The organism is Mesoflavibacter sp. CH_XMU1422-2 (assembly GCF_037029245.1).
GTDB classification, from domain to species: Bacteria; Bacteroidota; Bacteroidia; order Flavobacteriales; family Flavobacteriaceae; genus Mesoflavibacter; species Mesoflavibacter zeaxanthinifaciens.
Genome location: NZ_JAYMEE010000092.1, coordinates 42,879 through 158,221 on the forward strand (window position 1 = coordinate 42,879; position 115,343 = coordinate 158,221).

Annotated in this window: 123 protein-coding genes, 1 tRNA gene and 1 pseudogene (1 of these 125 only partly in view); 66 read left to right on the top strand and 59 right to left on the bottom strand. The window is 34.7% G+C overall.

The genetic code is table 11. The annotated features are described in order from the left end of the window. From WA340_RS13090 to WA340_RS13105, 4 genes are all read left to right on the top strand, one after another. A partial coding sequence (locus tag WA340_RS13090; protein WP_336129422.1) for a hypothetical protein occupies positions 1-185 on the top strand: 185 nt, incomplete at its 5' end. Positions 186-212: 27 nt separating this feature from the next. Then, a complete protein-coding gene (locus WA340_RS13095; protein ID WP_223077554.1) occupies positions 213-389 on the top strand; it encodes a hypothetical protein in 177 nt (58 codons plus the stop codon). A gap of 108 nt (positions 390-497) precedes the next feature. Further along, entirely contained in the window at positions 498-2,528 is a 2,031-nt protein-coding gene (locus WA340_RS13100; RefSeq protein WP_336129423.1) for a tetratricopeptide repeat-containing sensor histidine kinase, read from the top strand. A gap of 15 nt (positions 2,529-2,543) precedes the next feature. Further along, a complete protein-coding gene (locus tag WA340_RS13105) occupies positions 2,544-3,221 on the top strand; it encodes a response regulator (RefSeq protein WP_106679818.1) in 678 nt (225 codons plus the stop codon). Between the two features lie 259 nt (positions 3,222-3,480). Here WA340_RS13105 and WA340_RS13110 read toward each other — a convergent pair whose 3' ends face one another. After that, positions 3,481-3,978, bottom strand: coding sequence for a DUF456 domain-containing protein (locus WA340_RS13110; RefSeq protein WP_336129424.1), 498 nt, complete (start codon positions 3,976-3,978; stop codon positions 3,481-3,483). A 119-nt stretch (positions 3,979-4,097) separates the two neighbouring features. Between WA340_RS13110 and WA340_RS13115 the strand changes: the two genes are divergently transcribed. The 3 genes from WA340_RS13115 to WA340_RS13125 all read left to right on the top strand — a co-directional run bounded on the left by WA340_RS13115 (position 4,098) and on the right by WA340_RS13125 (position 6,800). Further along, the gene (locus WA340_RS13115; protein ID WP_027880912.1) at positions 4,098-4,457 is read left to right on the top strand and encodes a BlaI/MecI/CopY family transcriptional regulator; all 360 of its coding nucleotides are present in this window, start codon (positions 4,098-4,100) and stop codon (positions 4,455-4,457) included. A 2-nt stretch (positions 4,458-4,459) separates the two neighbouring features. After that, on the top strand, positions 4,460-6,202 hold the full coding sequence (locus tag WA340_RS13120; RefSeq protein WP_336129425.1) for a M56 family metallopeptidase: 1,743 nt from the start codon (positions 4,460-4,462) through the stop codon (positions 6,200-6,202). A gap of 121 nt (positions 6,203-6,323) precedes the next feature. Next, on the top strand, positions 6,324-6,800 hold the full coding sequence (locus tag WA340_RS13125; RefSeq protein ID WP_336129426.1) for a hypothetical protein: 477 nt from the start codon (positions 6,324-6,326) through the stop codon (positions 6,798-6,800). Here the strand turns inward: WA340_RS13125 and WA340_RS13130 are convergent, their stop codons facing one another. The 3 genes from WA340_RS13130 to WA340_RS13140 are packed head-to-tail and all read right to left on the bottom strand — an operon-like array spanning position 6,801 to position 9,812. Then, the gene (locus WA340_RS13130; protein ID WP_336129427.1) at positions 6,801-7,673 is read right to left on the bottom strand and encodes a hypothetical protein; all 873 of its coding nucleotides are present in this window, start codon (positions 7,671-7,673) and stop codon (positions 6,801-6,803) included. A 49-nt stretch (positions 7,674-7,722) separates the two neighbouring features. After that, the gene (locus WA340_RS13135; RefSeq protein WP_336129428.1) at positions 7,723-8,847 is read right to left on the bottom strand and encodes a glycosyltransferase family 2 protein; all 1,125 of its coding nucleotides are present in this window, start codon (positions 8,845-8,847) and stop codon (positions 7,723-7,725) included. After that, positions 8,847-9,812: a lysylphosphatidylglycerol synthase domain-containing protein gene (locus WA340_RS13140; RefSeq protein ID WP_336129429.1), complete on the bottom strand. Its 966-nt coding sequence runs from the start codon at positions 9,810-9,812 to the stop codon at positions 8,847-8,849. Before WA340_RS13140 ends, WA340_RS13135 begins: the two co-directional genes overlap by 1 nt. Before the next feature lie 45 nt (positions 9,813-9,857). Between WA340_RS13140 and WA340_RS13145 the strand changes: the two genes are divergently transcribed. The 10 genes from WA340_RS13145 (at position 9,858) to WA340_RS13190 (ending at position 15,620) form a co-directional block, all read left to right on the top strand. After that, on the top strand, positions 9,858-10,487 hold the full coding sequence (locus WA340_RS13145; protein WP_106679834.1) for a cell envelope biogenesis protein OmpA: 630 nt from the start codon (positions 9,858-9,860) through the stop codon (positions 10,485-10,487). Then, positions 10,487-11,044, top strand: a complete 558-nt coding sequence (ruvC, locus tag WA340_RS13150) for a crossover junction endodeoxyribonuclease RuvC (protein WP_106679836.1) — start codon at positions 10,487-10,489, stop codon at positions 11,042-11,044. Before WA340_RS13145 ends, ruvC begins: the two co-directional genes overlap by 1 nt. A 10-nt stretch (positions 11,045-11,054) precedes the next feature. Then, positions 11,055-11,423 carry a four helix bundle protein gene (locus WA340_RS13155; protein WP_304142680.1) on the top strand — a complete coding sequence of 123 codons (369 nt, stop codon included), beginning with the start codon at positions 11,055-11,057 and terminating at the stop codon, positions 11,421-11,423. 90 nt (positions 11,424-11,513) lie between these two features. Continuing rightward, positions 11,514-12,641 carry a radical SAM family heme chaperone HemW gene (gene hemW / locus WA340_RS13160; RefSeq protein WP_336129430.1) on the top strand — a complete coding sequence of 376 codons (1,128 nt, stop codon included), beginning with the start codon at positions 11,514-11,516 and terminating at the stop codon, positions 12,639-12,641. Between the two features lie 4 nt (positions 12,642-12,645). Next, on the top strand, positions 12,646-13,392 hold the full coding sequence (locus tag WA340_RS13165) for a cyclase family protein (RefSeq protein ID WP_336129431.1): 747 nt from the start codon (positions 12,646-12,648) through the stop codon (positions 13,390-13,392). 1 nt (position 13,393) lies between these two features. After that, on the top strand, positions 13,394-13,738 hold the full coding sequence (locus WA340_RS13170; protein WP_336129432.1) for a DUF4260 domain-containing protein: 345 nt from the start codon (positions 13,394-13,396) through the stop codon (positions 13,736-13,738). Beyond that, positions 13,738-14,349, top strand: coding sequence for a DUF4230 domain-containing protein (locus WA340_RS13175; protein ID WP_336129433.1), 612 nt, complete (start codon positions 13,738-13,740; stop codon positions 14,347-14,349). Before WA340_RS13170 ends, WA340_RS13175 begins: the two co-directional genes overlap by 1 nt. Positions 14,350-14,458: 109 nt before the next feature. Continuing rightward, positions 14,459-14,596: a hypothetical protein gene (locus tag WA340_RS13180; protein WP_223077539.1), complete on the top strand. Its 138-nt coding sequence runs from the start codon at positions 14,459-14,461 to the stop codon at positions 14,594-14,596. 15 nt (positions 14,597-14,611) lie between these two features. Then, complete coding sequence (locus tag WA340_RS13185) at positions 14,612-14,977, top strand: MmcQ/YjbR family DNA-binding protein (protein ID WP_336129434.1); 366 nt, start codon at positions 14,612-14,614, stop codon at positions 14,975-14,977. Between the two features lie 64 nt (positions 14,978-15,041). Beyond that, positions 15,042-15,620 carry a PhnA domain-containing protein gene (locus WA340_RS13190; protein ID WP_336129435.1) on the top strand — a complete coding sequence of 193 codons (579 nt, stop codon included), beginning with the start codon at positions 15,042-15,044 and terminating at the stop codon, positions 15,618-15,620. Between the two features lie 53 nt (positions 15,621-15,673). Here the strand turns inward: WA340_RS13190 and WA340_RS13195 are convergent, their stop codons facing one another. From WA340_RS13195 to WA340_RS13215, 5 genes are all read right to left on the bottom strand, one after another. Next, positions 15,674-16,774 (bottom strand): DUF4407 domain-containing protein, encoded by a 1,101-nt coding sequence (locus tag WA340_RS13195; protein ID WP_336129436.1) that lies wholly within the window; start codon positions 16,772-16,774, stop codon positions 15,674-15,676. Positions 16,775-16,930: 156 nt separating this feature from the next. Beyond that, complete coding sequence (locus WA340_RS13200; RefSeq protein WP_336129437.1) at positions 16,931-19,183, bottom strand: M56 family metallopeptidase; 2,253 nt, start codon at positions 19,181-19,183, stop codon at positions 16,931-16,933. Between the two features lie 2 nt (positions 19,184-19,185). After that, positions 19,186-19,551, bottom strand: a complete 366-nt coding sequence (locus tag WA340_RS13205; protein WP_304142653.1) for a BlaI/MecI/CopY family transcriptional regulator — start codon at positions 19,549-19,551, stop codon at positions 19,186-19,188. A gap of 86 nt (positions 19,552-19,637) precedes the next feature. Beyond that, complete coding sequence (locus WA340_RS13210; protein ID WP_304142650.1) at positions 19,638-20,498, bottom strand: DMT family transporter; 861 nt, start codon at positions 20,496-20,498, stop codon at positions 19,638-19,640. 129 nt (positions 20,499-20,627) lie between these two features. Next, positions 20,628-22,016, bottom strand: coding sequence for a dipeptidase (locus tag WA340_RS13215; protein ID WP_336129438.1), 1,389 nt, complete (start codon positions 22,014-22,016; stop codon positions 20,628-20,630). A gap of 193 nt (positions 22,017-22,209) precedes the next feature. On the opposite strand from WA340_RS13215, the gene WA340_RS13220 reads away from it, so the two are divergent. From WA340_RS13220 to WA340_RS13300, 17 genes are all read left to right on the top strand, one after another. Next, positions 22,210-22,291 (top strand) — tRNA-Leu (locus WA340_RS13220). Positions 22,292-22,792: 501 nt separating this feature from the next. Continuing rightward, a complete protein-coding gene (locus tag WA340_RS13225) occupies positions 22,793-24,580 on the top strand; it encodes a ParB/RepB/Spo0J family partition protein (protein WP_336129439.1) in 1,788 nt (595 codons plus the stop codon). 262 nt (positions 24,581-24,842) lie between these two features. After that, the gene (locus tag WA340_RS13230) at positions 24,843-25,679 is read left to right on the top strand and encodes a DUF932 domain-containing protein (protein ID WP_274639502.1); all 837 of its coding nucleotides are present in this window, start codon (positions 24,843-24,845) and stop codon (positions 25,677-25,679) included. Between the two features lie 973 nt (positions 25,680-26,652). Beyond that, positions 26,653-26,997, top strand: coding sequence for a single-stranded DNA-binding protein (locus WA340_RS13235; protein ID WP_121666352.1), 345 nt, complete (start codon positions 26,653-26,655; stop codon positions 26,995-26,997). Positions 26,998-27,073: 76 nt separating this feature from the next. Continuing rightward, positions 27,074-27,454, top strand: coding sequence for a DUF6876 family protein (locus WA340_RS13240; protein WP_121666351.1), 381 nt, complete (start codon positions 27,074-27,076; stop codon positions 27,452-27,454). Between the two features lie 36 nt (positions 27,455-27,490). Continuing rightward, positions 27,491-27,664, top strand: a complete 174-nt coding sequence (locus WA340_RS13245) for a hypothetical protein (RefSeq protein ID WP_336129440.1) — start codon at positions 27,491-27,493, stop codon at positions 27,662-27,664. A 432-nt stretch (positions 27,665-28,096) separates the two neighbouring features. After that, on the top strand, positions 28,097-28,477 hold the full coding sequence (locus tag WA340_RS13250; protein WP_121666512.1) for a BfmA/BtgA family mobilization protein: 381 nt from the start codon (positions 28,097-28,099) through the stop codon (positions 28,475-28,477). Between the two features lie 11 nt (positions 28,478-28,488). Continuing rightward, positions 28,489-29,520 (top strand): MobB family relaxase, encoded by a 1,032-nt coding sequence (mobB, locus tag WA340_RS13255; RefSeq protein WP_274639503.1) that lies wholly within the window; start codon positions 28,489-28,491, stop codon positions 29,518-29,520. Positions 29,521-29,522: 2 nt separating this feature from the next. Next, entirely contained in the window at positions 29,523-31,103 is a 1,581-nt protein-coding gene (locus tag WA340_RS13260; RefSeq protein WP_121666348.1) for a type IV secretory system conjugative DNA transfer family protein, read from the top strand. A gap of 280 nt (positions 31,104-31,383) precedes the next feature. Further along, the gene (locus tag WA340_RS13265) at positions 31,384-31,719 is read left to right on the top strand and encodes a helix-turn-helix domain-containing protein (RefSeq protein ID WP_121666347.1); all 336 of its coding nucleotides are present in this window, start codon (positions 31,384-31,386) and stop codon (positions 31,717-31,719) included. Between the two features lie 2 nt (positions 31,720-31,721). Beyond that, positions 31,722-33,500 (top strand): Eco57I restriction-modification methylase domain-containing protein, encoded by a 1,779-nt coding sequence (locus tag WA340_RS13270; protein WP_336129441.1) that lies wholly within the window; start codon positions 31,722-31,724, stop codon positions 33,498-33,500. Then, positions 33,493-34,458, top strand: coding sequence for a hypothetical protein (locus tag WA340_RS13275; RefSeq protein WP_336129442.1), 966 nt, complete (start codon positions 33,493-33,495; stop codon positions 34,456-34,458). Before WA340_RS13270 ends, WA340_RS13275 begins: the two co-directional genes overlap by 8 nt. A 3-nt stretch (positions 34,459-34,461) precedes the next feature. Further along, positions 34,462-34,638 carry a hypothetical protein gene (locus WA340_RS13280; protein ID WP_336129443.1) on the top strand — a complete coding sequence of 59 codons (177 nt, stop codon included), beginning with the start codon at positions 34,462-34,464 and terminating at the stop codon, positions 34,636-34,638. After that, positions 34,623-36,191, top strand: coding sequence for a class I SAM-dependent methyltransferase (locus WA340_RS13285; protein ID WP_336129444.1), 1,569 nt, complete (start codon positions 34,623-34,625; stop codon positions 36,189-36,191). Before WA340_RS13280 ends, WA340_RS13285 begins: the two co-directional genes overlap by 16 nt. A gap of 57 nt (positions 36,192-36,248) precedes the next feature. Continuing rightward, positions 36,249-37,520: an SIR2 family protein gene (locus tag WA340_RS13290; RefSeq protein WP_121666345.1), complete on the top strand. Its 1,272-nt coding sequence runs from the start codon at positions 36,249-36,251 to the stop codon at positions 37,518-37,520. Beyond that, positions 37,520-39,604: an ATP-binding protein gene (locus WA340_RS13295; protein ID WP_121666344.1), complete on the top strand. Its 2,085-nt coding sequence runs from the start codon at positions 37,520-37,522 to the stop codon at positions 39,602-39,604. Before WA340_RS13290 ends, WA340_RS13295 begins: the two co-directional genes overlap by 1 nt. Positions 39,605-39,679: 75 nt before the next feature. After that, positions 39,680-39,919 carry a LexA family protein gene (locus WA340_RS13300; RefSeq protein ID WP_274639506.1) on the top strand — a complete coding sequence of 80 codons (240 nt, stop codon included), beginning with the start codon at positions 39,680-39,682 and terminating at the stop codon, positions 39,917-39,919. 8 nt (positions 39,920-39,927) lie between these two features. On the opposite strand, the gene WA340_RS13305 is transcribed toward WA340_RS13300, so the two are convergent. The 8 genes from WA340_RS13305 to WA340_RS13345 all read right to left on the bottom strand — a co-directional run bounded on the left by WA340_RS13305 (position 39,928) and on the right by WA340_RS13345 (position 47,171). Next, complete coding sequence (locus WA340_RS13305; RefSeq protein ID WP_034260987.1) at positions 39,928-40,299, bottom strand: hypothetical protein; 372 nt, start codon at positions 40,297-40,299, stop codon at positions 39,928-39,930. A 7-nt stretch (positions 40,300-40,306) separates the two neighbouring features. Beyond that, positions 40,307-41,137, bottom strand: a complete 831-nt coding sequence (locus WA340_RS13310; protein ID WP_274639507.1) for a DUF4138 domain-containing protein — start codon at positions 41,135-41,137, stop codon at positions 40,307-40,309. Further along, complete coding sequence (gene traM / locus WA340_RS13315) at positions 41,134-42,063, bottom strand: conjugative transposon protein TraM (RefSeq protein WP_274639508.1); 930 nt, start codon at positions 42,061-42,063, stop codon at positions 41,134-41,136. Before traM ends, WA340_RS13310 begins: the two co-directional genes overlap by 4 nt. A gap of 52 nt (positions 42,064-42,115) precedes the next feature. Beyond that, entirely contained in the window at positions 42,116-42,730 is a 615-nt protein-coding gene (locus tag WA340_RS13320) for a conjugal transfer protein TraK (RefSeq protein WP_092205817.1), read from the bottom strand. An 11-nt stretch (positions 42,731-42,741) separates the two neighbouring features. Then, positions 42,742-43,584: a hypothetical protein gene (locus WA340_RS13325; protein WP_092205816.1), complete on the bottom strand. Its 843-nt coding sequence runs from the start codon at positions 43,582-43,584 to the stop codon at positions 42,742-42,744. 2 nt (positions 43,585-43,586) lie between these two features. Next, positions 43,587-44,168 carry a conjugal transfer protein gene (locus WA340_RS13330; RefSeq protein WP_085767703.1) on the bottom strand — a complete coding sequence of 194 codons (582 nt, stop codon included), beginning with the start codon at positions 44,166-44,168 and terminating at the stop codon, positions 43,587-43,589. Positions 44,169-44,178: 10 nt separating this feature from the next. Next, a complete protein-coding gene (locus WA340_RS13335) occupies positions 44,179-46,575 on the bottom strand; it encodes a TraG family conjugative transposon ATPase (RefSeq protein ID WP_336129445.1) in 2,397 nt (798 codons plus the stop codon). Between the two features lie 308 nt (positions 46,576-46,883). Next, the gene (locus WA340_RS13345) at positions 46,884-47,171 is read right to left on the bottom strand and encodes a hypothetical protein (RefSeq protein WP_121666330.1); all 288 of its coding nucleotides are present in this window, start codon (positions 47,169-47,171) and stop codon (positions 46,884-46,886) included. 189 nt (positions 47,172-47,360) lie between these two features. On the opposite strand from WA340_RS13345, the gene WA340_RS13350 reads away from it, so the two are divergent. Further along, complete coding sequence (locus tag WA340_RS13350; RefSeq protein WP_147865225.1) at positions 47,361-48,008, top strand: N-acetylmuramoyl-L-alanine amidase family protein; 648 nt, start codon at positions 47,361-47,363, stop codon at positions 48,006-48,008. 97 nt (positions 48,009-48,105) lie between these two features. Here WA340_RS13350 and WA340_RS13355 read toward each other — a convergent pair whose 3' ends face one another. The 4 genes from WA340_RS13355 to WA340_RS13370 form a co-directional block, all read right to left on the bottom strand. Further along, positions 48,106-49,131: a CBASS cGAMP-activated phospholipase gene (locus WA340_RS13355; RefSeq protein WP_147865224.1), complete on the bottom strand. Its 1,026-nt coding sequence runs from the start codon at positions 49,129-49,131 to the stop codon at positions 48,106-48,108. After that, positions 49,112-49,600, bottom strand: a complete 489-nt coding sequence (locus WA340_RS13360) for a hypothetical protein (protein WP_147865223.1) — start codon at positions 49,598-49,600, stop codon at positions 49,112-49,114. The genes WA340_RS13355 and WA340_RS13360 overlap by 20 nt, the downstream gene beginning before the upstream one ends. Then, positions 49,597-50,835, bottom strand: coding sequence for a nucleotidyltransferase domain-containing protein (locus tag WA340_RS13365; RefSeq protein WP_147865222.1), 1,239 nt, complete (start codon positions 50,833-50,835; stop codon positions 49,597-49,599). The genes WA340_RS13360 and WA340_RS13365 overlap by 4 nt, the downstream gene beginning before the upstream one ends. Positions 50,836-51,162: 327 nt before the next feature. After that, a complete protein-coding gene (locus tag WA340_RS13370; protein WP_255505958.1) occupies positions 51,163-51,288 on the bottom strand; it encodes a hypothetical protein in 126 nt (41 codons plus the stop codon). A 146-nt stretch (positions 51,289-51,434) separates the two neighbouring features. Between WA340_RS13370 and WA340_RS13375 the strand changes: the two genes are divergently transcribed. Genes WA340_RS13375 through WA340_RS13385 form a run of 3 tightly spaced genes read left to right on the top strand, consistent with a single transcriptional unit; the run spans position 51,435 to position 53,230 of the window. Next, complete coding sequence (locus WA340_RS13375) at positions 51,435-52,124, top strand: RNA polymerase subunit sigma (protein WP_336129446.1); 690 nt, start codon at positions 51,435-51,437, stop codon at positions 52,122-52,124. Beyond that, complete coding sequence (locus WA340_RS13380; protein ID WP_336129447.1) at positions 52,111-52,455, top strand: hypothetical protein; 345 nt, start codon at positions 52,111-52,113, stop codon at positions 52,453-52,455. Before WA340_RS13375 ends, WA340_RS13380 begins: the two co-directional genes overlap by 14 nt. Positions 52,456-52,489: 34 nt before the next feature. Then, positions 52,490-53,230, top strand: coding sequence for an ImmA/IrrE family metallo-endopeptidase (locus WA340_RS13385; protein ID WP_206735960.1), 741 nt, complete (start codon positions 52,490-52,492; stop codon positions 53,228-53,230). A 33-nt stretch (positions 53,231-53,263) separates the two neighbouring features. Here WA340_RS13385 and WA340_RS13390 read toward each other — a convergent pair whose 3' ends face one another. The 38 genes from WA340_RS13390 to WA340_RS13575 form a co-directional block, all read right to left on the bottom strand. Further along, positions 53,264-54,313: a nucleotidyl transferase AbiEii/AbiGii toxin family protein gene (locus tag WA340_RS13390; RefSeq protein WP_336129448.1), complete on the bottom strand. Its 1,050-nt coding sequence runs from the start codon at positions 54,311-54,313 to the stop codon at positions 53,264-53,266. Positions 54,314-54,337: 24 nt separating this feature from the next. Next, positions 54,338-55,174 carry a DUF6577 family protein gene (locus tag WA340_RS13395; protein ID WP_336129449.1) on the bottom strand — a complete coding sequence of 279 codons (837 nt, stop codon included), beginning with the start codon at positions 55,172-55,174 and terminating at the stop codon, positions 54,338-54,340. Continuing rightward, positions 55,137-55,799, bottom strand: coding sequence for an ATPase (locus tag WA340_RS13400; RefSeq protein ID WP_336129450.1), 663 nt, complete (start codon positions 55,797-55,799; stop codon positions 55,137-55,139). The genes WA340_RS13395 and WA340_RS13400 overlap by 38 nt, the downstream gene beginning before the upstream one ends. Further along, positions 55,783-56,535: a hypothetical protein gene (locus tag WA340_RS13405; RefSeq protein WP_085768267.1), complete on the bottom strand. Its 753-nt coding sequence runs from the start codon at positions 56,533-56,535 to the stop codon at positions 55,783-55,785. Before WA340_RS13405 ends, WA340_RS13400 begins: the two co-directional genes overlap by 17 nt. A gap of 3 nt (positions 56,536-56,538) precedes the next feature. After that, complete coding sequence (locus WA340_RS13410) at positions 56,539-56,823, bottom strand: helix-turn-helix domain-containing protein (protein WP_085767713.1); 285 nt, start codon at positions 56,821-56,823, stop codon at positions 56,539-56,541. 347 nt (positions 56,824-57,170) lie between these two features. Beyond that, positions 57,171-58,022 carry an RteC domain-containing protein gene (locus WA340_RS13415; protein WP_085767714.1) on the bottom strand — a complete coding sequence of 284 codons (852 nt, stop codon included), beginning with the start codon at positions 58,020-58,022 and terminating at the stop codon, positions 57,171-57,173. A gap of 60 nt (positions 58,023-58,082) precedes the next feature. Continuing rightward, entirely contained in the window at positions 58,083-59,297 is a 1,215-nt protein-coding gene (locus WA340_RS13420) for an MFS transporter (protein ID WP_336129451.1), read from the bottom strand. Further along, the gene (locus WA340_RS13425) at positions 59,298-61,400 is read right to left on the bottom strand and encodes a copper-translocating P-type ATPase (RefSeq protein ID WP_336129452.1); all 2,103 of its coding nucleotides are present in this window, start codon (positions 61,398-61,400) and stop codon (positions 59,298-59,300) included. It lies immediately after the preceding gene. 18 nt (positions 61,401-61,418) lie between these two features. Beyond that, positions 61,419-61,712, bottom strand: coding sequence for a hypothetical protein (locus tag WA340_RS13430; protein ID WP_008616393.1), 294 nt, complete (start codon positions 61,710-61,712; stop codon positions 61,419-61,421). A gap of 6 nt (positions 61,713-61,718) precedes the next feature. Beyond that, on the bottom strand, positions 61,719-62,363 hold the full coding sequence (locus tag WA340_RS13435; protein ID WP_008616394.1) for a hypothetical protein: 645 nt from the start codon (positions 62,361-62,363) through the stop codon (positions 61,719-61,721). Continuing rightward, complete coding sequence (locus WA340_RS13440) at positions 62,360-63,253, bottom strand: ribose-phosphate pyrophosphokinase (protein ID WP_008616396.1); 894 nt, start codon at positions 63,251-63,253, stop codon at positions 62,360-62,362. Before WA340_RS13440 ends, WA340_RS13435 begins: the two co-directional genes overlap by 4 nt. A 10-nt stretch (positions 63,254-63,263) precedes the next feature. After that, a complete protein-coding gene (locus WA340_RS13445) occupies positions 63,264-64,766 on the bottom strand; it encodes a thymidine phosphorylase family protein (RefSeq protein ID WP_311484440.1) in 1,503 nt (500 codons plus the stop codon). A 28-nt stretch (positions 64,767-64,794) separates the two neighbouring features. Next, positions 64,795-66,171 carry an MBL fold metallo-hydrolase RNA specificity domain-containing protein gene (locus WA340_RS13450; RefSeq protein ID WP_150314250.1) on the bottom strand — a complete coding sequence of 459 codons (1,377 nt, stop codon included), beginning with the start codon at positions 66,169-66,171 and terminating at the stop codon, positions 64,795-64,797. Positions 66,172-66,203: 32 nt separating this feature from the next. Then, entirely contained in the window at positions 66,204-66,479 is a 276-nt protein-coding gene (locus WA340_RS13455; protein ID WP_129759425.1) for a hypothetical protein, read from the bottom strand. A 26-nt stretch (positions 66,480-66,505) separates the two neighbouring features. After that, positions 66,506-67,348 carry an ATP cone domain-containing protein gene (locus WA340_RS13460; protein WP_129759424.1) on the bottom strand — a complete coding sequence of 281 codons (843 nt, stop codon included), beginning with the start codon at positions 67,346-67,348 and terminating at the stop codon, positions 66,506-66,508. Between the two features lie 2 nt (positions 67,349-67,350). Beyond that, entirely contained in the window at positions 67,351-68,181 is an 831-nt protein-coding gene (locus WA340_RS13465) for a universal stress protein (protein WP_336129453.1), read from the bottom strand. An 18-nt stretch (positions 68,182-68,199) separates the two neighbouring features. Further along, entirely contained in the window at positions 68,200-69,195 is a 996-nt protein-coding gene (locus tag WA340_RS13470) for a 2-hydroxyacid dehydrogenase (RefSeq protein WP_008616405.1), read from the bottom strand. Positions 69,196-69,198: 3 nt separating this feature from the next. After that, the gene (locus WA340_RS13475; protein WP_336129454.1) at positions 69,199-70,173 is read right to left on the bottom strand and encodes an ATP-dependent 6-phosphofructokinase; all 975 of its coding nucleotides are present in this window, start codon (positions 70,171-70,173) and stop codon (positions 69,199-69,201) included. After that, the gene (locus WA340_RS13480) at positions 70,160-71,080 is read right to left on the bottom strand and encodes an alpha/beta fold hydrolase (protein WP_336129455.1); all 921 of its coding nucleotides are present in this window, start codon (positions 71,078-71,080) and stop codon (positions 70,160-70,162) included. The genes WA340_RS13475 and WA340_RS13480 overlap by 14 nt, the downstream gene beginning before the upstream one ends. Continuing rightward, positions 71,077-72,420: a dicarboxylate/amino acid:cation symporter gene (locus WA340_RS13485; protein ID WP_336129456.1), complete on the bottom strand. Its 1,344-nt coding sequence runs from the start codon at positions 72,418-72,420 to the stop codon at positions 71,077-71,079. The genes WA340_RS13480 and WA340_RS13485 overlap by 4 nt, the downstream gene beginning before the upstream one ends. Before the next feature lie 8 nt (positions 72,421-72,428). Further along, on the bottom strand, positions 72,429-73,490 hold the full coding sequence (locus WA340_RS13490; protein WP_336129457.1) for a class I fructose-bisphosphate aldolase: 1,062 nt from the start codon (positions 73,488-73,490) through the stop codon (positions 72,429-72,431). 11 nt (positions 73,491-73,501) lie between these two features. Beyond that, positions 73,502-74,515, bottom strand: coding sequence for a type II glyceraldehyde-3-phosphate dehydrogenase (locus WA340_RS13495; protein ID WP_336129458.1), 1,014 nt, complete (start codon positions 74,513-74,515; stop codon positions 73,502-73,504). Positions 74,516-74,534: 19 nt separating this feature from the next. Beyond that, positions 74,535-75,881, bottom strand: a complete 1,347-nt coding sequence (locus WA340_RS13500; protein ID WP_336129459.1) for an APC family permease — start codon at positions 75,879-75,881, stop codon at positions 74,535-74,537. Between the two features lie 11 nt (positions 75,882-75,892). After that, a complete protein-coding gene (gene nhaA, locus WA340_RS13505) occupies positions 75,893-77,218 on the bottom strand; it encodes a Na+/H+ antiporter NhaA (RefSeq protein ID WP_336129460.1) in 1,326 nt (441 codons plus the stop codon). A gap of 43 nt (positions 77,219-77,261) precedes the next feature. Further along, positions 77,262-78,605, bottom strand: coding sequence for an NAD(P)/FAD-dependent oxidoreductase (locus tag WA340_RS13510; protein ID WP_336129461.1), 1,344 nt, complete (start codon positions 78,603-78,605; stop codon positions 77,262-77,264). Continuing rightward, positions 78,602-79,063, bottom strand: a complete 462-nt coding sequence (locus tag WA340_RS13515; protein ID WP_083645375.1) for a universal stress protein — start codon at positions 79,061-79,063, stop codon at positions 78,602-78,604. The genes WA340_RS13510 and WA340_RS13515 overlap by 4 nt, the downstream gene beginning before the upstream one ends. A 29-nt stretch (positions 79,064-79,092) precedes the next feature. After that, on the bottom strand, positions 79,093-79,608 hold the full coding sequence (locus WA340_RS13520) for a hypothetical protein (protein WP_092205785.1): 516 nt from the start codon (positions 79,606-79,608) through the stop codon (positions 79,093-79,095). Positions 79,609-79,624: 16 nt separating this feature from the next. Next, positions 79,625-80,332 (bottom strand): lycopene cyclase domain-containing protein, encoded by a 708-nt coding sequence (locus WA340_RS13525; RefSeq protein ID WP_336129462.1) that lies wholly within the window; start codon positions 80,330-80,332, stop codon positions 79,625-79,627. Positions 80,333-80,336: 4 nt separating this feature from the next. Continuing rightward, a complete protein-coding gene (locus WA340_RS13530) occupies positions 80,337-81,041 on the bottom strand; it encodes an AlbA family DNA-binding domain-containing protein (RefSeq protein ID WP_336129463.1) in 705 nt (234 codons plus the stop codon). Between the two features lie 96 nt (positions 81,042-81,137). Beyond that, on the bottom strand, positions 81,138-82,292 hold the full coding sequence (locus WA340_RS13535; RefSeq protein WP_336129464.1) for a hypothetical protein: 1,155 nt from the start codon (positions 82,290-82,292) through the stop codon (positions 81,138-81,140). Between the two features lie 17 nt (positions 82,293-82,309). Then, a complete protein-coding gene (locus tag WA340_RS13540; RefSeq protein WP_336129465.1) occupies positions 82,310-83,584 on the bottom strand; it encodes a multicopper oxidase family protein in 1,275 nt (424 codons plus the stop codon). A 3-nt stretch (positions 83,585-83,587) separates the two neighbouring features. After that, positions 83,588-83,863, bottom strand: a complete 276-nt coding sequence (locus tag WA340_RS13545; protein ID WP_336129466.1) for a DUF5676 family membrane protein — start codon at positions 83,861-83,863, stop codon at positions 83,588-83,590. A gap of 17 nt (positions 83,864-83,880) precedes the next feature. After that, on the bottom strand, positions 83,881-84,099 hold the full coding sequence (locus tag WA340_RS13550) for an SHOCT domain-containing protein (protein WP_336129467.1): 219 nt from the start codon (positions 84,097-84,099) through the stop codon (positions 83,881-83,883). Positions 84,100-84,118: 19 nt separating this feature from the next. Beyond that, positions 84,119-84,337, bottom strand: coding sequence for a heavy-metal-associated domain-containing protein (locus WA340_RS13555; RefSeq protein ID WP_336129468.1), 219 nt, complete (start codon positions 84,335-84,337; stop codon positions 84,119-84,121). Positions 84,338-84,348: 11 nt separating this feature from the next. Further along, positions 84,349-84,594 carry a hypothetical protein gene (locus WA340_RS13560; RefSeq protein WP_336129469.1) on the bottom strand — a complete coding sequence of 82 codons (246 nt, stop codon included), beginning with the start codon at positions 84,592-84,594 and terminating at the stop codon, positions 84,349-84,351. Positions 84,595-84,669: 75 nt separating this feature from the next. Then, positions 84,670-85,272 (bottom strand): WG repeat-containing protein, encoded by a 603-nt coding sequence (locus WA340_RS13565; protein WP_336129470.1) that lies wholly within the window; start codon positions 85,270-85,272, stop codon positions 84,670-84,672. A 71-nt stretch (positions 85,273-85,343) separates the two neighbouring features. Next, positions 85,344-85,925, bottom strand: a complete 582-nt coding sequence (locus tag WA340_RS13570; protein WP_009778903.1) for a helix-turn-helix domain-containing protein — start codon at positions 85,923-85,925, stop codon at positions 85,344-85,346. 177 nt (positions 85,926-86,102) lie between these two features. Continuing rightward, positions 86,103-86,525 carry an HYC_CC_PP family protein gene (locus tag WA340_RS13575; RefSeq protein ID WP_442920778.1) on the bottom strand — a complete coding sequence of 141 codons (423 nt, stop codon included), beginning with the start codon at positions 86,523-86,525 and terminating at the stop codon, positions 86,103-86,105. A gap of 211 nt (positions 86,526-86,736) precedes the next feature. Between WA340_RS13575 and WA340_RS13580 the strand changes: the two genes are divergently transcribed. The 28 genes and pseudogenes from WA340_RS13580 to WA340_RS13710 all read left to right on the top strand — a co-directional run. Beyond that, a complete protein-coding gene (locus WA340_RS13580) occupies positions 86,737-87,171 on the top strand; it encodes a hypothetical protein (protein WP_129759409.1) in 435 nt (144 codons plus the stop codon). A 77-nt stretch (positions 87,172-87,248) separates the two neighbouring features. After that, on the top strand, positions 87,249-87,665 hold the full coding sequence (locus tag WA340_RS13585) for an HYC_CC_PP family protein (RefSeq protein WP_129759408.1): 417 nt from the start codon (positions 87,249-87,251) through the stop codon (positions 87,663-87,665). A 104-nt stretch (positions 87,666-87,769) separates the two neighbouring features. After that, on the top strand, positions 87,770-91,510 hold the full coding sequence (locus WA340_RS13590; RefSeq protein ID WP_336129473.1) for an efflux RND transporter permease subunit: 3,741 nt from the start codon (positions 87,770-87,772) through the stop codon (positions 91,508-91,510). Next, positions 91,507-92,724 carry a TolC family protein gene (locus WA340_RS13595; protein WP_336129474.1) on the top strand — a complete coding sequence of 406 codons (1,218 nt, stop codon included), beginning with the start codon at positions 91,507-91,509 and terminating at the stop codon, positions 92,722-92,724. The genes WA340_RS13590 and WA340_RS13595 overlap by 4 nt, the downstream gene beginning before the upstream one ends. Positions 92,725-92,726: 2 nt before the next feature. Then, positions 92,727-95,156, top strand: a complete 2,430-nt coding sequence (locus tag WA340_RS13600) for a multicopper oxidase domain-containing protein (protein WP_336129475.1) — start codon at positions 92,727-92,729, stop codon at positions 95,154-95,156. 43 nt (positions 95,157-95,199) lie between these two features. Continuing rightward, complete coding sequence (locus WA340_RS13605; RefSeq protein WP_336129476.1) at positions 95,200-95,829, top strand: DUF3347 domain-containing protein; 630 nt, start codon at positions 95,200-95,202, stop codon at positions 95,827-95,829. Next, positions 95,830-96,282 carry a heme-binding domain-containing protein gene (locus WA340_RS13610; RefSeq protein WP_041579013.1) on the top strand — a complete coding sequence of 151 codons (453 nt, stop codon included), beginning with the start codon at positions 95,830-95,832 and terminating at the stop codon, positions 96,280-96,282. Positions 96,283-96,299: 17 nt separating this feature from the next. Continuing rightward, the gene (locus tag WA340_RS13615; RefSeq protein WP_129759403.1) at positions 96,300-96,845 is read left to right on the top strand and encodes a DUF3347 domain-containing protein; all 546 of its coding nucleotides are present in this window, start codon (positions 96,300-96,302) and stop codon (positions 96,843-96,845) included. A 399-nt stretch (positions 96,846-97,244) separates the two neighbouring features. Next, positions 97,245-97,379, top strand: coding sequence for a hypothetical protein (locus WA340_RS13620; RefSeq protein ID WP_286949762.1), 135 nt, complete (start codon positions 97,245-97,247; stop codon positions 97,377-97,379). A gap of 12 nt (positions 97,380-97,391) precedes the next feature. Beyond that, a complete protein-coding gene (locus WA340_RS13625) occupies positions 97,392-97,943 on the top strand; it encodes a potassium channel family protein (protein WP_286949760.1) in 552 nt (183 codons plus the stop codon). Positions 97,944-98,071: 128 nt separating this feature from the next. Beyond that, positions 98,072-98,443, top strand: a complete 372-nt coding sequence (locus WA340_RS13630) for a nuclear transport factor 2 family protein (protein WP_336129477.1) — start codon at positions 98,072-98,074, stop codon at positions 98,441-98,443. 6 nt (positions 98,444-98,449) lie between these two features. After that, complete coding sequence (locus WA340_RS13635) at positions 98,450-99,160, top strand: PepSY domain-containing protein (RefSeq protein WP_336129478.1); 711 nt, start codon at positions 98,450-98,452, stop codon at positions 99,158-99,160. Positions 99,161-99,165: 5 nt separating this feature from the next. After that, entirely contained in the window at positions 99,166-100,968 is a 1,803-nt protein-coding gene (locus WA340_RS13640) for an efflux RND transporter periplasmic adaptor subunit (RefSeq protein ID WP_336129479.1), read from the top strand. Between the two features lie 238 nt (positions 100,969-101,206). Continuing rightward, positions 101,207-101,776 (top strand): helix-turn-helix domain-containing protein, encoded by a 570-nt coding sequence (locus tag WA340_RS13645; RefSeq protein ID WP_336129480.1) that lies wholly within the window; start codon positions 101,207-101,209, stop codon positions 101,774-101,776. Positions 101,777-102,127: 351 nt separating this feature from the next. Beyond that, positions 102,128-103,177, top strand: coding sequence for a helix-turn-helix domain-containing protein (locus WA340_RS13650; protein WP_336129481.1), 1,050 nt, complete (start codon positions 102,128-102,130; stop codon positions 103,175-103,177). 119 nt (positions 103,178-103,296) lie between these two features. Continuing rightward, entirely contained in the window at positions 103,297-104,277 is a 981-nt protein-coding gene (locus WA340_RS13655) for a glycosyltransferase family 9 protein (RefSeq protein ID WP_336129482.1), read from the top strand. A 99-nt stretch (positions 104,278-104,376) separates the two neighbouring features. Next, positions 104,377-104,511 (top strand): annotated as a pseudogene (locus WA340_RS15285) (helix-turn-helix domain-containing protein); the annotation flags it as partial. 149 nt (positions 104,512-104,660) lie between these two features. Next, on the top strand, positions 104,661-107,063 hold the full coding sequence (locus tag WA340_RS13660; RefSeq protein WP_336129483.1) for a TonB-dependent receptor: 2,403 nt from the start codon (positions 104,661-104,663) through the stop codon (positions 107,061-107,063). Between the two features lie 2 nt (positions 107,064-107,065). Then, positions 107,066-107,947, top strand: a complete 882-nt coding sequence (locus WA340_RS13665) for a DUF4249 domain-containing protein (protein ID WP_336129484.1) — start codon at positions 107,066-107,068, stop codon at positions 107,945-107,947. A gap of 362 nt (positions 107,948-108,309) precedes the next feature. Beyond that, complete coding sequence (locus WA340_RS13670; RefSeq protein ID WP_336129485.1) at positions 108,310-108,873, top strand: DUF305 domain-containing protein; 564 nt, start codon at positions 108,310-108,312, stop codon at positions 108,871-108,873. 314 nt (positions 108,874-109,187) lie between these two features. Next, a complete protein-coding gene (locus tag WA340_RS13675) occupies positions 109,188-109,559 on the top strand; it encodes an ArsR/SmtB family transcription factor (protein WP_336129486.1) in 372 nt (123 codons plus the stop codon). Between the two features lies 1 nt (position 109,560). Beyond that, entirely contained in the window at positions 109,561-110,190 is a 630-nt protein-coding gene (gene merTP / locus WA340_RS13680; protein WP_442920779.1) for a mercuric transport protein MerTP, read from the top strand. A gap of 2 nt (positions 110,191-110,192) precedes the next feature. Continuing rightward, complete coding sequence (locus tag WA340_RS13685) at positions 110,193-110,552, top strand: heavy-metal-associated domain-containing protein (RefSeq protein WP_336129488.1); 360 nt, start codon at positions 110,193-110,195, stop codon at positions 110,550-110,552. Positions 110,553-110,639: 87 nt separating this feature from the next. Further along, a complete protein-coding gene (merA, locus tag WA340_RS13690) occupies positions 110,640-112,343 on the top strand; it encodes a mercury(II) reductase (protein WP_336129489.1) in 1,704 nt (567 codons plus the stop codon). A 9-nt stretch (positions 112,344-112,352) separates the two neighbouring features. Continuing rightward, entirely contained in the window at positions 112,353-112,739 is a 387-nt protein-coding gene (locus tag WA340_RS13695) for a metal-sensing transcriptional repressor (RefSeq protein ID WP_336129490.1), read from the top strand. A 68-nt stretch (positions 112,740-112,807) separates the two neighbouring features. Then, a complete protein-coding gene (locus tag WA340_RS13700; RefSeq protein ID WP_008992791.1) occupies positions 112,808-113,077 on the top strand; it encodes a thioredoxin family protein in 270 nt (89 codons plus the stop codon). A 2-nt stretch (positions 113,078-113,079) separates the two neighbouring features. After that, a complete protein-coding gene (gene merTP / locus WA340_RS13705) occupies positions 113,080-113,691 on the top strand; it encodes a mercuric transport protein MerTP (RefSeq protein ID WP_008992790.1) in 612 nt (203 codons plus the stop codon). Between the two features lie 164 nt (positions 113,692-113,855). After that, positions 113,856-115,343: the 5' portion of a heavy metal translocating P-type ATPase gene (locus WA340_RS13710; RefSeq protein WP_336129491.1), read on the top strand. Its footprint extends 771 nt past the window's final position; 1,488 of the gene's 2,259 nt are visible here — the first part of the coding sequence; it begins with the start codon at positions 113,856-113,858; its stop codon lies beyond the right edge, outside the window.

Genomic DNA, 115,343 nt, shown 5'->3' on the forward strand with positions numbered 1-115,343 from the left:
TATACACAATGAAATCCCTAAAAATCACACTAATAGCAATCGCATCAATCGCCATATTAACCGGAGTATCATCAATAGATACAGAAACTGTTACTAAAGAAGATAACAAAGAAGTAAAAGAAGTACAGGTAGATTTAATCTCTATGACAGATAAAAAAGTATCAAATGTACCAACGCAAGGTTAATTAATAATTCACAAAAAAATATATACAATGAAATCTCTAAAAATCACACTAATAGCAATCGCATCAATCGCCATATTAACTGGAGTATCATCAATAGATACAGAAACTGTTACTAAAGAAGATAACAAAGAAGTCAAAGAGGTGCAAGTAGATTTAATCTCTATGACAGATAAAAAAGTATCAAAAGTACCAACACAAGGCTAAGACATATATATTTAATTATATAAAAATCCTCTTCTAGCATAACAGTTAGAAGAGGATTAGTTTTTTATTTAAAATATTTTAAATTTGATTTATTAAGAACTCTACTTAGTGAAATATATATTATATATAACCTTACTAATCACTTTATTCTCTTTTACTTCTACACCAAAAGCTAAAGAAGAAGATCCTATTTTAAAAATTTTAAAACTAAGGAAACAAGCCAATAATTCAGATTTAAACATATCTAAAAGGTTTGAATATGCTAGAGAAGCTATTTCGCTTTCAAAAAAATATGATAAAGACTCTACAGTATTAGAAAGTAACAGAGTGTTATCTTGGTTATTTATAGTGTCTGGTCAGTATGATTCTTTATATAGGGTAAATAAAGAAAATCTTAAAATTTCTACTAAAATAAAAGACTCTCTTAAGATGGCTTATGCAAATAATAATCTAGGATTTTACTTTGCAGAGAGTAATAAAAATGACAGCGCTTATTACTATTATTACAATGCCAGAAAACTTTACGAGCTTTTAAAAGATATACAAAACGAATCTAATATTATCCTTAATATGGCTAACATACAAGAGTCTGAAAGAGATTATATAGGTGCAGAAATAAATGCCATTAAAGGAATAGAAATAACAAAAACATTGCCAATATCTGACGGAAACAACTTTAACCTATGGGCTTTTAATAATTTAATTGGTATAGTCTCAAGTAAAGTAAAAAGGTTTGATAAGTCTATTGAATATCATAACAAAGCTGTAGAGTATGCAGAAAAATTAAAAGCAGAAAGGTATAAATATTATAAAGACTTTTCTAAAATGAACATAGCCATAGCATATCGAAGAAAAGGAGATTATGATAAAACAATACAAGTATTAAATAATATAAAAAACTTAGAATCATTAAAGGAAGAAGATCCTCAAACCTATGTTTCTATAATTTCAAACTTAGCCTATGCCAAGTTTTTAAAAGGTAATTTTGTTTCAAAAGAAATAGAAAACACATTTAAAACAGCATACAAATTCTCTATTGATCAAGATATAAAAGTAGAACAGTCTATTATCGCCTCTTTTATTTCAGAATTATATTTACACCAAAAGCAAATAGATTCTGCTCAAAAATATGCTAATATAGCATACAATAAAGCAAAAGAAGTAGGAGAAAACCAAACTGTCTTAGATGCGTTAATACTAAAAGCCAAAACCGAAACAGGAGAGCAATCTAAAGCATACTTATATGAACATATAAGGTTAAACGATAGTTTAATCTCCAAAGAACGAACAAACAGAAATAAATTTGCTAGAATTGAGTTTGAAACAGACGAAATTCTTCAAGAGAAAGAACAAATCTCTAAGCAAAGACAATGGTTAATTTTTATATCTGTAGGATTATTAGGCGTTTTATTCTTCTTGTATATCATTAAATCTCAAAGAGAAAAAAATAAAGAGTTACAACTACAAAAACAGCAACAAGAAGCAAATGAAGAGATCTATAAGCTAATGCTCTCTCAACAAGAAAAAATAGACGAAGCGCGTAGCGTAGAGAAAAACCGAATTTCTCAAGAAATGCATGATGGTATCTTAGGAAGACTTTTTGGAGCAAGATTAAGTCTAGATAGCTTAAATCTAGTTAATACAGAAGATGCAATTTCAAAACGAAGTAAATACATTTCTGAATTAAAAAATATAGAAGACGATATAAGAAAGGTTTCTCATGAGTTAAATTCAGATTTTGTTAATCAATCAGGATACTTCAATATGGTTAACAACCTAGTCGAAACTCAAATGACAGCCTACAATATCGATTATACGTTTAAAGCAGATTCTAATATTAATTGGGATATGCTTGATAACAAAATAAAAATTCACTTGTATAGAATCTTGCAAGAAACTATGCAAAATATCTATAAACATGCAGAATCAACATTAGTTGATATCGAGTTTTACTTAGATAAAAATAAATTAAATTTGAAAATAACAGATAATGGTGTTGGATTTGACCAAACCAAAACTAAAAACGGTATCGGTCTTAAAAATATAAAAGATAGATTAAAAGAAATTAACGGATTTTTTAATGTCACATCTCAAATAAATAAAGGAACATCTGTTATAATTACTGTCCCAAACATTTAAACTAACTAAAAAAACATGAAAACTCAAGAGTTAAAAATATTAATGGTTGATGATCATCCAATGATTATAGAAGGCTATATGCATACATTAATGGCTACAAAAAAAGAAAACCAATCTTTGACAATAGATATAGCTTCAGATTGTGATTCGGCATTAAAAGCCATGAAAAAAGCAAAAAGCATAGGCGTACCTTACAATATTTATTTTTTTGATATTAGTATACCAGAGTCTAGTGATGGCTTATATAAATCTGGAGAAGATTTAGCAAAACGAGTAAGAATGGTAGAAGAAGATGCCAAAATAGTAATTCTGACTATGTTTGATGAAGTTTATAGAATACATGATATTATAAAAACTATAAACCCAGAAGGTTTTTTAATAAAAAGCGATTTAACCTCTAGTGAGCTAGCTAGTGCTTTTCAAGCCATTCAAAATAATCCTCCATTTTATAGCGGTACTATCAATAAAATACTAAGAAAAAGCTTACAAAATCCAATAACTTTAGATTTGATAAATCATAAAATGCTTCATCTTTTATCATTAGGTGTAAAGACAAAAGATTTAGTTAAACATTTAGACTTAACATTAAGTGCAATTGAAAAAAGAAAGAAAAACATAAAAGAACTTTTCTTTGTTGAGGATGGTAAAGATGAAACCTTAATTAAAATTGCGAAAGAAAAAGGCTACATATAAAAACTTTTAAAGAAAATTACAATTTTGTTTAACGTTAAAAAAAGCTTTAAAAGTCTATATATACTTGAGGCTTACGGTTTTTACCACAATCCACTTGCGGTAAAAACCGTAAAGACATAATATACAATTACTTATATTTGTAATGACTATTAATTTAAGTATTTTCCCTTATAAACTTAGTTTGGTTAATAGCATTTACATTTACACACAAGAAAAAGCAACATCGCTCGATGTTGCTTTTTTATTTTATAATATATGATTAAAAAATTAAATGTTTAAATTCCCAAAACGTACTAATAAAAAAGCCCATGTAGATTACTGCTACAATAAACTTTAAAAAAGTACCAGTTACAAAACCTAAAAAGGAGCCAAAAGCAGCTTTTAATGCAGTTTTAGAATCTGCTTTATTAGATAACTCACCCAAGTACGCACCAACAAAAGGTCCAATAATAATACCAAATGGTACTGGTGCAATTAGTCCTATAATTAGACCTAGCGTTGTCCCAATCATTCCAGATCTACTACCGCCAAATCTTTTAGTACCAATTGCAGGTATGATGTAGTCTAAAGCAAAAATTGATAACGCAACGATTAAGGTTATAATCAAGAAAGATGTGTCGTTTGGCACAGCGCCTGTCATAAATAAAAATAACAAACCAATCCAACTTAAAGGTGGACCAGGTAAAATTGGTAAGATGCTTCCAACTAAGCCTAACAAGATAAATGCAAAGCCAATAATGGTTAAAAAAATATCCATAAGTTTTTGTTTATATGACGATTATATTTCTGTTATGTTACATTTATAAACTAAAAAATTAGTTTAAACTAATTTTTTAGTTATATTTGTTATGTTCAACTAAAACTTTAGTTATAAAAATGAAGCCACTTACAAAAGCAGAAGAAGATATTATGCAAGTCCTTTGGCAATTAGAAAAAGCTAATGTAAAAGATATAATTAATATACTTCCAGAACCTAAACCAGCTTACAACACGGTTTCTACAATTGTTAGGATTTTAGAATCCAAAGGATTTGTAGATTATGAAAAAAAAGGAAAGGGACATGTGTATTTTCCTATACTTAAAAAACAAGACTATAGCAATCAAAGCTTAAACACCTTGGTCGAAAATTATTTTCAAGGATCTTTTAAAAGTATGGTGTCTTTTTTTGTGAAGAAAAATGATATAAATATTGAAGAGCTAGAAAGTGTTTTAAAAGAAATCAATAAAAACGAATAGTTATGATTACCTATATCATTCAAATAGTCGCTTTTCAACTTATATTTTTATTGGTTTATGAAGCGCTTCTAAAAAAAGAAACTTTTTTTAATTATAACCGTTGGTATTTATTATCAACTTCAGTATTTTCATTACTCTTGCCTTTAATTAAAATTGAAAGTTTTACTAAAACCATCCCCAGTAAATATGTAGTTGTTTTACCAGAAGTAGTTTTGGGTAACGTCCAAAAAACAACACAAATTACTACAGAAGCTTCAACTATTGCTAATCAAACCTCGTGGTTAACGCTTAACAATATTATCATTTTAGGTAGTTGTATTACATTTTTAATTTTTGCCTTTAAGCTGTCAAAACTTTTAAAATTATGGGTAAAAGCTAAAAAAGTAAAGTCTAATGGATATCAAGTTTTATCACTGCCAAATACAACTGTTGCATTTTCATTTTTTAACTACGTGTTTATTGGTAGCCAACTAACAGAACAGCAAAAAGAAAGCATTTTAGCACATGAGCTTATTCATGTCAAGCAAAAACACAGCATAGATTTATTATGGTTTGAAGTATTGAAAATTGCACTTTGGTTTAATCCATTAGTGTATATATACAAAGGATATTTAACACAAGTGCATGAGTATATAGCCGATCAAAATGCCATAAAAACCATTAATAAAAAAGATTATTATCAACGTTTGTTACAGCAAATTTTTGATGTAAAATCGTTGCCTTTCATCAATCCATTTTTTAAACAATCATTAATCAAAAAACGAATTATTATGTTACAAAAATCAAAATCAAAACCAGTCTATTTAATTAAGTACTTGCTGCTAATACCAATGATTACAGCAATGTTGGTGTATTCTTCATGTTCTCAAGACGAAACTGATAAAGCAAATACAGAACAAACCACATTGACAGAAGAAGAGTTAGTACAAAAGTATTTAGAGGAATTTAAAGCCTCTACAGATAGTCCTTATTCAATATTTAAAGAAAGAAAAATAAATAATGATAATTATTTAAACACTTTAGAAGAATACTCTGAATCTAAGGCTTATTTTCTTTACTTAATTTCATATACAAAAAAAGAAGGAGACTCAATACCAGATTTCATTCAAAAAATAAAAAATCAAACCTATCAAGACTATTTAAAAAAGAAAGAAACCCAAGAATCTAAAGATAATTGGATTGGTAGTCCAGAAAGTGGCACTTTAAGATTATTAGTTGAAGATTTAGATAATTTAACTAGTGAAGAAAAAGCTTTACAATCTTCAAAATTAGCACAGATTACAAACGAAGAATGGTATCATACTTTGGTAATATCTGATGGTTATAGACATATTAAAATTGAAGTTAGAGAACCAAATGAAGAAGATTTTAATCCAAACGAAATAGATGTTCCTTTTAGTGTTATAGAACAAGTCCCATTAATAGAAGGTTGTGAAACAGTATTTAATCTTAAAGAACAAAAAGAATGTTTTTCAAACAAAATAAACGAACATGTTATGAAAAACTTCAATACAGAACTAGCAAATAATCTAGGTTTAGAAAAAGGTGTAAAGCGCATTTTTGTAAGCTTCAAAATAGATGTTAATGGAGATGTTGTAGATGTTAGAGCTAGAGCGCCACATAAAGATTTAGAAGAAGAAGCTATTAGAGTGATTAATTTATTACCAAAAATGACACCTGGTACAGATAAAGGAAAACAAGTTAATGTGCCTTACAGCTTACCAATAACCTTTAAAATTGATTAGTAAATTCACTTTTAAATAGTTAAAACCGAAGTTTTTTGCTTCGGTTTTTTTATAGTCATCAATCAATAAAACATACAATTATCAATCAAAAAATCGTATTTTTCGGCGATACTTGTTTAATATGAAGCAAATAGCAACTTTTTTTATATTCTTTTTGTTAGTGTCTTGTCAGTATTTTGAAGCTAAAAAGACATCAAAAGATGCTATTCTAAAAAAAGAATTAAAAGCATTTAATTGGAATGAAGTAGACACGTATCCAAGCTTTCCTGTTTGCGATTCTTTAGATACACTAACCAATAAAAAACAGTGTTTTGAAACTACGTTAGCTAATCATATAAGTATACAATTAGCTAAAGAAACCTTTGTTGTCACTCAAGATATTAATGATACCATTATTTTAGAATTTTTAATTTCAGAAAAAGGGCAATTACAAATTCAACAATTTACAGCAGACTCTTTAACAATAGCGGAGTTGCCAAATATTCAACAAATTATAGAAAGTAGTTTAGATAGTTTACCGCCAATTTACGCAGCCATAAAACGAGGTCAACAAGTAAAAACACAATTTAAATTACCTATTATTCTTCAGGTAAATTAGTTATAGTTCAACTTTATAACCTAAAGCCACATCAGTAGGGAAGTTTCCTTCGTTATCACTAAAAGCCGCAAACAGTGAGTCAAACACCAAAGTGATATAACCATTACCAACTTTAAAATCGGCACCAAGACCAAAAATTAAAGGTGCGTCAAATTCGGTATTAGAGACTTCGTTTTCTATTAAATTTCCTGGGTTTTCAGGGTTTTCAACTATATAAGTTGCGTTTACATTAGTTAATGTTGCAAATTTAGTTTGTGCGTAAACATTAAAATTGTCTTGATTTATAAATCTAAATCTGTAGCCTAAAGCTAACTGTGTAGCGCTATATTGTAAATTATCATTTTCTGCAATGTACCTTAGATTAACAAATCCTGCATGTTTAGGTTGTTCTTTATCTTGAACAATTTCAAGCTCAGTTCCAAAAAATAAAGCATTTTCATTATCTGGGTTTTCAATAAACGGATTGTTAGTTAATCCTCCAAAAAAGCTTAATCTTGTTTTAAGTTTAGCTTTACTATCATTAGCTGTGTAAGTATCGTCTTCAGAAGCATTGTATTTGTTTACAAATTGCTTCAAACTAAATAAAGTAAATTTAGTTTTAGATGCATTCATTCCAGTTAAATCAGCAAGTGTCACTTGGTACTCGTTTTGGTATTTATTGTCGTCGTTTTTTGTGTTTTTAAGTTCTGTTACTGTGTTGTCTCCGGTTTTAACAAAATATCTAAATTGTCCGTCAACAGAAGCCCAAAGTAGGTCTAAAGTACCTTCAACTTCGGTATCTAATTGTGTAGATTCGCCATTAACAGTGTAGGTTTGTTGTGCAAAACTTAATGTTGAAACACATAAGCTTAAAATGAAAAGTAATCGTTTCATAGAGATTGTAATTTGGTTCTACGCTAAAGTAGAAATTTTTAATTAAAAACTATTTCTTAAAGCGTCTGTTTTTCCATTTGTAACTTGAAAACGAGCCAACAACAGCAACGTAAACACTAAAAAAAGGATATAATAAACTTGACGGTAAATAGTATTTTAATGCTTGTTCTTTGCTGAAAAACACACTTGTTTTATAAATTAAAAGAAAATCTATAAGCAGCTTTAAAAGAAATAAATAAGTAAAGGTCTTAAAATGAAATAACCCTAAAACCATTAACACAAAACCAATGACAATTACAGAATTTGCTAGTAAAACCATTAACCCAACCAACTTAGCAAAATTATTATTGTAGTTAGATGTTTTATTAGCCCAACGTATGCGTTGCGATAGTAAACTTTTAAAATCTGGTTGCGGTATTGTCTGCACAATAGCATGTGTGCTTTTTAAATATTTAACAGAATTTTCATCTGTTTTTAAAGCTTTTTCCATTAAAAAAATATCGTCGCCGCTTGCAATGTTATCATTGCCTTCAAAACCGTTTATGTCACTAAAAAACGATCTTTTGTAGCCCAAATTAGCACCGTTACATAAAAACGGTTTCTCAATGCCAAAACCAGCAATGGTACTTCCCATTAAACTTAAAAAATCTAATAACTGAAAGTGTTTTAAAAATCCATTAACTTGATGATAAGTAACTGGTCCAACAACCATTTTAACATCATTTTGCTGAATGAATGAATCAAAACTATCTAGCCAATATTTTGGCAAAACACAGTCGGCATCGGTTGTGATAATCCAATCATAGTTGCTAATTTTTATTGCTGAAGAAATCGCATCTTTTTTTGGCGAATTGGATTGTCTTTCGTTTTCAATTAATTTAATGTCCAAAGTTGAAGTTGAAATAAACTTAGTAACAATATCTTTTGAAGGATCTTCAGAATCGTCATTAACTAAAATGATTTCAAAAAGCGAATTTTGGTAATTTAACTCTGCAATAGAATTTAATAGCGCTGGTAAATTTTCGGCTTCATTTCTAAAAGGAATAACTACTGAAAATTTTGTTTTTGCAGGAATATCTTGCAGTTTAAATTTTGGTACTTTATCTATAGCAAAAGCAAATTTTCCTATTAAAAATAAGTACAAAAGCAATATGACTACAGCAATTACAAGCATTAATTTTGAGGTTTTAAAACATTAAAATTAAGCACATAATAGCTTCCAAAAACACTTGGTAGTGCAAAATTTAGTAACCACATTAATAAAATGCAACTTAAAATAGGTAATTGGTTAATATCAGCTAGTCCAAAAACATACAGCGCAACACTACCTTTTATCACAACATCAAAAATTGAAATTGTCGGAATAATTGAAGCCAATAAATACATGGATGTAATTAAAATCATGGCATCAACATAGTTTAATTGAATTCCGAAAAGTGTCAAAATAAAATAAAACTGAAAAGAAAATACAGCATATCGTAACACTGATAATAAAAAGCCAATACCTAAATATTTTAGACCTAAATTTTTGATGTAATTAATCACCTTTTCAAAAGAAAAACCTTTAATCTTAAATCTTTTTTGTTTAAAACCAAACACAGCAAACAAAGCAATTAAAGCCAATAATATTAAAGCTCTAATAAAACGATAACCAATATTGACTTCATAATTGTGATATAAAAAAAATAGCCCAATTACACCTAAAATAACAGTAACACTCATTTGAAGCATATTGCTAATTAGGTTTAAAAGCAGTACTTTTTTACGATGCGTTTTTGCAAAGTAAATCGCTTTTGCGCCGTATTCACCAATACGATTTGGTGTAAAAATAGAAGCAGTTAGAGCGCCCAAACTTTGTTCGGTAGCTTCTAAAAAACTTATTCTTTTGATTTTTGAGATTAAAAATCGCCATTTTACAATTTCTAAAAACCAATTAAAACTACTCAAAAACACTAAAAAAATGATATTTTTTGTTGAAAACAGCTTGTTTTTGTCTATAAAATTTAAAAAATCTTCAAATTTTAAATCAGGATTATTAAGTAATTTTTGATAAATAAAGTAAAAAGCGCCAACAACTATACTTAATTTGATAAGTACAAAAAAGAATTGCTTAGTTTTGTAAGGTAAGCTACTATTCATCTTATTTTTTCTGAAATGCTTGCAAAATAAACTAAAAAACACACAATGTTATCAAGATTTAAAATCATTTGTTTGGTTGCTTTTTTGATGTTTGGATTAACCACAGTAAAAGCACAAATAGAAACTAGTAAATGGAAAGCTTTAATTGCTGTAGGTGTAAATAGCCCAAGTCAAGATGGATTTGTAACGCCTTTTGAGGCTGATGGATTAAATTTTCCGACTATAAATTTAGGAATTCAGCATATGTTTACTAATCAATTAGGAGCTAAAGTAGATTTTGGATATAATAGATTTGTAAATGCCGATAATACACCAGATTTTAAAGTAAACTACACACGTGTAAATGCACAGTTTGTTTATGATGCTACACCAGATTTTACGTTTTTACCATTCGGTACAGGTGTAGTTTTTCATGTTGGTCCTGGTTATTCTATGATAAAACCTTTAGATGCTTATGGCGATAATAAAACGTCTTATTTAAACGCTATGGGAGGAATGGAATTTCATTATGGGATAAGTAGAACTGTTTCTGCATATATCGACGCATCTTATATTATGGGATTTGCAAGCGATTTCGATCCTATAACAGAAGGTTATGGATCTTTTAACGGTAATTTATTAACCGTGACTGTTGGTGTTGCAGTTTCTTTAAGCGGTTGCGCAACTTGTAATTAATGGCAAAAGAACAAATTATATTAGGTATTGATCCCGGAACAACCATTATGGGTTTTGGCTTGATTAAAGTTGAAAATAAAAAGATGAGCTTTTTACAACTTAACGAGCTAGACTTAAAAAAATACGACGACCATTACTTAAAATTGAAATTAATTTTTGAAAGAACTATAGAGCTAATTGACACGCATCATCCTGACGAAATCGCTATCGAAGCACCTTTTTTTGGTAAAAACGTACAAAGTATGCTTAAGTTAGGTCGTGCGCAAGGCGTTGCTATGGCGGCAGGATTAAGTAGAGAAGTACCAGTTACCGAATATTCGCCAAAAAAAATTAAAATGGCAATTACAGGTAATGGTAACGCTAGTAAAGAGCAAGTTGCAAAAATGTTGCAAAGTTTATTAAAGCTAAAAAGTTTGCCAAAAAATTTAGATTCTACAGACGGTTTAGCAGCAGCAGTCTGTCATTTTTACAATCAAGGTCGCGTAGAAATTGGTAAAAGCTATTCGGGTTGGGCAAGTTTTGTGAAGCAAAACCCAACAAAAATCAATAAACAATAAACAGTTATCAATGTCTAAACAAGCAAATAATCCTTTAGCTGATAAATCGTATCAATTAGCTCTTCAAATTGTTAATGTTTATAAAGAATTAACTAATTCAAAAAAAGAGTTTATCTTATCTAAACAATTATTAAGATCTGGTACGTCCATTGGAGCTAATGTTACAGAAGCAAACGGTGCAATATCAAATGCTGATTTTTCTGCTAAAATTTCAATTGCTTATAAAGAAAGCTTAGAGACTAAGTACTGGTTAAGCTTACTTAAAGATTCAGATTTTTTAAGTAAAATAGAGTTTGATAAATTACACTCAAACACTGACGAACTATCAAAAATATTATTTTCAATACTTAAAAAAACAAGAATAAATAAAAAACCTTAACTGTTAGTTGGTCGCTAATCATTAATATCTGATAATTTGTAAATTGACTACTGCTAATTGTTTACTGTTAATTGTTTATTGACAACTGATATGTCTGGCATCTACATACACATACCATTTTGCAAACAAGCCTGTTATTATTGCGATTTTCATTTTTCGACGTCATTGAAAAAGAAAGATCAATTAATTTCTGCTTTAGCAAAAGAGCTTCAACTTCGTAAAGATGAATTTAAAAACTCAACCGTAGAAACCATCTATTTTGGTGGCGGTACACCAAGCTTATTATCTGTTGAAGAATTACAATTTTTAATAGATACGGTACATGAAAATTACTCAGTAGCAACGTCACCAGAAATCACATTAGAAGCCAATCCTGATGATTTATCTGAGCAAAAAATTATAGAATTATCACAATCGCCAATCAATAGACTAAGTATTGGTATTCAATCTTTTTACGAGAAAGATTTAAAGTTAATGAATCGCGCTCATAACGCAGCAGAAGCTAAAAAATGTTTAGAAATTGCAACGCAATATTTTGATAATATTAGCTTAGATTTAATCTACGGGATACCAAATAGCACATCGCAGGAATGGTTAAATAATATTGAAACAGCACTAAGCTTTGACGTGCCACATATTTCTAGTTACGCACTAACTGTCGAACCTAAAACAGCATTGGCAAATTTTATTGACAAAGGAATTATTGACGATGTTGATGATGAGGTCGCTCATCAACAATTTCATCAACTAATAGAAAAATTAGAAGATGCAGGTTTTGAACATTATGAGCTGTCTAATTTTGCAAAACCAGGTTATTACAGTAAAAACAATAGTGCTTATTGGTTAGGTAAACCATATATTGGTATTGGTCCATCTGCACATAGTTTTAACGGAGATCAACGTGCTTGGAATGTTAAAAATAATTCCATTTACATAAAAAAAATTGAAGCCAACAAATTGCCTTTAGAGATAGAAACCTTATCCCAAAATGATAAGTATAATGAGTTTGTCATGACAGGTTTACGTACAATTTGGGGCGTGTCATTATCTAAAATAGAAGACAAGTTTGGGCTTCATTATAAAAATTTCTTAATAAAAGAGGCTCAGTTTTATATCAATGAACAATTATTGTATATTGAAAAAGACAGCTTAAAAGCTACAAAAAAAGGAAAATTTCTAACCGACGGAATAGCAAGTGAGCTATTTATGTTAAATTAATTAGATGAAAACAGTAATTACAATAAACACTATAAAATACACAATAGACTTATCTAAACCTTTAGATATTTCTATGCCAATTAGAGGCTCTAAAGATAACGCTAATGCATGGTATATTGATGAGCCTAAAATAGAACCAGCGCAAATAGACGAGTGGACTGCAAGCGTAAAAGAAGGTGCGTCTATTAACTTTAATAATATTCAATTTAATCCGCATGCGCATGGTACACATACCGAGTGTGTTGGACATATTACCGAAAAATTTTATAGTATTAATAAATGTTTAAAAACTTTTTTCTTTAGAGCAGAGGTAATCACTGTAGCACCAGAAAAAATAGACGAAGATTACGTTATATCTAAATCGCAATTAAAATTTTTACTAAAACAACGTAAGCCAGAAGCATTAGTTATTCGTACAATGCCAAACACAAAAGATAAGCTTTCTAGACAATACTCTAATACTAATTGGCCATACTTAACAGAAGATGCAGCAGAATTTATAAAAAAAATAGGTGTACAGCACCTTTTGGTAGACTTACCAAGTGTAGATAAAGAAAAAGATGATGGTAAATTATTAGCGCATAAAGCGTTTTGGGATGTTAATGGTAAGATTAGAAAAAATGCTACTATAACTGAGTTTATTTACGTGAAAAATAAAATAGAAGACGGTAAATATATTTTAAATTTACAAATCGCACCTTTTGAAAACGATGCTACACCAAGTAAGCCTATTCTTTATAAAATAGAATAAAATGAAATCTGTTTTAAAACTAGAAGAATTATTACAATTCGCATTAGGTATTTACTTGTTTTCTACCTTAAGTTGCACTTGGTGGTGGTTTTTGGTATTAATTTTGCTACCCGATATTGGTATGTTAGGCTATTTAGTAAATACAAAAAGAGGAGCATTAACTTATAATGTGTTTCATCATAAAGGGCTAGCAATTTTATTTTTTTTAGCTGGAATTTATTTTGAAATCGAAGTCATGCAATTAATAGGAATCATTCTGTTTTCTCACGCTGCTTTAGACCGGATTTTTGGTTACGGACTTAAATATGCCGATAATTTTAAAAACACATATTTAGGACATTTATAATGGAAATTTTTATCTCTCTTATTATTGGTGGTTTAGTAGTTTTAGGCATAACTACCTATGTAAAACATTTGAAGAACAAAAAAAGAGTTTCATCACAATCGGTTATACTTTTAGATAAGATTAAAAAAGTATGCAAATTTATTACTGTAGAAGGCGACTTTGCCGAAATCTACCATTACGAAGATGTAAAAGAACGCTTTTTAAAATTAGTCTCAAGTCGTAAAAAAGCATTAGTAGTAATAAATGCGAAAGCACATGTAGGTTTTGATTTTAATAAAATAAGTCTAGAAGCAGATCAAAAAACAAAAACGGTAATTATCAAAAGTTTCCCGCAACCAGAAATATTGTCTATAGAAACTAATTTAAACTATTACGATAAAAAAGATGGCTATTTCAATAAGTTTGAAGCAGCAGATTTAACAGCACTTAATGAAGAAGCTAAGCAACATATTATTGAAAAAGTGCCAGAAAGTGGTTTATATAATGTTGCAAAACAAGAAGCTTTAGAGTCTTTACAATTAATAGAAAATATTGTAGAAACTATTGGTTGGACACTAGATTATCAAAATTTAGTCTTGGATACAGACGATATTAAAAAGATAAGAGAATAGCTACGAAAACGTTTGAAATGGGTGTATTTCATCGAAAAAGGAGTCAGTTTTCTTTGTATTAACAACAAATCTTATTACCTTTTAAGTATTAATAATCAAAACCAAAGCTATGAATAGATTATTACTCTACTTAAATGATACTTTAGAAAGTTTAGATATTCCTCCAATTATCAAAAATGATAGTCGAGAAATTAATAAAACAAATAAGAAAAACTCTAAAAAAGTTAAATTAAAAGAAATTAAATAAGCACTATATTTATGCATGAATATAGAGCAATTACACCAATATTGTCTTCAAAAACCAAAAGTAGAAGAAACCTTTCCTTTTAATCAAGATACCTTAGTTTTTAAAGTTTTAGGTAAGATGTTTGCCTTAATCCCTTTAGATAAATGGGAAGCTGGTGAAGGCTCCATTTCACTTAAATGTGATCCAAAATATGCATTAGAGTTACGTGAAGAGTATGATAGCATTGAAGGTGCTTTTCATATGAATAAAACACACTGGAACACGATTTATATCTATAAAGGTGAAGTTTTACCAGAACTCTTATTTAAACTCATAGATCATTCTTATGATCAAGTGGTTAAAGGTATGCCCAAAAAAATGCAACAAGCGTTGAAAGAATAATTGCACAACAACTCAAATAAATGTATCATTGTAAATATTCAAAAACACATAAAATCTTCACATCATGAGCGTACTTCAGATGCTAAAAGACCGAAGCAATGATACTTGCGAGCTTTGTGCTTCAACTTCAAATTTACAGCAATACACCATTCCGCCATCTTTAAACGAAAGCGTAGACACTTGCGTTTTGGTTTGTGATACGTGTTATAATCAAATTGAAAAAAACACCGATATGGATCCAAACCATTGGCGTTGTTTAAACGATAGTATGTGGAGCGAGCATGTTGCTGTCCAAATTATGGCTTGGCGTATGTTACAACGTTTACGTGCCGAAGGTTGGCCAAAAGACCTGTTAGATATGATGTATTTAGATGAAGATGCATTGGCATTAGCACGTGCAACAGGAGAAGATAAAGACGAAAGCGAAAAAATTATACATCGTGATGTTAATGGTGTTATCCTTGAAAACGGAGATAACGTTGTTTTAATAAAAGACCTAAAAGTAAAAGGATCTAGCATGGTTGCCAAACAAGGAACAGCAGTTAGGAACATACGTGTAGATCATGAAAACGCTAATTATATTGAAGGTAAAGTTGGCGGACAACAAATAGTGATTATTACAGAATATGTGAAAAAGAATTAAAATTTTTAATATGAAATAAAGCCCGATTTTCTAATTGAAAATCGGGCTTTTTTTTACAATAATTTTTGCTGACTTTTATAAAACGCATCTGCTTGTAACTGCATAAGTTCTCTAGCTTTTTTGCGTTTAAATTGATATAATTCGTCTTCCTTAGATAAATCAGTATACACTTTATCGTTAATTGTAAAGTCGGTTTGTAAAGCTAGTTTACGTTCTTCAACACGTTGTTGTACTACTATTTTTACAGCAGTTTCTTGATCTTCTAATCTAAAATCATATTCACTTTTAGGTGAAATTAATTTTGCGAAAATTGGCGCAGTTTCAATAGCTAAAAATAATAGAAATATAAAAAACGAAGGTAACCATGGTAATTTGTTTAATGCATTAATACGCGCCATTAAACCATCAAAACCTTCAATTATGGGTTGTGTATTATTAACTTGTGTTTGATAATTATTTTGAAGTTGCTGTAGTTGCATTTCAATAGCTGCAATTTTTGCTTTGTTATCTGTTTTTAGTTGTTGTAATTGGGCTAAAGCAGCATCGTGTTTGTCTCTTTTTTCTTTATAAACAGGACCTTTACCCAGTTTTTTTGTTCCTGCAGTACCTTCGGCTTCACTAATATAGGTGTCGTAAAGTGCATTTACTTCGGTTTCTTTAGTATCAATTTCAGATTTTAAGTTTTCTATATTTTGCTTTAGTTCTGTTTCTTTAGGAGAAAACTGAAGCGCAATTTGTTCTTGGTTTTCAAGCGTCATTGCATTTTTTTCTTCTAATAAAACCTGGTTAATTTCCTTTTCAAAAATCTTCATTTCTAAAGGTTTTGAAATAACTATAGCGATAATTAAAGCTAAAATTAATCTTGGAAGCGCTTGTAAAAATTCATCTAAAAAAGAATCTCTTTTCTTAATTGTAGAGACAATAAAACGATCTAAATTAAAAATGAGTAATCCCCAAATTAGTCCAAAAAAGATGGCTGTAAAAAGATTGTTAAAAACAGTATAAAGCGCATAACCAGAAGCGATAAAAGCCATTAGTGCTGTAAAAAAGACCGTTGCGCCAATACCTGCGTATTTGTTTTTTTCGCTTGAAGAAGCATTTTTTAAGATGTTAATATCTGCACCAGAGCAAATAATAAAGAATTGTTGTAACATGATGTGATTGTTTTTTGATTGATGATGATCCTTGGACTGTACTCAGAACAAGTAGTTATTAGAACGCTTATTATGCTGAAATGTTACATTTTTTGAAATAAAAAAACCTCAAATCAATTAGTTTTGAGGTTTTTATAGATTTGGGTTAAAGAAATTTTAATGTATTTCTTTAAGCTTTGATATCATATTTTTTGATTTTTTTATCATGGATTCTAACTCATTAGTTTTTCCTTTTATAGTGAAATTAACATTATCAACGACATTTTCATTAAACATTACTTTCTTATTATAATTAAAGCTAAGTTCAATTATATCTTCGGGACTATTAGTTTTAAAGATTGTTTTTAAGGCGTCCCAATCAAATTTGGTTAATTCTTCTAAATTTTCGGCGTTAACCGTTAAATTAGAGGTGTGTACTTTAGTTTTTTTGTTTTTTTGATTAGAATAATTAACATCATATGCTGAATGATTAATTATTGTCTCAATAGCACTATCACTTATATGTACATTTGATACTCCATTATTTGTATTGGAAGATATATTTAAGTTCTTATTTTCTTTTAAAAGTTTTATAGCTTTATCAGAGGTTATTTTTTCATCGTTGTAATAAAAAGTAGCCTCTTTTTTTGCCATTTCAACAACTGTGTCTAAAGGCGATTTTGGTTTTGGTGGCTTTGGTGGCTTTGGTGGCTTTGGTACCTCTTTTAAATTTTTTGACTTTGATGGCGTTGGTATTTTTGTAGGTTTACCATCTATAATTTTATATTTTTTATAATATTCTTCTCTTTCTTTTTTATATTTTTCTTTTTGCTCTTTAGTAGCATTATGTGCTACTGGTGGCGGCGGTAACGGAATTGTCTTTTTATTGTTTTTACTTGGTTGATTTCTTATAATTACTATCATAGAAGGCACTTTACTACCATCTTCAAGTTTAATATCAAAATATTGGATGGTGCTGTCTTCTTTAGCATCTAATAAATACTTAATAGCTTCTTCATTAAGTAAATTTCCTTCAACTTTTACTGTTGGTTTCCCTGGTACTTTAAACTTAAAATTTAATACCTTCTTTTCTGTTGTTACAGCAACTTGACTTGCTTGGATCAATTTTTTATTAGCATAAATAGGATTACCTTTAAAAACAGACATACCTAACATTGGATATTGTTTGTCTTGTGTAGTTTTTTTCTTTTCTATAACATTGAAAGAGTAATCTTTGTTTGGAGAAACTTTATGTGTTTTGTCATTGATAGTAATTCCATGACTTAACTCTATTGATTTATATAAACCTTGTAACTCTACAGTTACCTTTTCTAAAATAGAATAGTCTAGACTTTTACCTTTTGAGTTTATCTGTAATTCAACATCCTTTTTTCCAAATAAGTTTATGAAATCTGATCTCAAATTTTCTAAACTAGTCGACTTACCATTTAGTTTAAGAGATAATGGATTTTGATTGATTGTTAGAGTTGGTGTTTTAATTAAATTTTTATTAGCATTAGATGCAACATTAATTTTTGGCTTAACACTTTTTTCAACATCTTTAGTTTGACTAAAACTAAATAAAAGCAATGCCAATACAGGTAGTAGTAATAGGCTTCTAAGCCATTTTGTTCTTTGTGTTGTTTGTGTGTTCATAATTGTTAAACGTTTTTTGATTGATGAATAATTGATAGCATTAACCAATGCTAACTCTTTTTGGTTTGATGAGAACTTTAACAAGAGATTTTGATAATTTTTTAAGTTGAAACCACTTTTTAAAACTTGTTGATCGGCCAAAAATTCGTGGTTAAGTTTAATGTCTTTTTTTATAAAATAGAGTAGTGGATTAAACCAAAAAATAACCTGTAAGATTTCTATAAACAAGATGTCTAAACTATGTTTTTGTTTAGCATGTGCTTGTTCGTGTAATAAAACTTCTTTCGGAATTTTGTTATTTTCAAAAGCAGATTTATTAAGAAAAATATAGTTGAAAAACGTATGCGGAATAGCTAATTTTTCAATTAGGACATTAATAAAAATAGATGTTTTAACCTTTTGATGCCTTTTAATTTTAGATGAAATTTTGATTAGATTTAAAATAAATCGCGTTGAAAATATAATAACACCAATAGTATAAATTGTCCATAAAAGTGTCGGTAAAAATGTATTGGGTTGTTCTTCTGTAATTGTAGGTAATTCTGCAGGAAAATATGGTGGTGTAGTCATACTTTCTGGATCGTAAATACCAAAATCTAAAGTTGGTTCTACATATTTAATAAATGTGATAAAAGGGATGATTGCCGATAGTAAAAGCGCAGCTAATAGATAAAATCTTTTAAAATGATGATGGTTTAACGGCTCTAAAACTATTTTGTAGAATAGCATTAAAATAGCCAAACATGCCGATGATTTTAATAGCAGAATACCCATGATTATTTGTATTTAATTTGATGGTCAATAATAGCGCGTAGTTCTTCTAATTCTTCTTTTGTTAAATCGGTTTCTTGAGTAAAAAACGAAGCAAATTGCGTACTACTGTTATTAAAAAAGTTTTTAATCAAACCATTTACATGCTTAGAAAAATAGTCTTTCTTTTTAACTAAAGGATAGTATTGTCTAGAGTTTCCAAATTTGTTGTAAGCCACAAAACCTTTGTCTTTCATACGTTTTAAAAGCGTCGCAACTGTTGTGTTTGCGGGTTTTGGTTCTGGATAGGCATCTAGCAAGTCTTTCATAAAGCCTTTTTCTAATTGCCATAAATAACTCATTAATTCTTCTTCAGATTTTGATAACTGCATGTTCTATGTTTTTAGAATAACCTCTACAAATGTAGAATATAAAAATGAATTCTACAAACGTAGAACGAATTTTGAGTGAAAATATTTTATTTCTTTCGTGTTCTAAGACTTTCTATAATGACGGTAGAAAGGATTAATAGTCCGCCAAAAAAGGTGTTCCAAGTCGGGATTTCGTTTAAGAAAAAGTAAGCAATAATAATCCCAAAAATAGGTTGTGTACTACCAATAATACTTGCTGTACTCACTTTAAAATGATTTAAACTTTGTATAAATAAAGTATGTCCTAAAGCAGTAGTGACTAACGCTAAAATAATAACATAAGGATATTGGGTTGTAATATTAGAGCTGTCTAAGAAAATTAATACAGGCGATAACATTATACCCATAATTAGTAATTGATAAAACATTAAATGGCTACCGTGATAAGTAGTTACATACTGTTTCATTATTAAAATTCGAAGCGCATAACACAAAGCAGAAACCAATCCGAAGAATATGCCTATAAATGCGTCGTTTTCAAAGTCTATTTCTGGAGATAAAATATAAATGCCTAAAAGTACCATTGCACCAAGTATAAGGTGCATGATATCAAATTTAGTTTTAGAAAATAATGGCTCTAAAAGTGCTGTAATTATTGGGAATGTAAATAGTGATAACATACCAATTGCAACACTAGATTTTTGCAGTGCAATAAAGTAAGTAATCCAATGTAATGCCATAAAGATGGATGCAATTATAAAACCACCTAAATCTTTTTTTGAAAGAATGTTTAATTTGATGTTTTTATACTTGCAATAACCCAATAAAATAAGCATTGCCAAAATGCTTCGCCACCAAATTGTTACTGGAGCAGGCATATCTATGTATCTACCTAAAGCACCAGACGTACTTATTAAAAAAGTAGCAAAAGTAAGTTCTAAAACGTGCTTAAAATGTTGGTCTTTCACTTTGGGTTAGTTGTGTTAGCGATTGTAATGACATCCTTAATTTTGCTGCCATATATGGCAAAATTAAGATATAATGAAAAGCGCGACCACCTTTTGCCATTAGAAGCAAAAGGTGGAAACACCCAAATTTTATTTATGTAGCTCTGTAAAATATTGATAGAAATACGGAATAGTTTCTATGCCTTTTAGATAATTCCATACGCCAAAATGTTCGTTTGGACTGTGTATCGCATCGCTATCTAGACCAAAGCCCATTAAAATGGTTTTACTTTTTAGTTGCTCTTCAAAAAGTGAAACAATAGGAATACTTCCGCCACTACGTTGTGGTATAGGTGTTTTTCCAAAAGTTTGTTCGTAAGCTTTACTTGCAGCTTGATAACCAACACTGTCTATTGGCGTTACGTAACCTTGTCCGCCATGATGTGGTTTTACAAGTACTTTTACACCTTCTGGAGCAATGTTTTCAAAATGTGTTTTAAATAGTTGGGTAATCTCTTCCCAATCTTGATTTGGTACTAATCGCATTGATATTTTTGCATAAGCCTTGCTTGCAATAACGGTTTTTGCACCTTCGCCAATGTATCCGCCCCAAATTCCGTTAACGTCTAAAGTTGGTCTAATGCTGTTACGCTCGTTAGTTGTGTAACCGGCTTCACCATAAACAGCATCAATATCTAATGATTTTTTATAAGCGTCTAAAGAAAAAGGTGCTTTTGCCATTTGCGCACGTTCTTCTTGACTTAATTCTTCAACTTTATCATAAAAACCAGGAATGTTAATGTGATTATTTTCGTCATGAAGCGAAGCAATCATTTTTGTTAATACATTTATTGGATTAGCAACTGCACCGCCATATAATCCAGAATGTAAATCGCGATTTGGACCTGTAACTTCAACTTCTACATAGCTTAAACCACGTAAACCAGTTGTAATTGAAGGCACGTCTTTAGCAATCATACCAGTATCTGAAATTAAGATCACATCGTTAGCTAATTTTTCACGGTTTTCTTTAACAAACTTTCCAAGATTAACGCTACCAACTTCTTCTTCACCTTCGATCATAAATTTAACATTACACGGTAAGCAATTATTTTTGGTCATAAACTCCATTGCTTTGATGTGCATGTACATTTGTCCCTTGTCATCACAAGCACCACGTGCAAAAATTGCACCTTCAGGATGTGAGTCTGTAGGTTTTATTACAGGCTCAAAAGGTGGCGAATGCCATAAATCTAGAGGATCTGGTGGTTGTACATCGTAATGACCGTAAACTAATACGGTTGGTAAATTTTTATCAATTATTTTATCTGCATAGACAATAGGATAACCATCGGTTGGGCAGATTTCTACGTTGTCACAACCTGCTTTTTTTAAACTTTCTGCGACAGCATCTGCAGTATTAAAGGTATGTTCTTTGTAAGCAGAATCTGCACTAATAGAAGGAATTTTTAAGAGTTCTATTAGCTCGTCAATAAAGCGTTGTTTGTTGTCTTTTACGTATGTTGAAATGTTTTGCATAAGAGAATTTTATGATTTATGTAAAAGTACAAAAAGCAAATCAAAAAAATCTGCTATTAACTTGTTTGTAAATTGAAACTATTGATTATATTTGCAATCCGAAATTAACGGAAACAAGTTGCAGGCGTGGTGGAATTGGTAGACACGCTAGACTTAGGATTAAACCAAATAAAAAGTGTTAAAATATTAAAATGCGGGCGTGGTGGAATTGGTAGACACGTCAGACTTAGGATCTGATGCCGCGAGGTGTGGGAGTTCGAGTCTCCCCGCCCGTACAAAAGCCGAAGAGAAATCTTCGGCTTTTTTCATTTGAAAATAGTGGCTAAAAATAGGGCAGGTACAACATAGGTACAACATTTTGCTTTTTTTTGGTGCTAATATAAAATGATATGCTTTTTAATTTTTTGACATTAAGTGCTATGAAAAACTCTTTATTTCAATAAAGTCTAGCGTTTTTTTATCATTCTATTCAAAAAACAGTCTCTTTCAGTTACTTTACTCTTGTCCCAAAAAAAGCATAAATATGGGACAAATTCTTGTATTTAAACATCTACATTCTTCAACGAATAAAAGTTAGAATTGAGCATACTTTAGGGTGAAGTTTATTATCATACAATATTACCGCAAGTTAAACTCATAAAATACTTCCATCAAAAGACTACGGCATAAAGCCAACGCTTCTTCCACTACTCATTTATTCCGTTTCCTTTTGAGCCAAGATTTTATCTTCCGTTTGGTTTCTGCTCAAATATTGTTTAATCAAAAATTTGAGTATTATGACAACAAAAGCGAGTACCACAAAAAAGCGCAGTCGAACAAAAGTAGCTGCCAAAAAAGAAGTGAACGGAAAAAAAGTCCAGGCACTTAAAATTGAGAATCTGCCTATTGCAAAAGTCAAACCCGACCCGATGCAACCCAGAAAAACGTTTGATGAAAAGTTGCTAGAACAGCTTTCTGAGAGTATCGAAAAGCACGGTGTGTTGCAGCCAATCACGGTAAGGCAACTAAATGGCCATTATATCATCGTGATGGGCGAACGCCGATATCGTGCGAGCAAGCTTGCAGGAAAAAAGACCGTACCCTGTATCGTAAGAACTTATGAGAACAATGATGTTCTGGAAGTTCAAATCATCGAAAACCTGCAAAGACAGGATGTTGAACCGACCGAAGAAGCCGATGCGATTGCTTACCTAAGTGAGAAGTATTCACCTACCGAAATTGCGAAGCGATTGGGTAGAACGGATAACTTCATCAGACAGCGTTTGAAACTGGCCGGATTAATTGATGGTTTCAAGCATTTTGTACGCAATGGCGAAATGACCATTTCCTTGGGCGTAGGCGTGGCACTTTTTGAACCGGAAGAGCAACAGATGATGTTGGAAACGATGGGCGAGGATTTTAATGCACATCAGATAAACAGGATGATTAAAGACCAGACATACTATTTGGAAAAAGCATCTTTTGATGTAGCCGATAAAAAATTGGTCCCAAAAGCTGGGTCTTGTGTTGAATGTCCTTTCAATGCCGCAAATCAAGGCAATCTGTTCGGCGAAGGAAAGATGGTCTGTACGAAAGCAGCCTGTTTTGAAACGAAGAAAAGCAAATCGCTCTTGAACCTGATTGAAAAATCCAAGAAAGAGAATATCCTTCTAATTCCTGAAATACGACAGTATTGGGCAGATGACGAAAACAATAAGCTCATTATATCCCAATTGGTAAAGAACGGATTGAAAGTTTATTTACTGGACGATGTTGAAATTATAGAGAATCCGATTGAGCCAACAATCGAAGCTATTCAGAAAGAATATCAACATTACGATTATTCTGAAGATGAATTAAAGGCAGAATTGGATGAAGCAATGCAAAATTATAAAGAAGCATTGGAAAAATTCAGTTCAGCAAAAGAAGAAGGATTTAAAAACGGTATTGTGTTCCATCCCGATTCATTCCAGCACAAGGAAATTTTTGTAAAGATTGTTGAAAAATCAAAGAACGATTCTACGGAATATTCGGCACCATTGGCGAACAGAAAAATGGCAGATTGTACGCCTGAAGAACAAATCGTAAAAATTAACGAAAGGGAAATCCGTAAGAAGCAAATTGAGAATAACAAGCAGTTTGAAGAAGTGGTTCAGATGATTCGTGAAACGAAATACGTTGATACAAAGAAAACACTTTCAACAGATGAAATGGTGGCATTCTCGATATCGCTATTTGAGAACAATGTGGACTATATGAGCCAACAAAAGTATTTCTCAAAGTTCTTGGACGACACTTTAAAGATGACCAAAGTTGAAATGGTCGAGAATTTCAAGAAGAAATTCAAAAAGGAAATCTTCCATAAGCTGATACGGTATATGCTCACGAAACAAGTTCATTTTGGCGAAAGCAATCACGTCAATAATCTGACAAACATTTCATTCTACAGCGCAATGCAAGGATATTACAAATCCAAGATTGCCGGCATAGAAAAGGAATATGCCGAAAAACGAGACAAGCGTGAAGCACGTTTGAAAGAGCGTATCACAGTTCTTGAAAAGCAAATTAAGGAACTCAACGATTAGCTTTTGTTGTTTGGAGAAGGGTCGGCATTCGTGCTGGCCCTTTTTCTTTTTTATGATAGTGTTTTGAAAGTTGGGTTCATAAGGAAGGGGTTATCAATCAATAGTTAGCGCAAAGGTAAACTCGTAAAATACACCCATCAAAAGACTACGGCATAAAGCCCACGCAACACCCTACGCTTATTTATTCCGTTTCCTTTTGAGCTGAGATTTTAGCTTCCGTTTGGGTACTGCTCAAATATTGTTTAACTAAAATTCAAAAACTATGTATTTACAAAATTTGCAACAGGATGAAATCTTTGTTCCATCAGAAATGAAATCCTTAAAAAGTCTTACACAGATGGAATCTCGAAGAGGGCTTGAAAATGCCATTATTTCAAATGGCAAAATCGTCAATGTGGTCTCGAACAGTTATGGCCATATTCCAAACCAACTGTTCTTCAAGAAAGCCGAGGAGATGTTAACCGATGCACAACTGAATTTCCACAAACGCACCATAAACAAGAATGATAGGTCGTTCATTACTGACTTTATTATCGATGACAAAAGCCAGTTTACTGTCAAGAACGATAAAGATTTGATACTTCCGATGCTTCGGTTCAAAAACTCGTATGACGGAAGTGAAAAGACCTCTGGTCACTTTGGGTTTTATAGAGAAGTGTGCTCAAATGGTCTGCACGTTTCACAGGCTGAAATCGAGTTTTCCATAAAGCACAGTAAGAACAATACGCACTTAATTATGCCGAGGTTGAACAATCTTTTCGATAAATTTCTGGACAACGAATTCTACACCATTACCAAGAAATTCGACAAGATGAAAGAATTTAAAATCATCGATACACAGGAATTTGTGAAAGCGATTCTTGACAGGACGAAACTGTTCCGGTATGAATGTAGCGACAAGAACAGCGACCCGTCGAAAAAATCTCGTGAGGTCATCGAAATCTTAAACTATGAAGCTTTGTTGCTCAATGAAGAACCAAATCTTTGGTTAGGTTACAATGCGTTTAATTCAGTACTTCATAATGTCTTAAAGAAAAGCTTTGGCCAACAAGAACGATTGGATAAAAAGCTGTTTAATGAAGTCTATGCTATGGCATAAAGCCAAAAGGTTCATCCAGTACCTTAAACTGGATTTTTTTGTGCTTGCTATTTATAGGTTTAAAAGCAATACCGTTCAGCACATTCCCCTACATTTCGCGAAAAGCTTCATTCCGGGAAAAGCGCTTTCCTATAATAATCTTGGACACAACTTCAAAGCTTCCGTTTTCCATTCCACTTGCCCGTTCATTCCCGAGAAAAGTCGGGAAGCGGTCAAACTGCATTCCAACCTACACCTTCAAAGTCAAGTCCGCTTTAAATCCTGCATAATGAGAATAAATAATTTTCTTAATCCGTTCAGCACATTCCCCTGCATTTCGCGAAAAGCTACATTTCGTGAAAAGAGCTTCATTACAAAGGTCTTGGACACAATCCCCAATTTTAGCTTTCCATTCCGCTAACCCTTCCCGCTATGCTGGGAAGGAACACTTCATTCCTTTGCCAAAATTGAGAATTAAGTCCGTTTTTCATCGGAAAGTCATCCCTTCGGTTTTCTTAACAGGATTTTCGGCGCGGTCTTCTTGAGCCCTCAATCGAAAATCCTTAAAAACCGAACCGCTGCCTTACATATTTTAAGGGGTTTATAATGGATAAAGCCTTTGTTGTTTTTCGGGGCGTCGAAAAACAGGCACGACATAACCAATTCTAATATAAACACAGCTGCTTATCTCGCTTAACTGTCGGTACGCTCAAACGCAACTGCGTTTAAAAGAATTGCTAATGCCCTTATGGAACTTGTCAAGACTATACAAGTTTTAGTGAAAAATAAGGTTTCTACTTCCTTGAAAATCTAAGGATTTTACTACGTCGCAAACACACCTGATTTTGCCCGAAAAGTCTTGACAAAACCCACTCTATCCATTGTGCAGTGCACAGAAGAAAAGAACAAACACCCCTTAAAATTTAATTCAGTTTAAAACAAATAGGGGAAATATAAACCAGTCTGATACAAAGCAGACACAAATCTTTTTATTATGAGTACTATTAGAAATCACGTACAGTTAATTGGAAACGTTGGACAAGAACCAACCATTACGAACCTTGAAAGCGGTAAGAAAGTAGCCCGCTTCTCACTTGCTACAAACGAGTATTACAAAGACAGTAAAGGCGAAAAGCAAACGGACACCAACTGGCATACCGTAGTAGCTTGGGGCAAGACTGCTGAAATCGTTGAGAAATTTGTCGAAAAAGGCAAAGAAGTTGGAATATCGGGAAAACTTAAAACCCGAAGCTATACAACTGATGATAACGAACAACGCTATGTTACCGAAGTTATAGCCGATGAAATCCTATTACTTGGAAGCAAGAGCGACAAGTAATCTTCAAAATTAAAGAGGGCGCACCTGTCGAAAGTTTCGCCCTCTTTTCATTATTCACACATTAAATATATGTACAATGAAAGCACAAGTTAACGAAATAAAAGAGCGATTGCAATATTTTAGTGGAACAGAAATGTTTTATCAAATCCCATTATTGCGAACCCGTTTTACGGACGGATTGAAATACTTATCCGAAGTAGCAGAATGTTTTTGGCTCATTACGGACACGTCCGTAATTGCAAAAAGTCTGATGAACCGAAGCGAATTTATCACAATCGACTTTAAAAGATTGTCCGAAGAAAAACAGGATTATTCGGGATATGAAGCCGAGATAATTTACAGCGATGGCAATGATAATATTTTGGAAAAGCAAGGATATAGAGCAACCGATTTTCCACTCGATGAACTGCGGTTATTTTTTGTAAATGATACGCTGATGTTACCAAGCGAATATTAAAATTTTGAAGCTATGATGTATATTAAATTTCAAGATTTGAGCGAGGAAAAACAAGAGGAACTTTTACAGGTTTCGAGAGAACACGTAACACATCTTTATGGGGAATCCATAAATAAATATGTGGAAGAAACTGGTGCAAATTATGAAAACTTGATTGACGAGGAAATGATTAAAAACTTATACACCTATAATTTCGTTTTCAACATTTAGCACTATTATATAGAGCAACGAACACCTCTAAAATTTTAGAGGTGTTTTTCTATGCAATTAACATATAGTCAAGAAAAAAACGTATCTTTATTTTGCTGAAATTCAGCATTCAAATTTAAGTAGGGTTATCCACTTTTCGACTTTCGCCGATAACCGTAGACATCGAAAAATAACATATCGGAAAATCATTTTCCCTGAAAATGGCAATCGGCTTTTTAGCCGGATTGTATGGATTTTTGTCACGCTTGCGCGTGACGAAAAGGAATAGCAAGAGGGTAACACGCTGCGCGATGTTTCGGATTCCTTTTCGTTTTCAAATTGCTGAATATCAGCGATTTGAACATATTTTAATTTCCTAACAATCAGCGATTTGCGACAAATGGGCTGTGAATGCCCATTTTTAGGGAAGATTTTGCGACAAATCGGCGAAATATGGACTCATTTATTGGAATTAGATTTAAAAAGGAAACTGCAAAACGTTTCCAGACTTTCTCACGCACTTACTTCAAATCGCACACCGAGGCAATGGCTACGATGCTCGATTTTTTCTTCTACAACGAAATTTCGCCAAAAGAAAAACTAGGACCGACAGGGCGAACTATCGAAGCAAAACTTTTAAAAAGAATCAATGCAGTTATTGCAATAATGCGAGATGTTGAAAAGACACAAACCAAACCCACGGTGGCGATGATTCAATCCCTTTTTGAAATGGAAGAACCTGTAAAAAAACCTTTGATTGTTGAAAAGAAATATGCCGAAGAAAAGAAGGAAGTCCGCTTTCGCGAAAAGCAAAATCCGAGTAATCAGCTATAAATATTTGAACTATGTATATCACAATCACAGCTCAAAAAATGGGTGGTAATTATAGCCAAAGTTCAGCGGATTTTGTAGGCTATTTAGAAAAAGAAAATGAAGGTTTAGAGCAACGAGATATGGAACACTTTTTCAATCAATATGGCGATGAAATTTCCGCTGAAGAAGTGGTCAAAGAAATTGATGGAAATACCGCAAAATTAAAAAAGAAAGAACCCAAGTTTTATTCGATTACGGTCAGTCCTTCAAAGTATGAATTACGAAAACTAAAGAACAATAGCCAAGATTTAAAAACCTACACTCGTGAGCTGATGAAGGATTATGTGTCGAGTTTCAATCGGGAAATAAGTGGGCGACCTATAACTATTGATGACATAAAATACTATGCGAAAATTGAACATCAACGAACCTTTAAAGGCACAGATATTCAGATAAAAGAGAACCAACCTTTCGCGACAAAAATACTTCAACTCAAAACTGAAATACGAAATATTCAAGACGGACGAGCGGAAGGGAGTACTAAAAAGATGAACAGGGAAATTGCCAAACTAGAACGCCAAGCACCACATCAACAAAATGGAAAACGGATTGTACAGGGAATGCCAAAAGATGGAAACCAAAGTCATATTCACATCATCGTAAGCCGAAAAGATGCTTCCAATTCCGTAAGTCTTTCACCTGGTAGTAAACACAAAGCTTCAGAGGTTGAAATGCACGGAAAAAAAGTAAAACGGGGTTTTGACCGAAACAAATTTTTCGACAAAGCAGAAAAAACCTTCGATACAAAATTTGGCTACAAACGCAATTTTGCCGAGACCTATAAAGCACGAAAGGATTTTGTAAAAAATCCCAATCTATATTTCGCTGCTTTGATGAAATTACCAGCAAATGAAAAAGCATTGGCTTTTAAAATGATTACAAAATCTGGATTGCCAATAGTACCAAGTATTCCAGTAAGTCAGGCACAAATTGCGCTTCGAGTTTTTAAGCGATTAAGACGTGGCGTAGAGGTGGCCATAAAATCAAGTTCAATAGGAGTCTAAGTATGGAAATAAACAATCTCATAACGATACTTTCAATTATTGGTTTAGCCAGTACTGTTTTCTATGCGTTTTTTCGGGTAAGTAGATATGCGTTTCTTTTGAATTTTATATTGCTTTCAATTTTTGTGTTCTATATTTCAGAGGGAAACGAATTAGTATCGCTATTACTCTATTTGGTTTGTCCTCTACTATTAATTAATACAGGACTATATGTATTTCTGCATAAAACTGAAAATGTACAAAACGGAAATACCAAGTACCAAGTCAATTTTGCTACAAACAAAGGGAACTTCAAATTAGATAATATTAAACGTGGCGCATCCGTCATCGGCTCTGCGGGAAGTGGTAAGACTGAAAGTGTGATTTATGGATTTTTGAAGCATTTCCGGAAAGAGCGCTTCTGCGGAATTATTCACGACTATAAAGATTTTGAATTGACCGAAATGGCATATCCACTTTTTAAGGATAACGATATGCCGTTTAAGGTCATTTCCTTCGATAAAATCATCCATCGGGTAAATCCCATTGCACCACGCTATTTAGAGAGCGAGGAAAGCGTAAACGAGGTTTCAAGAGTGCTAATTGAAAATCTTTTAGAGCAAAGAGAAAGTGGAACAACCGGAACTACAAAGTTCTTTAACGATGCCGCTGAAGGTTTGATTGGTGGGTTAATCTGGAAACTAAAAACTACCTATCCGCAATTTTGCACACTTCCTCATTTAATAGCTATCTACCAATACCTTGATACGGATAGCCTCGTGCAGTTTTTGGAAACCAACACCACATCGAGAGCAATGGCAGATGCTTTTATTAGTGGTAAGGATTCTGACAGACAGACCGCTGGTGTAAAAAGTACTTTGGCAAATGCGCTGAAACGAATTAGCACACAACGGATTTTTATGGCATTGTCCGCAGACGAAGTACCTTTGAATATTAATGGTGAGGATAATCCTGCCATAATTTCGGTAGTGAACAATCCAAAATATGAAACGTCTTATTCGCCAGTAATTGCAACCATTATTCACACTATTACAAAGCAAATGAGTGTGCGTAATTCCAAACCCTCATTTTTATTAATGGAAGAAGCACCAACCATTCGCTTGTTAAATATGCACCGCATTCCGGCAACATTGAGAAGCTACAATATTGCTACGATTTATGTAATGCAGGATAAAATACAAAACGATATGATGTATGGCGATAAGGCAAGCAAGGCAATTTTGAGTAATTTATCATACCAGTTTTTTGGTAAAGTAAACGACCCAGACACCGCCAAATACTACGAACGCTTTTTTGAAATCATCAAAGACCCAACCAAAAGCGTAAGTCGTGGTCATAATCTGGATTTTGATACACGTATTACCACAGGCGAAAAGGAAATCCCGAAAATACGAGCAGATGTATTTTTCAGGTTAAAGCAAGGCGAGTTTATTACGTATGCGGATGGGAAGGACAAGAAGGTACAGTTTAAACTGTCTAATATTAAAAGAGAGCTTCCGCAGGAAACGAAGCAGTATTCAAATGTTGATTTAGAAGCTAATTTTGAGAGGGTTTATGATGAGGCGAGGTCGATTTTTAAGTGATGGAGAAGTATAAATTTTCAAAGCGGAATATCTTAATAAGCTTCTTTATCCCTAAAAATTTACGTGATATATGTATATTTAGTTGCGATATAACTATACCTGCAAGCTGAAAAGCCAACCGCATATTCAAGCACATTTGTTTTTAGCCAACGCTAAATCCAACGCTCAAAAAAGCATTAGAGCTTAAGTTTCCCACCGCTCTTCTCACTGGAACCCAAAAAAAATAACTACATTTGGACAATTATTGTCCTGAATATATTTTCAGGAAAAATATAAGGAAATGAATACGAAACAATCGTTTGGAGAGTACTTGCGGAAATTGAGGGAAGACCAAAATCTTCCGATAAGAAAAGTTGCATCAAAACTTGACATTGACCCATCAACATTGGGGAAAATTGAACGTGGAGAAAGAAGTGCTAATAAAGAAATGCTTCCAGTTTTGGCGGAATTGTTCGGAATTGAGGAAAAAACTCTTGGACTTATTCTTTTTAGCGACAAAGTAGCTTATCAGATTATTGAAGAAGAAAATACCAACGAAATCCTGAAAGTGGCAGAAGAAAAAATTAAATATTTAAAAAATAAGAATCTTAAACAAGGTTCATTGGACTTGAAATAAATATGAACATTAAAGACCTTATTAAAAAATATCATTCGAATAGAGACGCATACCTAAAAGCGGACTACAACGAAACTCAGCTTAGGACTGATTTTCTTGACCCTTTATTTGAAATGCTTGGTTGGGATATTAAAAACTCGACTGGAAAGCCAACTAACGAACGTGAAGTCTTAGTTGAAGAAGGACTAAAAGCAGATGCTAGTTCTAACACAAAAAAGCCTGATTATACTTTTCGACTATTTTCAGAGCGAAAATTCTTTTTAGAAGCCAAAAAACCAAACGTAAAAATTGAAAACGATAACGAACCTGCAAAGCAAATACGTAGATATGGTTTTACCGCAAAACTTAAAATTTCAGTTCTATCAAATTTTGAATATTTGGCAATCTATGATTGCTCACAAAAAGTTGGAAAAGATGATGCAGTAACGAAATCTAGAATCAATCTTTATCACTATACAGAATATGAGTCAGCTTTTGAGGAAATCAAAAAACAACTAAGCAACCAAGCTGTTTATTCTGGAGAATTTGATGAAACTTGGAAAGAAATTGAAGAACAGTTAAAACTTTCAAGTGTAGATGATTTATTCCTTTCCCATATTAACGAATGGCGAATCGTTTTAGGTAAAGAAATTTACTCGCATAAACCTGAACTAAGCATTGAAGAATTAAACGATATTGTACAATCTTATATCAATAGTATCATATTTTTAAGAGTTTGTGAGGACCGAAATTTAGAAACCTATAAAATGCTTTTAAACTTTGCAGAAAATAATGATTTCGCTTCGCTTATCAAAAAATTCAAAGAAGCAGACAAAAAATATAACGCAGGCTTATTTAATCAACCGTTAACCGAAAAAGTAGTTTCTGATAGCTCTTCTGCATTTTGGGAAATCATCAAAGATTTATATTTCCCTGAAAGTACTTATTCCTTTTCAGTTTTTGCTTCGGACATTCTAGGGAACATCTATGAAATATTTCTTGGAGAACAACTAGCTATAGAAAACGGGCAAATTCTCTTAAAAAAGAAACCTGAAAATGTTGATAGGGATATTGTTACAACACCAACTTTTATTATTCAAGATATTCTAAGGCAAACAGTTGTAGAGCATTGCAAAAACAAAAATGTTGATGAAATTTTAAATTCATCATTTGCAGATATTGCTTGTGGTTCTGGTGCATTTTTACTCGAAACTTATCAATTACTTCAAGACACACTCGTAGATTTCTACTTATCAAGTGACCAAACAAAATTAATTCAGACATCAATAAACACTTATAAATTACCTTTTGCCCTCAAAAAGAAAGTTTTAGAAAGTTGCATTTTTGGAATTGACAAAGATTACAATGCAGTTCAAGCCTGTAAATTTGGCCTGTTATTGAAGCTTCTAGAAAATGAAGACAATGCAACAATAACAACACCTGCTTTACCAACTCTTGACCAAAATATTCAGTTTGGAAATAGCCTAATTGAGTCATCAGAAACAAATAAAAAAAATCAAGTTGAAATAAATCCTTTTAATTTTGGCAAAATTCGTTTTGACGTAATTGTAGGCAATCCGCCTTATATGGCTACAGAGCATATGAAAGAGTTTACACCTCTTGAATTACCTATTTATAAGTCAAAATTTGATTCATCTTGCAAACAGTTTGATAATAATTTGGGCGTTTCCCTGCGGGTCGGGCTATCCGCTAAATCTTTTTACTGCGAAACAGCAGTAAAAAGGATACCGCTTCTATCCCTAACGCAAACTAACGCACAAAAAAATAAATTATATGCTTAAACTATTTTCAACGCAATCAAAAAAACTTATAAAAGTTGTAGATAAATCAGAAGCTGAACTAAATATATTTCTATCTGAAAACTGGAATGATTTTTTTCCACAATACACTTTTATTAAAAGTGAATTTAGCATCGAAGGAAATGTTCGAAGCAGAGGAACTTCTGGAAGGATTGATATTCTTGCTTTCAATCCAAAAACCAATAAGTTTATTGTTTTTGAACTTAAAAAGAATAAAGATAAAAATATCAGAAATCAAGTAAGTGATTATAAAGATTATATCGAAGATAATTTCAGTCAAATCTATCTTATGTCTCTACAAACCTACAAAGCAGATTTACCACAGTTTGACCAAATTTCTCAAGAATCTATAGAAGTGGTTATGATTGCTAAAAGTTATTCGTCAACTGATATTGAACGAGTCAAGAAAAGCAAGAGCAAAAATCTAACTACATTAATTCGTTACATCTGGTTTGAAAATGAATTGCTTTTAATTGATTACATCAATAATGACCCTGACGACCTAATTGAAAAAGAGAATGCAGAAAAATTACGAAAAATTAAAAATATTATAGATAACAAAAAGTCTTTATATGCTGATGTTGAAGCATTTTTATATGGAAAAGAAGAGGCTCAAAGGTTATTCAAAATATTTTATGAAGCACTCAACACTTCAAAAGAAACAACTTTAGAAGTTCAAGCAACAAAGATAAAAGTTGGAGTTAAAAATCAATCATTTTCAATTCAAGGATACGCTGGAAAAACAGGAAGAAAATGTTATTTATTAATAAATACGGATATTAACGAAGTAGTCGATTTAGGTTCTATTGTTGATGACAGAATACGTCCTGGAAGAAAGAAAAAAGGAAGTATTGGAAATGAGAGATATGAAGTTTTTATAACAACAGAAGAAGAGTTAATGAAATTTATTTCAATTATTGAAAATAACTTGAAATCGTAATTTATGACAATAGAAAACTTAAAAATTATGTGGGAAGAATTTTCAAATATTCCTATTGACTTAAATGATGAAATTGACGAAGATTTTTATCATTGGGAAAAAGGGACATATCGTTTTGATATTTGGCATTGGTTTGATGAAAAATTGCCAAATGGCATAGCTGAATGGACTTTGGCTTAAAACCAATTGCATCATTCATTTTAAAATGGGCATTTAACGGTAACAAACAACTTGATATTTTAGAACCAAGTTGTGGAGATGGTGTATTTCTTGAAGAAATACAAAAAGGTGATTACGAATATAATTCAATAACTGCAATAGAATTTGACGAAATTGAAGCTGAAAAGTCTAAAAAAATTGGCTTGGACAAGACCAACGTTATTAATACCGATTTTCACGATTTCTGCATTAACACCATACAAAAATTTGATTTGGTAGTCGGAAATCCACCTTACATTCGCTACCAATATTTTGACAAAGAACAACAAGAATTTGCTTCACAGATTTTCGACAAAGCCAAACTAAAGTATTCTAAACTAACAAATGCTTGGGTTTCGTTTGTTGTTGGCTCTTCCCTACTTTTAAAAGAAGAAGGGAAAATTGGATTTGTATTGCCAGCCGAAATACTACAAGTTTCGTATGCTCAACCTTTACGAGAGTTTTTAGCTCATTTTTATAATAAAATAAACATTGTTTCTTTTGAAAAGTTGGTATTTCCAGACATTCAACAAGAAGTAGTTCTTTTGTTGTGTGAGAAAAATAACTCTAAAACACATTTAATTGAACATTTAGAATTGAAAGATGCAGAAGAACTTGAAAAACTAGATGTATCAAAATTAAAAAGCCCGAAGAAGAAAATTGATTTCAAATCCAACAAATGGACTTTTTATTTCCTTGAACAAAACGAAATTGACTTTTTAGAAAAGCTTCAAAACGACAAAATAATTCCAAGACTTAAAGAATACGCAAAAGTAGAGGTCGGTATTACAACAGGTTCAAATCCATTTTTCACAGTTCCGCTTTCTATTGTACAATTCTACAATTTAGAAAAGTATGCAAAACCATTAGTTGGTAGAAGTGTTCAAGTTCCAAGTGCGATTTTCACAGAAAAAGATTGGATTAAAAACAGAAACTCGGAAGCACGAACACACTTTTTATCATTTCCAAAAATGGACGAACTAAATGGCTCAATTGGAGCTAGGGATTACATTGCTTGGGGAGAAGAAAATAAAATACACAAAGGTTATAAATGTAGAATACGTGATGAATGGCAAATTGTGCCTTCTCAAAGAATATCAGACGCATTGTTTATTCGGAGAAACAATAAGTATCCAAAATTAATAATTAACGAAGCAGAAGCTTTTACAACGGATACTATGCACAGAGTAACCGTTAAAGAAAAAGCTGACATAAAAGCATTGACTGCTAGTTATTACAATTCTCTATCATTTGCTTTTGCAGAGATTTGTGGAAGAAGTCACGGTGGTGGAGTTTTGGAATTAATGCCTAACGAAGTGGAAAGAATTCTCTTGCCTTACAGCGAAAAAAATTCGGAATTACTGCCGATTATTGACAAAATGATTCGTGAAAAGAAAGACATTTCGGAATTACTGAAAATTACTAACGAAAAAATATTAAAAGAAAATTATGGCTTGACTGATGAAGAAATTGACTTAGCGGATAGTATTTGGAAAAAGCTGTCTAACCGAAGATTGAATAGAGGGAAAAAATAGCCAATGCCAAATTGAGAATTTTTTAACTGAATTGAAAAACTAAAACAAAAATTATTAATGGCAGAATCTGAATTATATTTTTACAAAGGAAACGAAGAAGTTCTAAAGAAAATAAAAGACAAATCAGACGAAAAAAGTGAATCGGCTCTTCTAAATAAAATACAAGATTCTTTCAATAAAGTTCTTGATGGAAAAAACCTGTCCTTTCTTCTGGGTTCTGGCTGTTCCTCTTATCAAATTCAGAATAAAGATGAAGAATGGGAAGAAATAGGTATACCAACAATGGCACCTCTTGCTACAAATTTTTATGCTAACATTCTGATAGAAGATGAACGAAATTGGTTGAAAAACGATGTAAAACTTGATATTACGTCAACCACATTCCAAAACAATTTAGAAACTTTTTTAGGTACGCTTCACAGTCTTATATATTTTTATGAAACCACCAATCAAAATGGAACCGACGAATTTAATAAGGTCAAAGGGATTATAGATAAAGCAAGAAATTTCCTTTTAGAACAATGTCTGAATGAGACTAAACGTAGTAATGAAGACGACATAGATTTAGTAAATCTTTATAAAATGTTTTATCGCAAACTGTTGTACAGAAATGCAAATCTTCCAAAACCAAGCATATTTACAACAAATTATGATTTATACTCTGAAATCGCACTTGACAGTTTGGGAATACATTACGTAAATGGATTTTCAGGTGGCATAAAAAAATATTTTAATCCGACCATTTTTAATTATGCACTAGCTGAAAAAATGGATTTATCACAAGGTAAATGGAGTGTTATTGATAATTTCATTTACCTATACAAAATACACGGTTCTATAAACTGGGTTCAGGACGAGGAACAAACAAAACTTTTTAGAGTAAGAGAAATTCAAGAAACAAGTTTAGAAAACCTCAAAAAAAAGGATGTTATAATGATACATCCTACACCTCTAAAACAAAATGCAAGTATGGGAAGTCCATATTCAGATTTGTTTAGAGAGTTTCAGAAAAGACTAATGAGAAATAACAACATACTTATTTCTCTTGGATATAGCTTTAGTGATGAGCATATAAACAATCTTATTTATCAAGCATTTACAATACCGTCTTTCCGATTAATCGTGTTTGGAGATTTTGCTAAAAGTGAAGAAATCAAAAAACTAAAATCACTAAATGACCCAAGAATCTGGATTGTAGGTGGTAAGTTAGAAAACGGAGAAAGTCTACATTATTTCAAAGGTTTTATTGAGCAAATATTACCGGACTTAAGTAATGACGAAATTGATGACAAAATCGATAATGCTATAAAAACTCTATTTCCAAGATAATGAATAGAGAAGATAAACAAAGAGTTATTGGTAAAGTAGTAGCAATAAATTCAGACAGATTTACTGTTGAACTATTAAGTGGAATTGATAATTTTAACATTAGTGGATTTGATGATATCCATTATTTTGCTCAACTTAACAGCTACGTTGTTTTACCCTATCAAAATTACTTTATAGTATCGGAAGTATCTGGAGTTCGAGAAAAAGAGCTAAATGTACCTTTTAGTAATCCTAAAGAACAAATTTTAAGTAAAAGCACTACTGGTAAATATCTAGAAATACTTCCTATTGGCACACTAAAACCAGTTGATGAAAATCCAGATTATTATAAATTTGAATTTGGAGTTAGCGTTTATCCTGCATTATATACAGACGTTCTTTACATAAAAGAAAAAGAGCTTGATGCCATTTTTAATGTTAAGGAACAAATTGAGATAGTTTGTGAAAAATCTAGCGAACACAAAGAAAAATGTGATTGTGAAAAGAGAAGATATAAAACGCTTTCAATTGGTACTTCCACTATATTCCCAGATTATGAAGTTAAAATTGACATAGATAAATTCTTTGCTGGTCATTCTGCTGTTTTAGGAAATACAGGAAGTGGTAAATCTTGTACAATTTCTTCAATTCTTCAGTCTATTTATAAGCTATCAAATCATAGTGCTGTAGGAAGTACATTCATTGTGTTTGATGTAAATGGCGAATACAAACAGGCTTTTAGTGAGGTATCTGAAAACACAGATATTGAAGTGCAAAATTTCTGTATAGGGAGTTCAGACAAGGATGTAAAAGAATTTACACTACCTCATTGGTTTTTGACTATTGATGAATGGGCTTTACTTCTTCAAGCAACAGAAAAAACTCAAATACCAATATTAAGAAATGCACTAGGTTTAGCATCTGTTTTTTCTATTGGAGAAAATGTCAATGAACTCAAAAATCATATTTTAGCAACGTGTATAAGTGAGATTTTAAGAGATGAAACTAGCAGTCCATCAAAGTCCGATAGGATATTATCGATACTTCAAAAATTCAATACAGCTGAAATATCATTAACAACAGAATTCACTTTTATAGACCAAGATGGTACAGAGCATAATTCTGTACGTATTGGGAATCAAAACGTTAGACTTAATTTAAGAAACTGCTTATATGTTCATTTTGGAGTAATTGTAGGTACTGAACAATTACACTATTTCCTTGAGCAAACTAACGGAGATGGTTTATCACTTTTTATTCAAGAAAAATTTCAAATGCCTTCTTATGAAAAGTACCAAAAATTCACATTTGACATTATAGAAGATGCTCTCGATTTAGCTCTATTATATGAAGAAGCACACGGAAATAGACATATTAGAGATTATTGTTCTTCGTTAATTACAAGGGTAAAAAGTATCAAGGACAGAACGGATTTCAATTTTCTAAAAAAAGATGATGGCAATATAAGTGAGTATAAAAACAGTTTGATTGGATTAAATGAAGTAGAAGCTCAAAAATTAAAAACTAGTCAAATAACTATTATTGACATAAGTGCAGTAGAAGATGAAATTGTGGAAGTAATATCTTGTGTTATATCTCGTATTATTTATGAAAGTGTTAAGGACATAAATCCTCGAAATTCATATCCAGTAAATCTAATTTTGGAAGAAGCTCATAGATATATTTCACGTAATCCAATGGGAACATTCCTTAAAGCAAATAAGATTTTTGACTCAATTGCTAAAGAAGGGAGAAAATTTGGACTGTTACTTTTGGTTTCATCACAAAGACCAAGTGAATTATCTAAAACAGTATTATCTCAATGCAGTAATTTTATAGTCCACAGAATACAAAATCCAGAAGACCTTGCACATATTCGACAAATTACACCGCATATTTCCGAAACAATTTTGAGGAGAATGCCATCTATTCCGACTCAACACGCTTTGATTTTTGGTCATTCGGTAAATCTTCCGACAACTTTTAAGGTTCACGAAGCAAAACCGTTACCGAAAAGTGATAATAATAGAATAAGTGAAAATTGGTTTAGACAAAAAGGATTTTCATTAACAGAAAACGTCGAAATGTCAGATGAGGAAGAATAAAGAGCCAACGCTACATCAAAGTCGATTTTCAGATAAAATTAAGGAGGTCGAGTAGATGGTCAAAAAGGTGGTGCAATGGGTGGTGTAATAGGTGGTGCAATAGATGCTATAGATGAACTTACTAAAAGACAAAAAGCAGTACTTAAACTCATTGCAACCAATACTACTATTACTTATACTGAAATAGCTGAAGCTTTAGGCATCAATGAATCCCCTGTGGGCAAACATATAAATGCGCTCAAAACCAAAGGGTTTATAAAACGCCACGGTGGCACACAAGGTTATTGGGAAATTAATCTCGAAAAAAATCAGTAAGTATCCTTTTAAAAAGGCGATTTATCCTTTGAGCCTCTCGCATCCGCCAACCATTTGCCATTTTGCTTAACCAGTTTAAAAAGACCCGGTGTCTTATCATAGGCTGTAGTATATTTTACCCAAGCCACATCACCCATTATCGTATCCTGCAAAACTGTAAAGTTTGAATCATCCTTTACCGTCGCATTGAACATATTTATAGTATTCATATAATTAGAATATGCCTGTGGTGTTGAGTTGGCTTTTAAAGCTTCCTCATCTTTTTCATAAAAGCTTTCGATGACGATTTGGGCTGTGGCACTTGGTCCCGAAATTTTAGTATCAGAATCGGCACAAGAAAGGAACAGCAGTACGAGCGAGAAAACGACAATTTTTTTCATAATATTCTTAATTTGGGTTATTGATATATCTATGTGATATTTTCAGTTCAATGTTTCGTTCGCCATCCTTTTCATTCAATTCTAAAATCGCCCTACGGTCATTAGATAATGAAAATTTGGGCAATACATAAACGAAGCGCACAGTTTCACTTTCTGCAATTTTTGAAGGCAGATTGTGTTTGTACGTTGGTTCTTGATACAGGCGTTGCAACGATTTTCTTTTCCCTTTTTGTCTTGTTTCAATCGAAAGGTTTAAGAAATTCAAATCGTAATCCAAAGTAGAATTATTCTCAATCTGGATAACGAAGTAGAGTTCTTCCTTATCAAAAACAACATTTTCAACAGTCAAGACAATGCCTTGCGTTCGCTTCTTAATCCGACCAATACGCTGGTTTCTGTTAAGAAGATACGAGCAGAATTTTTGATAGTAATACGCTCTATTATCTACACGTTCTTCAGAAGATTCAGCAAGAATCGAATCGACCTTAATTGGTTTCTCATTTCCGATACTACTTGATAGCGGAATGAAATAATTGAGCTTAGATAGCTGTTTTTTATATCTTACAATATACGAAAAAATTGAACCATTTCTATTGACTACCAACAGATTACTTTCCTTCCCAGGCTTTGCCTGAAGAAGTCCAAAATACTGTTCTTTTTCACGATTGTAAGTAAATACAAAATTATCTGAACCGGTTATTCCTTGCCGAATAGGTTCAGGGAAGAATAATGCAACGTTTTTGGTGTCGTTGGCATATAGGGTATCGAGAACTGTAGTTGTTTGCGCTTTCGCGAAAGCGGAAATCAGTATCGCAAATATTAAAATTGTTGCTCTCATAATTTAGGTTTTAGAATTAATTTATAATTATTCAATACCGTAACTTTTACGTTTCGGTTGTTACGTCTGAGTACTTTGGATATACCACCAACTTGTGGTACGGTAGGAATGTTGATATCGCCAATAATATCGTCCAAGACTTCAGTGGTGGCTTCTGCTCGAAAATTGTTCTGTACATAGATACCTTCACTACCATCAGATAAATCGAATGCTTTGAGCTTCGTGGGATGATGCTTAATATTTTCAATTTCAATGAGCGCACGATTAGGCTGAAAACTTATGAAGCCGAAAATAGGTGTATTCTTAGGCATTTTTTTACCATTAATCGAAGCGGATTTAGTCAGGCGCATTCGCAATCTGGTATTCGCTTTTACAACTTGGTCGCCATCTACTACCACGTATATAGTTTCATCTGTATTACCAATGATTGAAACTTCATTGGGTTTTGGGGAAGCGGCAAAGAACAATTGATGTTCCAAGCCTAATTCTTTGGCTTCGATTTTTTGTTCTCTTTTTATTTCAGCGGAATCAATTGTTGAAGTTTTCGTTTGAGCTACTCTTTTCCTTCCAAAATTCCGATAGCGTTTTTCGGAATATTGAATCTTTCCGGCATCATAAATACTATCGACGATGCGTTCCTTTTCACGTTCCGGCAAGTCTGGGTCGTAAAAACCCAAAGAATCAATCAGTTTTTCATCGTAGATGCTGGGTGCATTGTTTTCGCGCACTTCCTTCAAATCATTAATGGCATCTAATTTAGATTCATATTCTTTTTGGTTTTCATCCAAATCGGGCACTAAGGTTTGTTGCAGGCTTTCCGTTTCACTTACATCATCGCCCATAACCATTACAGAATAGGAAATGAGAAATATGAAAATCACTGCCAAGACAGCTGCAAATACTATTTTGTTTTTTTCTACTTTCATAAGAGTATATTTTTTAAATGCCGATTACCAGCCTACCGTCAGGCAGGTCGGCTCAACTTTTATCATTTAGTTTTTTAAGGGTGTTCTCAAAATAATTGGTAATTAAAAGTCCGTGTGGATTGTTGGGAAAATTTCGATCCACCATAATAAGGTTTCCAGTGGAAACCAATTCGTAAGTGTCAATTATAGAACCTCTATTGATTTCAAAAACAGTAACCGTCCTAAAAACATACGTCCCGTTTTGTTCTTCTATTTGCGAATCGATGCTCAACACTTTCTGCACAAGCGAATATTGTAAGAGACGGTTGTAAACACCATCTGCTTTTTTCTGACGATACAGGTTGTCCACAGAACTGTTTCCCAACCAAAGTGCCTTTTTTAAATTACTTTCATAATTACTCGCATCAATATTGTAAAAATAATTGTGGAACAAGTCTAAATGTGCCAAGGCTTCAACCCTAAAATTTTCTTTTTGGGTTACGAGCTTCAGCGGAATAATGCTGCCATCGGTATTTATGGCAAAAGCGCTATTTAGTGCTTTTTGATTTGTGGAATATGCCATCCATAAAGCGAAGGTGCTGGATAGTAATGCTAGGACCAAAACTGCCAAAACGATAAACCGGTTTAATTTTAATACGTTGTAGATATTCTTGTATGGTGTTTTCATTCTGAATTGAATTAGTTGGTAAATAATCTGAGCGTAAAAGATGTGGCACGTTTATACAATTTGAATTTTAGGAATACGATAAAAGCCACAGAACCTAATTGAACGACAGGTGCAAAAAAGCCTTGACCTGTATCGGTTCCGAAAAGGTTTGTCCAAAAATTGGTATTGATTTCCGTATAAATAGCATTGATAAATACATTGACCAGAAAGAAGGCAGGCACCAACATATATACAGCCGCATATAATTTGAAAAATGTATAAGCAAGGGAACGGAATTTTTCAAAAACCGCTAAACTTATAACCAATGGAAAAAATGCCTGCATTATTCCCAACAGGAAAAAGCGTTCGGCTAAAAATAAAGGGTATATAAATAGGTCGAGAATCCAAAGAATGGTGCTTAAGATAAATGCTAATATTTTAAAGCCATACAACGGTGTTACCAATGCTTCGTACAAAAGCGTCATCGCTGAACTTGCAGCATCAAAAAGACTTACATCTTCCTCTAAAGGAATATCCTGCATTTGCAATGGAAGTAACGCAGGTGCTGTTCCCCTGTACTGTCCCTCGATGGCTACCAATATCCCATCAAAGAATCCTAACACCTGCGTTGAAAATATTACTAAAAGGACGATGGCAAAATTCTTTGCCAATTCGCCGGGACTCAAGCCCCAAGTATAACCGTCCTTATCGGCAATGCCTTCATTATACTTTTTTAAGATGTTGATCAAAAAGAACAGGACAGCAAGTGTTTTCATTCCTGCAATGGTATATTGTGAAAAGTTGCTTGCCTGTATGGTCTGGAACACCGTATCGATGTATTCCAACCCAATCCCTAAAAGTATGGTTGCGGTCATTATTAATAGTCTGTTTCTCGATTATTGACTTTATCCTGCATCTTTCGGAAGGAAATAATATCACGATAGCGTTTGGTTTTGGTTGTGATGCTGGACACCATTTGCTTTGATTCCTTCTCTTTTTCCTTGAGTACTTTTGCACGTTCGGCATCGCTCATTTTTAGGTAGTCGCTAGACAGAACTTCGTCAATAAAATCAACCGTTTCCAATGAGTTTTGTACAATGGCATCAAAGGATTCCACCACTCTACTGATTTCATCGGGTTTGATGTAAGGCGAATTCAAAATATCCTGCAAATCGGTTTGCATTACATTGATGAGTCGTTGATTGTTGTCTGCAATTTCTTGGACAGCATTAAGCTGTTGTACCACACTCGATACTTTCTCGATGGCTTCTTTTGCATCTTTCAGAAATTTCACAGACTTGATAAGTTGGCTCGTCTGTTTGGCAGATTCTACCAAGGATTTTACCAAGCTGATAAAGTTGGTGTTGTCATACACTGGCATTCCTTGGGCAGTAGCTTTGCTTGTCATAAATAAAGTCAGGGCTACGGTCATTACTAAAATTTTGATTTTTGTCTTCATAATATTTGTTTTAAGATGTAAATTGAATTATTGCTTTTTCCATATCGTAATGCTCGTCGTAGAGCTTCATAATTTCCTCATTTTCCTGTCCATCGGTTAAGTAAGCCGCATAAACTTCTTTTGGCACTTCTAACCGGAAAATGTTGCTTTCCCTACCGATTTTGATGAACATTTCGGTGTATTTCCGTGGGCCGGAAAGATTGTTTTTAATAGACTTTAGTTGGTTTAAATCGTGACTGGATAGATTGAGCCTTTTTACTAATTCATCATATCCCTTTTCATTATTCAAGCTGTAAATAACCTGTGTGTTTTCCAAAATACTCGCTGAAGTGGAATTGTTTGGAAGCTGATTGATGGATTGTAGAATAATCCCAATCGCACCGTTTTGTTTACGGATGGCTTGATAGTAGAACTCCACGCTTTCCAGTACATTTTCAAACTTCAGTTGCTTTGCAAACTCATCAAATAAGATAATGCCTTTTTCAGCACGGTTTTTCCAAATGGTTCTTTGGATGGCAGATTTAATCAGCTTCAACATTACGGACAGGATTTCCTTATTGTCCTTGACTTCATCGAGCTCAAAAACAATCAATCGTTTATCTTCGATTTTATAGGTTTGGTCTTCGCTTACTTCAAAAAGGAAGCTGTATAGACCATCGCCGACATATTCGGACATTACGTGCAAAAAGCTCGTTATGTTGAAGTAGTCGGGATGGATTTTTAGGGTATCTAAAAGGTCTTTTTGTTTCCTTTCTATAAAGCTGTAAAAACCATCTAACGAATGATTTTCTGAGGTGTTATTATAATAGTGACGCAATATCTTTTTAACCGAGACTGATTGTGCTTTTGTAACTTTTAAATCTGAAGCGAACAGTTCAAAAAGGAAAACAGATAGGTCTTCCAAACGTTCAGGTGTCAAGTCTTTAACATCGCTGATGTAAAATGGATTGATGCCTAAGTTTTTACCGCTTTCATATCTGAGAACCGTATATTTTTCAGGATAGAGCTTGGCGAATTTGGTGTAAGAACCACCTAAATCAATAATGACCAACCGTACACCACTTTCAAAATATTGGCGCAGAATATTGTTTGCCAAAAAGGATTTGCCTTCGCCTGTTGGTGCAAAAATGGCAAAATTCCGTGCCTTTATCCGTTTCTTTTTTTCATCCCAAACATCTTTTAGCACTGGAATGTTATGTTCTCTATCATTGAAGATGATTCCGGTGTTATCGGATTTGTAATTGGTATTGTTAATGAACAGACACAGAGCGTGCTTTAAATCTGTTACATATAAATCGTTATTTGAAAAGTTGGAAGAAAAGCAGCAGTAACTATTAAGAATATAGTTTTTACGCTCTTCGCCACGTGGATAATATGGGATGATATCCAGTTCCTTAAATTCGGTCTTGATTTTGGATGTGATTTTGTCCAGTTTTTTGGCTTCCTTTGCCCAATAGACAATATTGAGATGACCACGAATAATCCGTGCATTATCATCGGCATTGATTTGGTCAAGAATATGTTGGATTTTACCCAGAATCACTTTGTTCTGCGAACCGAAGTTGGAACTTTTATTCAATTCTTCAACTTTTTTATCGAGCAGCTTGCGCCACTTTTGTTTGTCATCGAGATATAGAATTTGATTGACAATATGATTTTCGTTAAGCGTAAGCCCTAAGCCATCAATAAACCCTTGATGAAACACAAAATCGTCTGAAGTGAATTTCTCATTGGTTTTGCTGCTCTGCACACTTTCGCCAAAGCACAGTTCGCTGTTGATGGCCAGGGCATCAAAATGGTTTTCGCCAATATTGACGCTTTTCTTTTCAAGTATAATATCTGTATCAAAGCCTTCGTTGAAACCATTGAAATAACCGTTGGTTAGTTTCTGAATTTTCTCAGCATTGAGTGGTAGAAATTCCATTTTTCGGCTATTATTGATAAAAGAAACGGAATCGCTTACCGAGTTGGCAAAGCTTTTTACGTTATCGTCCAGTTCCTGAACGATTCCCTTTGAAACCTTTCGGAAAGGGTTAACGTATTTGGAATTGTTGAGTGCCTTGTTTTTAGTCAGAATAAAGAACAGATAACATTTATGTTCAATATGCCCACGACCTTTAAAATGCTCGTGTGTAGCTTTTTCTAAAAAGGTTGAATTCGGAAGTTGTTCTGAGGTATATGATTTCTTCAAATAAATATCCTGTTTATGAACAACCGTACCAACTGGCAAAGATTTTAAGGCCTGAAACCAGGCACCGTGCATATCCTCAAAGTCTTTTTCCGATAAGGAATAGATTTCAGGTAGGTTACCTTCATAACACACTATCACATTACCATTATTGGCAAAAACGATATTGTCTTGAATTTCCACGATGGGTTGATATGCAGAAAGGTTCATCTTATTCATAATCGAAGCCAGAATTTCTTTTGTTACTAATGATTTGTGGGAAGGCGTTAGCCGTCTGAAATAGCTGAGGGTTATGGGTAATTCTTGTCAACGCAATATATAGGGCAGCGTTAAAAACCAGTATGCCTATAATTATCCCAAAACTGAAAGAGAAAATAATGACCAAAAGGGATGCGAGAATGGAAACCATCATTAATGCAAACAGGGAAATGGGCAGCCCAAAAATGACTGCCCGTTTCCTAATGTTTTTATAAACCTCGAATTTTTTCATAAGCCAATGTATTGATTACTGAATGTCGCTTAGCGACTTAGACTACGATTCCGATTAGGTATGTGAAGATGCCTACTACTGCACCTGCAATAAGGACAAATACCAAAACTCTGGTAATTCCCTTTTTTAAATCTGCGTTCTCACCAAAGAAATGTCCTGCATTAAAGAGGAAACCAACTAGAAAAATGACACCGAGCAGAATTGGAAAGATGGTTCTTATAGTATCACCTACATCATTTACGGAATCTTCAATGCCACCAATTTGTGCGAATAGCGATGTTGAGGGCAAAGACAGAAAAGTTGCTAGATAGATTGATTTTTTCATAACGTAACGGTTTAAAATTTTGTGTTGTTTTTGTTATTGGAAATTTACATATATTTGCTCACAAATAACTGAAAATCAAATATTTGTGAATAAAATATTATTTGATATTGTTTGAATTCCGTTATTGTTATTTGGTATCAAATTTTATGATTTTTAGAAGTTGAATTGTTAATAACCCAAAACTTGAAAATGAAAAAAGTGCTCAAAAACGTCAGTTTTGTGATTTTGCTTCTAAAAATGTGCTTCATTTTTGGGCAGGAAACCACAACCCAAAAACGAATTGTAATTGATGTTGGACACGGTGGAAAAGATACTGGAGCAATAGGAATAAATAAAATCCAAGAAAAGGACATCGTAATGGATATAGCGATTGCCATTTTGAAGCTAAACAAAGAATTAAAAAAACCTTTAGATATTTATTTGACCAGATATAAGGATACGCTTATTTCGCTCTCGGATAGAACTAAACTTGCTAAAATTCTAAAAGCTGATTTATTTGTGTCGTTGCATTGCAATCATTCAGATAATCCAAATGCTAGAGGAGTAGAAGTTTATGCTTCAAAGAAACAAGCGAAGTATTCTAAAGAATCTGTTTTTGTCGGCTATCAAATAGAAAAAACGCTCTGCAAAGCTATAGGATATGATAGTAGAGGTGTGAAGTTCGCCAATTTTCAGGTGTTGCGGGAAACAATTAGCGATTGTCCTTCTGTGCTTTTGGAATTGGGTTTTTTGAGTAATTGGGATGAGAGCTTTTATCTAGGAAAACCTGAAACGCTCAGAACTATGGCATTGATTATTTTAATGGAATTGAATAACTATTTAAATGCTGGATTATGAAAGAATTTTCAGAAGAAATAATTGCTACTATAAAACAAATTATCATCATACTATTTAAAGAACTTAGACCTAAAGCAAAGAAAAAGTAATATAGTATTTAATAAAAGTGATTTTTCAGAATAGTAGTCCTGTTGTGTTGAAATTCAATAGATGCTAATTCTGCAAAATTCTTAATTTTAATTCTGTCAGATTCGTCCATTTCGATATTATTATCCTCGTTCAACAAAACATCTATCCGGTCATAGACAAAATTTGGATTATCTTTTTCACTTCTGTCTATCCCTTGGTAAAGCAGGCTTATGTAATTTGCAACTAATTGTGATTGGCTTTGCATAAATAAGTCAATAAGCCTTTTTCTACTATTCTTTACCATCCAATAATGCAAACCCCATTTTTTACGGGAATTACCATCGGTAAGCTTTTTATATCCAGTTCCAAGTGAAAGGATTTCGAGCTGAGACATTTCAACTTTAAAAGCCTTTAAGGCTTCTAGAACCGCTACTAATGTAGGGTTGTTTGCCATTATACCACCATCAACTTTGTTTGCAAAATCTTTTTGTGTGCCATTAAGGTCAATATATTCTGAGGTATATGGGTCGTAATATGTAGGTGCGGCAGAAGTGGCCATAGCAGCTTGATAAGCCGGAATGTGATAATCTCGCTCAAAAGCTGGATGATATTTGGTTTTTAACACACTTGGGTTACCTTGTATCAAATCATAGATAGGAATACAAACATCTGTTTTGCAATCGCCAAACCTTGGTTCAATTCCATTGTTTGCATCTCTGAACTTTTCACGAACAAGGTTTTCCAAAAATTCTCTTTCGTGTGCTGAATTAAGGATTTGACCAATGAAAAAAGGTTTTTTGCTGCCAAAAATTTTCTTGGCATTATCTAAATAAAGTTGATATATTTCTTTTGCAGGTATCCCCAAGGCTAATGCAATAGCAATAATGCCACCAGTTGATGTTCCTGTAATCAAGTCGAAATGCTGATAAATTTTAGTTTTGCCATCAGAGCGATTTTTCAATTCGTCTTCTAAAAGTGTTAAGAACAATGCAGGGAAAACACCTTTAATACCACCGCCATCAATCGACAATATTTTAAATTTTGTATTCTTCATTTATCAAGATATTTGTTTTGTTCTCATTAGGGTATTCATTATGACCACCGCCAAACCATTTGCCTTCGGGCAACCATAATTCATAGTAGTATAGCCACTCACTTATCCAAGGAATGATTGTATCAATAATGTAATTGTGCGCATTCCACTCTTTTTTAGATGGCGAATAAAGACATAGCTGCTGCTTTTGGCTGTTATAAACGTGAGGCAGTTTTGTTCTGCTTTTTGCGATTTCCAATGTTTTATTGACAACAAAAATTTTTACCCATTTGTTTTCCGTATAAACAACTTTCACGTCATATAACTCGCTTATAGCAGTGGGTTGAATTTGAACAATGATTTCAAAATTATCCCATCCGCTTTTTAAGACCCTGATTTCTGGAAATACTTTTTTTATCCTCTTCAATTGTTCAGTTGAGAGAATACCTTTTACTTTTCTTTTCCTGTCTGTCTTAAAAAATTTGCTCATAAATTACCTTCAAAATTATGGTTTGGTATTGAAGTGCCAACCGACCCTAAAAGACCTGTTCTTCCTGCCATTTTTCTCAAACCAGATTCCCTTAGAACTCTATTTTTTTCGCCATAGTCGGCAAAAGCTTTATTTACGACCTTGTCCCCGTATTGTACTGAAAAGGATTCATTCAATCGTTGTAGGCCGACTCCTTGGCTGTATTTGATTGTTTCGAGGTCTTCCTCCAATTTATCCAACCATTTATAGAAATATTCTTCTTTTTGAGGAACATCGCTCCACTTGTCTGCAAAATTTTCCTCATCATTGACAGGGTTACTTATCCATCTTTCGTAACGGCCTGTCTTCGGATTCAGTTTCGTATCTATAAAGCCACGCATTGTGCTCACAATATTAACATAAGCATCAACGATGTTCTCGCTTCTGTCATAAGCTCTGGCAGCTAAAGTGGTAATTATAATAGAAATGGGCCTGTTTTCACTATCAAGTTCATCTGAACAAAACATAATATCCCTATGGCGTTTTAATAACTGAATTACACGTTGCAAGGGCATCTTTTCTTTTTGGTATGGCTTCACAGGATCAACAGATTCGCTCAGAGCGAACATTTTTGTTGAACTGTATATGGCTCTTTGATAAAACCATTTGGCATAGCCGAAAGGATTACTTTTCAACCACCATTCTGTGTCCGTTTCGGTAGAATAGTTATACTCTTCCTTATCGGTTAAGCGAATTGCCAGCTTATTGGTATCTATGCGTTGGCTATTGTTAAAGGATTCGCTAAGTAGAACCGTAAAATTTTTATCTGAAATGGATGGCAAAATATCCATATGGTAGTTAGCATTGTCTGAATAATCAAGTGTCCAACATCTTCGACCACCATCTTTATCCTCAATCATTTCCTTATAGGTAGAATGGTCTTTGAGTCTATTTCCAACAGTATCTTTTAAATGTTTTTGTGTCCAATAAATTGGTTTGCCTTTCAGTTTACAAACGAGGTCTATATCAATATCATCTTCATCGTTAATAGGCTTTATAATTGTGCCCAACATAAAGGAACCTTGAGGAAGTATCCTTGGGTTATATGGATAAAGTGGCGAGCCTTCTTTAGACAGCCAATCACCAACTGCTTCGTAACTTTTTACAGCTTCATTATATTGAGTTTCAGAAATATCTAGTTGCTTTCCCAGATTTTCCAAAATTTCAATCACTTCTTTTTTGTATTCTTCAGTCATAATAATTTTTATTTTAAAATTTCAATTATTAAGCCATTCATATCTTGTGACAGATTGACCGTTTAATAAATTTTGATTGTGGTAATTCTGCTTACAAAATCACCACAATCAATCTTCTAATTAGATTGCTCTAATATTGAAGCTATGCCATTTATAACAACGAGTGTTGCAATACGAAAGACTACGGCTTTTGCCATATCTCCACTCACATTAACACAATTGCCCTTACGACATACACTCAGTCCTCCTTTAGAGAAATTAATACTATTCATAAAAATGAATTTTTAGGTTAAACAATATCCATTCAGAGCTGTGGATTTTCGCTCATTACTTTCCTTTACTGTCTTTCCGGTTACTTCTAATGTGTTCCTTGATAATAATAGTTTTTCCGCCTACTTTTCTTTTGTGCTCAGGAATTCTATTGAACTTTTTACCAGATGAATCTTTAGCCATAGTTTTAATTTTTAGTTGAACTTACTTTTTTTATATTTGATTTTCATTATTAATTATTTACTTATAGCATTTTGTTGTTTAATCAAAGGTTTTATGGGTGCTGTCCACTCATATACCATTATAGATATATCCGTTTTGGTATATAGATGAATACAAGTACTAATCAGGACATAGATTTTGAAAAACTACCTAGCGTTGACCTGCTGGATTATATTTCTTTTAAAGATGAATTTCCAAAAGAGGCAGGAGCCGCTTTTGTGCAATTCTGTTATCGATTTGAGAAAGATTTGAAACGTAAGTCCGAGATTTACTGCAATAAGTATGGATATAACGAGGTGGTGGCTTTGGAAATAGCTCATTGTACTTTTGCCAGAGTTTGGAAATACCCAACATTTGACAAAGACAAGTCCAAAGCGAGAGATTTGGATAAGGGAATACTTATTTGGATGTATCGAATTTTATACACCCAAATAATTAAATATGGCGAAAAGAACACTTGTGCAGAGCCTACTGAAGAAGAAGATTTAAGCCTGGTTAGAAATGCAGATGAGTTGTTGGCAAAGTTTGACATACCAGACGACGCTGAGGCAAAAAGGGTAGTTGTGGCAAAACTTAAAACCATTGAAAGAGCTCTTACCCGATTATCTGAAAAGCATCGAATCATTTATTTTACTTATAGAGCTTATCGAAAGGAAGGTAAAAAAGTGCTAAGAACAATTACAAAACTGCTTAGAGATAAACTCTCTTTAACCCAAAAATCCGTGAACACCTATTACGGCGATGCGGATAGACACGTTACTAACTATTTAGACATTATGAATAATGGCCAAGCCTAAGAAAATAGAACTAATTGAAACAGCTCAATTGGACAGTTGGTTAGGTTCAACAGGGTTTTTATTCCCTAGTAATGAACTTGAACTAGATAGGTTCAATAAATTATATGAAGATTATGATTATAAGTTGGATGATAAATCTATTAACCCAATTGACGTAATTAATAATACGTTTCATAGAGAGCCAAAAGTCATAACAATGTTTGAAGAAGATGTAGTTGAGGAAATTGAAAGCCTAAGAATGGTCGCAAGAAAAGGAAAGAAAGAATTGCCTCAACATATTATAGATAAGATGCGAAAAAAACACAATCAAGATTCTAGTGATTCGGAATAGACCAAGCATAAAGGAACTAGCAGAAAGTATTGCATTGGAATATGAAGAAAAGACAACGCCTCTTGACAAAATATTAGATGATGAAGGTCTATCGGTATTTTATGACAGCTACGGCAAGAACACCTTTGATGGAATGACTTTCTATGATAATGGAAAGTTTTATATTCACATAAATACCGATTTGGGTAATAGACCAGATTCTGCAAGAGGAAGGTTTACGTTAGCACACGAGCTGGGACACTACTACATTGACTCTCACAGGATAGGATTGAAAAAAGGACTGTTAGAACCACATCCGTCTAGAACTAACCAAAAGCAATTTAACCAAATTGAAAGAGAGGCGGATTTTTTTGCATCCTGTTTGCTGATGCCAGAAGAAAGGTTCTCAAAAGATTTTTATCGTAAAACCTTTAGTATTGAATTGGTAGATTATTTGAAGGACGAGTATAAAGTCAGCAGGACTGCCTGTGCATTCAGGTTTGCAGATATAGGAAATCACGATATTATGATTGTCTATGGCGAGAATGGAAAAATACGTTGGAAATATTGTAGCGAACATTTTCCCTACAAATACCTGTTATATGAAAACAAGGTGGCACCAAATACAGTAATGGGCGAATACTTTAAGAACATTACTGATAACCTGTTCAAAAAAGAAGAGATTTGGGCAGTTGATATTTTCAACTACGTTAAGGAAGGCAATATTCAAAGAAAATTTTTTGAGCATTGTATTACTTTTAAGGGTAGAGCTCTTAGCATCATTTGGGAAGAATAGTGTGTTCAAAAAAGCCTCAATAAATATGAGCTTTTAACGTGAAGTTATTGCCTTAAACCAATAAAAAAACGCTTCCGGATTGCTCTTTTTCAATTTATTTAGCTTGGTGAATTGAGGGTTCTCAATCAACCAATCTTTAACGTCAAGCGGATTTGTAAACCTTTCGATTTCGCTATCACTATCAGCCTTAATCAGTTCAGATAAGTATGCAACTTTTGAAGCAGCTGTAATGGCTTCTTCAATATTGAACCTTACCAATGTAAAATTGGTAAAATTGCTTATTCCAGTTTGTAGATGTTTAAACTCATTAGATTTAGTGTTACGAGTAGAAAGAACATAACACGCTTCTCGGGTGTCTTCCAAAACCTGTTCTGAGGTTATGTCTAATTTTCTAAACGCTATTTCCTCTGCAACTACTTTTGTGTAACTGTTACGGACTGTTGCCAAGTCCGAAATATTATCCATTAAAAACGCTACGTCGAATAACTGTTTGATAATTTCAACTGGTCTTTCTTTGCTGTATAAAATTCCTGTGGTTTTTGGTGCAAAAGCAGTTAGTTTATCGCCTAAAATAGCATCAAACGTTGGCATTTTTACTGTTGTGATTTCCTCTTGTGTTTGAAGCCAGTTGTGAGCAATAGGAATTTCAGTAAGTTCAGGATAAGGATTTGGCGTGTATAGCACATCCAGTAAAATTGGCTCAACCCGTCCATCTACATTGCTTTTGTAGAACATCTTGAAATGATCAACTGGTGCATCTGGCGTGTGCTTTCTGTCATTGTCATCTTCCCAATGTATAAACGCTTCGATTTCCTTGCTTATAACTTCAAGGACAGATTCTATTTCGCTTTGGCTTTGCTCGGTAATAATATCGATGTCGATTGAAAATCTTTTAGGTTCTTCTGTTGCCAACAATAATGCAGTTCCACCTTTAAAAATAAAATCGAGTTTGTTGATTTTAAGTTGTTCCAAAAACAATAAGGCATAGACAACCTTTTCAATAAGTTTTGGGTCATACTTTTTACCTAGTCTTTTTTTTACTTCGTAAATCCACTCTGGTTGATATGTTGTTTCTTTAATCATTAAAATTAATGTTTGGCAATAAAATTAATTATTTGCCAAAGTTAAATTGCTTAAGTGTTCAACTTCCATCTCTCTATTGCGCCTGTGAGCATAGCGTTTCATTTTACTTTTGCTTATCTCAAACTTTTCGAATGCCGATCGGTAAATAAATTCCAATTCACTTTGTTGTGCACCAAATAAATTAGTGTCTATAAGCATATCGACCAACAATTTTTCAAGGGATGGGATAACGATATTTTCGATTTCGGCTAAAGGTGCTTCGGATACCAATTGTTTAAGGATTATTACGTCATCACTATTATGAATGTACAGTTCAAATGTTTCAGCATCTGGTTCTATAAAAACGGTTTTACCCTGGTCTTTCAACTTGTAAAAAATGGACTGTGCCACATCTTTTTCCAATTCAATTATGGTGTAAAACTTAAATGGTTGGTGGCGCATAAATTCGTTTAACCATAAAGTGTTCCATACACAGAATTCAATGAATGGATAGTCTTTTTTTATTTTATTGTACAGTCGTTTTAATTTGGTGTCAATAACTGGAATAAATCTATCCTTACCATTTAAAGCGTACATACCTCTGGATGGGTTTTTTAACACACCTTCTTTTTTAAGTTTAGACAAATACACAGTGATAGAACTTTCCTTTAAGGTTGGAAAATCTTTCTGAATAAGCTCTACCAGACTGGTTTTTGAAATAGCTTGCTGGTCAACAAAGTATGTTGGTATTTTATCTTTAATAGTTTGTTCCAGAACAATGATATTTTGAGTTAAACTTTGGCAAAATACACATTTTTTGCCAAAGTTTAATAGTGAATAGCAATTACTTCCGTTTATCCGTAGCCTTTGTATCAAAAGCAATCAAATTAAAAAGTTCCCGCATTCTGCTACGAACACGGTTTCCGTAGCGTTCTTCCAATTCTTCGGCATTGAGGTTGGTGGTTGCGTGGGTTTTTATTTTACCCTTTGTCTGTAGGTAAAGCTCGTATCGAGATAAGAGCACTTCGCCCATTACGTTTAAATCCTTTCCATAAAACCGACCAGCTGGCTCTACGCCCAAATCATCAAAACAGAAAAATTTGGAGTTACCATATTCTTCAATGGTTTTAAAACCGAGATGGTTAAAACTAAACGCTACATTCCGGCAAGGAATCATTTCATAAGGTCGTTGCATTGGAACGATATGGCGCAGCAATTTCATCAAGGTGGTTTTTCCACATCCTACAGGTCCAGAAAGTAAAATACCTTTGTCGATATCAATTCCGTTCTTTTCACAGTTCTCTTTGTCCTTGATGAAATAATGGCAGAGGTTACGTATGATAGCCGTGTCCTCATCGTAGATTCGGAAATTTTTTCCAAAGAGCATTTTTCCCTTGGCATTCAGGTAAATCAGGATTTTGTCAAAATCGTAGAGAACACTCTTGCCGTCAAACTTGCCAAGCGAATATTCCACGCCACCTTCGGTGATTTTAGAGGGGTTGTCCATAATCTTTGTTTTTAGTGGTTCGCAAGTTGTCCTTGATTTGGGACGCTTGTTTTTTGTTTGGTTTGTTTTCTTTGGCATATAACTCTGTCCTGCCCATCCAGTTAGTGGCCAAGGCTCGCCAATCTCGAATTTCTTTTCCATCGCTCGTTTGCCAATTCCGAGTTTCATAATACTCGAAGAATTTTTTTCCTTCATCAGCATTAAAACCTTTTTCAATAAAAAAATCAATAACGGCCTGCCAGCCCTTTGGTTGTTTTAGATTGTTTACTTGTTTGGTATTGTTTATAGTAGATACCAATGCTTGTCCACTCACGGGACGGTTTGAGTCCACCACTTGTCCATTTTTGGGACGGTGCTGTCCCACAACAGGTTCACGGATGGGATGGTACTCTTCCGCAAGCTGTTCTAATATGGGATCGTACCGTCCCATATCCGGTTCATCACTTGTACCGATAATGGCCATCTTGATTTTGCTTCCTTTGTAAGGGTTATTAGAAGGAAAATAGGTGAGATAGTTCCAAGAATCAAGGTTTGTCACACATCTATGGTAAGTGGATTTTGAGCCAATCTTGGCTACACGCATTAATTCTCGACGGTTCACATAAAATTCATCTGCAAATCGGCTACTGTTCCATTCTTGGAACAGTGCCATATAGAGACTTATATGCGTTGGATTGAGGCGGTCATCAAAAAAGAACTTTTCAAAAGCCGCATTAAGTAGCTTTATGTAGTTCATCATTTAAGAATTTAGCTTATGCTGTACACGATTTGATGTCATCACGTTTTGAATTTCCTCGGCATCGTAGTAGATGATGCCCCCAACTTTGGTGTATGGCAATGTTCCGTTGATGCGAAGATTCTGTAATGTTCCTGGACTGACTTGAAGCAAGTCCATAACTTCGGAAGATTTGAGATATTTTTTGAGTTTTCCAGTGGCTTGTTTGGAAAGAAGGTTTTTAATGTCATCGAGCAATTCTATTTTAAATTCTCGAAGATCGTCTGTGGTAATAATATTTGCTGGCATAATAGAACGGTTTTAAAAGAAAGGGGCTATCATTATCGCTTTCAACTAATTTAATAGCCCCTGACTTGATTTAACTCACGAGCTTTAGTATTTTAATAAAAAAGTGTTCGTGAATCTGTCGATTTGACTTTCGTTCTACAAATTTGGGATGATTTATTGGATATTAATCCCAAGTCATACCCAAGTTGGGTGTTTTTATATACTCATTTTCAATGGTTTAAATTAGTTTTGTTTAGTGGTTGTCCTGAAAATAGTATAAACCAAATGATAATAACTAAAATTAATTTTATTTTTTCCCAAGTAGTACCCAACTTGGGAAGAAATTTAACATTTAAGCGAAATGGATTTTATCCATCCGTTTCCTCCATTCTCCTTAAAAGTGTTGCTTTCAGTCTATCGATAAACTTGGTTTGGTCAATTTTCCGTTCTCTAATTTCGAGAAAAGTTCTATATACATTTCCAAGTTTTAGTTCAAAGATGTCTTCACAAGCCGAAGCCATTTCTTTAATCCCAGCCGTACCACTTTTTATCGCTCCTGAAGCCTGTAAGGCATAAATCAATTCAATTAGGTCTGTTTTTGAGGCTGTCCATCCAAGTCGCTCGCCATTTGATAAAGTATTCAGCTTATTCGGTACACCGTTTGACAGATCCCTTAAATAACTTAACTCTTCTACGTAATGACTGATTAATAAATCGTAGGCCATAATTTTGGCAATTGCATTATCGTGGCTTGTGGAAAATTCTGCATCGGTATAAAAATGAGATGTGTTTGACACCAGACTGATTTTATCGTTTCCTCGTAGAAAATAGAATTCATCCAAAAGTTCAGAATCCTCCCTGTAATATTTTATAAAATCTATATTTCGCCGATTGCTTTCTTGTAGTTTATTTATTTCTAAATCGATAAATTCCTGTTGAGATTTTATGGTGCCGGCAGGTCTGTTTATTAAAAAATTGTAGAGTTTGGCGTAAAACTTCAATCTGCTATAAACATAAGGTTTGTGCTTTTTAAAGAATATGATTTCATTTTGTTTGTCTTGAAATTCATTTTCCCTTACACAGATTCGCAGTTTCTGTAAGTATTGTCTTGAAATGGAAATACCTTGTTCAACATTATTGAAATCGTTGAGATTAGATTCCTCAACTGCTTTTATTTCCTCTTTGTAATTATCTAATATTTTATGAATCAGCTTATGCAAAATATTTGGGGCTTTAGATTTGGGTTAATTGTCAACAACTATGGTTATGTGCTTATTTTTTTATGGCGGGTTTTTGAAAAAGAATAAAAAACCAATAACAGCCAAAATAATGCTGCCAGTAATTATAAAAGGGTAGTAAAAACCGCCTGAAAGCAACCAAGTCCCTAAAACAGGCCCTAGAATTTGACCAACACTATTAGTAGAGCTCTGAATAGAAATGTTCCTGCCAGTATTTTGCTTTGATATTAATGAAACCGCAGAAAGTAAATTTGGGGTTACCATAGCACCTCCAGCAGCGAAAACAACGATTAATACATATACCAAGTATTCATTCTTAAAAAAAGGAAAGACAATTAAGGATAATCCAGATATAAACAACCCTAATGCAATTTGTTTCTTTGTCGATAAAAACTTCTCTCCATAAGTAGCGAACACAGGTTGTAAAACAGCCATTATTGAACCACATAGCATAAAACCAATACCTATTTGGTTACTGTTAAACCCTAATTCATCTTTCCCATATATTGAAAAGACGGTTTCAAACAGCGTTACTACAAATTGGATGACAAACGACAGAACCAGTAATACGGCAAAATATTTGGTAAATGTGAATCGCAACCTCACTTTTTGGGTTGTGAACTTATGTACACGTGTAGTGTTTTTTAACCATTTCATAACAATAAATAGGACAATCAATCCTAGTAGTGCTGCGAAAAGAAATGGCGTTGAAAATCGGTCTAAATGTAGCAGACCAAAAGAATATTGTAAATGAAGGTCAGTTTGTGAAAGTAACCCACCAATAACAGGACCAAAAATAACCCCAGAACTTATTGCAACACCAGACCAGGCCATTATCTTTGTTCTTCGTTTTTCAGAAGTAATGTCGCTCAAATATGCGTTGCTAACTGGAATAACTGATGACGTAAAAATACCACCAAAGATGCGAGCAACATATAGCATCGTTAATGATGTAGCAAGACCGGTAAGTAATTGCATAATTACAAAACCAATAAGGCCACAAATGATAATAGGTTTACGACCGTAATTGTCTGATAGCCTTCCCCAAACCACCACAAATAGTAATTGGAAAAATGGATAAATGCTTGTGAGCAATCCAATATGAAAATTGATAAGGTTTGTATCAAGATTGTCTTTTAATGCTAATCTTTCGGTATAGTAAGGAAGGGTTGGCAATAATATACCATAGCCCAACATCACTACAAATAAACTCAACAGGATTAAAAATATCCTGTTGAGTTTTTCTTTTTTGTCCATTTATTTTTTACCGATTTTTCGCTTTAATAGTTGCGCATTAATGGCCACTATAATCGTACTTAAACTCATAAATACCGCTCCTACAGCTGGTCCTAAAACAAAGCCTGAAGAATATAATACACCGGCTGCTAAAGGAATAGCCACTACATTATATCCTGTAGCCCAAATCAAATTCTGAATCATTTTATTGTACGTAGCCTTTCCGAACAAAATTAGGTTTGCAATATCTTGTGGATTGCTATTTACCAATATAATATCGGCTGTTTCGGCGGCTACATCAGTACCAGAACCAACAGCGATTCCTACATCAGCTTTGGCAAGTGCGGGCGCATCGTTTACGCCATCTCCAGTCATAGCCACAAACTCTCCTTTGTTTTGCAACTCTTCTACAATTTCTACTTTTTGGTGTGGTAGCACTTCGGCATAATAGCCATCCAACCCTAATTTTTCACTCACAGCTTTGGCTGTTTTTTCGTTATCCCCAGTTGCCATCAAAACTTTGATATTATTCTTTTTAAATATTTTTATAGCTTCCGCAGATTCAGGTCTTATTTCATCAGCAAGCGCAATGTATCCTGCTAGTTGTCCTTCAATTAATACAAATACAACAGTTTCAGCAGCGTCACTATAAGCATCTTCAGGAATAGTTATTTTTTCATCCCTTAAATAACCAGGACTAACCACTTTTACTTGCTTTCCTTCTACATTTGCCTCTACACCTTTACCAGTAATCGCATTAAAGTTTTCAGGCTTTGGGATTGTAATATTGTCTTCTTTAACTTTTTTAATAATCCCAACAGCAATTGGATGTTCTGAACTTTGTTCCAATGCACTTGACAGTCTTAAGATTTCATCGTTTGAATAGGACACATTTACAGATTTGATTCGAGTAACGCCAAAGTCCCCTTTGGTCAAAGTCCCTGTTTTGTCAAATAGTAAGGCGGATATCTTACGTGATTCTTCAAAGGCAGTTCTATTACGGATTAATAATCCATTTTGTGCAGATACAGCAGTAGAAATAGCAACCACAAGTGGTATGGCAAGACCTAATGCGTGTGGACAAGCAATGACCATAACGGTAACCATTCTTTCTAAAGCATAGACAAATGGAAAGCCTAAAATCAGCCATACCGCTAATGTTCCAAAACCAATAGCCAAAGCGATATAGGTTAACCATTTTGCAGCCCTGTCTGAAAGATTTTGCATCTTGGATTTGGTTTTTTGCGCTTCTTCGACCATTTTGATGACCTTGTTGAGATAGCTATCTTTTCCAGTATGCTCAACCTTTACTTTTAAGGTACTGTTACCATTTACCGAACCACCAATAACCTTATCGTTTTCATCTTTTTTTACAGGTTTGGATTCGCCTGTAAGCATAGATTCGTTCAGGTAACTTGAACCGTCTACTATAATCCCATCAGCAGGAACTTTTTCACCTGGTTTAACCAAAATCACATCATCCTTTAGTAAATCTTCAAGAGGGATGTCTTCTATGGTATCATCCTTTACCCTATGGGCTTCTGCGGGCATCATACTTACCAGTAACTGTAAAGCTTTTGACGCACCTAACACACTTTTCATTTCTATCCAATGACCAAGCAACATTATGGCTATAAGTGTTGATAGCTCCCAGAAAAAGTCTTCGCCTCTTAAGCCAAATACGGTCGCGGTGCTATAAAAATAAGCTACAGAAATTGCCATAGAAATCAAGGTCATCATTCCTGGCGCACCTTTTTTGATTTCAGACCAGAATCCTTTTAAAAATGGCCAACCACCATAGAAATATACGATTGTGGAAAGTGCAAAAAGGATATATGGATTTCCGGGAAGCAAAAACTCATATCCAAAAAAGTCCTGAATCATCGGCGAGAAGAACAGTATGGGAATAGTAAGTACAAGGGTTACCCAAAACCGTTTTCTAAAATCGGCAATCATCATTTTATGATGGTCGTGCCCGTGTTCTCCGTGACCCGGATTGTGACCCGAATGGTCCCCACCTTTGTGGTTCATTTTAGAATGGTCTTCTTTTTTGTGTTTCATTTTCGAATGGTCCATTTTAGAATGGTCCATTTCATCGTGATTGTGGTGTTCGTGATTTTCCATTATTGTCTTGTTTAAGTGTTATCGTAATTTTTTTCTCATAGCTTCCGAAATGTTTTCGGCATAGACGCCATAGGCATCTACCAAAAGTCCTTTAATCCCATTTTTTGATGAAATAGCATAAAGCACACTATTATCGTCGGTACTGCTCATACCCTCAAAACGATGCATCTCGTCAACATTAAAATCTTCTGGGTGTATTTCAATTTTTAGTGAGGCACACTCCAGACATTCTGGTTTTAGGTTAAAATCATATGTATAGCCATTTCCCTGTAAATCGTTTATGGCTTCAGAAAGTGTATCGTAATTTTTCATCTGTCTTTATTTATAGTTTATTGTAAAATAGCTGTTATCTGCTTCTGAAAATTTCTGAAAAGTCAATAATCCTTTTTCATTTAATTTTTCAATAACAGTATAATTGAATTGCTTGATGCGAATACCCCAGGCATAGGCCTTAATATTTATTTTTGATTTAATAGTGTTTTTGCCAGCTTCTAATTTTCGATCGTAAATTTTTATGATGCTTTTTGAACCGAAAAAATTCAACAAGCCCGAGTCAAAACTCATTTCCAATTCAATATTTTTCAGATTATCCAAATTGTATAGTTCTTTAAATTTCTTTGAAGTGGTGTTGATTTCTGTTTTCTTTGATTTTGGATTGGAAAACGGGAAAGCCATTACCACTACACTTGCTTCATCAGGCTTGCAACGATAGGTTGTGGTGTATTTATCGGTCAATTTTTTGTCTTTATCAAACAATTCCGTAACTACCTCAATTTCATAGTATCCATTTTTCTTTATTGTTTCACTGGCTTTGAAAGTTTGTTTATTTAAAAAAGAACCATTTTCATCAAAGTTTTCCCGAATAACAACTCTGCCTGAAATCTGCCCAATGAGCATTTCAGTTTGTCCAGTCATTGTGATGCTGAATAAAGTGATTAGTACTATAAAGCCTTGTTTTCTCATATATGGTGCATTAATTTTTTTACCTCTTTTGCCATAATATCACTTAAATCTATTCCATTTGAAGAGTGTGGGATGGTATTACAAGTCACTATTTTTTCTACTCCGGAATCCAATAAATCTTGATAGGCGTTTCCTGAAAAAACGGCGTGAATGCCTACACAAATAGGTGGTTTCATTCCTGCTTTTTTAAGATGTTGTACGGTTTCAATCATTGTTCGGGCTGTGGAAATAATATCATCTACCAAAATGGGTGTAGCATCTTTATATATATCCACATCGGGAACAGAGACTTCTACATCACGGTCACCGTGACGCACCTTTTGTAATACCGTAAATGGTGCTCCTGCATTTTTGGCGACTTCTGATACCCATTGTTCACTTTCAGAATCAGGTCCGATAAGTACCGGGTTTTCGATATTTTCTTTAATCCATTCTGAAATTGCGTCGGCAGCGTGAATCACTTTATTTGGAATTTGATACACTTCTCCCAACGAACTAATTCTGTGCAAGTGAGGGTCAACTGTGGTAATGCTATCGGCGAAACCAGAAATCAATTTTCCGAAGAAACCGGAAGTCACTCCTTCTCCTTCATTAAATACTTTGTCCTGCCGCATATACGCCAAATAGGGTGCTACCAAACAGGTACACATAGCTCCTAATGATTTGGCTGTGTGGCTTAAAAAATATAGTGACAACAGTTTTTCGTCCGGTTCGTGCAAGGTGCATACCAGTACCACACATTTATCTTTAACATCAGACAATATGCGCGTGTATGATTCCCCGTCAGGGAATTTCCTTAATGTGGCTTGACCCACTTCAGCATCCATTTTTGTAGCCATTAGTTCTGTGAGTTCTTCATTTCCGGGAAGACTGAATAATATTGTTTTCATAGTATGTTCTTTAATTTATAGTTATGATGTCGTTATGGTTGTTTTCATATTCCAAGGCATAATTAAGTTCACCTTTGGATTCAGCATATATGGTATAAAGCAGTTGGTTCTCTTCGATTTGTTCTCCCAAATGCACATTTAGAAGAATCCCTGCCGATTTAGATTGTGGTGCTCCAGAAAGTTTGGCCAGTTTTGCAATTTTACGGTTATCAATTCGTTGCAAAACGCCTGACTTTTCAGCTTTAATTTCAATTTTATAAGGTGCTAAAACTGGTTTTGAAAATTGACCTTGCGCCTTACAAATGGCTACGAATTTTTCATATGCTTTTCCAGATTTGAGAATTTTATGTGCGGTTTCCTGTCCCTTTCCTTTTTCTACTTTTCCAGAAAGTTCTAATAGTTCAGTAGCTAAAAGCAATGCTCTTTCTGTTAAGTCTTTAGGTGCATCTTTCTCATTTTTCAAAACTTTTAATATATCTATGGCTTCTAAAGTTGGACCGATACCCCTTCCAACAGGCTGCGTGCCATCCGTAACTACAACTTTTACATTCAACCCAACAGCAGTTCCAACGGTTTCCATATGATTTTTTAGTTTTTCTGCCATTTCGGTACTGCGAACCTTGGCGGTTTCTCCCACGGGAATATCAATGACCACGTGAGTAGAACCAGCTGCTGCCTTTTTAGAGAGTACTGAAGCGATGAGCTGACCTTCGCTATCAATATCCAAGGCTTTTTCAATTTTAATGAGCACATCATCGGCAGGACTTAACTGCGCTGTACCGCCCCAAACAAAACATCCGCCTTCTTTTTCTACTACGGTCTTTATTTCCTCGGAAGAGAGCGTAACATTGGTCAGTACTTCCATTGTATCTGCTGTGCCTGCTGGCGAAGTGATTGCCCGTGAGGATGTTTTTGGCATAGTAAGCCCATACGCGGCAACAATGGCAACTACCAATGGTGTTGTCCTATTGCCAGGCAATCCGCCAATACAATGTTTGTCGACCACGATATCCTTGTTCCAGTTCAGTTGCTTTCCGGAAGCAATCATTGCTTTCGTTAGGTCGGATATTTCATCAATATCCATTCGGTCGCCAGCACAGGCAGTAATAAATGCCGAAAGGTGGATGTTGGAATAATCGCCTTCCACGATATCGGTTATGATGTTGTTATAGGCCTTATAATCCAGTTTTTTGTTATAGATTTTTGCCCTGACGTGGCTTAAGGATTCAATAGGCTCTAAATGGGAAACATATAATGTATCGTTTGGGGAAACATTGAGTTTTTTCGCAGCAGCATCTGATAGTCCGATTTCATTAGGCAACAGAATATCAGAATTCAGGACATTAAGACTTGCTACGATTGATGTATTTGCATTGGATATTCTTATTCGGGTAAGTGCTTCAAAACCTTCTGAAATACAAACGTGGCAATCTTCGCGCATATACACTACATTTTCGTTTTGGGTATAGATTCCGAGATGTTTATATTTTAATATGTTTGAGTGTGTGTCCATATTTTATTGGTTGTTGTGATTTTTCGATTTATTCTATTTCTTCGATGGTGTATAATTGCGGAATTTCTGCATCCCACCCATAGGTTTCCTTGATGCCTTTTTGCAATGCTTCTGCACTCTCTTTTTCACCGTGTACAATGAAAATACGTTCGGGTTTGTTTTTTATCTTATCCATCCAGTCCATAAGTTCTGCGTGGTCTGCGTGTGCTGAAAGACCTTCAATTTCTGCAACTTCCATATCAAAGGGCACCCATTTTCCATACACTTTAAGTTCCTTATCGCCTTCCAATAATTTTCTGCCTCGCGTACCTTCAGCTTGATAACCCACAAAAAGCAAGGTGTTGTTGGGGTTTTGTGCCTGTGTTTCAAGGTAGTTTAGCATTCTTCCGCCTGTGAGCATTCCGCTTCCTGCAATCACGATTTTCGGTTTATTATCTGTTCGTAATTCCATTGTTTCCCGATAACTGCTTACGACCGTAAAGTGCGAGCACATTTCGTCACATTCGTTATCTTCCAACCTGTGCCAATCTCTTGTGCGATGAAACAATTCTAATACACTTGCTCCCATTGGGCTATCCATTATCATTTGTATTTTTGGTATTTTCTTCTCTTTCAATAATTTCCAAAAAATCAGCATCATCAATTGGGCACGTTCTACTGAAAAACTTGGAACAAATAGGCTGCCACCTCTGTTGATGGTGTCATTGACCAATTTTTCTATCTGTGGAAGTGCTTCTACTTCATCAGGATGAAATCTTCCTCCGTAGGTGGATTCAATAAATAATACATCTGCCTTTTTTGGCTTTAAGGGTGGAAACAGTAATAAATCGTTTGTTCTGCCTATATCGCCAGAAAACACAAAACGTTTCCTGTGTACATCCAACTCAATGTAAGTTGCTCCCAGAATGTGTCCATTATATTGAAATCGAGCCCTTATGCCATCAAACAATGGAATCCATTGTGATTGCGGAATTCCTTTAAAATGAGGGATAGTTTTTTCTACATCCTTTAGGTCGTACAATGGTTCAGCAGGATTATGTTTGGAATAGCCTTCTTTATTGGCACGTTCTGCTTCTTGTTCCTGAATTTTTGCACTATCATTCAAAATGATTTTTGCAATATCCAAAGTGGGGTTGGTACCATAGATGGGACCATTAAAGCCTTGCTTTACCAATCTCGGCAGATAACCTGTGTGGTCCATATGGCCGTGGGTGAGCAAAACAGCATCAATATCAGCAACATTAACAGGTGGGTACTCCCAGTTTTTAAGGCGTAATTCCTTTAGCCCTTGAAAAAGTCCACAGTCTATGAGTATCTTTTTATCTCCTGTATCCACTAAATATTTTGAGCCGGTTACTGTGCCTGCCGCTCCTAAGAAATGGATGTTTATTTTATTTTTTTTCATTGGTATCTATTTAGGTTGTTGTACATAATTTACTACAAGAGCTGCTCCCCAAATTTGTGCCCACCGCAGCAGGAAGGTGAGTTTCCTTTATCTTGTTTTGATTTACTCAATTCCACTATTTCTTTATATAGATTACGAGAATCCTCTTTAATAAAAAGAGCCAATTTCTTTACTGATTTAGGTTCAAAGTGAACCATTTCCAATAGTATTTCCAAGGCTTCTTCAAGCAGTTTTGGGTCGTCTTCCAATGCTTCGTAAAATGGCTCAAAATCTATGCTGTTCTGTTGTTTTAATACTTCTGTTTTCATATTGTTATTTTTAAGATTTTTATTTTTTAATGGTTTTTACATAGTGCTTCGGAATCTTCCAAAATCTTTTTGTGTCTTGTTTTATCTATCCCGATTTCATTTAATAAAGTAGGTGTTTCGTGGATCTCTTTGCAAAGCACAATGCCTTTATCCAATAATTTTGTTTTTTCGGCATTGGTCATTGTTGTCAATGCTGTTAATGGATGTAGGCCCGATTTATCTATTCTATCTTTTAAACCGTTCCCCATTGGATAATCCCAGCTTGTCAATAATAATCCTACACATTTACCATATTGTATTGCATCGGTTGTAAATCGTGTATTGGTATACACACCGCCTTTATGTAGTTTGGCCTCGTGTCCTTTTTGATGTTCCCATTTCCTTTCCACATCCAAAAACCGTGAATGGATGTACAAGGGAATCTTGACATTACAAAACCGTCCTTGGTCACTATGGTATTTGCACTCAATCATATAATGGTTATTGTCTTTTAGGGCTATCACATCTACTTCGTGCTGCACACAATTACCTTGTACAATCACACCAACTTGTGTTGCAAATCCTTCGTGAGCTAATAGCTGGCCTACCAATTTTTCAAAAGGAAAACCCGTTGGTCCCAGTTCCATCAACGCTTTTTTAAGTTTGTATTTTGATGCACTTACTCTCGATTTGGACCTAAGCATCTTGAAAGCCAATTGATAGATTTTCTTGGTGGTCATTCCTTCTTCAATCTGCTCTTGTACTTTCCGGGCTATATCTTGAATAATATCCTCATCTGCCCGCGAACGTCGCAGGGAGTTGATGAGTTTGTTTACATCAAAGGCTTCATACTCACCAGAATATTTTTTTATTAAGACTGATTTATTCATTTTTACATTTTAATAGTCATTACTGGTAGTTCGGAGTGATTGGTAATACCCTCTGCGATGCTTTTAGAGAATAAGCTTAAAAAGCCTGTACGTCCGTGTGTACACATTGCAGTTAAATCGGCATTTTTATATCGTAAAAAATTGTTTATCCCTGTTTCTACGTCAGGTTCGTTATATACGTTCATTGAGAAGTTATCCAAATCCGGGAATTTTTTCAGGAACTCATTGATGGGGTTCAACCCTTGTTCTATACTGTTAAAATCGGTCTGAGTATTGACCCTCAATAAATGGATATGTGCACCGCATTTTTCAGCAATCGAAATAACCTGCTTAAATGCATCGCTTACATCTTGAAGAAAATCTGAAACAAAAACGATATCCTTAAAAGGAAAGGATACTTCTTCATCCTTGACTACAACAACCGGTACATCAGCTTTCCTAACAATTTTTTCTACGTTGCTTCCCATTAACTCACGTATACCGCCTCGGGTGCCACTACTTCCCGTAACTATAAAATCGTGATGGAAATGACCAGAATGTTCTAAAATATCTTTCTGTCCCGAATCAAATTGAAGAAAAGTTCGACATTTAAGACCTTCGTGCTCAGCCTTTTTTTCCAGTTCCCGCAATTTTGATTTAACGACTCCAATTTCCTTTAAAGTTTCGGGATACCTTTTTTCTTTTTGTTTATCCAGTTTTACCCAATCAACAGGGGTTTTCATCAAATGGAAAAAATGGATTTCGGAATTGTAAAGCTTTGCCATTTCAATTCCGAGTTCTTCTGCTTTATTGCAATTTTTTGAAAAGTCTGTTGGTACGAGTATGTTTTTCATAATATTTGTTTTTAACTATTAATTAATGCTAATTTCATTTCCAGAAGGTTTTTGTTTTTCAAAACAATCCAGATTATATATGGTTGTTTCTGCAATATTGGTCAATGCGGTTTTGGTTAAAAAAGCTTGATGGCTTGTAATTAGTACATTGTTGAAAGTCATTAAGCGTGCAATCACATCGTCTTGCAAAATGTCATCGGAATGGTCTTCAAAGAACAATCCTTCTTCTTCCTCATAAACATCCAGTCCTAAATACCCTATTTTTTTAGTTTTCAATCCTTCGATAACTGCCTTGGTGTCCACCAACCCACCACGACTTGTATTGATGAGCATTACTCCAGATTTCATTAGTGCTATATGCTCTTTATTTATTAAATGTTTTGTTGAAGCTTTTAATGGCACGTGCAGGCTTATTATATCTGCGTGCTTACAGAGCGTCGCACAATCTGAATAGATTACGCCGTATTTATCAATTAGGTCTTTGCTTTCTTCTATATCCTGGGCAAGAATATTGCAGCCGAATCCGTGAAGTATTTTTACGAGTACAGACCCTATTTTTCCTGTTCCAATCACGCCAACGGTTTTCCCATTTAGGTCAAAACCAGTGAGACCGTTTAATGAAAAGTTTTGTTCGCGCACTCTATTGTGGGCTTTAATCAGTCTTCGGTTTAATGCAAGTATCAAAGCCATTGTATGTTCTGCAATGGCATAAGGTGAATAGGCTGGGACACGGGCCACTTTTATATTCAATTCAGCTGCTTTTTCTAAATCGACGTGATTGAAACCTGCCGAACGTAATGCGATAAATTTTATGCCTAGTTTGTGTAAAATATCCAAAACTTCCGAAGAGGCATCGTCACTTGAGAAAAGTGCTATGGCCTTTGAACCTTCTGCCAATAAGGCGGTTTCCTTTGTTAGCCTAAATTCCAGAAAATTCAATTGATGTTTTCCTTTATTAGCGTTTTCAATGGAAGGCTTATCGAATTTATGTGTGCTGTATATTGTTGTTTTCATAATTTATGTTCCAAATAGTTCTAAGAGTTCGTGCAATTCTTTATTGACCTGATGTTGTTTGACCACTTCACTAAAAGGGGTTAAGTGCAATTGATTGTTTAAAATCCCAACCATTACATTATTTTCACTTTGTAAAAGTGATTTTACGGCTTCCACCCCAAGCCTAATACCCAACATCCTATCTAAAGCAGAAGGATTTCCACCTCGCTGTATGTGGCCAAGCTTTGTTATGCGTAAATCGACATTGGGATTGACTTCCTTTATTTTTGATGAAACAAGTTCGGCTCCTATTTCATCCCCTTCAGAAACCACGACAAGAAAAGCATCTTCGCTATCGTAATTTTTAACCTTATCCAATAGATAAATGAGGTCTTTGCCGCTCTCGGGAATTAAAATGGCATCCGCACCTACCATCAATCCAGTATGAATACCTATATAACCAGAATCTCTCCCCATAACTTCCACAATAAACACACGGTTATGGGATTCGGCAGTATCCCTTATTTTATCAATGTTCTCAATGGCTGTGTTTACTGCGGAATCAAAACCAAGGGTATAATCTGTTCCTGAAATATCATTATCTATAGTACCAGGAATGCCGATAAACGGAATGTCGCATATTTCTGAAAAAGTAAGTAGTCCTTTAAATGTGCCATCGCCACCAATGGCAATCAGGGCATCTATTTTGTTTGCATTTAGGGTTTGCAGGGCTTTTTTTCGACCTTCCAGTTCGAGAAAACGTTTGCTTCGTGCGGTCTTTAGAATTGTGCCACCCTTTTGGGTCAGTTTTTGTAATTCGTGTGATTTAAATTGAACCAAGTCACCGTCTATCAATCCTTCATATCCTTTTCGAAAACCACTTACTTTTATACCAGTTGCTTCAGCCGTTTTTGCAATGGCGTACAAGGCTGAATTCATTCCCGGACTATCACCTCCAGAGGTAAATACACCTATATGTTTTATTTTATTTGTGCTCATTTGATATTGTTTTTTGTAATTTTTTATCTGAAACAGAAAAATCTTGAATTGTGTTCCAAACAAATTCTGCTTCTTTCAGAAAGAACTGATGGTCTCCTTCAGATGAAGTAATTATTTGTGCGTTTGTAAATTCCTTTGATAATTTCAAGGCATTTTCTAAAGGTGCAGTAGTGTCTTTTTCTCCGTGAATAAAATGCACATCTTTATCCTTAATTTTCTTTGCTATAGCATATAAATTTGTTTTTAAAATGACTTCTGTAAGCGAATAATAATAGCTCTGCCAATGATGTTTTTTTGCATCTTCATAAACATCATCCGTGAGGTTGTCTGGTTTAAATGCACGCGACATAAAAATGGGATGAATCATACAGATGTATTTAGAGAATTTGCTTGTTGATATCCTATCCACAAAGGAATGTGAGGACATAATTCTCTTAAATTCATCTGCATCCTTGTAAACAGGTATTCCAATAAAAACACCTGCTTTGAACCAATGAGGATGCTTCTGCAATAAAGCCAATGAAATTATAGCTCCCATAGAATGACCGGCAACTATGGTTTTTCCATCATTGAATCCTTCTTTGTTAAGTACCAATTCTAGGGCTTGTAATTGTATTAAAAGCGAATAATCACTTTGTGGCTTTGGCGAATCACCAAAACCCAAAAGGTCTATTAATAGCAAAGTGTGTGTTTTTGAAATGCTTTCTAAATTGCGTTTCCAATAATTCAATGACCCTGTCAAACCGTGCAGCAAAACGAGTTTGTTTTCACCCGCACCTATAATTTCATAATTTAAGAGTGTTTTGTCAGCATCATAAGCTGGGTGCTTAACAATCTTATAATGTTGATATCCTGCTATAGCGACCACAGGAAAAATGAAAAATATGGATATGAGTAGTAATGTCATATTTTTAAAGTTTTATCATTAACCAATATTGGGGTTTTACCATAAAACCTATTAAAAACCATACAAGCTGTGAGGTCACCCGTTACGTTTACAGCAGTCCTGAACATTCCCAACAATCTTTCTACACCAATAATAATGATGATGCCTTCGGCTGGAATACCGACACTTCCCAAAACAGAAGCGAGTATCACCACACCACCTCCGGGAATGGCAGGTGTGCCGATTGAAGCAGCAACGATAGTTACAATGACCACAATAATATTGAGCAAACTCATTTCCAGTCCATAGGCTTGGGCTATAAAAAGGGTTGTTATCGTTTGATAGAGTGCAGTACCATCCATATTGACGGTTGCACCTATGGGAATGATAAAATTGCTAATGGTCTTGTCCACCTTCAATTCTTCTTCGGCTGTTTGAAGGGAAAGTGGCATCACGGCCGCAGAGCTTGTGGTTGAAAAGGCCAATAATTGAACATCCCTTATTTTTTTTAGGAAATGCATAGGGTTTGTTTTTCCAAGAAGCACAATTAGCCCTAAATAGAAAATTACCAAAAGTAATAGACCGAGCAGGACGACGCCAACATAATAGGTGAGACCGGAAAGAGAACTTAAACCAACACTAGAGGTAAGCTGCGCCATAAGTCCGAAAACAGCAATAGGCACTAGAAGCATTGACCATTTTACTACTGTCATACAGACTTCCTGAATGGCACTTAGAAGCAGCTTCACTGGGTGCAGTAAGGCATTTTCAAGTGATAGCACAGCTACACCAATAATGATTGTGAAAATTACAATGCTTAACATTTCACCACTTACCATAGATGCCAACGGGTTTTCGGGAAGTAAGTTTGAGATGGCATCAGGAATCGTTTCAATTCCGAAGGAAAGCTCGGGTTCATCAGTAGAAATTGCCGTAATTTCATTATGCTCTTTTAGTGATTGTTTATGAAGAAAACGACCCGGTCTAAAAATTTGGGATAGTATCGTACCTATGCTAACCGAAACTATTGTTGTGCCTAAAAAATACAGTAAAACACCACCGCCCAGTTTTTTTAGACTATCCTTATCGTTGCTTGCTATTCCTGTGATGATGGAAGCCACAATCAACGGAATCATAATCATTTGAACCAGTTTAAGAAATAGTACACCAGGCAATGCCAGCCAATTCCCCGCGATATCTGCTGTTTCAATAGAAATCCATCCATTTTGTGGGCTCAATAGCAGACCAAATCCAACACCTAAAAACAAGGCAATGATTACCTTAAGCCATAGACGACTTTCTACCAATCTTATGAGGTAGTGGTTAAGTGATTTTAATGATTTTATCTCTGTGTCAAACATTCTGTTGATTATGCTATATTAATTTTATTATCCAGATACACTTCCTGAACAGATTGTAATACTCTCACGCCTTCACCGAAGGGCTTTTGAAATGCTTTTCTTCCCATTATCAAACCAGAGCCACCAGCCCTTTTATTGATAACGGCAGTTGTTATTGCCTCCACCAAATCAGACTTACCTTTAGAGCCACCACCGGAATTAATCAATCCGATTTTTCCCATAAAGCAATTAGCCACCTGCAACCTGCACAGGTCGATGGGATGTTCTGTTGTCAGCGTCTCATACATTTCATCATCATATTTTCCAAAACCGATTTCTTTGAAACCAAAATTATTGGTAGGTAATTTTTGTTTGATGATGTCTGCTTGAATAGTAACACCCAAATGGTTTGCCTGCCCAGTTACATCGGCAGCTGCGTGATAATCTTCCTTGTTGGTTTTAAATGCCTCGTTCCGTGTATAGCACCATAAGATGGTGGCCATTCCCAGATTGTGTGCTTCTTCAAAAGCTTCAGCTATTTCTTTTAGCTGTCTGTTGCTTTCTGCTGAACCAAAATAAATCGTAGCTCCTACGGCAATTGCTCCCATATCCCAGGCATTTTTTACCTTACCAAATAATGTTTGGTCATATTTATTTGGATAGGTAAGTAGCTCGTTATGGTTAATCTTGACGATAAAAGGGATTTTATGGGCATATTTTCGGGCGTTCAATCCCAATACACCAAACGTGGATGCCACACCATTGCAACCAGCTTCCATAGCAAGTTTTATGATGTTCTCTGGGTCAAAATAATCTGGGTTTTTATAGAATGAAAAGGCCGCGCTATGCTCAATACCTTGGTCAACAGGAAGGATACTTAAATAACCAGTTCCTGCCAGATTTCCGTGATTGTATAATTGGGAAAGGCTACGAAGTACCTGTGAATTTCTGTTGCTATTGCCAAATACTTTTTCTAAACTATTTTTGCTTGGCACTTGCAATTCATCCTTTGTTATTTTTTCACAAACGTGTTCTAAATAGAAGTCTGCTTTTTCTCCTAAAAGTTCTACTATATTCTTGTCTGTTTTCATCTTGATAGTATTTAATGGATTCCTAAACTTTCATTTGTTTTGGCTATGGATTTTGTACCATCTGTTTCAATTCCAGTTAATGCCCTAATAGCATCAATTGTTTCCGGGATTACAATAGCTTGATTATCGACCACGTAGGCATAAAAGAGTTCGTCTCCCTGTACCTTCAGCATATCTTCCCATAGGGCTACTTCATACATATCGCCCCAAGGTCTTCCCATATCCAGAAACATTTCCTTAATGGTATTGTTAGAAACCAGACCTTGGTCATATTGAATTAATTTAATACGACTTGAAGTTTTGAAAGCATTTAGCACTTCTTCCTTTGTCGCCTGCTTTTTCAATTTCACATTCCAATAGTGCAGATGGCTCAATGTTTCGGGTACTTTTACCGCTGCGGTGATGACATCCAGTTCTGGGTCAACACTTTTAGCATCCGGACCTTGATGGCTTGGGATATCTTTTTCGGGAACCATCGTATTCATAATACCACCTAAATGACTTTCCCAAGGGTCTGTAGCTCTTCTTAAAAGTGTACCTCTGGCATAATCCAATAAATCGGCTCTTTTTAAAGCGGTCAAGGTTCTTAAAATAGACGTAGTATTACAGGAAACTACTCTTGTCGCATTCAAGTTTAGAGCTGATTTGTAATTATTTTCTGCACTAAAGGAATGCCCTGTGGTTTCGTGTTTTTCGCCACCGTGCAAAATAAATTTTATATTCTGTTCTTTATAAATCGCTACATTTTGAGCAGCAATCTTTTTAGGCGTACAGTCCACAACAAGGTCTGATTTTTTTAAAAGTTCCTGTAAGTTTCCTTTTACTGAAATTCCTTTTGACTCCATATCATTGGCTGCTTTTTCGGTAGCTGCATAAATATCATACTCCTTTCTTACGGCATTTTGAATGCGCCAATCGCTAATGATATCGCATACGCCCGAAAGCTTCATATCGTTTTGTAAGTTGATGGCATCTGCCACCCTTTTTCCAATGACTCCATATCCTATAACTGCTATGTTTTTCATATAAATTGATTTTTATTAATTATGTTTTATTGTTTGTAGTTTCCATTCCCATCGGCATATTACCTTCATCGTCTGTATGTGAAATCATAAAAAGACGTTCGGCAACAAGTATTAGAACAATCCCAATCGCTGCTACGATAAGCACCAATGGATCGTTCAGATATTTTATATAAAGAAAGGCTGCTAATACTGCAATGTCCAATACGATGGCTATTAATGGGATAATAGGCCGAAAATTCACTTCGTTTTTAAGGTGCCGGAACAGCCCCCAATGGATAGCGATATCCATAATAAGATAAAAGATAGCCCCAATGGATGCTATCCTTGTCAAATCGAAAAGAACCGTTAGTAATATAGCCAGGGCAACCGTGAATATAAGTGCAGGATTTTTAAAGTTCCCCATTCTTTTTAAAGATGGGACTTGTTTCATATTGCTCAACATTGCCAATAAACGTGATGCCGAAAACACACTGGCTATAACCCCTGAAACGGTTGCTACAATCGCTATTGCTATGGTAATCCAAGAACCCCATTCCCCAAAAACGGGACGTGCAGCGGCAGCCAAAGCATAATCCTTTGCTTCAATTATTTCAGGAATACTTAAACCTCCCGCAACAGCTAATGCCAAGGCTACATATATCAGTGTGCAGATAAGTATGGAAAACACGATAGACCTACCAAGATTTTTATGCGGGTTTTTAATATCGGCCCCTTGGTTCGTGATTGTTGTAAATCCTTTATAGGCAAGGATTGCCAATGCCAATGCAGCCACAAAGCCAAAGCCCTGTGGTAAAGCTTCGGTATTTTGAGGAATATAGTTTCCTGTAATGTCTGCAAATCCAGAAGCAATTAAACCAGCAATGGCGAGCAATGCAATACCAAAAACTTTGATGACTGCTGTAAAGGTAGCTGTTGCACCTATTACCCTGTTTCCTAATATATTCACGATATATGCGGTTACCAAAAGTAGAATACCAAGAACGGATGCGTACCCAGCAAAACTTTCAGGGAACAACCGAAGCGTATATGCTCCAAAAGTGCCTGCCACCAAACTTTCTGAAACTACCATTGATGCGTACATCAGCAAAGAATAAAACCCAGTTGTTGTTCCAGGCCCATAGGATTTGTTAAGGAATTTGACCACACCTCCAGACGATGGAAAAGCATTTGAAAACTTGACATAGGAATATGAACTGAACCCTACCACAACGGCACCTGCAATAAATGCAATGGGAAATAAATCGCCTACTAACTCAGCTATTTGTCCCATAAGGACAAATATGCCAGCACCAATCATTACTCCAGTACCAAGGGATATGGAACCGATTAAGGAAAGCTTATTATTTTTATCTGTGGTGTTTTTCATCATTTTACTATTTATAACTTTTGTGGTTTTTTCAAATTATTTATTAAGATGATAGACCCTATAACTCCTGCTATGAGTGAAGAAAAAAGAATACTCACTTTTGCGGCATAAATAAATTCTTCGCTTTTAAATGCCAATTCATTGATGAATAACGACATTGTAAACCCTATTCCTCCAAGAAAAGCAACACCGTAAATTTGATTCCAATTAATGGCATCGGGTAATTTTGCCAGTTTTAATGCAACGAATAATCTTGTAAAGAAAACAATACCCAAAAATTTGCCGAAAACCAAGCCTGCACCAATCCCTAAACTAACTGGGCTAAGTAGCACTTGACCCACTTCACCGTGCAAGTGTATGCCCGCATTCGCCAATGCAAAAAGTGGTAGTACCATAAAATTTACGATAGGGCTTAGCGATTTTTCTAACTTTTGGAGAGGAGTTTCGGCTTCTGAACTGGTGGTTTTTATATCTTCTAAAATTTCGAGTTGTTCATCAGAGATTAGTCTTCCTTGTACGGGTTTAATCTTTATAAAACGTGCCTGAAGGTTTCTTAAACGTTTTAGAAATGTTCCTTCATTAATTTTCACTCTTCCTGGTATTGCTACAGCGGTAAGTATACCTGCTATAGTAGGATGGACACCCGAAAAGAAAAAAGCCAGCCATACACCTCCAATACCTATTAATGCATAAAACCAAGTTTTTCTAATACCTATATAATTTCCGATGATTAATACTCCAAAAAACAACAACCCGTGAAAAAGATCCATAGTAGAAATGCCAGAGGTATAGAACAGCGCAATTACCATTACTGCACCCAAGTCATCTACAACCGCAAGAGTTACTAAAAAAACCCGTAAAGCTATGGGCAGACGTTTTCCGAAAAGTGCCAATACACCCAATGAAAAAGCAATGTCCGTAGCCATTGGAACTCCCCAACCTTGAGAAGCTTCTCCAGTAGAATTGAGCAAAAAATAAATAAGGGCGGGAACGACCATACCTCCTATGGCTGCACCAATAGGAAGTATGGCGTTTTGAGGAGTCGATAGTTTCCCACCCAATATTTCACGCTTTAACTCCAAACCGACTTGAAGAAAGAACAAAGCCATTAATCCATCGTTGATCCACAGTAATAAGGGTTCAGCGATTTTAAAGCTTCCCACGGCAAAGGAAATATCCGTTCTCATTAAACTTCGGTATATTTCTTGCCAAGGCGAATTGGCCCATACCATTGCAATGACAACAGTGATGAGAAGCAAAATACCAGTATTGTTTAGTCCCTTTGAAGTGACACTAAATACACTTTGTATTCCATTATATGTTTTCTTCTCTAACATTATTAATTCACGTTATTTACTTCTACTTTTTTTTAAGTATTGTTTATGAATCTTTGGATTTTGGTTTAAAGTTTCTAATAATTAGGCGGTTGCTCTTTTCATAAGTGAAATAACTTACCGCCCAATTAAAACCAACCATCAATCTATTTCTAAATCCGCTTATGGACATCAGGTGTACAATTGACCATAGCAACCAAGCGAAATAGCCAGCAAACTTCATTTTTCCCAAGTCGGCTACTGCTTTACGTTTTCCTACAGTTGCCAAAGAACCCTTGTCTTTATATTCGAAAGGTTTTGGGGACTCGTTCTTAATGATTTTTAATAGTGAATTACCCAACCATTTACCTTGCTGAATAGCTGTCTGGGCTACTTGTGGATGCCCTTTCGGTGTTTCTTTTGAAATTACAGCTGCAATATCGCCAATGGCAAATATATTTTTGTATCCTTCAACCATTAGAAATGAATCAGTTTTTATACGGTTGCCCTTGACCACGTGTTTTTCATCAATACCTTTTGGGAATTGTCCTTTTACGCCAGCCGTCCAGATAAGATTTTTAGCCAAAATGGTGTTACCACTTTTGATAGTGACTTCTTTTCCATCATAATTGCTTACAGCTTCATTTAATAATACCTTTACATTCAAATCTTCTAAATATTTGAGGGTTTTCGATGATGCCTTGTCTGACATCGTGCTTAACAACTCATCAATGGCTTCTATTAAATAAATATTCATAATGGAAGAAGGGTACTCTGGGTAATCTTTGGGAAGGATATATTTGCAAAACTCTGCCAAAGCTCCTGCCATTTCTACGCCTGCTGGACCACCACCTACTATTACAAAATTTGTCAACGCGTCGCGTTCTTCATCATCACAAGTAATAGCTGCCTGTTCCAAATTTTGCAACATCATATGACGGATGTTGAGGGAATCGCGAATATCCTTCATCCCCAAACTATTTTCGGCCACAGAATCCATCCCAAAGAAATTGGTGGTCGTGCCAGTAGCCAACACTAAATAGTCATAAGAAATACTTCCCTTATTGGTCAATATAGTATTTGAATCAGGTTGAATTTCCTCAACTTCAGCCAAACGAAAGAAAACATTTTTATAGCCATTGATTTGTTTTCTGAATGGAAATACAATACTGTCAGGCTCCAGGGCACTCGTTGCCACTTGATACAATAAAGGCTGAAACTGATGGAAGTTATTTTTATCGAGTAAAACCACTTGAACTTCTTTGTGTTTCAGTTTCTCAACCAATGCCAAACCTGCAAACCCACCACCAACGATAACCACACGAGGTAATTTAGTATCGGGGAGACATATCTCATCTGTTATCTTACAAGTGGATTCTAATTTAATGCTATGTGTTTGCTTTTCTTTCATTTTTTATTTCTATCTCTTGCAATCAGTACTGAACATTTGGCATTTGTGGTCAAATATTGGGATACAGAGCCCAATACTAAGCGAGAAAAAGCACCGAGACCCTGAGAGCCTACTACAATTAAATCTGCACCCCAATCTTCTGCTTTTTCATTAATAATACTTTTGGGTAGTCCGCTAACAACGCTTGTGGTTATGGTAAGTGCTTTGTTTTCGGCCTTGATTTTATCGGAAGCCTCTGAAACGATTTTGTTTCCCAATTTTTGAGCGTTACTTTTAATTTCTTCTATGTAATTTCCTATCTTGCCGCCCATAGTATGCAATCCCAGACTGGTTGTTTTAGGAACTTCATAAACATTTATAATATGAATTTCACTATTTGAGGATAAAGTCATTTTCTTAAGCTCGTTAATGGCTACTTTACTAAAATCTGAACCATCTATGGCCAATACAATTTTCATAATTTGAAGGTGTTATTAATTGAGATGTCCTATGCCTTATTCTTGTTTATAAATGTTTGGGCATCTTCTTTCGATATGAAGTAAAAAACACTTCCGCTGTTTTTATCCTGAACAATAATTGCCGAAGCTTTATCTACTTTTGAATCATTAAGAGGGTTTACGCCAAAACGGACATCACCCAGATTTTTCTGTAATTTTTCAACACAATTTTCACAACAACCGTAATAAGTAGTTCCGTTGGCTTCAATAGGTATTTGCGTTACGCCCATAAACCTGTCGTTTACCATACACACTTTGTCGTTTGGGACAATTTCATAGTTTTGGGCAGCAGAATTGTTTTCTTTTATCTTTTTAGAGACTTCGGTATTTGACTGTAGTGCACTTTCAGTAACTTCTTTGTTCTTGTCGGCACAAGATAGAAGCAACATTGAGAGCAATAAAAGCATTACAAGACCTATGGACAATCGATAAATCTTTTCCACTGGGTTTTTACGGACTATGACTTGCATCTTACTGTTTTTTTTATTTAAAGGGATTTGTTTCATTTTATATAGTTTTAAATTAATTACGTGCTTTATTTAAGTGTATAAGTTTTCGCCAATAGATGTGTTCGTACAATCCAGACCAGTACATTCCAAAGGTGAAGGCGAACAATAATTCTTCAAAGGGGATTCCCAGAACCAGAATATGGGTTAGGCTGTCAAGGTTCCAGTACAGCTCAACATATTGCGGATAAAATGGAAGGATACTTCCAAAGTATATGAAGTATAATACCGTAAACAAGATGCCCCCAACCCATATCTTTCTTTTTAAATCTGGGCGACAGTATAATGTTGCTAAACCACCTAGGAACATCGCTATAGTACCACAATAAATATGGTTTAATGATGTAAATAGTGCTAATATTAAAAACACGATTGCTGGTACAAATAAGATGTATATATGCAAGCGATGTCTTCTGTGATTTCGCTCTGTATGTGTTATTTCTTGAAAGGTTTGTTTAAAAATAAGATTATAAAGTACCACACCTATACCACCGATTGCAAAAGAAAAAATGAGACTTTCGATATCAAACCTTGTTTTTTCAGCCAAATCAAAAAGCGAAGGTGGCATCCAATATTCAGGTACAAACAAAGGTTCGGTCAATCCAAAGGGCATAGTAATAAGGCTCATTTTGAGCATCTCTTTTCTTGATTCTTTTCTCAATAGATAGATGATTGCCCAAAGCGCAAGAATTATAAGTGACCATATAAACCAGACGTATTGCATAACTTTATGATTTTCTAGTTTCTAAATAATTAACAGCTTCTTTAACCGATAGTGGATAAGTAGCGTTACCTGTCCGAACATAAAAGGTGGTATTTTCGGTATCGCTAACGTACACAGGTTTTTCAGAAGGTTCAATATCAACTAAACACACATCTTTTTCATTTAAACTATAGAAGGAAATGTGACTACTGAAACAAGCTTCGTGGCCTAATTGTGTAGAAATGATTCTGAAAACCTCGCGCTCATAACCATCCCTGTTTTTGTGTTTAAGGGTCTTGAAATCGTTTTCTAATCCTAAAACATTTCCATCATCATCTATACCAATAATTAATTTTCCACCATTTGCATTCATAAAACCTGTAATGGTTTTAGCGATAACCTTTTCTAGGTCGCGGTTGGTTGCTTTGCGATAATAGTCATAGCGTATGGAAGACTTGAATTCCACCTTTTCATTTTCACCAGCTTGTATCAATGCATCAATATCGCGAACAAGTAATCGTTGTTGTGTGCCGATGAGCTTATTCTTTTGTTTAATCGTTATGAAAAACAGACCTGAGATTATACCCAGAAAACTTCCTAAAAGCATGAGTAGAATACCCATTCCCCGCATATCGAAAGTGAAAGATTCTAAAAAACGAGTTTTTAAAACGTCTTGAAACAAAGGAAATGAAAATGCTGTATTGCTATACTCAAACCAATAGAGGACCATTGTAAAAGGGTGTACCAAGAAATAGAAAATGCCTGCCCAAATCACTATTTGAACAATTATTGTTTTAATATGTTGCGTGGTATAGGTCACTAACTTTTATTTGATATAATTGTGTTCTAGGTTTAATAAGTCTTCACGGTCACCAAACTGCTTATTGAATATTTGACTAAAAGAATAAACCAATGCCAATTGAAAACGGTGCTCATTCTTCCCAAATAAGTTTTGGGTAAAACCTGCATTTTCAGTATAGCGATACTGAAATCCAATATCAAAATTCTGGCCCATTCGATAAAACCCGTTTGTTATAAATATTAATTGGTCTGAATCAGTAGACAGATTGCCCAAAGATTTATATCCACCGCCAATAGAAATTTGATAATGCGGGCGTTCTAGTTTTTGTTTCAAAAATCTAAAGGTGCCAAAGAGAGATGTTGACTGCGTTCTTGTATAGTCGAAATAGTCATTAAGCTCCGTTATTTCGTCCCATCCAAAGTTTTGAATAGCTTGAAATTTAAAATCCACAAAATTTATTGGGTCTGGCTTTAAATTTAGTATTGTACTAAAGAGTAAGTTTTTAACAGAAGAGTCAAAATCATTAGAATAACCTGGTCTGTCGGTAAAATAATTATTGTAGCTCAACCCGATTTGTTGGACTATATTTCTATTCCACCTTTGACTTTCTGGCACTCTATAAATAAACGAAACGCCCATAGAATTCAACCTAAAATCATCGGGCTCTAAACTATCGTAGAAGTTTTCACCGTGTATTGAAACAAAAAAGCGTTGTTTGAATATATGCGTATAATCCAAGACATTGGCATATTGGTCACGTTCTGTATTTACTCCGTCAGAAAAAGGATTAAGCGCGTATACAAATTGTTGTGCATCATCGTCACGTAGGGTTGGAAATTCATTTAAATTGGTCTGTGCGAGTGTTCGTCCCACCTTAAAAATATTGGTTTTATCTTCGAGTCGTATAAAGATATTATTGTAAAAAACTTCACCCAGATTAGAGTTGGCGTCTGGAAATTGAAGACCCAAAACAAATTGTGCTCTCCAGTTGTTATAGAGCTTTTGACTAAGCCCCATTAACAATTGAGTGTCAGAGAAATCCGTAACTGCATTGGACTCTTCGGAATTAAAGTTTAAATTCCCTGAGAAAACCCCTTTGGCTCCAATTTCAAATTCTGGGGTAATCTGTGCGTTTGCAAGCCCGGAAATCAGGATTGCTATATATATAATTTTTTTCATTTTAACTGTTCTTTAAATTATTCGTCAAGAGCGATTTTTGGAAGTTTATCATCTCCAAACATCATTTTGTTCATATTACCCATTTTTTCATTATCCATTTCTTTCATATCTCCCATACCTGCATTTGGATTGTACATTGGGTTTCCTGAATGTTTTGAAATAATCAACTCATCGGCAGGTAAATCTTCATAAACCAAAGCCAGTAAGTTCCCCCCTGGGTATAGACCATTGTTGGTTACTTTACGAGTGTCGTGGTCGTGGAATGTCCAAATACCTCTATTATTACCTTCTATTATGATATCGAAGGTTTTTCCTGGTGTAAGCGGCACCGTATTTCTTTTCCAAGGATGCTCAAGAGGGACTCCATCATCAGCTACCATCCAAAAGTCGTGTCCGTGTAGATGCAGATGATGTGTTTCTGCACCAGCATTGATTAATCTTACCCGAATATTTTCGCCTGACTTTATGAACAAGTATGGTGTTGAAGGGTATGATTTTCCATTTACTGTAAACCAGTTGGCTTGCGGTAGCTCTGCATTAGACCTTCTGTTGGTAACATAAGGTGGCTGATACCCACTCTCCATACTGGCTAGAAACTGTTCTTTGTTATCAAAAACACCCCACTGTTCACTAGTAAACCGACCTTGCTTCATTAAATAACTCCGTTGCTTCATTCTTTCTAACATTCCGTTCATTTCTTCACGGATGTAATTGGTATCGTGAGCCGAATAAACCAAGGTGTATTCTCTTTCATATGGAAACTTTTCTTTTATAGGGTCTTTTGGGTTTTCTACTATTAAACTACCAAACATACCAGCTTGCATATGCATTAGTGTTCCCCAATGGCAATGGTAAAAATGTGTCCCTTCGGGTTCTGCCACAAATTCATAAATAAATTCATTTTTTGGCATTACAGGAAGTTGTGTAACAAAGGGGACACCATCCATACGCCATGGCACAAAAATACCGTGCCAATGAATCGTATGATTTAAATCTGTTTTATTAATGAATTTCACCCTTACTTTATCGCCTGCGTTAACCCTTATTTCTGGACCAGGAATCATATCGTTGAAGGCGAGAGTGTGGTACTTAAAACCTGGTGCTGGCTCGTGTGTATGAAGGTCTATATAAAGTTCAAACTCTTTCCACTCTCCATCCATTTTAAAGGGTAAGGGCTCTACGAGTCTTTTTTTATTCTCATTTTTAGCTTCTTTTGCCAATAGATTGCCAGGGAAAAACAACATTCCTGCTGTTGAAACTGCCCCTGTTGCTAGAAAATCTCTTCTGTCCATAATTTATTTATTTTTTATTTGAGCATTATAAAAAGCCGCAATACAGGCACCTATTAGCCATCCTAAAATGAATATCTGTACTATTCCCAAACCGGCTTCCCATAGTGGCACATCCATCCTGATAATACTTGTGGTATCCAAGCCGTGCAATAGGCTGTTGAAAAATTCGATAGTGGCTTCTCGACCTGCTGTTGACATAACTATCATACAGCCTAAGTAAATTAACGCTCCGGTAAGCCCGAATGCGAATCCTAATTTCTTTACGTTTAATCGATACATAATTTTAAAGTTTTGAGTTAGTTGTCTGATTTTAAAATCTTTTTTGATTCCTCAAATTCTTCCTTGGATATTTCGCCTTTTGCAAAGCGGTTTTTAAGAATATCCAGTGGGCTGTCCTTCTTTGTTTTTTGATAAGGGATATCTGCTGGGATAAAGAATATCCAAGCAAGTAAGATGACCCATATAATCCACCATATTAGGTGCATTCCTCCAAAGTGTCCGTCGTATAAATGCATAGTTTTTAGATTTTAATTGTTATTGATTAAGTTCTGTGATTGTATATCCATTGAGCTCATCGAGTTGCTTTTGCAAGTCGGCAACCGAAAGTGCTTCATTCATCGTGATACGTGTAGCTCCTTTTGGTGCCAGAAAAATTTCTGCCTTTTCGATATTGGGATGTTCTTCCAAAGTCTTTTTTACTCTTGATACACATCCACCGCAGCTGATTCCGCTTATTTGAAATTTTTGTTTCATAACATTTGCTATTAATGATGTTGATGTCCTTTTCTTTTCTCTGTTGAACCATCATCAGACTGCTTTTCATTATGTTCGTGATTATTATGGTTTCCATTGTTGTGTCTGTGTCCTCCGTGGCCGTGAGACCCGTGAGGCATAAACAGGTGAATGGCGAACATAAATAATATGAAGATGAAAAGGGAAGAGCCTCCTCCTATACCAAAAGAAGGTGCTAAAAAGATGAACAGAAGCGGTAAACCACAGCCTATAATCATCCATATCCAGTGATTGTTTTTCATAATCTTTAGTTTTATTACTTTTTTATTTTTTCTTTAAGTGAATACATCTTACTACTTGATTTTTCTTAAGTTCCATTTATTTTCATCGCTTTTTACTGCTATCAGATTATCAGAAATAAATTTAGATGTGATAACAGGTGGTTCTTTGCTTTTAGAGTATTTTGGGGAAATATGTAAAGCCAATTGGGTAAGGTGGTCCAAGACGTTTCCGTTCTCATCGATGACCACTTCAAAATAATGGTAGTTAACAACATCTTTTTTAAAAATATCATTATAGCCTATGGTCTCTTTATGTACTATTAATGCCAAGGCCTTGTTACCTTGAAAGTTTAAGACATTTAGAAACTGTGGTTCGATACTTATGTTTCCTTTTTTGTCAATGAACCCATAATAGAGTATATCATCTTTTTTGTGGGCTATAATACATTTTCCATTACTGAACAGAGGATAGTAGCCCTTGTCGGTTTTGGTCTTTACCAAGTCTTCTCTAAAATCAATGATTATAGAGCCGTTTTCGTCAATAAATGCCCAACTATTTCCTTTCTTTACAGCTGAAAGACCGTCGTGAAAAGGGGACACAAAGTCAATGTTTTCTATGGTTTGTCCAATTCCCAGTATTGGGATAATTAATAATGTGAGGAAGATTGTTTTCATTTTTTATTCATTTTAGTTTGATGAAAATAGCAAATGACATTAGCCTTTATCTGCACAACTTTCGTTCTTATCTACATAATTTCATCGTAATAATTTCGCTTCCAATTTTCTGTGTTTTTATAATCTGTCATACTCATTCCAACCACATCCTTAAATTGTCTGGATAAGTGATTTACACTGCTGTAATCCAATAAGTACCCTATATCAGAGAAGGAATGCTGTTTAAGCTGTATGAGTTCCTTGACTTTTTCAATTTTTAATTTTATAAAGTACTTTTCAATGGTGGTTTTTTCCTTAGATGAGAATAGTTTGCTCAATGCCTTGTAATCTCGGTGAAGGGTTGATGATAAATGTTCTGAGGTCTTAACTTTTAGCGTTAGCGGTAGCTCATCAAGTTGTTCGATTAGAATAATTTTTATTCTTTCAACAAGCATATCTTCTTCACTTTTTACTATCTCAAAACCATTTGCGTGCAGCACTTGGGTAACCTCTTGGTTAATTTGTGCCTTGCTTAGGTCTGGTGCTTCTACTAAAAGCTTTCCTAGCTCTAGGGAAAGGACCGTTATTCCTAGTTCTTGTAGTTCTTGCTTAATTACTTTTAAGCAACGACTACACACCATATTTTTAACCCAAAATTCTTTTGGTTGTGTCATATCTAATAAGGTATTGTTATTGGGCTTTTGCTCAATAGCCAATCCTGTAATTGAATGTTTACAGGGTAATTTGCAAATAAAACTGTAGGGAATAGGGTACAACAGTTTACAGCCAAAGAATAAGCGCTGGCTATAACCAATTGTGCAGTAAAAGGGCTTTTACTGCTATGTAGAAAATCAAATTAAGTAAATCTCGTATAGAGTATGGATGTCCTTGGACAACAAGGGCGGCCTGTAGGCCTCGAAAGGAATTATATTTTTATCTAGCCCTTCAAAAAGGTTAATGTAGGTGTAAATAAATGTTTTTACAAATACTAATTGGTCAGCTTCTAAAACCGTAGTTGATTTTTTGAAGGCGTCATTAGCTTCTTTTAGTATAGTCTGATTGTCGCAACAATCTTTTTCTTGTATAGATGTACATTTTTTAAAAGGATTATTTTCCTTTTGAACCTTGTCCTTGCAAGCTTCAGCTTTGCTGAAGAATGCCATATCCACTAACTTATTACAGCAAAAATGCATATTTACTGTAAAGGAAGAGGTTGATAGCAAAATAAATGCTGCTAAAAAGAAAGACAATATTTTTGTAAAAAACGTTTTCACCTGATAAATTTAAGAAATTTTGTTTAACATTTAAGTAAAATGAGTTTTTATTTCAACATACTCCTTATTAATATTTTACGAGTGTTAAACAAATTCCCATTCATACAAATGTAAATCTAAAGATTAAACAGAAATATGACATTTGTCATATTTCAAATGCAGCAAGATTTATAATTTTGGTAACTTCTAATAGATTTGCAAAAAATTGACTATGAAAAAGATGCTAATATTATTCGTTACTCTCATTGTAGGGCAAACTGTCATTTCTCAAGAGAAGTTGACAGATTTAAAGCTGGAGTATCAGGCAATTTCCCGAGGCAGTTTTGAGAAAATGACATTGACAAAGGATGTTATGTTTTATAGTGACGACAGAGGAAAAAAAACGACGGCTACTGTCAATTTAAGTGAGAAACAATGGGATAAAGTAAATAGATTGGTCAATCAAATTAAGCTTAAAGAACTCCCATACCTAAAAGCTCCTTCAGATAAAAGAAAATATGATGGTGCTGCACATGCAAAACTTAAAGTGTTTGTAAATGATAAAGAATATGAGTCATCTAGTTTTGATCATGGTAATCCTCCTATAGAGATAAAAAGCCTAGTAGAGTATATTATGACCATGAGTAAATCAAAGGATGGTAACTAGTATTTTACTTTTGTAAAAAACTAAATTTATGTTAAACAAAATTAAAATGTAAAAATTTTTGTAGCTTTGCAGAACCAATGAAGAAGGTTTTTTATAAAATAGTATCCTTTTGTATGGCACTTTTAGTGTTTCTATCTACATTGTCTTTCACAATTGAAAGTCATTATTGTGGGGATGTTTTGGTGGATACTTCAATGTTTGGTGCTGTAGATACCTGTGGTATGGAAACACAACAAAAAACTGATTCTTCGGAATGCAGTTTGGCTAAAAAAGATTGTTGCAGTAACGAGCAATTAGTTGTAGATGGTCAGGATAACTTAAAACTTTCTTTTGATAAATTAAATAAAGAGCAACAGAAATTAGTTGCTACATTTATTTACACTTATATAAATCTGTTTGCAGAACAACAAACAGAAAAAATTACTTTCACGGATTATTCTCCGCCTCCCTTGGTCAGGGATGTTCAAGTTTTAGACCAAACTTTCCTTATTTGATTTTTAAGTAATTAGTACTGTAGTCCAACATTAAATTGTATGGACTAAACTGCTTGGTTTTTGTTTTAGACAACAAAATTATAATTACTTAAAAACTCATTTATATGCTAAATAAAAGCATCAAATTTTTAATAGAAAACAAACTAGTAGCCGTTCTACTACTTGCACTTTTTATTGCTTGGGGAGTCGTAAACGCCCCGTTTGAATGGAATACAGGCTCACTTCCTCGAGACCCTGTTGCCGTAGATGCCATACCAGATATTGGCGAAAACCAACAAATTGTATTCACGAAATGGGATGGACGTTCGCCACAAGATATTGAAGACCAAATAACCTATCCGCTTACCACTTCACTTCTTGGTATTCCTGGGGTAAAGACCATACGGAGTTCTTCGATGTTCGGTTTTTCCAGTATTTATATCATTTTTGAAGAAGACATAGAATTTTATTGGAGTCGAAGCCGTATTCTCGAAAAATTAAATTCGTTGCCCGCTGGATTATTACCCGACGGAGTGAATCCCGCACTGGGTCCGGATGCTACAGGTCTAGGGCAAATTTATTGGTACACATTAGAGGGTCGTGATGAAAATGGAAATGTAACAGGCGGTTGGGACTTACAAGAATTAAGAAGTATCCAGGACTTTTATGTGAAATATGCACTGTCCTCAGCAAGCGGTGTTTCAGAAGTAGCCTCTATTGGTGGTTACGTTTTAGAATACCAAGTGGATGTCAACCCAGAGTTGATGAAGCAGTATAAAATTGGCTTAAATGAGGTTGTTAAAGCAGTTAAACAAAGTAATCAAGATGTAGGCGCCCAGACCTTAGAAATCAATCAGGCTGAATATCTAATCCGTGGTTTAGGGTATGTTAAGTCTATTTCAGACCTGGAGAATGCAGTAGTTACTTCAGAAGATTTTACCTCTATACGCTTAAAGGATATTGCCAACGTCTCTCACGGCCCTGCGACAAGAAGAGGGCTTTTAGATAAAGAAGGTGCTGAAGTTGTAGGTGGTGTTGTAGTAGCCCGCTACGGCGCTAACCCTATGGCGGTTATTAATAATGTTAAGGAGAAAATAAATGAACTAAGTTCAGGCTTACCTTCTAAAACTCTGAGCGATGGAAGGACATCGCAGTTGACCATTGTTCCTTTTTATGATAGAACCGAACTCATACAGGAAACATTAGGAACACTTGATGAAGCATTGACTCTAGAAATTTTGATAACCATTTTCGTAATTATCATTATGGTATTCAACCTTAGAGCATCTGTATTGATTTCAGGACTATTACCTGTGGCGGTATTGATGGTTTTTATATCAATGAAGTTGTTTAATGTAGATGCCAATATTGTCGCCTTATCTGGTATTGCCATCGCCATTGGTACAATGGTAGATGTGGGAGTTATTCTATCTGAAAATGTACTGCGTCATATAGATGAAAATGACCAGAACCTACCAATGAATACAGTTGTATATAATGCCACAGCCGAGGTCTCTGGCGCTATTCTAACTGCTGTTATGACCACAATAATAAGTTTTATTCCTGTATTCACTATGATAGGAGCTGAAGGTAAGTTATTTAGACCTTTGGCCTTCACAAAAACAGCGGCACTCACAGCATCTCTTATAGTGGCATTATTTCTTATACCACCTTTTGCAGCCTATTTTTTCAGAAAGCGTAATGTAAAAATTTCTTTTAGATACATTCTCAATATTGCTTTAGTAATAATTGGTCTGTTAGCAGTAATTTTTGGACATACCCTTGGGCTTATACTGGTTGCATATGGTATCGTTGGTTTACTGTCTATTAAAGAAAAAATATCGGCAGATAGAGCTAATATCATCAACATATTTATTTCAGCCTTTGCCATTGTATTCTTGTTGGCGGAATATTGGAGACCATTGGGTGTAGATAGAAGCATTTTCTGGAACTTAATATTTGTAGGCCTGATATGCTTTGGCCTGTTGGGTATATTTACGCTATTTAGGAGCTATTATGTGCGCATATTAAATTGGGCGTTACGCAATAAACTCTTGTTTCTAGCCATACCCACTGCTATTGTCATCTTCGGTGTTATGATAATGCGGAATACGGGTAAGGAATTTATGCCATCACTTAATGAAGGTTCTTTCCTCTTAATGCCAACTTCTATGCCTCACGCTGGGGTTGAGGAGAACAAGCGTGTTTTACAACAATTGGATATGGCCGTTGCTAGCATCCCAGAGATTGAAACGGTGGTTGGTAAATCAGGACGCACAGAATCGGCTTTAGACCCAGCACCGTTGTCAATGTATGAAAATGTAATTCAGTACAAGTCTGAATACATTTTAAATGATAAAAGAGAAAGACAACGATTTAAAGTTAATGAAGATGGTCTCTTTATGTTAAAGGATGGTAGCTTGGTTACAAATCCAAATGTTGAATTGGAAGTAGACGAAGGCAAGTATGATGCCACCTTATTAAAAGACCCTTTTAACATTACTGATAGACAACTTATACCAGACGACGATGGTGAGTATTATAGAAACTGGCGACCAGAAATTGAATCGCCCGATGATATTTGGAAAGAGATTGTAAAGGTAACTAAACTTCCCGGAGTTACTTCAGCACCTAAATTACAACCTATTGAAACCCGATTGGTAATGCTTCAAACGGGTATGCGAGCACCAATGGGTATCAAAGTGAAAGGGCAAGATTTAAATGAGATAGAAGCCTTTGGAGTGCAATTGGAGGATATATTAAAACAAGCCGACGGTGTTAAGGATGAAGCCGTTTTTGCAGACCGAATAGTTGGTAAACCTTACCTTTTATTGGATATCGATAGAGACAAGCTTGCTCGTTATGGTATTTCCATACAGCAGGTACAGCAAGTGATACAAGTGTCTATAGGTGGTATGGTGCTTACACAAACTGTTGAAGGCAGGGAGCGATATGGAATACGCGTACGTTATCCAAGAGAGCTACGTGCAAATCCAAATGATTTAAAAGATATTTATGTTCCGGTAGAAAAGGGCAACCCAGTACCCATAAGTGAATTGGTTACCATTCGTTATGAGCAAGGACCACAAATCATAAAAAGTGAGGATACTTTTTTAGTAGGTTACGTGCTCTTTGATAAGTTGGATGGTTATGCCGAGGTAGATGTGGTAGAAAACGCCCAAGCACTCATACAAGAGAAGATTGATAATGGACAGCTTGTTGTGCCAAAAGGAATTAACTATCAATTTACAGGAACCTATGAGAACCAATTAAGGGCCGAAAAAACACTTGGTGTAGTTGTGCCACTCGCATTGCTAATTATATTTCTCATTCTTTATTTCCAGTTCCGTTCTGTTGCAACATCCCTTATGGTTTTTACAGGTATTGCCGTGGCTTTTGCAGGAGGCTTTCTAATGATTTGGTTTTATGGACAGGATTGGTTTTTGAACTTTAGCTTCTTTGGTGAAAACCTACGAGACCTGTTCCAAATGCACACTATAAACTTGAGTGTTGCCGTTTGGGTTGGGTTTATTGCATTGTTTGGTATTGCTACAGACGACGGAGTGGTAATGGCAACCTACCTCACACAGACCTTTGATAAAAACAAGCCTAAAGACAGAAAAGGAATAAGAGCGTCAGTAATTGAGGCTGGAGAAAAGCGTATCCGTCCTTGTTTGATGACGACGGCAACAACCATTCTTGCCTTGTTACCAGTACTCACTTCAACAGGTAGAGGAAGTGATATAATGATACCAATGGCTATTCCAAGTTTCGGAGGTATGTTAATTGCACTAATAACCTTATTTGTTGTACCGGTATTATTTAGTTTGAAACACGAACTTCAATTAAAAAAAGCTACAAAATGAGAAATATAATTCTATTGGGAATTGTCTTTTTCGCTTTCGCGAAGATTAATGCACAACAATTAGCCTCTTACATTCAGGAAGCTCAAGATAACAATCCCGAGATTCAAGCTTTTGAATTACGCTACAACATAGCCGAAGAAAAAGTTAATGAAGCTAATACCTTGCCAGATACACAAATTAGTGCTGGCTATTTTATAAGTGAACCCGAAACCCGTACAGGAGCGCAACGCGCACGTTTCTCTGTCAAGCAAATGTTACCTTGGTTTGGAACTATTTCGGCAAGGGAAAATTACGCAAGCTCAATAGCGGAAACTCAATATGTAGATATTGTCATTATGAAGCGCAAATTGGCACTTTCAGTTTCTCAATCCTATTATAAACTATATGCTATTAGAGCAAAACAATTGGTTCTTGAGAAAAATATCGACCTTTTAGAAACCTATGAACGTTTAGCATTAACATCGGTAGAAGTTGATAAGGCATCAGCTGTTGATGTACTTCGTCTTCAAATTAGGCAAAATGAACTTGTACAACAAAAAGAAGTATTAGAGCAAGATTACCTTGCTGAACAAGCCACCTTCAATAATCTATTAAATCGTGATGAGACTATTGCCGTAACCGTGGTTGAGGATATGTTTATTCCAGATGAGGACGCATTAATCTTAACGGAAAATCTTCAGTTAAATCCTGAACTCATTAAATATGATAAGCTTTATGAGTCCGTTGAGCAATCAGAGATGTTGAATCAAAAACAGAGCTCGCCCAATATAGGCTTTGGATTGGATTATGTACCAGTTTCTGAGCGTCCTGATATGAGTTTTACCGACAATGGAAAAGATATCGTAATGCCAATGGTGTCTATCTCAATTCCAATTTTTAACAATAAATATAAATCTGTAACAAAACAGAATCAGTTAAAGCAGTTGCAGATACAATCCCAAAAAGAAGATAAATTAAACAAACTTGAAACCCTATTAGCAGATGCGAAGTACAACCGAGAAAATGCGAGAATAAAATTCAATATTCAATCGGACAATCTCAAGCAAGCAAATGATGCCGAAGAAATCTTGATAAAGAATTATGAAACGGGCACTATTGATTTTAACGATGTACTGGATGTTCAAGAGTTGCAATTAAAATTTCAAATAAACCTTATAGAATCCATTAAAGGTTATTACATACAGTATGCTTTGATTAATTATTTGACACAATAAAAATGAAAACAATAAAAATCATAATACTATCGCTGTTTTCTTCAACAGTATTCGCCCAAGTAGGCACCAACGGACAGGATAGAAAAGAAGAAGGGAGACCGGTAAGGGAGTATAACCTTACCATTGAAGAAAATGAAATGACACTTGCTGGTGTAACCGCCAAAGGAATGACCATCAATGGTAGTATTCCAGGACCTGTTCTGGAATTTGACGAAGGAGAACTTGCCATCATCAACGTCACCAATAAAATGGATAAAGAAACCTCAGTGCATTGGCACGGGTTGATACTTCCAAATTTCTATGATGGTGTCCCTTATTTGAATACACCCCCAATCGAACCAGGAGAGACTTTTCAATACAGAATCCCTATCAACCAGTCAGGTACGTATTGGTATCATTCTCATACGATGCTACAAGAACAGAAAGGTGTTTATGGTTCAATCATTATTCACCCAAAAGAAAAAACATTAGAATATGACAAGGATTTGGTGGTACTACTCTCTGATTGGACAAACGAGAAACCATTGAACGTGCTACGAAACCTTAAAAGAGGTAACGAGTGGTATCAAGTTAAAAAAGGTACAGCAGTACCATTGAGTAGAGTCATTTCAGAAGGTGCTTTTGGTGCTCAACTGAAATTTTGGAGAGACCGTATGGGAGGGGCTGATATTAGCGATATCTACTATCCCGCCTTTCTAACCAATGGAAAATCATTGGCAGAATATCCAGAATTCAAACCAGGCGAAAAAGTACGACTTCGCTTTATCAATGCATCTGCCTCTACCTATTATTGGATGGACTTTGGTGGTGGCAACCCTATAGTGGTGTCAAGTGACGGTATCGATGTGGAACCCGTATCCAAAAGCCGATTTCTTTTTGGCATTGCCGAAACCTACGATGTTATCGTAACCATTCCCGATGGTACTTTAGAAGTTACCGCCACAACACAGGATGGCTCTGGAAGCACTTCCTTACGATTGGGTCAAGGAACGCTATATCCAGCAAAAAGAATGGAGAGACCAGACAAGGTCGCAATGATGAAGCAAATGGCCAAAATGGATATGAAAATGGGGGCACCTGCAATGACTGGCAACAAAAAGAAGAACACACCCGAATATTTGATGCAGAAGTACGGAATGAAGATGAATATGAAGGATGGGCAGATGCAAATGGGAATGCACGATAAGATGTCAATGAATAATGGTCAAATGGATGATAAAATGAAAATGGAAGACCAAAAACCTATGGATATGAATAAAAATCATATGCATATGGAGACAGATAAAAAGATGGACGCTATGGCAGGAATGAAAAAAGATACAATGTCAATGAAATCCACCCAACCGTCGCATAAGATGGATGGCCATATGGGTCACGATATGTCTATGATGCAGAAGGATACCGCATCCTTTGATTACAGCACACGTAAAACCTATTTTAACTATGATTTCTTAAAAGCGAAAGAAAACACCACCTACAAGGCTGATTTACCCGTAAATGATATTCTGTTAAACCTTACCGGAAATATGCAGCGTTATGTTTGGAGTATGAATGGCGTACCACTATCAGAGACCGATAACATTAAAATCAAGGGTGGCGAGGTGACCCGTATTACACTTAACAACCTAACAATGATGCATCACCCAATGCACCTTCACGGACATTTTTTCAGGGTAATTAATGAAAATGGTGAACGTTCACCATTGAAGCATACCGTTAATGTGCCGCCAATGCAAAAAGTGGTTATAGAGTTCTACAACGAAGAATATGGAGACTGGATTTTTCATTGTCACGTCCTATATCATATGATGGGTGGTATGGCAAGAGTGTTTAGTTATGATACCCCAAGAGATGTAAGGATGAAGGATTTTCCCGCTCAAAAACTGATTGACGAAACAGACCATTATTATTCTTGGGGATTGTTGCGTGCAGGCTCAAATTTTAACGAACTCTTTTTGATGTCAAGCAATATCCGAAATGGATTTGGTTTACGGGCAGAGTTCGATTATGACAGAAATCTTGAAGCCGAAGTGAACTATGATAGATACCTAAATGATTGGGTACGTCTCTATGTAGGTGTTAATACCGAAACAGAAATACCAAATTCCTTCGATGAGTTCAATACAGTGGGTCTTATTGGGGTAAAATACTTTACGCCTTACAGGTTCAATGTAGATGTGAGTATGGATAACCAGCTACGCCCAAGGGTACGTCTGGATAGAGAGTTATTGATTTTTCCAAGAATTTTTCTGGAAGGCGAATATGAATACAGAGCAGACTTTGGATGGGTCAATGATTTAGGAGATAGCTCTTTTGAAAGCGAAACACAATGGTTGGTAGGTCTTTCATACATCCTCTCTAGAAATTTTTCAATTCAAGGAAACTATAACAACCGATATGGTTGGGGTGGCGGTCTTTTAGCAAGATTTTAAATAAAGATTAACATATATCAATAATAATTAAATTAAAAACAAAATGAGCAAATTAAAATTAGTATTAGGGATAGTTGCAATAGCATTTGTAACCTTAACAGCAGTGTCTTGTAAAGACGCTAAAACAGACAAGAATAATTCAACAGAGCATCATTCAGAGATGAATGCAGATGGAGACCATTCAAAAATGAATCACGATAATAGCGATGGTCATCACGATGGTGATAAAAAGGAAATGACGATGAATGGCAACGGTACCTCACAGGCCGTATTAAATGATTATTTCAATCTTAAAGACGCTTTGGTAGCCGATGACAACGCAAAAGCGAAAAATTTAGGAGGTGTATTGGCTAAATCACTTAAAGCTTTTGACACTTCTAAATATTCAGGTAATGAGCAAAGTGAACTGAATGATATAATTGAAGACGCCACTGAACACGCAGAACATATTTCAGAAAGTGATATCGCGCACCAGAGAGAGCATTTTAAAGTATTGAGCAAGGATATAACAGATATGGTGGCGATTACAGGAACAGAAGTGAGGCTATACGAGCAGTTTTGCCCGATGTACGATGGTGGTACAGCTTGGTTGAGTACTAAGGAAGAAGTACGCAATCCATATTATGGAAGCAAGATGTTGAAATGCGGAAAGGTACAGCGAGAAATTAACTAAATGAAAATTGTAAAAATCATAGCAATAGTCTTATTAGTTGCGTTCCTCGGAATACAGTTTTTTCCCGTGGAGCGCAATCAAAGCGATAGTGTTCCTAAAACGGACTTTATGTTGGTAAATGATGTCCCAAGTGATATTCAGAACAAACTGCAAGTCTCTTGTTATGATTGCCACAGTAATAATACACAGTATCCTTGGTATAACAAGGTGCAACCTGTAGCTTGGTTTTTAGAAGGGCATATCAAAGAAGGAAAAGCAGAGTTGAACTTCAATGAATGGGATTCCCTTTCCAGTCGAAGAAAAGCAAGTAAGCTAAGGTCCATCATCAAACAGATTGAAAGCGGTGAAATGCCTATGGCTTCCTATACTTTAATTCACAAGGAGGCCACTTTTTCTGAAGAAGAAACCCAGAAGGTTGTGAAGTATATGGAAAATTTAAAAGACAGTTTATAATTAAAAAAAAAGATAAGATGAAAAATTTAAAAATCAGTGTAATAGTAATGTTACTGTTAACAGTTTCTTTTACCAATGCACAGGAAAAGGAAAAAATGAATCACGACCATAATCACAATAAAATGATGGATATGAAAGGTGATACAAAAGCAGAGGCAATTTTAAGTGATTATTTCAGCTTAAAAGATGCTTTGGTGGCAGATGATTCAGAAAAAGCAGTTGAGGCAAGCACTAAATTGGTGGCTTCACTGAAAGCGTTCGACGAGTCTAACTATACAGCTAAAGAGCAAAAAGAATTGGCTGACATTATTCAAGATGCCATTGAGCACGCAGAACATATTTCAAAAAGTGAAATAGCTCATCAAAGAGAGCATTTTAAAGTGTTGAGTAAGGATATTGCCGATATGGTAGCTATTACGGGTACAAAGAATAAGCTGTACCAACAGTTTTGCCCAATGTATGATAAGGGTAGTGCTTGGTTAAGCACTAAAGAAGAAGTTAGAAATCCATACTACGGGAGTCGAATGCTAAAATGTGGAAAAGTTCAAAAAACTATTCAATAGATAATCTATCTCAAGCAATCTACCTATCGTGATGGTTTATTAGTTAACAGAGGATAGAAGATACTAGGTTGTCAGGATAGTTAAAAAGTCCTGTCGTGGGAAGGAAAATGTTGATGGTTAGTGTTAATTCCTTCCCGTGTCAGGCACAAGATAATAGAAAAAGAAAGATTGATTTGGTTAATAGCAGCCTGTTAAGAAAGGAGAGGGATTAAATCCCCCTAGAATTATAGTATCCCTCTTCCTTTATCGGGCAAAATACAAACTTTTGAAAAGGAGAAATTCTTTTAGAAGTACTTGATTATGGGAGTGAAACCTGTTTTTTGATTGATGGATAGAGTTTAACTCTCATTTTCAAGTATTAATAGTTGGAATTTGCAGTGAGAATTAGAATTTAAAACGATGAAAGACTGTTGTAAAGACGGATGCCACCACAAAGCAGAAAAATCTGCTGTTAGAAGATGGTTTAATTACATACTGTATACAATACTGATTGTAATAATTGGTGGTGCGTTGGCACTTCAGCTATTTGATTAGAACACAATGAATATGGACGATATAACCAACATACCTAAAGACACGGGGTTTTACGAACAGCTCTTTAAAAAAGTATTGTTCACTGCTGGTGTAGTTACGCTTTTGTCCTTAAGTTATGTATTATGGGTTAATGAAAACCCCGACAGCTTGTTTCTACCAGTATTAGTAGTTGGGTTAGCCTTGGCCAAAACGATATTCATTGTTAGGCTCACTTTTATACAATTAAGTAAAATAATAGGCGAAAGCCATCAACTCACACACGTTCTTACATTGTTCGCCGTATTAATTGTCTTGATTATCGTTTCCTTTTCGGCAGATTATCTGGCGTTGTACGTATTGAATTCAGAAAATTTTAAGTCTGCAACATCACTTGAAGGTTCATTTTTTAAAGAGTTTTTTGAGTTTACATATTTCAGCCTAATCACTTTTTCATCTGTTGGTTTTGGAGATATAGTGCCATTAACAATTCCTGGTAAACTCTTGGTAATTATGGAGGTTTTCTTGAGCTTTTTGGTTTTGGTTTTTGGTATTGCCAACATTAATAGAATACACGTCAATAAATAATCACAAAAACTTTGAAAATGAAAACACTTAAACTAGCAACAACCTTAATACTACTTCTGTTTACCACTGGCCAAATCTTTAGCCAAAATGCAGGGAGTACAACAGATAAAGAAGCTGTTCTAAAAATAATGAAATCGTACAAAGATGCATTGCAAAATCTCACTACCAAAGGCACATTTGAGTTGTTTGCAAAAGATTCCGAGGTATATGAATCAGGCGGTATTGAGGGTACCTATGAGCATTACATAGAACACCATCTAGGTCAAGAACTGGGGCACTTTAAAAGTTTTACTTTTTCAGATTATAAAATCGATGTGAAAGTAGATGCACCCTACGCATTTACTACAGAAACCTATGTTTACACCATCGTATTAAATCCAGACGAAACAGGTAAGTCCCGAACTATTAAGAAAAAAGGAGTAGCAACCTCAATTCTAAAGAAAATAGATGGCCAATGGAAAATTATTAAAACACATTCTTCATCAAGAAACAAAAAGTAGTTGTTAATGGTAGGTAGAAAAACAGCACTAAAAATTAGAAAGGCACATAGATATTTAGGTCTTTTTATTGGGATTCAATTCCTAATGTGGACGATTAGTGGTCTGTATTTTAGTTGGACAGATATTGATGATATCCACGGAGACCAGTTTAAGAAAGAGAAACCTAAACAAACATCCTTCAATAACCTGTTAGGTACTGCTCAACTAAACTTAGAGAGACCAATTCAAAACTTAGAACTGTTGGAAATAGCTGGCGAACCTTATTATTGGATAAATGAAGAATACTTGTACAATGCGGTTTCAGGCATTAAAAAGAACGGGATTACTGAGCAAGAAGCAATTAAAGTGGCTGAGCGCTATATGTTGTCAGATTTAAAAATAGATAAAATACAAAGAATTGAATCAGTAAGCGACCACCACGAATACAGGGGAAGACCTCTGCCAGCTTATGAGATTTCATATAAAACTAATGAAAATCTTAAAGCTTATGTGGCCATTGAAAATGGAGCGTTTCAAACAGTTCGCCACCGAGATTGGCGTTGGTTCGATTTTTTATGGATGACACATACTATGGATTATCAAGGACGAGATAATTTTAACACCATTGTTTTAAGAGCATTTTCACTTTTGGGCTTAATTACTGTTTTGAGTGGATTTTTGCTCTGGTATACGTCATCACCGACCATTAGAAAAATTAGTAAAAAAAATAAAAAATAAATATTATGAATAAAAACATCATTTACATAGGTGTTGCGTTGATTGTTGGCCTATTGGGTGGCTTTCTAATTTTTGGTGGAGATTCTGCTGATGGTGCAACAAATGAGGTTACGGAGAATCACAATCATTCAGAAGAAATTGCTTCTAATCAAATGTGGACCTGCTCTATGCACCCACAGATTATGCAACCAGAACCTGGTGACTGCCCAATTTGTGGAATGGATTTAATACCTGCTGAAGCAGGAGCAGATGGTCTTATGGCAGATCAGTTTAAAATGACAGATAATGCAATGGCATTGGCCAACATTCAAACATCCATTGTTGGTGAGGGTGAAATCGGGAATAATTTTCTAAAGTTATCTGGAAAGATAAAAGCCAATGAAGAATCCAATGCTGTACAAGTAACCTATTTTGGAGGTAGAATAGAACAATTATATGTTAATTCTACTGGAGAACGTGTAGGCGCAGGCCAGCGCTTGGCTACGATATATTCGCCAGACTTGGTTGCAGCACAGCAAGAATTGCTTACCGCATCATCCTTAAAAGAGTCGCAACCCGAATTGTACAAGGCTGTAAGGAATAAACTGAAATTATGGAAGCTTTCCGAAAAGCAAATTAACGCTATTGAGTCAGCTGGAAAAGTGCAAGAATATTTCCCTGTATTTGCTACTGTTTCAGGTACGGTAACTCATAAAATGGTTGAAGAAGGTGACTACGTTAAGCAAGGACAACCCTTATATAAAATAGCCAACCTCAATACGGTATGGGCAGAGTTTGATGCCTATGAAAACCAAATTGCTTCCTTGAAAGTAGGACAGACCATTAAAGTAACTACCAACGCATATCGTAACGAAGTATTTGATGCAAAAGTCTCTTTTATAGACCCACTATTAAATTCAGCAACGCGAACTATCGTGGTACGAGCGGTACTAAATAATAAAAACGACCTATTTAAACCAGGAATGTTTGTTGAAGGTAAAATTGAAGGTACTCAAGAAAACACCACAAATAAAATAACAGTTCCTGCTACAGCTGTGATGTGGACTGGTGAACGTTCTGTGGTTTATGTCAAAACAAATCCTAACGAGGCTGTTTTTGAAATGAGAGAAGTCTTACTTGGTAATGCCAATGGAGACACCTATACCATACTTGAAGGCCTTGAAAATGGAGATGAAGTGGTTACCAATGGCACATTTACCGTAGATGCAGCAGCACAATTGCAAGGCAAAAAATCAATGATGAATGCTGAAGGGGGAAAAACTATGACAGGACACGAAGGCCATCTAGGAATGCAAAATGACGGTTCAGGGGAAAAGATGAACAGCACCAATCATTCAGAGATGAACAGGAGAATTGAAGTTCCTAATAAATTTCAGAGCCAATTAAAAGAGGTTTTTGATGGCTATATTCTATTAAAGGATGCTCTAGTTGATGACAACTCTGAAGAAGCACAAACTGCTGCAAAGAGAATAAGTCAGAATTTAGCAAAAGTAAATATGAAATTATTGTCCGATGAAGAAGCACATAACCATTGGATGACAATCCAAAAAGAGGTAAAAAATTCTGCAAATGCTATTGAAAACAATTCAGATATAGCGGCACAAAGAGGACATTTTAAGCACCTTTCTGCACATATGATAAGTGCTGTACAACTTTTTGGGGTAAACCAAAAAGTCTATAGCGAGTATTGCCCTATGGCAGATAACAATAAAGGTGCTTATTGGTTAAGCCTTGAAGAAGAAATTCGCAATCCGTATTACGGAGAAGCAATGTTAAAATGTGGTGAAGTAAGGGAGACCATAGAATAGGTCAGCCTTAAATAAGAGTTCCATAAAGGAATATATGCAATGGTAAGAAGAGCGATGATGAGTGAAAGTAGAAGAAATAGGAGAAAAGCTGAAAGAAATAAGCGCCGAACCAAGAACAATATCACTAAAAAAGATAGAATTATTGGAATATTGGCCCTAATCATCATATTTATTATAGCCGCTATTGCAGCGTATTACTATTCACTTTCAAAAGCTGGGTTAAAGTTGTTTTAAAAAAATGAGTTATAAAGTTCACATAAAGAATATGGTATGTCCACGATGTATCTCTGCGGTATCTAATATGTTGCAAGAACTGAAGATTCCATATAGCTCAATAAAATTGGGAGAAGTTGAATTAACAAAATCTTTAAGTGTGGAAAATAAAAATAAGTTTTCCAAAGCACTTCAAGATGTTGGATTTAGTCTAATCAACGACCGTAGAAGTCAGCTTATAGAACAGATGAAAACCTTGGTGGTAGACAAAATTTATTACTCATCAGAAGATTTGAACATTAAATGGGCAGACTTTATTAGTGAAAAATTGAGCCTGGACTATAAATATTTAAGCTCACTTTTTTCATCAGTAGAGAGTATCACTTTTGAACAGTTTATCATTAACCAAAAAATTGAGCGTGTTAAAGAACTCATCGTTTATGACGAGTTAACCTTAAGTGAAATAGCTTTTATGTTAAACTATAGTAGCGTTGCTTACTTAAGTAATCAGTTTAAAAAAGTTACGGGAATGACACCTACACAGTTTAAAAATAATAGAGATAAGAACAGAAAATCGTTGGATGATGTTTATTAATAATTTTTTTCAGAAAAGTATACGACTTATTATTAGCCAGTTTGCTGACATACAACTTTAACTTCTTATTCACTAAAAAGTATAATGAATTACAAAAACTGATAGGTGCTAGTATAGGTCCAGTTACACTCCTAATAGCTTTGGTGACACCTTATGCCGTTCAGTTTTCTCATATGTTCGATAAGCAGCCTCTTTTAATATAAGGATAGATTAGATTGAAATTCAGGGTACATTTTCTTTCTCAAAATAGATGTCTCTTATAATGATTTGTGAAAGGCATCCTGTTCCAAGATTTCGTTAAAATGCTTGTGATATAAAATTTTCAAATATTATATGATTAAATTATAATCAATGCTTAAAATCATTCAAATAGTTGCCTTGGTACAAGGCCTTTTCCTCCTACTGGTCTTTTACAAGAACAAAAGAAAATATAGAAAAATAACCTTTTGGCTTTTTTGTGGAGGTATCATATCAGTGCTGTTATACATAGTTGGTGATGACGATAATAACCTTTTCGTCGAAGATGCAGATTGGTTCTTCTTTGACAGCTCATTATTTCTTACATTTCTTTTTTTATACTTCAAGTATTTAAATTCTGATAAAGAGGTTTTTTTAAAAAGGGACTATTTGTTTTTCTTACCTAGTATATCTTTATTCTTAAGTGAAACATTGGAAATTTTTTCAGAACGGGAAAACGATTTTTTAGAGATCGCAGAGACATTGATTGAGTTTGTGTTTTTGGGTTACTTAGTCCATATCTTATACGATTTACTTAGAACTAAAAGGGCTAATAGGGTTTTGTATTTCGTTGTTCCTATTATTTTAATAATGAGCATTTCATACATAAATGGTGTTTTCGATTTGTTTGAGATGGAGCCAATAGTGTTTTTTGATGATGATAATTTTAACACCTATTTGATTCTCATTGTAGCATTCTTGTTTTATGCAATAACGTTCTATTTAATAATGAAACCTAAAGAGCTTATTCCAAGCACCAAGATTACCAAATACAAGTCCTCAAACTTAAAACCAGAATCCATTAAAAGCTATAAAAATGCTTTGATACAGATAATGGAAAAAGAAAAGCTTTATCTAGATCCTAGGTTATCGATCCATAGGGTTTCAAAAAAATTAAATATTCCAAGGCAATATATTTCTGAAGTTCTTAACTTACATATGAATATTAGTTTTCAGGATTTTGTTAATGGATACAGGATTGAAGCCTTTGTAGTTAACCTACAAAACAAGAAATATACTCATTATACTCTTTTCGGAATTGCCTCAGAAGTTGGCTTTAGCTCTAAGTCTTCATTTAATGCTACTTTTAAGAAGGTCAAGGGATTGACCCCTTCGCAATTCAAGAATTCCATTGCTAAAAAAAATGAAACTGGTACAGAATAAGCATTCTGGACAACAGGAAAATAATCTGGTACACTTGGATGTCGTTCTTTGAAGGAATTTAAATCCTTCTAAAATTGTTAATTAAAAGGCTAAATCCGCTAAAGAATAGAATATTTGGTATGCTAACAGGTTCTTTTAGAAACTCCAAAAGAATCAATCTATTAGAAAGTCTTCCTAGAGATTCAGAAATTAAAGTTTTAATTACAAGACCAAATCATAGGTTAGGTAATCAACTCTTAATAACCCCTTTAATACAAGAGATTAATAAACAATTTCCTAACTGTAAAATACATTTAATAGTCAATGGAAACCTTTCTTACATATTGCTCTCCAATTATCATTGTGTAGAGACAATTTTTAACCTTCCTAAAAAGCCATTTAATAATATTTTAGACTATTTGAAAAAGTCTATAAGCCTAATCTCAAATCAATATGACATTGCCATTGTGGGATGTGAGGATTCGAATTCAAGCAAAATATTTGTTAAGTTGTCAAGAGCTAAATTCAAGATTTACAACTCAGGTACCACTAAGCTCAATAGACCTGAACATATTGCAAAAATCCCCATCTATAATTTAAGAAAATTTTTGGGTCCATCAGACTATCTCACCGATAGGTATCCGAAGCTATCAATAAAACTATCTAGACAAGAAATAGAAAAAGGAAATCAACGAATTAAAGCCTTATTTAATAGCAACAAAAAAACTATTTGCATTTTCACTTTTGCTACAGGAAATAAATGTCTATCGAAAAAATGGTGGTTAAAATTTTATAAAGAACTAAAAACTGAGTTTACCGATTTTAACGTTTTAGAAATATTACCCAATGAAAATGTATCTCAAATAAATTTTAAAAGTGTGCATTTTTATAGTAATAATCTTAGGGAAATTGCCTCTGTAATTGAAAATTCTGTTGTTTTCATTGGAGCAGATAGCGGTATAATGCATTTATCATCGTCCACAAATACGACTACATTTGGTTTGTTTAATGTTACCGACCCAAAAACCTATGGACCTTATGGAGGTAACAATATACCCTTAGATACTAATTCTGTTAAATTAAGCGAGATAATAGAAAGAATCAAGGAGGCAATCTTCTAAAATAGGTTGTATGAAGTTAATAGTTGTTTTCACACTAAAGCCAAAAAGTCAATCGTTTGCAAAAAATCTCCAGCGAAAGACCAATATGCGCATTATACTCTTTTCGGAATCGCACCGGAAGTTGGTTTTAGCTCTAAGTCTTCATTCAATGCTACTTTTAAGAAGGTCAAGGGATTGACGCCGACACAATTCAAGAATTCAATTCCTAAAAATAAGATAATCGGTACAGAATAAGCATTCTGGACAACAGGCAAATAATCTGGTGCACTTACCTGTCGTTCTTTAAAGGCTATTAAGCACGTCATAATAGTCAATGATCTAATTTTTATTGTCTGATTAGTGTCAGAGTAAAATAATTCTAATTTAAAACAATTAAACTGTAAATGAAACATCCCACTCAATTATTCAGGAAACCATTTTTATCATTACTTTTTATCTTAATTAACACCACGTTATTTGCCCAAGAGAAATATACCATACGGGGAAGTATCAGTGATGTAATTAATGGCGAAACAGTATTGGGAGCATCGGTTTACTTAAAAGGAACCACTATAGGAGCAACCACAAACGAGTATGGTTTTTATTCTATTACAGCACCAAAAGGAACATATACACTAATCGTTTCCTATTTAGGTTACAAAGAGATTAAGAAAGAAATATCACTTACCGAGGATATAAAGTTAAATTTTGAGCTTGAAGAGGCTTCAAACACTTTAGAAGAGGTAATTATTACAGCAGATGAAGACATAGAGAAACTTAATGTAAGAAAACCGCAGATGGGAGTTGTTGCCTTAAAAGCGGAAACAATTGAATTAGCGCCTGCTGTATTGGGTGAAGTAGATCTTATAAAGACCATCCAGCTTCTACCGGGAGTATCAAATAATGGAGAAGGTTCTGCTGGCTTTAATGTAAGAGGTGGTGCAGTAGACCAGAATTTGGTACTCTTAGACGAAGCCATCATCTATAACACATCTCACTTTTTCGGATTATTTTCTGTCTTTAATAATGATGCCATAAAAAATGTGAAGCTTTATAAGGGTGACATTCCTGCAAGATTTGGAGGCAGGACGTCTTCGGTATTGGATGTAAGACAGAAAGAAGGTAATAATAAAGACCTGGAACTCAATGGAGGTATTGGATTAATTTCAAGTAGGCTTGCGGTAGAAAGCCCTATGTTTAATAAAAAGGGCTCCTTTCTTTTGGCTGGAAGAACTACTTATGCTCAGCTTTTTTCTGGATTGTTGGACGATTTGGGAAATAGTAATATTAGTTTTTACGATTTAAATCTCAAAACCAACTATGAAATTAACGAAAACAATAAAGTCTATTTGTCAGGTTATTTTGGTAGGGATGTATTTAATATTTCTGGTCTTTTAGACAGTAATTATGGTAACGTCTCTGCCAACCTGCGTTGGAACCATATTTTTAATGACAAACTTTTCTCCAACTTATCGCTTATTTACAGTAAGTACGATTATCAAATAATACTAGATTTTGATCAATTGGATTGGATTTCAGATATAGAGAATTTCAATGTAAAGTACGACCTTAACTATTATGCAACCGATAAATTAAAAATAGATTTTGGCCTTAATGGTATTTCCTATAATTTAAATCCAGGAGAGATCGTGCCGTCTACCCCAAGTTCTTCAGTTAACCCTTTGATATTAGACCAAAAAAATGCCTTTGAGGCTGGCGCTTATGTAAGTGCAGAGCATACAATTACAGATAAGCTTACCGCGAGGTACGGATTGAGATATAGTACGTTCAACAGACTAGGCCAGCAGACTATCACTAATTATGCCAATAACCAGCCCGTAGTTTATAATCAAGAATTAGGGATTTATCAAAGCGGTACAGCGGTTGGTAGCACACCGTATTCAAGAGGGCAAACAATGAGGAAATTTGGGAATTTAGAACCACGATTGGGATTATCATATAAATTAACCGATAAATCATCAGTAAAGGGAAGCTATACGCGTACGGCTCAATATCTACATTTACTGTCAAACACAATATCTGTAACCCCTTTAGATGTTTGGACACCCAGCGGACCCTTCATAGAACCACAGCTATCAAACCAATACGCCCTAGGGTACTACCGCAATTCCAACGATAACAAATATTCATTTGAAGTAGAAGCCTACTATAAAACAACAGATAATCGTATTGATTATATTGACGGAGCCAACCTATTAGGAAATAATACCATAGAAACGGAAATTTTAAATGGGGAGGCAAGAGCCTATGGTTTAGAGTTTCTTTTAAGAAAAAACAAAGGCCGTTTTACCGGTTGGTTGGCATATACACTAGCTAAATCCGAACAACGCTCTTTTGGGGGCAATGCCGGAGGTCCTGGTATTAACAACGGCAATTGGTACAACACACCTTATGATCGCACACACGATATATCTCTATCAGGAGTCTATAAATTATCCGATAAATGGACATTTAGTTCCAACTTGGTCTATCAAACGGGTCGCCCGGTTACCTATCCTTCCGGTCAATTTGAATACGAAGGATCTTCTATTGTCATCTACGACGAGAGGAACGCTAATCGCCTGCCTGCCTACCACAGGTTAGATATTGCAGCAACCTACAAACCCAATCGCAGACCAGATAAACGGTGGAAAGGAGAATGGGTTTTTAGCATTTATAACTTATATAACAGAATGAATGCGGCGTCGATTACTTTCAATCAAAATTATAATACTGGTGTAAATGAAGCCTTAAGAACTTCGATTTTTGGTATTATCCCATCAATAACGTATAACTTTAAATTTTAGTCATGAATTCAAGAATAAAAAAAATAATCAACAAATTAAGATCAAAAGCAGCGGTAACGATTATACTTCTAAGTTCAGTTGTTTTTTCCTGCACAGATGTTGTAGATGTGGCTGTGCCAACTGAAGCCTCTCGTCTTGTTATAGAGGCGTCTCTAGATTGGGAAAAAGGCACTTCAGGAAATGATCAAACTATTAAACTTAGTCTTACCACACCGTTTTTTGATACAGCCCTAGATCCGGTAGTCGGTGCATCTGTAAGCGTTGAAAATGTCACAAATGGAGAAGTTTATGTGTTCGAGGATCAGCAAGATGGAAGGTATACTATTTCAGATTTCGAGCCTATTATTAATAATGTCTATAATTTGGAGATAATCTATAACGATGAAACCTATATCGCACAAGAAACATTAATACCAGTTCCTGAAATAAACAGGATAGAACAATCACGTATAGGTGGCTCAGATGAAGAGGAGTTAGATCTTACTATTTATTTTGACGATCCCGAGAATGAAACAAATTTTTATTATGCTACCTTTTTAGAAGGCGATGATTTATTCCCTCTAAGAGTAGTTGTATCAGATGAATTTACCAATGGCAATGAAGTATCTATTTTTTATGAAGAAAATGAGGCCGATGCAGAAGACGAAATATTACCTGGAGATATGGTGGATATCAACTTGTATGGTATTTCTGAGCTCTATTATGACTTTTTGCATATACTTATAGAACAAAGTGATAACGTTGGTGACCCTTTTGCAACCATACCAACAAGACTAAGAGGAAACTTCATAAATCTTCAGAACCCAGATAATTATGCCTTCGGATTTTTTAGAGTCACTGAGGTCGTAAATCAAGTTTATACTTTTGTCGAACAGGAAAACTAATAGTATTACAGAAAATTAGAAGTTATGGGAGAACCGACGTTTCTAAGATTTTTTTTAGAGCATCTTGTTATAGGTCCTGTCTACATAAAGGATAAGTCATAAATGATTATTTTATAAATGATAGTATATTGTGAGCACAAATTTGTTCTAAATCAGATTGCTCAAATCATTATTGTTTAGTAATACTTCTGGTGTTTTAAACTATTATAATTTAATATTTTCTAACATTTCAAATGAGTTAAAATATTATCCATTGTAGTTCATACTTGTTTTCTATAAATCTTAATTTTAATAAATTAAACTAATTAAAATAACCAAATTTTAATAAATTAAACTAATTAAAATAACCAAAAATATAAACTATGGAAAACAACGAAAAAAAGCCAAATAATTATTTAAAGTTTTTCGCAATGATTGGCACCTCAATGGTTGCGATGTTCTTTTTGATGTACACACATTCATATCAGATTATTGACCATTTCTGGTACAGTGAGACCCGTTTTTTTATGACCCTGATTATGGGTGGGTCGATGGTCATTATTATGCTTCTGTATATGTTAAATATGTACAAAGAGAGAAACAAGAATATTATGATTTTGAGTCTAGGGGTTTTATTGATTGCAGGGGGGATTTGGCTAGTTCGAAGTCAAATAACAGTTACAGGTGTTGACTATATGGAAGGAATGATACCCCATCACTCTATAGCAATTTTAACTAGCGAACGTTCTAAAATAAAAGATGTCAGGGTAAGGAAGCTTGCTGATGAGATTATCAAGGCACAACGTAGGGAAATAATGGAAATGGAATGGTTAATCAATGATATCAAGGAAAACGGAATAGTGGAAACGGAAGAGGAGAGAAAGAATCGCCCAATTCCCAAATTTGAAGGTTCGCTTACCGAGGAAACAAAGAATCTAAACGATTAAGAACTTAAGTATACATCATCGATTAAAAGAAAAAGGATTTACCTTAAATAATCTTTCCAATTAGGGAAAGGCTTTAGAGGTTGAAAATCTTTTTTCTTTTAGAGGTTGATGAATTCAAAAAAATTGATTGCTAGCCTGCAAAAGATTCTTAACGAGAATAGTAGATTGATTTTCCCAAAAACTACATTTACTTTTAGAATTTAACAATTGAGATTTTAAGTTATAGTTAATTTGAATGATGTGTTAGCTTGTTTTATTTATTTAAGTATTTGCTTAAATAATAATATAAGTATAAATTTGCTAAAATTTTAATTATGGCTCTTGAATTAAGTTGCACCCGTACCGAGGCAGACCAAAAGCAGTTGATGCGTTGTCGTAACATTTTGAATACAACCTCAGAATTAATCAATAGAGTTGGCAAGGTACTGGCCCTGGCAGGTAATGAGACCAGACTGAAGATACTTTTCCTGCTAAACGAGGAAGGTGAGCTTTGTCCTTGTGATTTTTCAGATATACTGCAAATGAGTGTCCCAGCAATTTCACAACACATTCGAAAGATGAAGGATGCCGGATTAATTTCTTCGAGACGAGATGGTCAAACGTTGTATTACTCTTTGGTCAAAGATTCAAGCGAGGTATTGGAAGGAATTTTTGGTAGGCTTAAAGAAAACAAAAAAGTAGCATAGAATGAATATGGAAAAATCATCAAATACAGTAGCGTACACTGGAATAATTTCGGCAATAGCGGCATCAATATGCTGCATAACCCCAGTTTTGGCATTGATTGCTGGCACAAGCGGAATTGCCTCAACTTTCTCTTGGATAGAACCTTTCAGACCTTATTTAGTAGGGCTAACGATTTTGGTGCTTGGTTTTGCTTGGTATCAAAAACTAAAACCCCAAAAAGAAATTGACTGTGAATGTGAGACAGATGACCTGCCTGCCGGTAAGGCAGGAAGGCCTAAATTTATTCAATCAAAAACCTTTTTAGGAATAGTTACTGTATTTGCAATCGTAATGTTGGCTTTCCCATACTATTCAGGGTTTTTTTATCCAAATACAGAAAAGCAAATAATCATAGTTGACAAATCGGACATTAAAACAACCGAATTCAAAATTAGTGGAATGACTTGTGCGGGTTGTGAAGAACACGTAAACCACGAAGTAAATAAACTAAATGGAATTGTACGTTCAAAAGCATCTTACGAAAACGGAAATGCCATCGTTGAGTTTGACAAAACAAAAACTAATGAAACGGAAATCGAGAAAGCAATTAACGCCACAGGTTATAAAGTAATTCATAAAGAAAATAAATAGTTATGAATAAATTATTAGTTCTACCAATTCTTATATTGTCATTAATTTCATTTCAGCTAAATGCTCAATGTTGCCCAACTTCAAAAAGCGATAAAAAGGTCACAATAAACAATAATCAACAAACAGTGAAACTAGTTAAATTTAAAATCACTGGTATTACTTGTGCAGGGTGTTCCAATACTATTTATAAGGCACTTAAAGAAGCAAATGGGATAATCGAACATTCAGTTAAATATCCTGGTGATATAGCCATTATTGAGTTTGATGACACAAAAACCAGCATTGAGGCCTTAAAAAAGGTTATCGAAAAGAAAGGTTATAAAGTAAAAGTTGTAAAAGAAAATATTGAAGGGAAAGCCTGATTTATTAAACTTCCACATTTAAAATATACGAATCTATCAATGAAAAATATAAGTCTACTAGTCTAGAGCCTTAATAAAAATCAAGCTATGTCAGTAAATAAAGAAACCGTAATATTGAAAATCAACGGAATGACCTGTAGTGGATGCTCATCACATATCGAAAAAGATATGAACGCAAAAGATGGCGTTATAAGCAGTGCTGTAAATCACGAAACGGGAATAGGAGAATTTACTATTGATACTAATAAAATGGGTAAAAAAGAATTAATCAATGCCGTAAATGCCATTGGCGATTATTCTGTCCTTAATAAAGTTGAAAAGAAAACCACTACTGTTTCAAATTCGGAGAATACTACTATGAAAGATAGTTTCAACGATAAAAACGATTACGATTTAATTATCATTGGTGGTGGTTCTGCAGCATTTTCTGCAGCCATAAAAGCTGAAGAGTTAGGACTTACTACATTAATGGTAAATGCTGGCCTGGATTTTGGAGGCACCTGTGTCAATGTAGGTTGCGTACCGTCAAAAAACTTAATTAGAGCTGCGGAAACTGTATATCACGCTACACATTCCAATTTTGAAGGCATCAAAACCAAAGGAGTGGCCATTGATTTTATGCGAGTCATCAAAGACAAGAAAGAATTAGTTTCCACCTTACAGCAACAAAAATATTTGGATGTAGTAAGTGACTTTAAGAAACTAACAATGCTCAAGGGATGGGCAGAATTTGTAGACAGTAAAACCATTATTGTTGATAAAAAGAACAAGTACACAGCTACCAATATTCTTATTGCAACCGGAGCAACTACGAATATTCCTAATATTGAAGGATTAAATGAGATTGACTATTTAACCAATATATCCTTGTTCGATTTAGAGGAAAAACCAGAAAGTTTAACCATTATGGGAGCAGGTTATATTGGCTTGGAAATTGCTCAAGCTTACAGCCGATTCGGGGTAAAAGTTAGAATTATTGAATTTACGGACAGACCTTTAAGAAGTCAAACAAGTGATATAACAGATGTTTTAGTCCAGCAATATAAAAAGGAAGGTATAGAAATTCTTCCAAATTTCAGAGCCTTAAAATTTGAAAAATCAGGAGCCGATATAATTATTCAGTGTACTTGTCCTGATGGCTCAACTACACAATTAATTGAAAAAGGACATATTGTTGTTGCGACAGGAACAAAACCAAACACTTCAAAATTAGGTTTAGAAAATCTGGATTTAAAACTAACAGAAAGAGGTCACATTATGGTTAATGCAAAAATGGAAACGAATATTTCCAATATTTACGCAGCAGGTGATGTAACCAATACACCTGCGTTTGTTTATACCGCAGCAACCGAAGGCAGTACTGCAGTAAATAATGCCTTTTCACTATTAAAAAATAGTGTAGATTATACATCGTTACCTTGGGTAGTATTTACTGACCCGCAAATTGCAGGAGCGGGAATAGATGAGGTAGAAGCAGAAAAAAAAGACATTCCTTTTGAAGTATCTAAACTAGAATTAATTCACGTTCCAAGGGCATTGGCTGCCCAAGATATTAGAGGATTTATAAAGTTAATTCGTAATACCGAAACTGATAAATTAATAGGTGCAAGAGTCATAGCACCTGAAGGTGGTGAACTTATACAGCAATTAAGTATAGCTATTAAGTTTGGTATTACAGTAAATGATTTAGCTGAAAGTTTTTATCCATACTTAACATTGGGTGAAGGAATCAAATTAGCGGCAATTACCTTTGGAAAAGATGTTTCTAAATTGAGTTGTTGTGCGAGTTAAGTTTGAGTTATGAAAGGAGAACAGTACAAATTACCTACTGATTTAATCTTGGATATTAAATCCAGATTAAAAACTTTGAGTGGTCAAATAAACGGCATTGTTAAAATGCTTGATGAAGGAAAGGACCCCGAACAAATAAACATACAGTTCAGATCCATTGATAAGGGGATTCAAAAAGCACATTACTTACTGCTGGATGAAGTCTATCGAAAAGCACTTGCTATTGGAATTGTAAAGGCCGTGGACTCTTGCCCAGGAAATTGTGGCAATGAAGATAAAATTGAATATTTAAAAAGTGAATTCCCCAATTTGGAATTATCCGATTTGACCAATCGCTTAAAAGAAATCCAAACTATTGAAACCAGATTAAAAAACTACAACGAAAAAAAAAGTTAAAAAAAGTTTGGTGACCCCCTACCTCACGTTCTCATCTTTGTTCCATTATTAATTTAAACTTAAATAAGATGAAACGACAAATCGAGATTTTTACAGCAGGTTGCCCGGTATGCGAGCCTGTGGTGCAATTAGTAAAAGAGACAGCAGGAAAGGACTGCGAAATCACACTTCATAATCTGTCCGAGCAATGCGAAAGTAAAATCTGTGTTTCAAAAATGAAGGAATATGGGGTTACAAGAGTTCCCGCCATTGCTGTGGACGGAAAACTACTGAATTGCTGCACCAACATCGAAATCACAAAAGAGGATTTGGTAAACGCGGGAATAGGAAGTTGTTAGGTATGGCAATTACTAAATGGAACAAAAAAACATCTATGGGGACTGCTGTATTTTCAGCAGTTTCCCTTAAACTATGCTGCTGGGGTCCTTTGCTACTTACAAGTGTAGCTGGTATTAGTGGAAGTTCTGTCTATTTTTCTTGGCTTATTGCCTTGAAACCTTATCTGTTGGTTATAGCATTTTTGTCATTGGGACTGGCCTTTTATCAGGTTTATAAAAAAAAGAAGGTGGACGATTGCGGTAACTGTGATATGGCTAAGCCATCATTTTTTAAGTCGAAATTCTATTTGTGGTTGGTTACAGTGTTTGTTGTTGTAATGACATTGGTTTCTTATTATCCACAAATATTTCATTCAACGGAGAAAGTAGGAATTGTTGCAACAAACAATACCGATATTCAAACTGTAAAGTTGAATATTGAAGGGATGGTATGCTCGGGTTGTGAAGAAAACATCAACCATTCGGTAAACAAAATTGACGGGGTTACAAATGTATCTACGTCTTTTGAAGAAGGGACTTCAATTATAGAATTTGATACCACTAAAACGAATGTCGATGAGATAAAAAAGGTCATTCAATCAAAAGGGTATTTGATTACAAATAGTAGAGACTGATAGACACGTATCCATTGCGGTGATAAAAGATAAATTAAAAACGACTTATCCAATTGGTAGTAATAATTCGTGAAGAGTAAATTCTACAAATCATTCAGCATATAACGTAACACATTACAGTCTTTTAATCCTGAAATTTGTAACATACAAATAAGAACGGATTTATGGAGACAATCAACATATTTGAAACCAAAGAAAAGAATACTAAAAAAGGAATAAAGGAATCATTCCCTGTTACGGGAATGACTTGTGCCTCTTGTGCAGCAAGTGTTGAATCTGTATTAAAACTCACGGAAGGTGTGTTTGATGCAAGTGTTAATTTTGCCAATAGTTCCGTTCTTGTGGAATATGACAAGGAGTTGAGTCCAAATCAACTTCAAAACGCGCTTCGTGAGGTCGGTTACGATATTATAATTGATGCCGAAGACCCTTCGGAAGTACAGCAAGAACTTCAGCAAAAGCATTATCAGGACATAAAAAACCGTACTATCTGGTCGGCCATACTTACCCTTCCCATTTTTGTATTAGGAATGTTTTTTATGCAATGGGAACCAGGTAAGTGGATTTCTTTGGTGTTGACTTTTCCAATTCTTTTTTGGTTCGGTCGTAGCTTTTTCATCAATGCTTTCAAGCAAGCCAAACACGGTAAATCAAATATGGATACGCTTGTAGCCTTGAGTACCGGAATCGCTTTTCTGTTTAGTGTGTTCAACACTTTTTTTCCTGAATTTTGGTTGAATCGTGGTATCGAGCCTCACGTTTATTATGAGGCGGCAACGGTAATTATAACCTTTATTTCCTTGGGGAAACTATTGGAGGAAAAGGCAAAGTCAAATACATCTTCAGCCATTAAAAAATTAATGGGACTACAGCCTAAAACGTTGAAAATTATTGAGAATGGTGAAGAAAAGGAAATTCCTATTTCGTCTGTTCAAGTAGGTCAGACCATTTTGGTGCGTCCCGGAGAAAAGATTCCCGTGGATGGCGAAGTTTCCAAGGGAAGCTCATATGTAGATGAAAGTATGATTACTGGTGAACCCGTTCCAGTTCAGAAATCCCAAGGGGAAAAGGTATTCGCTGGTACCGTTAATCAAAAAGGAAGTTTTCAATTTACCGCTGAAAAAGTAGGTGGAGAAACCCTGCTTTCCCAAATCATTAAAATGGTTCAGCAAGCGCAAGGGAGTAAGGCACCCGTTCAAAAACTGGTCGATAAGATTGCCGGTATTTTCGTTCCTGTGGTATTGGGTATTTCCATTGTAACCTTCATTGTCTGGATGTCTTTAGGAGGCGATAATGCCTTTTCACAAGCCTTATTGACCTCTGTAGCAGTATTGGTAATCGCCTGTCCTTGTGCTTTGGGATTGGCAACACCTACCGCCATAATGGTAGGTATCGGCAAGGGAGCCGAAAATAATATTCTGATAAAGGATGCCGAAAGTTTAGAACTCGGCCATAAAGTGAATGCAGTAATCCTTGATAAAACAGGTACGATTACAGAAGGAAAACCACTGGTAACCGATATACTCTGGAAGGATAAACTTCAAAATCAAAAGGAATACAAGGAAATTCTTTTGGCTATCGAAGCACAATCAGAACATCCTTTGGCAGAAGCGGTCGTCAATCATTTGAAAGAAGAAAATATTGAACAAGCA

Coding starts and splice junctions, on each gene's coding strand:
- WA340_RS13365 (WP_147865222.1), bottom strand. CDS start 50,835: ATGACTGAAGAATACAAAAAAGAAGTGATTGAAATTTTGGAAAATCTG.
- WA340_RS13265 (WP_121666347.1), top strand. CDS start 31,384: ATGAATACGAAACAATCGTTTGGAGAGTACTTGCGGAAATTGAGGGAA.
- WA340_RS13425 (WP_336129452.1), bottom strand. CDS start 61,400: ATGGAAAATCACGAACACCACAATCACGATGAAATGGACCATTCTAAA.
- WA340_RS13605 (WP_336129476.1), top strand. CDS start 95,200: ATGAGCAAATTAAAATTAGTATTAGGGATAGTTGCAATAGCATTTGTA.
- WA340_RS13330 (WP_085767703.1), bottom strand. CDS start 44,168: ATGAAGACAAAAATCAAAATTTTAGTAATGACCGTAGCCCTGACTTTA.
- WA340_RS13670 (WP_336129485.1), top strand. CDS start 108,310: ATGGAAAACAACGAAAAAAAGCCAAATAATTATTTAAAGTTTTTCGCA.
- WA340_RS13530 (WP_336129463.1), bottom strand. CDS start 81,041: ATGGTCCTCTATTGGTTTGAGTATAGCAATACAGCATTTTCATTTCCT.
- WA340_RS13580 (WP_129759409.1), top strand. CDS start 86,737: ATGAAAAAGATGCTAATATTATTCGTTACTCTCATTGTAGGGCAAACT.
- WA340_RS13280 (WP_336129443.1), top strand. CDS start 34,462: ATGACAATAGAAAACTTAAAAATTATGTGGGAAGAATTTTCAAATATT.
- WA340_RS13545 (WP_336129466.1), bottom strand. CDS start 83,863: ATGTATCGATTAAACGTAAAGAAATTAGGATTCGCATTCGGGCTTACC.
- WA340_RS13155 (WP_304142680.1), top strand. CDS start 11,055: ATGTCTAAACAAGCAAATAATCCTTTAGCTGATAAATCGTATCAATTA.
- WA340_RS13470 (WP_008616405.1), bottom strand. CDS start 69,195: ATGAAAACAACAATATACAGCACACATAAATTCGATAAGCCTTCCATT.
- WA340_RS13125 (WP_336129426.1), top strand. CDS start 6,324: ATGAAGCAAATAGCAACTTTTTTTATATTCTTTTTGTTAGTGTCTTGT.
- WA340_RS13380 (WP_336129447.1), top strand. CDS start 52,111: ATGGCCAAGCCTAAGAAAATAGAACTAATTGAAACAGCTCAATTGGAC.
- WA340_RS13555 (WP_336129468.1), bottom strand. CDS start 84,337: ATGAAACAAAAATTTCAAATAAGCGGAATCAGCTGCGGTGGATGTGTA.
- WA340_RS13135 (WP_336129428.1), bottom strand. CDS start 8,847: ATGCTTGTAATTGCTGTAGTCATATTGCTTTTGTACTTATTTTTAATA.
- hemW (WP_336129430.1), top strand. CDS start 11,514: ATGTCTGGCATCTACATACACATACCATTTTGCAAACAAGCCTGTTAT.
- WA340_RS13165 (WP_336129431.1), top strand. CDS start 12,646: ATGAAAACAGTAATTACAATAAACACTATAAAATACACAATAGACTTA.
- WA340_RS13300 (WP_274639506.1), top strand. CDS start 39,680: ATGGGTGGTGTAATAGGTGGTGCAATAGATGCTATAGATGAACTTACT.
- WA340_RS13440 (WP_008616396.1), bottom strand. CDS start 63,253: ATGAAAACAATATTATTCAGTCTTCCCGGAAATGAAGAACTCACAGAA.
- WA340_RS13700 (WP_008992791.1), top strand. CDS start 112,808: ATGAAACGACAAATCGAGATTTTTACAGCAGGTTGCCCGGTATGCGAG.
- WA340_RS13445 (WP_311484440.1), bottom strand. CDS start 64,766: ATGGACACACACTCAAACATATTAAAATATAAACATCTCGGAATCTAT.
- WA340_RS13565 (WP_336129470.1), bottom strand. CDS start 85,272: ATGAAAACAATCTTCCTCACATTATTAATTATCCCAATACTGGGAATT.
- merA (WP_336129489.1), top strand. CDS start 110,640: ATGTCAGTAAATAAAGAAACCGTAATATTGAAAATCAACGGAATGACC.
- WA340_RS13600 (WP_336129475.1), top strand. CDS start 92,727: ATGAAAACAATAAAAATCATAATACTATCGCTGTTTTCTTCAACAGTA.
- WA340_RS13190 (WP_336129435.1), top strand. CDS start 15,042: ATGAGCGTACTTCAGATGCTAAAAGACCGAAGCAATGATACTTGCGAG.
- WA340_RS13570 (WP_009778903.1), bottom strand. CDS start 85,925: ATGACACAACCAAAAGAATTTTGGGTTAAAAATATGGTGTGTAGTCGT.
- WA340_RS13200 (WP_336129437.1), bottom strand. CDS start 19,183: ATGGGTATTCTGCTATTAAAATCATCGGCATGTTTGGCTATTTTAATG.
- WA340_RS13490 (WP_336129457.1), bottom strand. CDS start 73,490: ATGAAAACAGACAAGAATATAGTAGAACTTTTAGGAGAAAAAGCAGAC.
- WA340_RS13450 (WP_150314250.1), bottom strand. CDS start 66,171: ATGAAAAAAAATAAAATAAACATCCATTTCTTAGGAGCGGCAGGCACA.
- WA340_RS13515 (WP_083645375.1), bottom strand. CDS start 79,063: ATGAAAATTGTATTGGCCATAGATGGTTCAGATTTTAGTAAAGTAGCC.
- WA340_RS13645 (WP_336129480.1), top strand. CDS start 101,207: ATGAGTTATAAAGTTCACATAAAGAATATGGTATGTCCACGATGTATC.
- WA340_RS13585 (WP_129759408.1), top strand. CDS start 87,249: ATGAAGAAGGTTTTTTATAAAATAGTATCCTTTTGTATGGCACTTTTA.
- WA340_RS13240 (WP_121666351.1), top strand. CDS start 27,074: ATGAAAGCACAAGTTAACGAAATAAAAGAGCGATTGCAATATTTTAGT.
- WA340_RS13660 (WP_336129483.1), top strand. CDS start 104,661: ATGAAACATCCCACTCAATTATTCAGGAAACCATTTTTATCATTACTT.
- WA340_RS13410 (WP_085767713.1), bottom strand. CDS start 56,823: ATGCCAGCAAATATTATTACCACAGACGATCTTCGAGAATTTAAAATA.
- WA340_RS13140 (WP_336129429.1), bottom strand. CDS start 9,812: ATGAATAGTAGCTTACCTTACAAAACTAAGCAATTCTTTTTTGTACTT.
- WA340_RS13525 (WP_336129462.1), bottom strand. CDS start 80,332: ATGCAATACGTCTGGTTTATATGGTCACTTATAATTCTTGCGCTTTGG.
- WA340_RS13170 (WP_336129432.1), top strand. CDS start 13,394: ATGAAATCTGTTTTAAAACTAGAAGAATTATTACAATTCGCATTAGGT.
- WA340_RS13405 (WP_085768267.1), bottom strand. CDS start 56,535: ATGAACTACATAAAGCTACTTAATGCGGCTTTTGAAAAGTTCTTTTTT.
- WA340_RS13270 (WP_336129441.1), top strand. CDS start 31,722: ATGAACATTAAAGACCTTATTAAAAAATATCATTCGAATAGAGACGCA.
- WA340_RS13675 (WP_336129486.1), top strand. CDS start 109,188: ATGGCTCTTGAATTAAGTTGCACCCGTACCGAGGCAGACCAAAAGCAG.
- WA340_RS13520 (WP_092205785.1), bottom strand. CDS start 79,608: ATGAAACAAATCCCTTTAAATAAAAAAAACAGTAAGATGCAAGTCATA.
- WA340_RS13630 (WP_336129477.1), top strand. CDS start 98,072: ATGAAATCGTACAAAGATGCATTGCAAAATCTCACTACCAAAGGCACA.
- WA340_RS13325 (WP_092205816.1), bottom strand. CDS start 43,584: ATGACCGCAACCATACTTTTAGGGATTGGGTTGGAATACATCGATACG.
- WA340_RS13485 (WP_336129456.1), bottom strand. CDS start 72,420: ATGTTTGACACAGAGATAAAATCATTAAAATCACTTAACCACTACCTC.
- nhaA (WP_336129460.1), bottom strand. CDS start 77,218: ATGTTAGAGAAGAAAACATATAATGGAATACAAAGTGTATTTAGTGTC.
- WA340_RS13235 (WP_121666352.1), top strand. CDS start 26,653: ATGAGTACTATTAGAAATCACGTACAGTTAATTGGAAACGTTGGACAA.
- WA340_RS13495 (WP_336129458.1), bottom strand. CDS start 74,515: ATGAAAAACATAGCAGTTATAGGATATGGAGTCATTGGAAAAAGGGTG.
- WA340_RS13695 (WP_336129490.1), top strand. CDS start 112,353: ATGAAAGGAGAACAGTACAAATTACCTACTGATTTAATCTTGGATATT.
- WA340_RS13480 (WP_336129455.1), bottom strand. CDS start 71,080: ATGACATTACTACTCATATCCATATTTTTCATTTTTCCTGTGGTCGCT.
- WA340_RS13355 (WP_147865224.1), bottom strand. CDS start 49,131: ATGAAGAATACAAAATTTAAAATATTGTCGATTGATGGCGGTGGTATT.
- WA340_RS13225 (WP_336129439.1), top strand. CDS start 22,793: ATGACAACAAAAGCGAGTACCACAAAAAAGCGCAGTCGAACAAAAGTA.
- WA340_RS13350 (WP_147865225.1), top strand. CDS start 47,361: ATGAAAAAAGTGCTCAAAAACGTCAGTTTTGTGATTTTGCTTCTAAAA.
- WA340_RS13175 (WP_336129433.1), top strand. CDS start 13,738: ATGGAAATTTTTATCTCTCTTATTATTGGTGGTTTAGTAGTTTTAGGC.
- WA340_RS13260 (WP_121666348.1), top strand. CDS start 29,523: ATGGAAATAAACAATCTCATAACGATACTTTCAATTATTGGTTTAGCC.
- WA340_RS13500 (WP_336129459.1), bottom strand. CDS start 75,881: ATGAAAAACACCACAGATAAAAATAATAAGCTTTCCTTAATCGGTTCC.
- WA340_RS13250 (WP_121666512.1), top strand. CDS start 28,097: ATGGACTCATTTATTGGAATTAGATTTAAAAAGGAAACTGCAAAACGT.
- WA340_RS13230 (WP_274639502.1), top strand. CDS start 24,843: ATGTATTTACAAAATTTGCAACAGGATGAAATCTTTGTTCCATCAGAA.
- WA340_RS13120 (WP_336129425.1), top strand. CDS start 4,460: ATGATTACCTATATCATTCAAATAGTCGCTTTTCAACTTATATTTTTA.
- WA340_RS13590 (WP_336129473.1), top strand. CDS start 87,770: ATGCTAAATAAAAGCATCAAATTTTTAATAGAAAACAAACTAGTAGCC.
- WA340_RS13460 (WP_129759424.1), bottom strand. CDS start 67,348: ATGAATAAATCAGTCTTAATAAAAAAATATTCTGGTGAGTATGAAGCC.
- WA340_RS13640 (WP_336129479.1), top strand. CDS start 99,166: ATGAATAAAAACATCATTTACATAGGTGTTGCGTTGATTGTTGGCCTA.
- WA340_RS13335 (WP_336129445.1), bottom strand. CDS start 46,575: ATGAATAAGATGAACCTTTCTGCATATCAACCCATCGTGGAAATTCAA.
- WA340_RS13390 (WP_336129448.1), bottom strand. CDS start 54,313: ATGATTAAAGAAACAACATATCAACCAGAGTGGATTTACGAAGTAAAA.
- WA340_RS13285 (WP_336129444.1), top strand. CDS start 34,623: ATGGACTTTGGCTTAAAACCAATTGCATCATTCATTTTAAAATGGGCA.
- WA340_RS13105 (WP_106679818.1), top strand. CDS start 2,544: ATGAAAACTCAAGAGTTAAAAATATTAATGGTTGATGATCATCCAATG.
- WA340_RS13420 (WP_336129451.1), bottom strand. CDS start 59,297: ATGGACAAAAAAGAAAAACTCAACAGGATATTTTTAATCCTGTTGAGT.
- WA340_RS13535 (WP_336129464.1), bottom strand. CDS start 82,292: ATGAAAAAAATTATATATATAGCAATCCTGATTTCCGGGCTTGCAAAC.
- WA340_RS13290 (WP_121666345.1), top strand. CDS start 36,249: ATGGCAGAATCTGAATTATATTTTTACAAAGGAAACGAAGAAGTTCTA.
- WA340_RS13560 (WP_336129469.1), bottom strand. CDS start 84,594: ATGATTATAGGCTGTGGTTTACCGCTTCTGTTCATCTTTTTAGCACCT.
- WA340_RS13345 (WP_121666330.1), bottom strand. CDS start 47,171: ATGAAAAAATCAATCTATCTAGCAACTTTTCTGTCTTTGCCCTCAACA.
- WA340_RS13625 (WP_286949760.1), top strand. CDS start 97,392: ATGGACGATATAACCAACATACCTAAAGACACGGGGTTTTACGAACAG.
- WA340_RS13475 (WP_336129454.1), bottom strand. CDS start 70,173: ATGAGCACAAATAAAATAAAACATATAGGTGTATTTACCTCTGGAGGT.
- WA340_RS13180 (WP_223077539.1), top strand. CDS start 14,459: ATGAATAGATTATTACTCTACTTAAATGATACTTTAGAAAGTTTAGAT.
- WA340_RS13650 (WP_336129481.1), top strand. CDS start 102,128: ATGCTTAAAATCATTCAAATAGTTGCCTTGGTACAAGGCCTTTTCCTC.
- WA340_RS13145 (WP_106679834.1), top strand. CDS start 9,858: ATGTTATCAAGATTTAAAATCATTTGTTTGGTTGCTTTTTTGATGTTT.
- mobB (WP_274639503.1), top strand. CDS start 28,489: ATGTATATCACAATCACAGCTCAAAAAATGGGTGGTAATTATAGCCAA.
- WA340_RS13615 (WP_129759403.1), top strand. CDS start 96,300: ATGAAAAATTTAAAAATCAGTGTAATAGTAATGTTACTGTTAACAGTT.
- WA340_RS13360 (WP_147865223.1), bottom strand. CDS start 49,600: ATGAGCAAATTTTTTAAGACAGACAGGAAAAGAAAAGTAAAAGGTATT.
- WA340_RS13310 (WP_274639507.1), bottom strand. CDS start 41,137: ATGAGAGCAACAATTTTAATATTTGCGATACTGATTTCCGCTTTCGCG.
- WA340_RS13465 (WP_336129453.1), bottom strand. CDS start 68,181: ATGAAAAACATACTCGTACCAACAGACTTTTCAAAAAATTGCAATAAA.
- WA340_RS13655 (WP_336129482.1), top strand. CDS start 103,297: ATGCTAACAGGTTCTTTTAGAAACTCCAAAAGAATCAATCTATTAGAA.
- WA340_RS13375 (WP_336129446.1), top strand. CDS start 51,435: ATGAATACAAGTACTAATCAGGACATAGATTTTGAAAAACTACCTAGC.
- WA340_RS13665 (WP_336129484.1), top strand. CDS start 107,066: ATGAATTCAAGAATAAAAAAAATAATCAACAAATTAAGATCAAAAGCA.
- traM (WP_274639508.1), bottom strand. CDS start 42,063: ATGAAAGTAGAAAAAAACAAAATAGTATTTGCAGCTGTCTTGGCAGTG.
- WA340_RS13115 (WP_027880912.1), top strand. CDS start 4,098: ATGAAGCCACTTACAAAAGCAGAAGAAGATATTATGCAAGTCCTTTGG.
- WA340_RS13185 (WP_336129434.1), top strand. CDS start 14,612: ATGAATATAGAGCAATTACACCAATATTGTCTTCAAAAACCAAAAGTA.
- WA340_RS13275 (WP_336129442.1), top strand. CDS start 33,493: ATGCTTAAACTATTTTCAACGCAATCAAAAAAACTTATAAAAGTTGTA.
- WA340_RS13430 (WP_008616393.1), bottom strand. CDS start 61,712: ATGAAAAATTACGATACACTTTCTGAAGCCATAAACGATTTACAGGGA.
- WA340_RS13435 (WP_008616394.1), bottom strand. CDS start 62,363: ATGAGAAAACAAGGCTTTATAGTACTAATCACTTTATTCAGCATCACA.
- WA340_RS13215 (WP_336129438.1), bottom strand. CDS start 22,016: ATGCAAAACATTTCAACATACGTAAAAGACAACAAACAACGCTTTATT.
- merTP (WP_008992790.1), top strand. CDS start 113,080: ATGGCAATTACTAAATGGAACAAAAAAACATCTATGGGGACTGCTGTA.
- WA340_RS13295 (WP_121666344.1), top strand. CDS start 37,520: ATGAATAGAGAAGATAAACAAAGAGTTATTGGTAAAGTAGTAGCAATA.
- WA340_RS13320 (WP_092205817.1), bottom strand. CDS start 42,730: ATGAAAACACCATACAAGAATATCTACAACGTATTAAAATTAAACCGG.
- WA340_RS13110 (WP_336129424.1), bottom strand. CDS start 3,978: ATGGATATTTTTTTAACCATTATTGGCTTTGCATTTATCTTGTTAGGC.
- merTP (WP_442920779.1), top strand. CDS start 109,561: ATGAATATGGAAAAATCATCAAATACAGTAGCGTACACTGGAATAATT.
- WA340_RS13620 (WP_286949762.1), top strand. CDS start 97,245: ATGAAAGACTGTTGTAAAGACGGATGCCACCACAAAGCAGAAAAATCT.
- WA340_RS13540 (WP_336129465.1), bottom strand. CDS start 83,584: ATGGACAGAAGAGATTTTCTAGCAACAGGGGCAGTTTCAACAGCAGGA.
- WA340_RS13205 (WP_304142653.1), bottom strand. CDS start 19,551: ATGCAGTTATCAAAATCTGAAGAAGAATTAATGAGTTATTTATGGCAA.
- WA340_RS13550 (WP_336129467.1), bottom strand. CDS start 84,099: ATGCATTTATACGACGGACACTTTGGAGGAATGCACCTAATATGGTGG.
- WA340_RS13595 (WP_336129474.1), top strand. CDS start 91,507: ATGAGAAATATAATTCTATTGGGAATTGTCTTTTTCGCTTTCGCGAAG.
- WA340_RS13635 (WP_336129478.1), top strand. CDS start 98,450: ATGGTAGGTAGAAAAACAGCACTAAAAATTAGAAAGGCACATAGATAT.
- WA340_RS13130 (WP_336129427.1), bottom strand. CDS start 7,673: ATGAAACGATTACTTTTCATTTTAAGCTTATGTGTTTCAACATTAAGT.
- WA340_RS13610 (WP_041579013.1), top strand. CDS start 95,830: ATGAAAATTGTAAAAATCATAGCAATAGTCTTATTAGTTGCGTTCCTC.
- WA340_RS13400 (WP_336129450.1), bottom strand. CDS start 55,799: ATGGACAACCCCTCTAAAATCACCGAAGGTGGCGTGGAATATTCGCTT.
- WA340_RS13370 (WP_255505958.1), bottom strand. CDS start 51,288: ATGGCTAAAGATTCATCTGGTAAAAAGTTCAATAGAATTCCTGAGCAC.
- ruvC (WP_106679836.1), top strand. CDS start 10,487: ATGGCAAAAGAACAAATTATATTAGGTATTGATCCCGGAACAACCATT.
- WA340_RS13305 (WP_034260987.1), bottom strand. CDS start 40,299: ATGAAAAAAATTGTCGTTTTCTCGCTCGTACTGCTGTTCCTTTCTTGT.
- WA340_RS13195 (WP_336129436.1), bottom strand. CDS start 16,774: ATGTTACAACAATTCTTTATTATTTGCTCTGGTGCAGATATTAACATC.
- WA340_RS13510 (WP_336129461.1), bottom strand. CDS start 78,605: ATGAAAGAAAAGCAAACACATAGCATTAAATTAGAATCCACTTGTAAG.
- WA340_RS13455 (WP_129759425.1), bottom strand. CDS start 66,479: ATGAAAACAGAAGTATTAAAACAACAGAACAGCATAGATTTTGAGCCA.
- WA340_RS13095 (WP_223077554.1), top strand. CDS start 213: ATGAAATCTCTAAAAATCACACTAATAGCAATCGCATCAATCGCCATA.
- WA340_RS13685 (WP_336129488.1), top strand. CDS start 110,193: ATGAATAAATTATTAGTTCTACCAATTCTTATATTGTCATTAATTTCA.